Annotated in this window: 67 protein-coding genes (2 of these 67 cut by a window edge); 39 read left to right on the forward strand and 28 right to left on the reverse strand. The window is 71.7% G+C overall.

Annotated elements, in window-relative coordinates:
* On the reverse strand, window positions 1-1,290 hold the 5' end (the start) of the coding sequence (locus WMF36_RS28825) for a serine/threonine-protein kinase (protein WP_437573976.1). 2,712 nt of this gene lie to the left of the window's left edge; 1,290 of the gene's 4,002 nt are visible here — the first part of the coding sequence; its start codon is at window positions 1,288-1,290; its stop codon lies beyond the left edge, outside the window.
* A gap of 87 nt (window positions 1,291-1,377) precedes the next feature.
* Between WMF36_RS28825 and WMF36_RS28830 the strand changes: the two genes are divergently transcribed.
* Window positions 1,378-2,925 carry a serine/threonine-protein kinase gene (locus WMF36_RS28830; RefSeq protein WP_437573977.1) on the forward strand — a complete coding sequence of 516 codons (1,548 nt, stop codon included), beginning with the start codon at window positions 1,378-1,380 and terminating at the stop codon, window positions 2,923-2,925.
* An 85-nt stretch (window positions 2,926-3,010) separates the two neighbouring features.
* Here WMF36_RS28830 and WMF36_RS28835 read toward each other — a convergent pair whose 3' ends face one another.
* Complete coding sequence (locus tag WMF36_RS28835) at window positions 3,011-4,078, reverse strand: class I SAM-dependent methyltransferase (protein WP_437573978.1); 1,068 nt, start codon at window positions 4,076-4,078, stop codon at window positions 3,011-3,013.
* Window positions 4,079-4,385: 307 nt separating this feature from the next.
* On the opposite strand from WMF36_RS28835, the gene cysS reads away from it, so the two are divergent.
* Both cysS and WMF36_RS28845 read left to right on the forward strand, forming a co-directional pair.
* Window positions 4,386-5,924 (forward strand): cysteine--tRNA ligase, encoded by a 1,539-nt coding sequence (gene cysS, locus WMF36_RS28840; protein WP_437573979.1) that lies wholly within the window; start codon window positions 4,386-4,388, stop codon window positions 5,922-5,924.
* A gap of 857 nt (window positions 5,925-6,781) precedes the next feature.
* A complete protein-coding gene (locus tag WMF36_RS28845; protein WP_437573980.1) occupies window positions 6,782-9,343 on the forward strand; it encodes a LamG-like jellyroll fold domain-containing protein in 2,562 nt (853 codons plus the stop codon).
* 131 nt (window positions 9,344-9,474) lie between these two features.
* Here the strand turns inward: WMF36_RS28845 and WMF36_RS28850 are convergent, their stop codons facing one another.
* The 4 genes from WMF36_RS28850 to WMF36_RS28865 all read right to left on the reverse strand — a co-directional run bounded on the left by WMF36_RS28850 (window position 9,475) and on the right by WMF36_RS28865 (window position 14,118).
* Entirely contained in the window at window positions 9,475-10,323 is an 849-nt protein-coding gene (locus tag WMF36_RS28850) for an arylamine N-acetyltransferase family protein (protein ID WP_437573981.1), read from the reverse strand.
* Window positions 10,324-10,358: 35 nt separating this feature from the next.
* Window positions 10,359-11,429, reverse strand: coding sequence for a type IV pilus twitching motility protein PilT (locus tag WMF36_RS28855; protein ID WP_437477530.1), 1,071 nt, complete (start codon window positions 11,427-11,429; stop codon window positions 10,359-10,361).
* A gap of 1 nt (window position 11,430) precedes the next feature.
* Window positions 11,431-13,329 carry a type IV pilus twitching motility protein PilT gene (locus tag WMF36_RS28860; RefSeq protein ID WP_437573982.1) on the reverse strand — a complete coding sequence of 633 codons (1,899 nt, stop codon included), beginning with the start codon at window positions 13,327-13,329 and terminating at the stop codon, window positions 11,431-11,433.
* A 258-nt stretch (window positions 13,330-13,587) separates the two neighbouring features.
* Window positions 13,588-14,118 (reverse strand): hypothetical protein, encoded by a 531-nt coding sequence (locus WMF36_RS28865; RefSeq protein WP_437573983.1) that lies wholly within the window; start codon window positions 14,116-14,118, stop codon window positions 13,588-13,590.
* Window positions 14,119-14,950: 832 nt separating this feature from the next.
* Between WMF36_RS28865 and WMF36_RS28870 the strand changes: the two genes are divergently transcribed.
* The 8 genes from WMF36_RS28870 to WMF36_RS28905 all read left to right on the forward strand — a co-directional run bounded on the left by WMF36_RS28870 (window position 14,951) and on the right by WMF36_RS28905 (window position 33,732).
* Window positions 14,951-15,724 (forward strand): class I SAM-dependent methyltransferase, encoded by a 774-nt coding sequence (locus WMF36_RS28870; RefSeq protein ID WP_437573984.1) that lies wholly within the window; start codon window positions 14,951-14,953, stop codon window positions 15,722-15,724.
* 513 nt (window positions 15,725-16,237) lie between these two features.
* The gene (locus tag WMF36_RS28875) at window positions 16,238-20,929 is read left to right on the forward strand and encodes a copper oxidase (protein WP_437573985.1); all 4,692 of its coding nucleotides are present in this window, start codon (window positions 16,238-16,240) and stop codon (window positions 20,927-20,929) included.
* 435 nt (window positions 20,930-21,364) lie between these two features.
* The gene (locus WMF36_RS28880) at window positions 21,365-26,098 is read left to right on the forward strand and encodes a copper oxidase (protein WP_437573986.1); all 4,734 of its coding nucleotides are present in this window, start codon (window positions 21,365-21,367) and stop codon (window positions 26,096-26,098) included.
* Complete coding sequence (locus WMF36_RS28885) at window positions 26,095-28,080, forward strand: YncE family protein (RefSeq protein WP_437573987.1); 1,986 nt, start codon at window positions 26,095-26,097, stop codon at window positions 28,078-28,080. The genes WMF36_RS28880 and WMF36_RS28885 overlap by 4 nt, the downstream gene beginning before the upstream one ends.
* Entirely contained in the window at window positions 28,077-28,688 is a 612-nt protein-coding gene (locus WMF36_RS28890) for an SCO family protein (RefSeq protein WP_437573988.1), read from the forward strand. Before WMF36_RS28885 ends, WMF36_RS28890 begins: the two co-directional genes overlap by 4 nt.
* A 19-nt stretch (window positions 28,689-28,707) precedes the next feature.
* A complete protein-coding gene (locus WMF36_RS28895; RefSeq protein WP_437573989.1) occupies window positions 28,708-30,330 on the forward strand; it encodes a cytochrome c/ABC transporter substrate-binding protein in 1,623 nt (540 codons plus the stop codon).
* Window positions 30,331-30,385: 55 nt separating this feature from the next.
* On the forward strand, window positions 30,386-32,287 hold the full coding sequence (gene ilvD / locus WMF36_RS28900) for a dihydroxy-acid dehydratase (protein ID WP_437573990.1): 1,902 nt from the start codon (window positions 30,386-30,388) through the stop codon (window positions 32,285-32,287).
* An 89-nt stretch (window positions 32,288-32,376) separates the two neighbouring features.
* Window positions 32,377-33,732, forward strand: coding sequence for a formylglycine-generating enzyme family protein (locus WMF36_RS28905; protein ID WP_437573991.1), 1,356 nt, complete (start codon window positions 32,377-32,379; stop codon window positions 33,730-33,732).
* 79 nt (window positions 33,733-33,811) lie between these two features.
* On the opposite strand, the gene bluB is transcribed toward WMF36_RS28905, so the two are convergent.
* Window positions 33,812-34,486, reverse strand: a complete 675-nt coding sequence (bluB, locus tag WMF36_RS28910) for a 5,6-dimethylbenzimidazole synthase (protein ID WP_437573992.1) — start codon at window positions 34,484-34,486, stop codon at window positions 33,812-33,814.
* A gap of 348 nt (window positions 34,487-34,834) precedes the next feature.
* Between bluB and WMF36_RS28915 the strand changes: the two genes are divergently transcribed.
* Both WMF36_RS28915 and WMF36_RS28920 read left to right on the forward strand, forming a co-directional pair.
* On the forward strand, window positions 34,835-35,782 hold the full coding sequence (locus tag WMF36_RS28915; RefSeq protein ID WP_437573993.1) for an FAD-dependent oxidoreductase: 948 nt from the start codon (window positions 34,835-34,837) through the stop codon (window positions 35,780-35,782).
* A 698-nt stretch (window positions 35,783-36,480) separates the two neighbouring features.
* Window positions 36,481-37,398 (forward strand): fatty acid desaturase, encoded by a 918-nt coding sequence (locus WMF36_RS28920; protein WP_437573994.1) that lies wholly within the window; start codon window positions 36,481-36,483, stop codon window positions 37,396-37,398.
* 176 nt (window positions 37,399-37,574) lie between these two features.
* On the opposite strand, the gene WMF36_RS28925 is transcribed toward WMF36_RS28920, so the two are convergent.
* From WMF36_RS28925 to WMF36_RS28950, 6 genes are all read right to left on the reverse strand, one after another.
* Complete coding sequence (locus tag WMF36_RS28925; protein WP_437573995.1) at window positions 37,575-39,248, reverse strand: hypothetical protein; 1,674 nt, start codon at window positions 39,246-39,248, stop codon at window positions 37,575-37,577.
* Window positions 39,197-39,424 carry a hypothetical protein gene (locus WMF36_RS28930; protein ID WP_437573996.1) on the reverse strand — a complete coding sequence of 76 codons (228 nt, stop codon included), beginning with the start codon at window positions 39,422-39,424 and terminating at the stop codon, window positions 39,197-39,199. Before WMF36_RS28930 ends, WMF36_RS28925 begins: the two co-directional genes overlap by 52 nt.
* A gap of 1 nt (window position 39,425) precedes the next feature.
* Entirely contained in the window at window positions 39,426-40,418 is a 993-nt protein-coding gene (gene floA, locus WMF36_RS28935) for a flotillin-like protein FloA (protein ID WP_437573997.1), read from the reverse strand.
* 50 nt (window positions 40,419-40,468) lie between these two features.
* Entirely contained in the window at window positions 40,469-40,942 is a 474-nt protein-coding gene (locus WMF36_RS28940) for an NfeD family protein (protein WP_437573998.1), read from the reverse strand.
* A complete protein-coding gene (locus tag WMF36_RS28945) occupies window positions 40,939-42,468 on the reverse strand; it encodes an NfeD family protein (protein WP_437573999.1) in 1,530 nt (509 codons plus the stop codon). The genes WMF36_RS28940 and WMF36_RS28945 overlap by 4 nt, the downstream gene beginning before the upstream one ends.
* Before the next feature lie 115 nt (window positions 42,469-42,583).
* Window positions 42,584-43,447, reverse strand: coding sequence for an alpha/beta fold hydrolase (locus tag WMF36_RS28950; protein ID WP_437574000.1), 864 nt, complete (start codon window positions 43,445-43,447; stop codon window positions 42,584-42,586).
* A gap of 366 nt (window positions 43,448-43,813) precedes the next feature.
* On the opposite strand from WMF36_RS28950, the gene WMF36_RS28955 reads away from it, so the two are divergent.
* Window positions 43,814-45,823 carry a hypothetical protein gene (locus WMF36_RS28955; protein ID WP_437574001.1) on the forward strand — a complete coding sequence of 670 codons (2,010 nt, stop codon included), beginning with the start codon at window positions 43,814-43,816 and terminating at the stop codon, window positions 45,821-45,823.
* 233 nt (window positions 45,824-46,056) lie between these two features.
* Complete coding sequence (locus WMF36_RS28960; RefSeq protein WP_437574002.1) at window positions 46,057-48,294, forward strand: thrombospondin type 3 repeat-containing protein; 2,238 nt, start codon at window positions 46,057-46,059, stop codon at window positions 48,292-48,294.
* Between the two features lie 13 nt (window positions 48,295-48,307).
* On the opposite strand, the gene WMF36_RS28965 is transcribed toward WMF36_RS28960, so the two are convergent.
* The 3 genes from WMF36_RS28965 to WMF36_RS28975 all read right to left on the reverse strand — a co-directional run bounded on the left by WMF36_RS28965 (window position 48,308) and on the right by WMF36_RS28975 (window position 57,062).
* Window positions 48,308-52,180, reverse strand: a complete 3,873-nt coding sequence (locus WMF36_RS28965; RefSeq protein ID WP_437574003.1) for a protein kinase domain-containing protein — start codon at window positions 52,178-52,180, stop codon at window positions 48,308-48,310.
* Between the two features lie 77 nt (window positions 52,181-52,257).
* The gene (locus WMF36_RS28970; protein WP_437574004.1) at window positions 52,258-56,313 is read right to left on the reverse strand and encodes a serine/threonine-protein kinase; all 4,056 of its coding nucleotides are present in this window, start codon (window positions 56,311-56,313) and stop codon (window positions 52,258-52,260) included.
* Between the two features lie 8 nt (window positions 56,314-56,321).
* The gene (locus WMF36_RS28975) at window positions 56,322-57,062 is read right to left on the reverse strand and encodes a hypothetical protein (RefSeq protein ID WP_437574005.1); all 741 of its coding nucleotides are present in this window, start codon (window positions 57,060-57,062) and stop codon (window positions 56,322-56,324) included.
* Between the two features lie 353 nt (window positions 57,063-57,415).
* Between WMF36_RS28975 and WMF36_RS28980 the strand changes: the two genes are divergently transcribed.
* Window positions 57,416-58,804 carry a serine/threonine-protein kinase gene (locus WMF36_RS28980; RefSeq protein ID WP_437574006.1) on the forward strand — a complete coding sequence of 463 codons (1,389 nt, stop codon included), beginning with the start codon at window positions 57,416-57,418 and terminating at the stop codon, window positions 58,802-58,804.
* Window positions 58,805-58,945: 141 nt separating this feature from the next.
* Here WMF36_RS28980 and yddG read toward each other — a convergent pair whose 3' ends face one another.
* Window positions 58,946-59,869 (reverse strand): aromatic amino acid exporter YddG, encoded by a 924-nt coding sequence (yddG, locus tag WMF36_RS28985; protein WP_437574007.1) that lies wholly within the window; start codon window positions 59,867-59,869, stop codon window positions 58,946-58,948.
* Between the two features lie 283 nt (window positions 59,870-60,152).
* On the opposite strand from yddG, the gene WMF36_RS28990 reads away from it, so the two are divergent.
* The 8 genes from WMF36_RS28990 to WMF36_RS29025 all read left to right on the forward strand — a co-directional run bounded on the left by WMF36_RS28990 (window position 60,153) and on the right by WMF36_RS29025 (window position 68,531).
* Window positions 60,153-60,980: a TIGR02452 family protein gene (locus WMF36_RS28990; RefSeq protein WP_437574008.1), complete on the forward strand. Its 828-nt coding sequence runs from the start codon at window positions 60,153-60,155 to the stop codon at window positions 60,978-60,980.
* A 216-nt stretch (window positions 60,981-61,196) separates the two neighbouring features.
* On the forward strand, window positions 61,197-62,855 hold the full coding sequence (locus WMF36_RS28995; RefSeq protein WP_437574009.1) for a serine hydrolase domain-containing protein: 1,659 nt from the start codon (window positions 61,197-61,199) through the stop codon (window positions 62,853-62,855).
* A gap of 253 nt (window positions 62,856-63,108) precedes the next feature.
* The gene (locus tag WMF36_RS29000) at window positions 63,109-63,705 is read left to right on the forward strand and encodes a hypothetical protein (RefSeq protein WP_437574010.1); all 597 of its coding nucleotides are present in this window, start codon (window positions 63,109-63,111) and stop codon (window positions 63,703-63,705) included.
* 393 nt (window positions 63,706-64,098) lie between these two features.
* On the forward strand, window positions 64,099-65,361 hold the full coding sequence (gene glgC / locus WMF36_RS29005; RefSeq protein ID WP_437574011.1) for a glucose-1-phosphate adenylyltransferase: 1,263 nt from the start codon (window positions 64,099-64,101) through the stop codon (window positions 65,359-65,361).
* A gap of 291 nt (window positions 65,362-65,652) precedes the next feature.
* Window positions 65,653-66,687 (forward strand): aspartate-semialdehyde dehydrogenase, encoded by a 1,035-nt coding sequence (locus tag WMF36_RS29010; protein ID WP_437574012.1) that lies wholly within the window; start codon window positions 65,653-65,655, stop codon window positions 66,685-66,687.
* A 34-nt stretch (window positions 66,688-66,721) separates the two neighbouring features.
* Window positions 66,722-67,096, forward strand: coding sequence for a DUF4406 domain-containing protein (locus WMF36_RS29015; protein WP_437574013.1), 375 nt, complete (start codon window positions 66,722-66,724; stop codon window positions 67,094-67,096).
* Between the two features lie 374 nt (window positions 67,097-67,470).
* Window positions 67,471-67,914: a helix-turn-helix domain-containing protein gene (locus tag WMF36_RS29020; protein WP_437574014.1), complete on the forward strand. Its 444-nt coding sequence runs from the start codon at window positions 67,471-67,473 to the stop codon at window positions 67,912-67,914.
* 32 nt (window positions 67,915-67,946) lie between these two features.
* Window positions 67,947-68,531, forward strand: a complete 585-nt coding sequence (locus WMF36_RS29025; protein WP_437574015.1) for a transposase — start codon at window positions 67,947-67,949, stop codon at window positions 68,529-68,531.
* Between the two features lie 43 nt (window positions 68,532-68,574).
* Here the strand turns inward: WMF36_RS29025 and WMF36_RS29030 are convergent, their stop codons facing one another.
* Window positions 68,575-69,582 carry a hypothetical protein gene (locus WMF36_RS29030; RefSeq protein WP_437574016.1) on the reverse strand — a complete coding sequence of 336 codons (1,008 nt, stop codon included), beginning with the start codon at window positions 69,580-69,582 and terminating at the stop codon, window positions 68,575-68,577.
* Between the two features lie 272 nt (window positions 69,583-69,854).
* The gene (locus WMF36_RS29035; RefSeq protein ID WP_437477619.1) at window positions 69,855-70,790 is read right to left on the reverse strand and encodes a LysR family transcriptional regulator; all 936 of its coding nucleotides are present in this window, start codon (window positions 70,788-70,790) and stop codon (window positions 69,855-69,857) included.
* A 186-nt stretch (window positions 70,791-70,976) separates the two neighbouring features.
* Here WMF36_RS29035 and WMF36_RS29040 point away from each other — a divergent pair, with 186 nt between their 5' ends.
* Window positions 70,977-71,432: a DoxX family protein gene (locus WMF36_RS29040; RefSeq protein WP_437574017.1), complete on the forward strand. Its 456-nt coding sequence runs from the start codon at window positions 70,977-70,979 to the stop codon at window positions 71,430-71,432.
* A 53-nt stretch (window positions 71,433-71,485) separates the two neighbouring features.
* On the opposite strand, the gene WMF36_RS29045 is transcribed toward WMF36_RS29040, so the two are convergent.
* Window positions 71,486-72,991 carry a hypothetical protein gene (locus tag WMF36_RS29045; protein WP_437574018.1) on the reverse strand — a complete coding sequence of 502 codons (1,506 nt, stop codon included), beginning with the start codon at window positions 72,989-72,991 and terminating at the stop codon, window positions 71,486-71,488.
* A 521-nt stretch (window positions 72,992-73,512) separates the two neighbouring features.
* Between WMF36_RS29045 and WMF36_RS29050 the strand changes: the two genes are divergently transcribed.
* The 3 genes from WMF36_RS29050 (at window position 73,513) to WMF36_RS29060 (ending at window position 80,604) form a co-directional block, all read left to right on the forward strand.
* Window positions 73,513-78,921, forward strand: a complete 5,409-nt coding sequence (locus tag WMF36_RS29050) for a trifunctional serine/threonine-protein kinase/ATP-binding protein/sensor histidine kinase (RefSeq protein ID WP_437574020.1) — start codon at window positions 73,513-73,515, stop codon at window positions 78,919-78,921.
* Between the two features lie 15 nt (window positions 78,922-78,936).
* On the forward strand, window positions 78,937-79,434 hold the full coding sequence (locus WMF36_RS29055) for a response regulator (protein ID WP_437574021.1): 498 nt from the start codon (window positions 78,937-78,939) through the stop codon (window positions 79,432-79,434).
* Between the two features lie 153 nt (window positions 79,435-79,587).
* Window positions 79,588-80,604 carry an alpha/beta hydrolase family esterase gene (locus WMF36_RS29060; protein ID WP_437574022.1) on the forward strand — a complete coding sequence of 339 codons (1,017 nt, stop codon included), beginning with the start codon at window positions 79,588-79,590 and terminating at the stop codon, window positions 80,602-80,604.
* 9 nt (window positions 80,605-80,613) lie between these two features.
* Here WMF36_RS29060 and WMF36_RS29065 read toward each other — a convergent pair whose 3' ends face one another.
* Together WMF36_RS29065 and WMF36_RS29070 are read right to left on the reverse strand one after the other, a co-directional pair.
* A complete protein-coding gene (locus WMF36_RS29065; protein WP_437581976.1) occupies window positions 80,614-81,714 on the reverse strand; it encodes a glycoside hydrolase family 16 protein in 1,101 nt (366 codons plus the stop codon).
* 161 nt (window positions 81,715-81,875) lie between these two features.
* Window positions 81,876-82,010, reverse strand: a complete 135-nt coding sequence (locus WMF36_RS29070; protein ID WP_437574023.1) for a hypothetical protein — start codon at window positions 82,008-82,010, stop codon at window positions 81,876-81,878.
* A 113-nt stretch (window positions 82,011-82,123) separates the two neighbouring features.
* On the opposite strand from WMF36_RS29070, the gene WMF36_RS29075 reads away from it, so the two are divergent.
* The 6 genes from WMF36_RS29075 (at window position 82,124) to WMF36_RS29100 (ending at window position 98,345) form a co-directional block, all read left to right on the forward strand.
* On the forward strand, window positions 82,124-83,239 hold the full coding sequence (locus WMF36_RS29075; RefSeq protein WP_437574024.1) for a GIY-YIG nuclease family protein: 1,116 nt from the start codon (window positions 82,124-82,126) through the stop codon (window positions 83,237-83,239).
* A gap of 90 nt (window positions 83,240-83,329) precedes the next feature.
* The gene (locus tag WMF36_RS29080; RefSeq protein WP_437574025.1) at window positions 83,330-83,818 is read left to right on the forward strand and encodes a MarR family winged helix-turn-helix transcriptional regulator; all 489 of its coding nucleotides are present in this window, start codon (window positions 83,330-83,332) and stop codon (window positions 83,816-83,818) included.
* 22 nt (window positions 83,819-83,840) lie between these two features.
* Window positions 83,841-84,560: an acetolactate decarboxylase gene (locus WMF36_RS29085; protein ID WP_437574026.1), complete on the forward strand. Its 720-nt coding sequence runs from the start codon at window positions 83,841-83,843 to the stop codon at window positions 84,558-84,560.
* Window positions 84,561-84,769: 209 nt separating this feature from the next.
* Complete coding sequence (locus tag WMF36_RS29090; RefSeq protein ID WP_437574027.1) at window positions 84,770-85,885, forward strand: P1 family peptidase; 1,116 nt, start codon at window positions 84,770-84,772, stop codon at window positions 85,883-85,885.
* Between the two features lie 131 nt (window positions 85,886-86,016).
* Entirely contained in the window at window positions 86,017-92,016 is a 6,000-nt protein-coding gene (locus WMF36_RS29095; protein ID WP_437574028.1) for an AAA family ATPase, read from the forward strand.
* A 347-nt stretch (window positions 92,017-92,363) separates the two neighbouring features.
* Window positions 92,364-98,345 carry an AAA family ATPase gene (locus tag WMF36_RS29100; protein ID WP_437574029.1) on the forward strand — a complete coding sequence of 1,994 codons (5,982 nt, stop codon included), beginning with the start codon at window positions 92,364-92,366 and terminating at the stop codon, window positions 98,343-98,345.
* Window positions 98,346-98,432: 87 nt separating this feature from the next.
* Here WMF36_RS29100 and WMF36_RS29105 read toward each other — a convergent pair whose 3' ends face one another.
* Entirely contained in the window at window positions 98,433-99,092 is a 660-nt protein-coding gene (locus WMF36_RS29105) for a histidine phosphatase family protein (protein WP_437574030.1), read from the reverse strand.
* 91 nt (window positions 99,093-99,183) lie between these two features.
* On the opposite strand from WMF36_RS29105, the gene WMF36_RS29110 reads away from it, so the two are divergent.
* Entirely contained in the window at window positions 99,184-99,918 is a 735-nt protein-coding gene (locus WMF36_RS29110; protein ID WP_437574031.1) for a DUF7873 family protein, read from the forward strand.
* Between the two features lie 546 nt (window positions 99,919-100,464).
* Here WMF36_RS29110 and WMF36_RS29115 read toward each other — a convergent pair.
* Window positions 100,465-101,754: an MFS transporter gene (locus WMF36_RS29115; protein WP_437574032.1), complete on the reverse strand. Its 1,290-nt coding sequence runs from the start codon at window positions 101,752-101,754 to the stop codon at window positions 100,465-100,467.
* Complete coding sequence (locus WMF36_RS29120) at window positions 101,754-102,386, reverse strand: TetR/AcrR family transcriptional regulator (RefSeq protein ID WP_437574033.1); 633 nt, start codon at window positions 102,384-102,386, stop codon at window positions 101,754-101,756. Before WMF36_RS29120 ends, WMF36_RS29115 begins: the two co-directional genes overlap by 1 nt.
* Before the next feature lie 177 nt (window positions 102,387-102,563).
* Here WMF36_RS29120 and WMF36_RS29125 point away from each other — a divergent pair, with 177 nt between their 5' ends.
* On the forward strand, window positions 102,564-104,300 hold the full coding sequence (locus WMF36_RS29125; RefSeq protein WP_437574034.1) for a trypsin-like serine peptidase: 1,737 nt from the start codon (window positions 102,564-102,566) through the stop codon (window positions 104,298-104,300).
* On the opposite strand, the gene WMF36_RS29130 is transcribed toward WMF36_RS29125, so the two are convergent.
* On the reverse strand, window positions 104,282-104,866 hold the full coding sequence (locus WMF36_RS29130; RefSeq protein ID WP_437574035.1) for a GNAT family N-acetyltransferase: 585 nt from the start codon (window positions 104,864-104,866) through the stop codon (window positions 104,282-104,284). The genes WMF36_RS29125 and WMF36_RS29130 overlap by 19 nt on opposite strands.
* A 280-nt stretch (window positions 104,867-105,146) precedes the next feature.
* On the opposite strand from WMF36_RS29130, the gene WMF36_RS29135 reads away from it, so the two are divergent.
* From WMF36_RS29135 to WMF36_RS29145, 3 genes are all read left to right on the forward strand, one after another.
* Entirely contained in the window at window positions 105,147-106,457 is a 1,311-nt protein-coding gene (locus WMF36_RS29135) for a ferritin-like domain-containing protein (RefSeq protein ID WP_437574036.1), read from the forward strand.
* Window positions 106,458-107,193: 736 nt separating this feature from the next.
* Window positions 107,194-109,515 carry a collagen-like triple helix repeat-containing protein gene (locus tag WMF36_RS29140; RefSeq protein ID WP_437574037.1) on the forward strand — a complete coding sequence of 774 codons (2,322 nt, stop codon included), beginning with the start codon at window positions 107,194-107,196 and terminating at the stop codon, window positions 109,513-109,515.
* Between the two features lie 744 nt (window positions 109,516-110,259).
* On the forward strand, window positions 110,260-111,468 hold the full coding sequence (locus tag WMF36_RS29145; protein WP_437574038.1) for a glycosyltransferase: 1,209 nt from the start codon (window positions 110,260-110,262) through the stop codon (window positions 111,466-111,468).
* A gap of 77 nt (window positions 111,469-111,545) precedes the next feature.
* Here WMF36_RS29145 and WMF36_RS29150 read toward each other — a convergent pair whose 3' ends face one another.
* Together WMF36_RS29150 and WMF36_RS29155 are read right to left on the reverse strand one after the other, a co-directional pair.
* A complete protein-coding gene (locus WMF36_RS29150; RefSeq protein WP_437574039.1) occupies window positions 111,546-112,688 on the reverse strand; it encodes a serine/threonine-protein kinase in 1,143 nt (380 codons plus the stop codon).
* 404 nt (window positions 112,689-113,092) lie between these two features.
* Window positions 113,093-115,343, reverse strand: the end of a protein-coding gene (locus tag WMF36_RS29155) for a hypothetical protein (protein ID WP_437574040.1). 2,603 nt of this gene lie beyond the right edge of the window; only the last 2,251 of its 4,854 coding nucleotides appear in the window; the start codon falls outside the window, past its right edge; it ends in the stop codon at window positions 113,093-113,095.

Here is a 115,343-nt window from a genome sequence, read left to right on the forward strand (position 1 = left end):
GCCATAGGCGGCGTGCAGGCCGCCGGCGACCCGGCGCAGGCGCACGCTGGCGAGGTGCAGCGCCACGCGCGCGCCGCCGCCCTCCGTGAGCTCGCGCGCCGCGGCGAGGGCGGCGCGGGCCGGGTCGTCGACGTCCCTCGCGGAGAACACGGCGAGGCAGCGCTGCCCCCGCTGCCGCGCGATGAACCCCCGGCGGCTGCCGACCGCCGCGATCACCGGCCCCGCGCCCGCCTCGACGAAGAGCAGCGCGACCGGCTGCCGCCCCTCGGCGGCGGCCGTCGCGACGTCATCGCCCGGCCTCGACGACCGCGGCGCGGAGCGCGGCGCCGACGGCGGCGGGAGGGTGTCGCCGGACGGGCGCGCGCGCAGGGCGTGCAAGGTGCGGCGAAGCGCGGCGACGCTGTCCGGGCGGCGGCTCGGGTCCTTGGCGAGGCAGGCGAGCGTGAGCTCCTCGAGCCCCTCGGGGACGTCCGCGAGGTCGCTCGGGCGCGGCGGGCGCAGCGCCAGGTGGCCGTGCTCGACGGCGTTCTCGTCCCCGACGAACGGCGGGCGCAGGGTGAGCAGCTCGAACAGGATGACGCCGAACGCATAGATGTCCGCGCGCGCGTCGATCTTCGCGGCGTCGCCCCGGAGCTGCTCCGGGGCCATGTACTCCGGCGTCCCCACGATGGCGCCGGCGCGCGTCGCGTGGACCGGCGTGGCCGGCTGGTCGTCGGCAGAGGCGAGCTTCGCCAGGCCGAGATCGAGCAGCACGGCGCGGCCGCTCGAGCCGAGCAGGAAGAGGTTCTCCGGCTTGACATCGCGGTGGACGACCCCGGTCGCGTGCGCCGCCTCGAGCACCGCGAGGATCGCGTCCGCGAGCCCGGCGGCGCGATCCGGGTCGAGCGGGGCGCGCAGCGCCGCGAGCTCCTCGGCCAGGGTCCGGCCGAAGAGCCGCTCCATCGCGAGGTAAGAGCGGCCGTCGGCGAGCTCGCCGTGGGCGTACAGCTGCGCGACGTGCGGCACCCCAACGCGCTCGAGGAGCCAGGCCTCGCGCCGGAACCGCTCGCGGAGGCTCGACCCCGACTGCCGCGCCACCTTGATGGCGGCCGGCGCGCCGTCGTGGTCCCGCTCCGCGGCCCAGACGTCCGCGAAGCCCCCGCGACCGACCGGGCCGAGCACCGCGAAGCCCTCGAGCGCGGGCGCCGCGGCCTCCACGGCGTCGCTCTCGCCGGGCGGCGGCGTGAAGCCGTCTCTGGCGCAGGGCGCGCCATCGGCGAGCCGCCCGTGACATACGGCGCATCGATGCATGATTCGGCTCGATCTCGGGGCAGCCGACGGTCACGTTGGACACCGGCTTAGGGCTACAGTATCGCGCGAAGTCAACCGCTGTCATGTATGAAGACCTCCCGCAAAGACAATGAGTCGCCGCCCGCCGCGCCGGCGGCGGACGCGCCCGCTGCAGGCGAGGCGCCGGCCGGCACGGTGCCGACATGGAACCTCGACACGCACGATCTGGCGGGCGAGGGTCCGGGCATCCCGATCGCCGTGGTGCCGCGGGCGGGCGAGTACCTCCTCGACGGGGTCATCGCCGAAGGCGGGTTCGGCGTCGTCTACCGCGCGGTGCACGGGACGAGCGGGGCGCCGGCGGCGGTCAAGATCATGCACGCCGAGCTGATCTCGCGCATCGACGTGGTGCTCCGCTTCCAGCGCGAGGTGGACGCGATCGGGCGGATCCGGCACCCGAACGTCGTCGAGATCCTCGACGTCGGGCGGCTCGGCGACGGGCGGCCCTACTACGCGATGGAGCTGCTGCAGGGCAGGAGCCTCGAGCAGCACCTGTTCTCGCGCGGCCGGGTCCCGGCGGACGAGGCGCTCGCGATCCTCGACCCGCTCTGCAGCGCGCTCGCCGCGGTCCACGCGCTCGGGATCATCCACCGGGACGTGAAGCCCTCGAACGTGATCCTGTGCGAGGAGGGCGGGGGGCTCAGGGTCGTGCTGCTCGACTTTGGCATCGCGAAGCTGCTCGGCACGACGGATCTCTCGCTCACCTCGTCGCGGCACGTCGTGGGGACCCCGGCGTTCATGTCGCCCGAGCAGCTCCTCAACCGGCCGGTCGACATGCGGACCGACGTCTACGCGCTGGGCGCGCTGCTCTACACGATGGTCGCGGGCGCCATGCCGTTCTCGGCGAGCGCGTACCCCGTGCTGCGCCACCTGCACCTCCACCAGGCGCCGCCCCGCCCGAGCCTGCACGCGCCGGTCGATCCGGCGTTCGACGACATCGTGGTGCGGGCCATGAGCAAGGACCCCGCGGGCCGCCATCCGGACGTCACCGCGTTCCTGGAGGACGTGCGGGCCGCCACGGCGCGGGTCCTGCGCGCCGGCGCGAAGGAGGCGGGGCGCATCCGGCGCCTCGCGATCGGGATGCTCGTCGAGGTCCTCGCCGAGACCCGGGCGCTCGAGGCCCCCACCGACTCTTTCCTGACCGATTTCGAGGCGGTGCTCCCGCAGGCGATCGCCCATCTCGCGACCGCGGGGTTCTCGCCGCTCGCGGTCACGAGCACAAGCGTGCTGCTGTCGGCGGACTGGCCGCGCGACGAGCGCGGCGCCGAGGAGGCGCGCCGCAGCGCGATCGCGGCCGCGCTCGCGCTGTACGAGCGGCTCGCCGGGTCCGGCGGGCGCGACCGGAGGGTCGGCGTGCGCTTCTGCCTCCACGCCGGCGACGTGGTGGTCACCGAGGACGGCTCCGTGGTGGGCGGGAACGTCATCGAGCTCTCGTCGTGCCTCCCGGAGGCGGCGGAGCCGGGCGTCTACGCGTCGCCGGCCATGCTGGACGGCCTCGGCTTCGCGTCCTACCGGGCCTCGGGGGCCCCGGGCGCGGCGATCCCGATGCGCCGCGTGGTCGCTCCGCCGCCGGCGGGCCGCGACGCGGCGCCCGCGTAGCGGCGGGCGCCGACGCGGCGCCGCTCGGCAGCAGGCGCCGCGGCGCGCGGAGGGGAGGTGCGGGTGGGATCCGGGCGGGCGGGGGTCAGCGGGCGGGCTTGACGAACTTGAGGGTCATCCGGTCGCTCTCGCCGATGGCCGCGTAGCGCGCGCGGTCCTTGTCGCCGAGCCGGAAATTCGGCGCCAGCGTCCAGACCCCTTCCGGGTAATCCTTCGTGTCCTTCGGATTGGCGTTCACCTCGGACTTGCCACCGAGCTTGAAGCCGGCCGACTCGACCTTCTGGATCACCCACGCTTCGGGGAGATACCCCTGCTTCGCGCTCTCGTCGGGGTTCGCGTCGGCCTTGGCGCGGTGCTGCACGATTCCGAAGACGCCGCCCGGCTTGAGCGCCTTGAACGCCTCGGCGACGTAGGTGTCGAATTTGCCGTTCCGTTGCCAGCCGTGCGCCTCGCGAATGGCGAGGACGAGGTCGGCCTTGCCCTCGATCCCGAGCTTCGGGTTGTCGCGGTCGATCACGACGACATCGACCTTGCCGAACAGGTCGGGCGACTTGTCGAGCAGGCGCTTCACCCGCTTTCCATAGAGGGTGTTGCGCGAGTCCGCGGGGCCGTTCGGATCCAGGGACGTGACGATGAGCTTGCCCTTCTTCGCGAGCACCGGCGCGAGCAGCTCGGTGTACCAGCCCTCGCCTGCCCCGAGCTCGACGACGGTGCTCGCCGGCTTGAGGCCGAAGAACTCCAGGGTCTCGACGGGGTGCCGGGCCGCGTCCCGCTCGGCGTTGCCCGGGAGGCGGTGCTTCCCCTTGAGCGCCGCGCGCAGCGCCGCGCCCGCGCTCGGGTGATTGGCCGCGAGGAGCGCCTTGACCTCGGCCTTGAGCGCGTCGTCGAAGCGCGCGGCCTCCTGGTCGGCTTTGGCCTCCATGGCCTTCATGTCCTCGGCGAGCTTGGCGAGCTCCGCCTTCTTCTTCTCCTCTGCCGGGTCCGCCTTGGGCGGGGTCGCCGCCTCGGGCTGCGCGGCCGGAACGGCCGGCGTGGGCTGCGTGGGGGCCGGCGGCGCGGGCGGCGGGGCGGTCTCGACGGGCGGCGGATTGGACGCGCAAGCGGCGAGCGCGCCGGCGAGGACGAACGGCAAGGTCCTTGAAGTGATGTGCATGCACGGCTGCGTAGACCGAAGGAAGGACGGCCGCAAGCGTCCACGGCGGCCGGGGCGGCGCGAGCAGCCGTGTCCATCCCCGGGGCGCGGTGGGGGCTCACCGCAGCGCGGGGTGGTCATCCAGAGTTTCGCACGCCAGTCGCCAGTCGCGGAGCGCGCCCGCCGGGCGCCCTCATTCCTGGCCGGGCGCCCTCATTCCTGAGGGAAAACCAGGGGAACGACGGCGATGTTCCGCGTTGACCGGGCGACAGGGCCGGGGTAGCGTACGCGGTCCGGGGGGCAGCTCGCACATTCACGCAGGTGGTTGATGCCGCTCAAGGTCCATAACACGCTCACGAGGAAGAAGGAGCCATTCGTCTCCGCCCAGCCGAAGATCGTGCGCATTTACACATGCGGTCTCACGGTCTACGCGCCGATGCACATCGGTCATGCGCGTACTTACTGTTTCTGGGACGTCTTCCGCCGTTACCTCGAGTACCGCGGCTATCACGTGTTGAGCATCATCAACTACACGGATATCGACGACCGCATCATGCAGCGCGCGAACGAGCGCGAGGGCGCCGTCGACGTCGCCGAGCGGAACATCGCGGCGTTCCGGCGCGACTGCCGCAAGCTCCACATCAAGGACTACGCGGTCTACACGCGCGCCACCGACTTCGTCGACGAGCAGGTCGACATGGTGAAGCGACTGATCGACAAGGGCCACGCGTACACGGTGAACGGCGAGGTCTTCTACGAAGTCTCGACGTGCGCGTCCTACGGTGAGCTCTCGGGGCGCAAGGTCGACGAGCAGGAGGTCGGGGCGAGCGGCCGCGTCGAGGAGGACTTCGCGCGAAAGCGGCACCCGGCGGACTTCAGCCTCTGGAAGCCGACCGCCGCCGGCCAGCCGAGCTGGCAGACCGGAGCGGACGCGTGGCCGACGGGGCGCCCCGGCTGGCACATCGAGTGCTCGGCGATGAGCACGGCGCTGCTCGGCGACCACTTCGACGTCCACGGGGGCGGCATCGACAACATGTTCCCGCACCACGAGAACGAGATCGCGCAGAGCGAGCCGCTCTGCGGGAGGCCCTGGGTGCGCTACTGGCTGCACCCCGAGCACCTCGATCTCAAGGAGGTGAAGATGTCGAAGAGCCTCGGGAACGTCGTCTCCATCGAGGAGCTCCTGTCCAGGCACGAGCACGACGAGGCGCGGTGGTTCTTCGTGACGCACCATTACCGGTGCAAGCTCCCGTTCAGCTGGGATCTGCTCCAGCAGAGCGCCCAGGGCTACGCGCGCATCAAGAAGCTCGCGGCGGTCCTCGCCGAGAAGCTGCGCGGCGCGGCGGAGGAGCCCCTCGCCCCCGGCGCCTATGCGTCGCAGCGGCCCGAGGAGGAGCGGTTCCCGAGGATGCGCCACCAGTATGTCCACGGCCGGTTCAAGGAGCACACCGAGCGGTTCATCGGGCGCTTCATCGAGGCGATGGACGACGACCTGAACACGCCGAACGCGGTGGCGGCCTTCTTCGACTATGTGAGCGCGCTCTATTCGGCGGGGATCGAGCAGTGCGACGACCGCGCCTCGCTGCTCGCGGTCTACCGCGCCATCGCGCGTCACCTCTGGGTCTTCGGGGTGGAGATCGCGGAGCCGGCGCTCTATCCGGTGCTCGTGGCCGACTACGCGCTCGTCCCTTCCGAGGGCGAAGCGGGGCGCGGGGGCGACGCCGCCGTCGACCGGCTGATCGCGATGCGCCAGGCCGCGCGGAAGGCGAAGGACTTCGCCAAGGCCGACGCCATCCGCACCCTGCTCGCCGAGGCCGGCGTCGTCCTGGAAGATACCCCCGCCGGCCCCCGCTGGACGTCGTCCTGAGGAGCACTCCCGCTTCGGATACGGGCCCATCTCGACGTTTTCGGTGCTCGGCGTACAGGAGTACGCCTCCGCGCCGAAAACGCCGATCTGGGCCCGTCTCCTGTGCGGGAGCGCTCCGCTGACGGGTGTTCAGAGTTTGGGGGTGAGGAGGTCCGGGGGCGCGGCGGAAACTTGCTGGGGGCACGGCGGGAGAGGGACAGCAAACGGCGCCGCTTGGGGCTTGGGGATTCGATCCGAAGGCCGCGGCCGTTCGCGGGAACGACGAGGGTCGGTCGTGACGGGACGGAGCGGAACGGCCGGCGACCTCCTCCTTATATGAGATAGGGGTGGGCGCACCTTCCTTATAAGGAGACGGCGAGGCGACGCTGGGAGAACGCGGCGCGATGCATTGAGGCGGTGGCGCGGCGCGGCTTATAGAAGCGGCGGGACGACGACCGACCAACGCGAGCGCGACGCGAGGGACGGCAAAGGCACGGCGTTCGGGACGAAGCGCGACAGGCGCGCGGCTCCGGGGAGGAGCTTTGTTGGATGCGCGGCCAGACGGCACGCGCAGCAATCGGACGCGTGGAAAGCGTGCTTGTCTGATCTCGAGCACCCGCCGGTCCCGTAAAGATGGTGTGCCAGATGTGCCAGTGTCGGGCGCCCACGACATGGCCAGGCACGCTGGACTCGACGCGGCAGGGGAAAATCGACCTCCAGGACCGGGCATATCCATTGCCAGGCAGGCGCTCTGCACCAGCGCCCAAACCCGAACAGCCCGGTCGGGTCTGACAGACACCTGCTCGCGCCTCCGGTCACAGAACAAGCTGCGGCCGGAAGGCGCTCGTGCAGCCAACTCTTACCTAACGAGAACGCAGATGCGGAAACTCTCCTTCGGCTTCGCCCACCCCCACGCAATCAACACCAGCTCGGCTGCGATCCTCGCCCTGCTCGCCCTCGGCGCCGCCGCATGCGGAAGCTATGGCGTCGATGAAGACTCACTCGGCAATGCAGAACAAGCGCTCGACGAGGCGGTCAGCGCGTCGAGCGTCGGCACCGGCGGCGTCGGTACCGGCACCGGCAGCAGCAGCACCAGCAGCACCGGCGGCGGCAGCAGCAGCACCAGCAGCACCGGCGTCGGCGGCGGCAGCGGCGTCGGCGGCGGCCCCGGCACGGGCGGCGGCAGCAGCAGCAGCACCGGCGTCGGCGGCGGTACCGGCGGCGGCCCCGTCGATCCGGCCCCGGTCGGGCCGCCGGCCGTCGGGTTCTGGCAGTTCGACGATTGCGACAGCTCGACGTCGGACCTGCTCGATTCGTCAGGCAATGACATGACAGCCTCCCGCTCGGCCAGCGCCGCGTGCGCTCAGGGCGTCAGCGGCCTCGCCATCTCCTTCGACGGCAAGAACGACACGGTCGCCGCCGACGACAATCCCAGCTTCACGTTCGGACAGGACCTCGCGGTCGCGGCGTGGGTCAACCCGACCTCGGTGTCCGGGTCGGCGGTGCGGACGATCGTGCAGGAGCGGGGCGGCGGAGACACGAGCTTCTCGCTCGACATCCGGAATGACCAGGCGCGGTTCGCCGTGACCCTGACCAACGGGCGGACGATCACCTCCCGCGCCCCCATCCAGGCCAACGTGTGGACGCACGTCGCGGGCATCTACGACGGCACCTTCGTGCGGCTCTTCCTGAACGGCGAGCAGGTCGGCCAGATCAGCGCCACGGGCACGCTCGCCGACATCAACGCGCCCATCCACATCGGCAGCAACCCGCAGAAGCAGCAGCGCTTCAATGGCCTGATCGACGAGGTGTGGGTCTCCGCGTCCCCGACGACCGGCAACGAGATCGCCCAGCTCTCCTGCCTCAGCCGCCCCACGACGTTCACCGTCACGCCGGAGAGCAGCGGCCCGGTCGCCCCGAACACGCCGGTGACGTACCAGATCGCCGTCACCAACAACGATGTCGGCGCGTGCGTCCCGGGGGACTACCTGGTCCAGCTCTTCAGCCAGTCGCCGGGCATCAACGCCTCCGTGGATCCCGAGTTCTTCCCCGGCGTCCCGTCCGGGAGCACGGTGACGTTCGCGGCCACCGTGAGCGGCACCGAGGACGCGGACCCCGGCGCCCACCAGCTCCCCTTCGACGTGATCAACTTCAACTCGCCCGAGTTCATCGTCGGCTCAGGGGCCCTCAACTTCGAGCTCGCCGAGCCCACGGGCTGCTTCGTCCGGACGAGCCGCGAGATCTTCGTGAAGGACCTCAGCGTGGTCGAGGATCCCCTCCGCACGACGTCCAACGGGCCGCCGGAAGACCCCCGGACGGGCGCGTGGACGTTCGCGCGCCTCATGGAGGACATGGCGCCCACGCCCGCCGACGCGCCGGCCATGGTCGAGGAGATGTTCACGACCTGGCTGAGCGACCAGGTCGTGAACGGGTTCACGCTGCCGGCGCGCCCGGTCATTCAACAGGTCGTGCTCGACGAGTGGCCGAGGAGCCCTGATGGGTCCCTCGACCTGCAGCAGGCGCCGCTCTTGCTGCTCGGCATCGTCAACCGGATCGACGTGCGGAACGTCGCCGAAGGTCACGCGGGCGAAGGGCGGTTCGTGTTCGGCGTCGTCAGCCAGGGCTTCCCGCAACAGTTCACCATCATCCTGGAGTACAAGCTCCCCGCGTCGACCGAGGCCGACGTCCTCGACTGGGCGAACTCCTGGCACGCCCTCGGCAGCCTGCCCTTCCCGTCCGAGGAGTACAACGCCGCGCTCCAGGACATCACCACGCAGTTCGCGGGCCGGAACGCCGCGCCCGGCAGGCCGAACGGGAGCTCGCTCGGGCAGCTCCGCACGAACGAGATCGCGCTCGCGAGCCCGTGGGAGCTGCGCGAGTTCGTCCTCTCACCCCAGACGGGGTTCCTGCGCCCGGAGACCGTCAAGCTGACGCCGGACATCACGTTCGATGGGTCGGCCACGCTCGCGGACTTCGTGAACCAGAACGAGGCGGCGATCGTCGCGGAGCAGCACACGGTGCCCGAGACGTTCCAGGGGAGCCCGTTCCTCGGCGGCTCGTCGTTCAACAACCTGACGGCGTGGACGGCCCCGGGCATCCTCAACAACGAGGCGCGACACAAGTTCTCCCTCAACACCTGCAACGGGTGCCACGGAGCGCAGGAGACGGGGACGGGCTTCCTGCACGTGAACCCGAGGTCCCCCGGGAACGAGACCTCGCTGTCGGGCTTCATGACGGGCATCAACATCCCTGATCCGGTGACCGGCGAGCCGCGCAACTTGAACGATCTCGGGCGCCGCAATGCGGATCTGAAGGCGCTCGTCTGCGAGCCTGCCCCGACCTTCGCAGGCGCCGCGACCGCGGCGCGGGGCGCCGCGCCAGCCGGTTCGGCCGCGAGCCGCTCGGCGTTCATCCGCCGCGGCATCGGGCGCGTGCACTGACCCGGTAAAGCCCCGGCGCGATGGGCGGCGGGCGCGGCCGGGGAGCCGCGCCCGCCAGCCCCGGCACGAGCGCGCGCCCCGCCTCCGCGACGGCGAGCGCCGGACACCCCCCCTCGACGCGCCGCCGCGCTTCAGCCGTCGAGGCCCGCGCAGGAGAGCCGCGCTCCGGCCGGGAGCTCCAGCCCGAAGCGGGTCTTCAAGACGTCGAGGAGCTCGTCGTCGCCGAGCTCGAAGCGCTCGAAGTGGCCGCCCCGGAGCACCCCCAGCTGGCGGTTGCGCAGCGTCAGACGAGCCTCCGGCGAGGAGAGCGCCGCGACCACATTGCTCACGAACAGCGAGCTCGGGTGGCTCGACGTGTAATGGTTCGCCAGCTCGTAGTCGACGGGGAAGTGCTCCTCGAGCGTGAACGCGTAGAGGTCCTGCCACGGCTCGCGCGCCCTCGACTCGAGCACCCACAACGGGCCCTCCCGGCGCAGGCCGGCCACGTCGTGCGCCTGCGCCTGGCTCTCCCCCTCGACGAGCCGGATGGGCTGCGTCAGGCCCGCGCCGCCGAAGCCGACGTCCGCGACGAACGGCCCCTCGGGCAGCTCGACAAGGGACAGCATATGAGTCCGCGGGCCGAGCTCGCTCCGCTGGAACCGCACCCGCGCGATGAGCGTCGTGACCTTGAACCCGATCCGGCGCAGCGCCGCGACGAACAGGGTGTTCTGCTCGAAGCAGTAGCCGCCGCGGCGCGCCCTGACGAGCTTGGCCTGCACGCTGGCCAGGTCGATGCGGATCGGGCGGCCGAGCAGGATATCGAGGTTCTCGAAAGGGATGGAGTAGGCGTGCGCTGTGTGCAGCGCATCGAGCACCTCCCGCGTCGCGGCGAGCGCCCCGCGGTAGCCGATGCGGGCGAGATAGGCGTCGAGGTCGAGCGAGGCGATGTCCTGTGCGGGCTGATTCATCGGGTCGGTCCAGGAAAAATTACTCTCCTTCATCGAGCCTTCTTGCGTCCTTCCGGCCCAGCGCGCCGTCACGACCCCTGCGCGTCGGGAAAGAGCCGCTGGAAGGTGTCCTTGTCGATCGCCTTCTCGAGCGCCGCCTGGACCGAGATGGTGTCCTTCTTGACGAGCCGCTCCAGCGCCATGTCCATCGTCTGCATGCCGGCGGAGCGGCCGGCCTGCATCAGGTTCGCTATCTGGAACGTCTTTCCCTCGCGGATCATCGCGGACAGCGCGCTGGATCCGACGAGGATCTCGTGCGCGGCGACGCGGGCCGTGCCGTCCTTCGTGCGGAGGAGCTGCTGGGCGATGATCGCGGCGAGGCTCTCGGACAGCATGCCGCGGACCTGGAGCTGCTCGTCGGCGGGGAACGCGTTGATGATGCGGTCGATCGTCGCGGCGGCGCTGTTCGTGTGGACGGTGCCGAAGACGAGGACGCCGAAGCTCGCGAGCTGCAAGGCGAGCTTCATCGTCTCGTTCGTCCTGAGCTCGCCGATCAGGATCACGTCGGCGTCCTCCCGCCCGGCGCTGCGGATCGCGCTCGCGAAGCTGCCCGCGTCGGGGCCGACCTCGCGGTGCGTGATCTGGGCACGGATGGGGCTGTGCACGAACTCGACCGGATCCTCGATCGTGAGGATATGGCAGGCGCGCGAGCGGTTGATGTGGTCGATCATCGCCGCCAGCGTCGTCGACTTGCCGGAGCCGGTCGGACCCGTGATCAGGACGAGGCCGCTCAGCCGCTCCGACAGCCGGCGGATGGTCTCGGGGCAGCCGAGGTCGTCCAGGGAGAGGATCTTGCTCGGGATGGTGCGGAAGACGGCCGCGAGCCCGGTGGTCTTGTAGAAATAGTTGGCGCGAAAACGGGCCTTGTCCGCGTAGGAATAGGCGAAGTCGAGGTCGAGCTCGTCGACGATCCGCCGCCGCTCCTCGGAGGTCGTGATCTCGAAGAGGAGCGCCTCCATCTCGGCCGCGTCGAGGGGCGTGTCGCGCAGGGCGAGGAGCTCGCCGCGGGCGCGGACGAGCGGCGGATAGCCGATGCCGAGGTGCAGGTCGCTGCCCTTCCTGGACAGGAGCTCGTCGAAGAGGCGATCGATCCTGGCCACGCTAGCCTCCCTTCTTCCCGAAGAGCGCGCCCGCGCGCTCGAACAGCCCCTTGCCCGCCTCGGTGGCGGCGGGCCTCGACGCCTCGGAAGGCGAGGCGGGAGGCCTCCTGTCCGGCGCGAGCACGGGCTGCCTCCTGCCGGCGAGGACCGCCTCGAGCTCGTCCGGCGCCTCGGCCACCGCGAGCGCGGCCTCCAGCGTGGTCTTGCCGGCGCGGACGAGCTCGGCCAGCGAGTCGTCGAGGCGGATGATCCCGAGGCCCTTCCCCCGCTGCTGGAGGCTCGGGATCTGGAACGTCTTGGAGTCGCGGATGAGGTTCCACAGCGCGACCGAGCCGGGCAGGAGCTCGGCGGCGGCGACCATGCGCTTGCCGTCCGTGCTCGGCAGGAGCCGCTGGCTGACGATGAGCCGGAGACCGCCCGCGAGGGTGACGCGGACCTGCTGCTGATCGCCGGGCGGGAAGAGATCGATCAGCCGATCGATGGTCTTCGCCGCGCTCGGGGTGTTCATCGTGCCGAGGACGAGGTGGCCCGTCTCGCTCGCCGCCAGCGCCATGCGCACCGTCGCCGTGTCCCTGAGCTCGCCGACGACGATGACGTCGGGGTCCTCGCGCAGCGAGGCCTTGAGCGCGTTCTCGAAGGAGCGGGTGTGCGTGCCGACCTCGCGCTGGCTGATCATCGCCTGGCCGCGCGCGTGAACGAACTCGACGGGATCCTCGACCGTGATGATGTGGTGGCTGGTCTCGCGGTTCAGGATGTCGACGATCGCGGTCAGCGTCGTGGTCTTGCCGTGGCCCGTCGGCCCGGTGATCACGATGAGGCCCTGATGGTGGCGGGTGGCGAGCCCGATGGCGTCGGGCACGCCGAGCGACGCGAGGGTCGGGATGCTGCGCGCGATCAGGCGGAAGCAGCCCTTGTAGCCCTGGCGGTGGCGCGCGATGTTGACCCGGAAGCGGCCGAGCGCGCCGAGATCCATCGCGAAGTCGCAGGAGCCCTCGGTCGCGAGGACCGGAGAGAGACGCGCGGGGACGCGCGGGAGCAGGAGGGACTCGACGGCCGCCGGGTCGAGCGGCTCTCCGTGCGGCACGAGCTCGCCCCCCGCCCGCAGGAGCGGCGGGCGGCCGGCGACGAGGTGGAGATCGCTCGCCCCCTGATCGCGCGCCATGGCGAGCAGCCCGTCGAGGGCGCCCGCCCGGATGTCGGTGGACGAGGGCCGCGCGCGCGGGCCCGCCGCGGTCGCCCGCGCGGCGGCGCGGGGCTCGGCGGGCGGCGCGGACGCGCGGCCGGCCGGCGCGGCGGCGCGGGGCTCGGCGGGCGGCGCGGACGCGCGGCCGGCCGGCGCGGCGCGCTCGACGGCCGGCGCTTCATCGGCCCGCGGATCGAAGCGCGGCGTCGAGGCGCGGCTGGCGCGGGGCTCGGCGGGCGGCGGCGGGGCGCCGCGGAGGTCGAGCGCGATCTCGGAGGAGCTCGTGCTGTTCGCGTCCGGATCGCGCGGCGGCGGGCGCTGCACCTCCTCGAGCGCGAGGTGCTCCCGCATGGAGAGCTGCTGCGAGGGGCGGGCCGGCGGCGCGGCGGCCGCGGTCCCGGACGCGGCGGACGACGGCTGCATCCGCGTCATGCGGGCGTGCACGAGGTCGCCCTGGCGCGCGGCGACGACCGAGATGGCGCCGATGCCCTCGATGCGGATGTGCCACTGCGATGGCTTCGCGCCGAGCGCCTCGATGAAGCGGCCGCCGCCGAGGGCGCTGAGGAGCGAGAGGATGTCCTCGGTGGAGAGGGCGCCGGGATCGACGGCCTGGAAGGCGCCCGAGATCTTCACGCTGGGCATGCGCCCCGTGGCCACGGCGAACTCGGTCACCTCGGGGCGATTCAGTTGCGAGAGCCAGGATCGAAGGGCGTTCATCGTCGTCGCTCGTCTCCGCAAGGCGACTCTATCAACGATGAGGCGCGGCGTTCCAAAATGTCGTGCGGCGACGGCGAGATCCGGAGGGCGGCCTCACCCGCGCAGGCCGCGGCCCGCGCAGGCCGCGCCGACGGCGCGCCGCCCCCCCCGGGCGACGGCGACCGCGAAGGCCGCCGCGCGGCGCGGTGGCACCGAGCGCGAGCGCACGCCCGCGTGCGCGCTCAGCCGAGCGGCGGTGTCGGGGCTACTGGGTCGGGGCTACTGGATCGCGAGCTTGAGCCGCGCGCCCTTCACGAAGTGGCCCGGCGCCTTGCCCTTCTCCCCGGCCGGCGCCTGCTCCTCCGAGTCGATGGTGAGCTGCATGTTGCCGGTCACCTCGATCTTCTTCATGGTCACCCTGGCGATCTCGACCCATTTCATGGGACTCGCGCCCTTGGGGTCCCCGATCCTGCGGAAGAGCACCGCCTTCGTCCCCGCGGCGACCGGCGTCGCGGTGGTGGCGACGAGCGGCAGCAGCGTCGCGACCTTCCCCGCTCGGGAGACCAGCATGCCGTAGACCTCCACGGAGTAGCTGTCCCACTCGCCCGCACCGGACGAACCGGCGAGCTCTGCCGGAGGCGCGCTCTCCGCGGCCCCGACCGCCGCCGGCGCGCCCCCGGGCGCGGCCTGCCGCGGCCCGACCGGGCGCTCTGCCGAGGCCGCGATCGGCATGGCAGAGAGGAGCGCGGCCGCACCCGCCGCGACGAGGGATCGAGAGCACCTGGAGAGCCAACCAACAACCGTCTTCATGCACTCCGCTCCTTCGTTCCAATGAGACCCCACGGCCCTCGTCCACCCGGCGAGGCCGCAAACTCCCCAGTCATAAAACTTCTCATCCTGCACGAGACTGACACTCTCCGCAACTCATTTCTCTGTCTCACGGAGCGCGTCACCGCCGCCACGGCATCACCGGCGCATCACCCGCGCATCACCCGTGCATCACCCGCGCATCACCCGCGCATCAAAGGTTCCGGCCTCCGGTGCTGGCCGCCTCGGCGAGGCGGATCGGCCCGGGGGAGCGGCGCACGCAAGAGCGCACCGCGGCTCGCCCGAGCTCGCCTGGTCATCCGGCTTGCCTGTTGTTCTGGCTCGCCCGCCGCTCTCGCGTTCTCGTTCCGGCTGCCTGGTTACCCGGCTCGACCGCTCGCCTGGACTCTCCGGCTCGCCTGGCTGGCTCCGCCCACGGGTAGGTCAGCGCGCTTCGCGCGAGGCGCGCTCTCGATGAGCGAGAGGCCCGCGCGAGCGACCGGCGTGCTCGGTCCAAGCTCGCCGTATCTCATTCTGACCCGTCCGACGAAACCAGCTGCGCACAGCACCGCGACCTCTCCCTCTTCAACATCGCTCCGGGATCATCCCCGTTGCCTTCCAACATCGCCGACGCGAAAATCGATGTCGGAGTAAAAGTCGCGTTCCAGCCAAGATATCATGGCTCCGTCAAAGCAGAACAGAAATTTTCGAACGCAGGCGATTCTGGTGCGCCCCCGTGCGTCCAGGTACGCTTGGCGCGCGCCTCGTAAACGCGCGCCTCGTAAACGCGCGCCGCGCCGCGCCGCTGTAGGATGACCACGGAGGAAGAGAGCCCATGCCCACGGTCGCCGATCACTACGACAGCCTGCTCGCCGAGCATTACTCGAGGATGTTCGGGGACTACGACGCCAAGGTCGCCGAGCAGCGGGCGCTGTTCGAGCGCCTCGGCGTGCACCCCGAGGGCGCCTCGGAGGCCATCGACCTCGGGTGCGGCTCGGGCTTTCAGTCCCTCGCGCTGGCGCAGCTCGGCTTCCGGGTGACGGCGGTGGACACCTCGGACAGGCTCCTCGCCGAGCTCGCCTCGCGCCGCGGGCAGCTCGCCGTCGACGTCGCGCGAGGGGATCTCCTCGATGCGCTGGAGCGCCCGGGAGGTCCCTGCGAGCTCGCCGTGTGCATGGGCGACACGCTCCCTCACCTGGGCAGCAAGGCCGACGTGGAGCGGATGTTCGCCGGCTGCGCCCGCCGCCTCGCGCCCGGCGGCCGGCTCGTGCTCACGTTTCGCGACCTCACCCGCGAGCTCGAGGGCGCCGACCGGTTCATCCCCGTACACGACTCGGCGGACGTGATCATGACCTGTTTCCTCGAGTACGAGCCGGAGACGGTCAAGGTGCACGATCTCGTCCACACGCGCGGCCGAGAGGACGGCCGGTGGAGGCTGTCAGCGAGCTTCTACCGCAAGCTGCGGCTCTCCCCCGATTGGGTCTGCGACAGGCTCGAAGCGAACGGGTTCCGTGTCCTCCACCGCGAGGCGGCGCGCGGGCTCGTCACCCTCGTCGCGCGCTCCGGAATCGACGGGCTCGGCGCCGCGAGGGTCGCCGTGGACCGCTGATCGAAGCCGCAAGGCCGATAACACCCCGCCAGCTAGGCTCCGCGCGCAGCGGCGGGGCCAGTACGTCACAGACGGGCGCTTCCCCCCCGAAGATCCTGAGGGCCCCTCCCCGAGCCCCGAGGCGGGCGCCGCGGCGAGGAGCCGAGAGGGCGCGCCGCTGTTCCACCTCTCATTCCACCTCTCATCGCTCTTCCAGCGGGATCCATTCTCCCGGGCACCCCCGGTGCCGGACGACGACACGATCCCTGTAAAGCTCGTAATCCACGCGGGGCGACCGAGCCGGGCCAGACGCGATCAATTCTATTTGACGGCGATCTCACAAAGTCACAAAGTCGCTCACCCGGATTGCTCTCCGGATTGCACGGCCAGTCCACGGCGGACGGCCGCGATCCGGCGCAGTGGAGACGCACGGACGCGCTCGGCGTCCAGGGCGAGGCGCGCGGGTACGCGCATACCGAGGAGAGAACAACCTTGATCAGTCGGAGACTGCTCAGAGCTATCGGCTGGGCTGCGGTGGCGCTTGGAGTCGCTGGTTGCGGAGACCCGGGCGCCGAGGCGCTCGAGGAAGAAAGTCATGAATCTGCAGGTTCGGAGCTGAACGACCATCCGACGAGCGGCAGGACCGTATACGCCGATGTCGTCGCGCTCGATCAGGTCTACGTGTACAACCGATTCGGGTCCTTCAACCCCGCGGGGATGATCTACGCGCTCAAGCGGGACGTCGCGCCGATCCGGCCGCACGAGCCGCTCGGCCCGGGCAACGCGAGGTTGCGCCCGGGCAAGCGACCCAGGCCGCTCGTGCTCCGCGTGAACGTCGGAGACAGCCTGAAGATCAGGTTCACCAACCTGCTCAGGCCGGCGGACAGACGTCCTGACGACTCGACCAGGACAAGGAGCGCATCGGTGCACGTCGCCGGGCTCGAGATCAAGGACATCAGGGCGCTCGGCGGCAACGTCGGGCGGGGGCCCGACTCCCTCGCCGACCCCGGCGAGACGCGCGTCTACGAGCTCTTCGCCGACAAGGAGGGGACTTTCCTCATGCACAGCGCCGGCGCGATGGCCGGCGGCGAGGGGGACGGCGGACAGACCGTCCTCGGGCTGTTCGGCGCGGTCAACGTCGAGCCCGCGGGGGCGGTCCCGTACCGGTCGCAGGTCACGGCCAAGGAGCTCGCGGCCGCCTCGCTGCCCGCGCCGAACCCCGACGGGACGCCCACGATCGACTACGACGCGGTGGACGAGGACGGCGAGCCGATCCTCAGGATGATCAACGACCATGACGAGATCGTGCACGGCGATCTCAACGCGATCATCGCCGGCTACGAAGACAGCCAGCTCGACGGCCGATCCCCGGTGGCGAGAGGCCGGTTCCGCGAGCTCACGGTGCTGTTCCACGACGAGCTGAAGGCCGTCCAGGCGTTCGCGGAGCTCGATCAAGACGAGGCCTTCCACGGCGTGCGCGACGGCTTCGGGATCAACTACGGCGCCTCCGGGTTCGGATCCATCCTCCTCGCCAACCGGGCGAGGCTCGGCCCCAGCAAGGAGTGTGTCGAGTGCAAGTTCGAGGAGTTCTTCCTGAGCTCCTGGCCCAACGGCGACCCGGCGATGCTCGTCGAGCGGGACAGGCGCGGTAAGGCGAAACGGGCGCTGTTCCCGGACGACCCCTCGAACGTCCATCACGCGTACCTCGGCGACCCCGTCTGGTTCAGGAACCTCCACGCAGGGCCGAAGGAGACGCACGTCTTCCACCTCCACGCGCACCAGTGGCAGAAGGCCCCGAACAACGACAACGGCATCACCCTGGACTCGCAGAGCATCGGCCCGGGCGCGGCCTTCACCTACAACATCAACAGGGCCGGCAACCGCATCCTGACGCCCGGCGACGCGATCTTCCACTGCCACCTTTATCCCCACTTCACGCAGGGCATGTGGGGGCTCCTCCGAAACCACGATGTCTTCGAGGCCGGCACGCGCGACCGGTTCCTGCCGGACGGCGAGATCAAGGACGGGACGCCCACGCCCGCCGTCGTGCCGATCCCGGGGCTCGGGATGCCGCCCATGCCGACCTACAAGCCCACCGTCGTGGAGGTCCCCGGCGGCGGCAAGGAGGTGCGGAAGGCGATGCCGGGGTATCCGTTCTACATCGCTGCCCTGGAGGGCCACAGGGCTTCTCAACCGCCGCTCGACATGGCCGTCGACGGCGGGCTCCCGCGCCACGTCATCACCAGCGTGCCGCCGGGCGGCGCGGTGTTCGGCAGGCGCGGCAGGTTCGATGTGGACCTCGAGGAGGCCAACCTCAAGCTGCTCCCCGAGGAAGGGACCCCCAAGGAGCGAGCGGCTCAGGACTTCCATTCCGGCAGGTTCCCGGGGGCCACGTCCATCACGACGACGGACGGGTTCCCCGCGAAGGCCTATCCGGCGTTCACGCCCGAGGGCGAGCCGTCGCAGTTCGCCGTCAACGGCCAGCCGCCGGCGCCGGGCGCGGCCTACGCGAACCCCTGCCCCCCGAACACGCCGGAGCGCACGTACCGGAGCGCCTTCATCCAGCTCGACGGCGTGGTCAACAAGCGCGGGTGGCACGACCCGCAGATGCGCATGATGGTCCTCGAGGACGACATCGAGGCCACCCTGTCGGGCGCCCGGCCGCCGGAGCCGCTGTTCATCCGCGCCAACTCGGGGGAGTGCGTCGTCTCCGAGGCGACGAACGTCATGCCCGACGCGCTGGCACAGGACGCGTTCCAGATCTTCTCGCCGACCGATACCGCCGGCCAGCACATTCACCTCGTGAAGTTCGACGTCACCTCTTCGGACGGCTCGGCCAACGGGTTCAACTACGAGGACGGGACGTTCGCGCCGCAGGAGGTGGTCCAGCGCATCGCGGCGGCCAACAACCGCGGCGGCGCCCTGGCCGCCGACGGCTCGGTCAAGGAGCGCGGCGCCCGCGTCGCGCTGACCGCGCGGCCGCACCCGCGCATCCACAGCAAGGTGCTCGGCCTGCAGACCACGACGCAGCGCTGGTGGGCCAATCAGGTGGTGAACCAGCAGAACCAGGATCGCACCCTCAACACCTCCTTCTCGCACGACCATTTCAGCCCCTCGTCGCACCAGCAGCACGGCCTCTACCTGGCCCTCGTCATCGAGCCGACCGGCTCGGTCTGGCGTGACCCGGAGACCGGGACCGTGTTCGGCTCCCGCGCCGACGGCGGGCCCACGAGCTTCCGCGCCGACATCCTCCCGCCGGACGGCTCGACGCAGCGGCCGTTCCGCGAGTACAACCTCGCGCTCGCCGACTTCGCCCTGCTCTACGACGAGTGCGACGATCCGGTGAACCCGCCGACCACGCAGGAGGCCCCGCTCCCGCTCGCGGTCGACCACCGCGACGTCCTCGCGCCGGAGGTGATCTCCGCGGCCGATCCCGGCGGCGGGCTCATGAACTACCGCAACGAGCCGATCCCGCTGCGCATCGCCGAGCGCGACTGCAGGACGGGCCGCGTGAAACAGAAGCGGGGCGAAGAGGGCGAGATGCACAACGTGTTCAGCTCCCACGTCCACGGCGATCCGTACACGCCCGTGCTCTCGGCGCACGAGGGCGACGACATCCGGGTGCGCCTCATCCAGGGCGCGCAGGAGGAACAGCACGTCTTCACGGTCCACGGACAGAGGTGGTTCAAGGAGTTCAGCGATCCGGACAGCGGCTACTCGAACGGTCAGCCCATCGGCCTCTCCGAGCACTTCGAGTTCGGGCTCACGCCCCCGGTGTCCGCGCGGGGCGACAGCGGCCCCGGCGATTACCTCTACCAGAGCGCGACCACCGACGACCTGTGGGACGGGATCTGGGGGATCATGAGGGTGCGGCCGCGGAGCGACCCGGCCCTGCTGCCCTTGCCCGAATCGCCGGGCGCGCCGCGCGGGATGCGGCGCTTCCCGACCTGCCCGGAGGGCGCGCCCGTGACGAGCTATGTCGTCCACGCGATCACCGCGAAAGGCAACCTGCCCGGCGATCGCCTCACCTACAACAAGAAGTTCGATCTCTACGACCCCGACGCCATCCTGTTCGTCCGCGACGAGGATCTGCCCGACCTCCGCGCCGGGCGCCTCGCCCCGGAGCCGCTCATCCTGCGCGCCGCGGCCGGCGACTGCATCCAGGTCACGCTCGTCAACGAGCTGCCGATCCAGCTGCCCAAGACGCCGCACTGGAACTACAGCCCGCCGATCGTCGACGGCTTCAACACGAACCAGGTCAGGCCGTCCAACCACGTCTCGCTCCACCCGCAGCTCGTCGCCTACGACGTCAGGACCGACGACGGCGCCAACGTCGGGTTCAACGAGGAGCAGACCGTCGCCCCCGGCGACTCCCGCGAGTACACGTGGTATGCTGGCGAGTTTTCCCAGAAGGACGGCAGGTGGGGCCCCGTCGAGCCCCGGGCCGTCGAGTACGGCGCCATCAACCTCAGGGACATGGCCGACGTCGTGAACCACGGCATGCACGGCGCCGTCGGCGCCCTCATCATCGAGCCCCAGGGCGCCACATGGCGCACCGATCCGGGCACCCACGCGCAGGCGGAGGTCACCTTCAAGGATTACTACGGGTACACGCGCTCGTTCCGGGAGCACGTGCTCGTCTACCAGGACGAGGTCGCCTTGCACTCGGGCGACCCGCGGTTCCAGTGCCTCGATCCGGGTCTCAACTGCGGTACCGCCATCCGGAACTACGACGGCGAGGACGACTCGGAGGACACGGGCCACGAGGCCTTCAACTACCGCACCGAGCCGTTCTGGGCGCGGCTCGGGATCAGGCCCGAGCTCGCGAGGGAGCTGCTCAACGAGAAGGACCTGAGCGACATCTTCAGCTCCCGCGTCCACGGCGACCCGGCGACGCCGATCTTCACGGCCCACGCCACACAGAAGGTGCGCGTGCGCATCGTGCAGCCGTCCGGCCACCGGCGCCAGCACGCCTTCAGCCTCTGGGGCGCGCAGTGGCCGCACAACCCGTTCGCCGAGGGGGAGCGCTCCCGCCGCATCGGTGAGAACCCGGAGGTGCTGAACATCGGAGTCGAGGCCCCGATCAGCGCCATGACGCACCACAACCTGGTTCCGTTCTCCGGAGCCGGCGGGAGGTTCGCCGTCCCCGGCGATCGGCTCTACCTCGATCAGCCGAGCTTCAAGGTCTCGGACGGGCTCTGGGGCATCTTCCGGGTGACGCGGTAGACCCCGTGACCGCCTTCCTCACGCCGGCTCCCGCCGATCGCTGATCCATTCAGCCTACCATGGCGCCGGCCGGCGCTCGGCGGAGGCGGCCTCCTCCACGCCGGCGCGGCGCCGTGCAGACGCGGGACACGGGAAGCCCGCACGCGAGCCGGTCCAACGAGCTCTCGCCGAGACACACGGTTTCGTACGCGCCGGATCTCTCGTCTCCACCCGAGCTCGACATCAAGTTCGCTCTGTTCGCGGGAGATGCCGGCCTGAGCGGCGAAATCCATTGACCCCGATAGGGTGCGCCGACAGATTTGTGAGCCACAATACAGACTGATGGTTTCGGCCGATCTCGGGGACGGTCACGCTCCAATCTCCTGTGGGTGCGCGTGGGACATGCTCGATGTCCGAAGCCAGGCGTGCAGGTGGGGCATGCCGAGGAGAGGAACCTTGATTTCGAACAGGCTGCTCGGAGCTCTCGGCTGGGCTGCGGTGGTGCTCGGGCTCGCGGGTTGCGCCGACGAAGGCGCTCCGCCGGCCGAGGGCGAGACCGCGGACCTGGCGGCCGAGTCGGGGGTTCACGGCGCGCGGGCGAGCGGCAGGACCGTATACGCCGATGTCGTCGCGCTCGATCAGGTCTACGTGTACAACCGATTCGGGTCCTTCAACCCGGCGGGGATGATCTACGCGCTCAAGCGGGATGTCGTGCCCATCCGGCCGGATGAGCCGCTCGGCCCGGGCAACGCGAGGTTGCGCCCGGGCAAGCGACCCAGGCCGCTCGTGCTGCGCGTGAACGTCGGCGACAGCCTGAAGATCAGGTTCACCAACCTGCTCGCGCCGGGGAGGCGTCCGGACGACTCTCCCAGGACAAGGAGCGCGTCCGTGCACGTCACGGGGCTCGACGTCGCGAACATCGAGTCGCTCGGCGGCAACGTCGGGCGGAGCCCAGACTCCCTCGCCGAGCCCGGCGAGACGCGCGTCTACGAGCTCTTCGCCAACCGGGAGGGGACGTTCCTCATGCACAGCACCGGCGCCATGGCCGGCGGCCAGGGGAACGGCGGGCAGATCGTCCAGGGGCTGTTCGGCGCGGTCCACGTCGAGCCCCCGTGGGCGGTCGCGTACCGGTCGCAGGTCACGGCCGAGGAGCTCGCGGCCGCCTCGCTGCCCACGCCGAACCCCGACGGGACACCCAGGCTCGACTACGACGCTCTGGACGGGCACGGCGAGCCGATCCTCAGGATGATCAACGATCGCGACGAGATCGTGCACGGCGATCTCAACGCGATCATCGCCGGCTACCAGGCGAGCCAGCTGGACGGTGCGCCCCCGCTGATTCCGGGCCGCTTCCGCGAGCTCACGGTCCTGTTCCACGACGAGCTGAACGTCGTCCAGGCGTTCCCGGAGCTCGAGCAGGACGAGGCCTTCCACGGCGTGCGGGACGGCTTCGGGATCAACTACGGCGCCTCCGGGTTCGGCGCCATTCTCCTCGCCAACCGGGCGAGGCTCGGCCCCAGCAAGGAGTGTATCGAGTGCAGGTTCGAGGAGTTCTTCCTGAGCTCCTGGCCCAACGGGGATCCGGCGATGATCGTCGAGCGGGACAGGAACCGTAACGCGAACCAGGCGCTGTTCCCCGACGACCCCTCGAACGTCCAGCACGCGTACCTCGGCGACCCCGTCTGGTTCAGGAACCTCCACGCAGGGCCGAAGGAGACCCACGTCTTCCACCTGCACGCCCACCAGTGGCTACGGGCGCCGAACAACGACAACGGCAGCACGATCGACTCGCAGAGCATCGGCCCGGGCGGCGCCTTCACCTACAACATCGGCCGGGCTGGCGGCCTTTCCCTGGGCGCCGGAGACGCGATCTTCCACTGCCACCTCTATCCTCACTTCGCGCAGGGTATGTGGGGGCTCCTCCGCAACCACGATGTCTTCGAGGCCGGCACGCGCGACCGGTTCCTTCCCGACGGCGAGATCAAGCACGGGACGCCCACGCCCGCCGTCGTGCCGATCCCCGAGCTCGCGATGCCGCCCATGCCGACCTACGCGTCCACCGCCGTGCAGCTCCCCGACGGCGCGATCGCGACGCGTCCGCCCATGCCGGGGTATCCGTTCTACATCGCTGCCCTGGAAGGCCACAGGGCCCCTCAGCCGCCGCTCGACCTCGCCGCCGACGGCGGGCTCCCGCGCCACGTCGTCACCAGCGTGCCGCCGGACGGCGCGGTGCTCGGCGAGCGCGGCAGGTTCGATGTGGCGCTCGAGGCGGCCAACCTCAAGCTGCTCCCCCAGGAAGGGACCCCCTTCGAGCTGTCGGCTCAGGCGTTCCACTCCGGCCGGTTCCCGGGGGCGCGACCCGTCATGAGCGGTGGATTCCCCACGAGCGTCTATCCTGCGTTCACGCCGGAGGGCGCTCTGTCGCAGTTCGCCGTCAACGGCCAGCCGCCGGCGCCGGGCGCGTTCTACACGAACCCCTGCCCGCAGGGGACACCGGAGCGCAGGTACCGCAGCGCGTTCGTCCAGATCGACGGCGTGGTCAACGGGCGCGGATGGCACGACGCCCAGATGCGCCTCATGGTCCTCGAGGACGACATCCACGCGACCCTGTCGGGCGTCAGGCCTCCTGAGCCGCTGTTCTTCCGCGCCAACTCGGGGGAATGCGTCGTCTCGGAGACGACGAACCTCATGCCGGACGCGCTGAAAGAGGACCCGTTCCAGATCTTCACGCCCACCGACACCATCGGCCAGCACATCCACCTCGTGAAGTTCGACATCACCTCCGCCGACGGCGGCGCCAACGGCTTCAACTACGAGGACGGCACGTTCGCGGCCCAGGAGGTCGTGCAGCGCATCGAGGCGGCCAACGCCCTCGGCGGCGCCCTCGCCGCCGACGGCACGCTGAGCGAGCACGGCGCGCGCGTCGCGCTGACCCCGCGGCCGCACCCGCGCATCTACAGCCCGGTGCTCGGGCTGCAGACCACCGTTCAGCGCTGGTGGGCCGATCCGATCTTAAACCAGCAGAACGTGGAGCGCACCCTCAACACCGTGCTGTCCCACGACCATTTCGGTCCCTCGTCGCACCAGCAGCACGGCCTCTACCTGGCCCTCATCATCGAGCCGCGCGGCTCGGTCTGGCGCGATCCGGAGACCGGCGTCGTGTTCGGCTCGCGCGCCGACGGCGGGCCCACGAGCTTCCGCGCGGACATCCTCCCGCCGAGCGGCTCCTCGCTCGCGCCGTTCCGGGAGTTCAACCTCGCGCTCGCCGACTTTGCCCTCCTCTTCGACGAGTGCGGGCGGCCGGTGAACCCGCCGACCACGGAGGAAGCGCCGCTCCCGCTCGCGGTCGACCACCGCGAAATCTTCGCCCCGGAGGTGATCTCGGCGCGCGACCCCGGCGGACAGCTCATGAATTACCGCAACGAGCCGATCCCGCTCCGCATCGCCGAGCGCGACTGCAGCACGGGGCGCGTGCGGCAGAAGCCCGGGGAGGTGGGCGAGATGCACAACGTGTTCAGCTCGCGAGTCCACGGCGACCCGTTCACGCCCCTGCTCCTCGCCAACGAGGGAGACGACATCCGGGTGCGCCTCATCCAGGGCGCGCAGGAGGAACAGCACGTCTTCTCGATTCACGGCCAGCGGTGGCTCACCGAGATCGACGATCCGGACAGCGGCTACTCGAACGGTCAGCCCATCGGCATCTCCGAGCACTTCGGGTTCGGGCTCGGAGGCTCGGGCGCCGCGCTCGGCGAGATCGGCGCCGGCGACTACCTCTACAAGAGCGCGCCCACCGACGACCTGTGGGACGGCGTCTGGGGCCTCCTCAGGGTGAGGCCGCACGGCGCGCCGGGCCTCTTGCCGCTGCCCTCGCACCCGAGCTGGATACCGCGCGCGCAGCGAGGCTTCGAGACCTGCCCGGCGAGCGCGCCGGTCACAAGGTATGTCGTCCACGCGATCACCGCGAAGGGCAACCTGCCAGGCGGCCGCCTCATCTACAACGAGGTGTTCGATCTCCACGACCCCGACGCCATCCTGTTCGTCCGCGCCGAGGATCTGCCCGATCTCCGCGCCGGGCGCCGGGCCCCGGAGCCGCTCATCCTGCGCGCCGCCGCCGGCGATTGCATCCAGGTCACGCTCGTGAACGACCTGCCCTTCGAGCTGCCCAAGACGCCGCACTGGAACTACAGCCCGCCGATCGTCGACGGCTTCAACACGAACCAGGTGCGGCCCTCGAACCACGTCTCGCTCCACCCGCAGCTCGTCGCCTACGACGTCAGGACCGACGACGGCGCCAACGTCGGGTTCAACGAGGGGCAGACCGTCGCCCCCGGCGAATTCCGCCAGTACACCTGGTATGCCGGCGAGCTCTCCCAGCGAGACGGCACGTCGGGCCCCGTCGAGCCCCGGGCCGTCGAGTACGGCGCCATCAACCTCAGGGACATGGCCGACGTCGTGAACCACGGCATGCACGGCGCCGTCGGCGCCCTCATCATCGAGCCCCAGGGCGCCGCCTGGCGCAGCGATCCGGGCACCCACGCCCAGGCGGACGTCGTTTTCACGGACGAGCATGGAGCCACGCGCTCGTTCCGGGACCTCGTCGCCGTCTACCAGGACGAGGTCGGCCTGCACTCGCGGAACCCGCGGTTCCGGTGCCTCGATCCGCGGCTCAACTGCGGCACGGCCCTCCGGAACCAGGACGGCGAGGACGACGCGGAGGACACGGGCCACGACGCCTTCAACTACCGCACCGAGCCGTTCTGGGCGCGGCTCGGGCTACCGCCCGAGGTCGCGAGCGAGGCGCTCAATGGCCAGAACCTGCGCGATATCTTCAGCTCCCGCGTCCACGGCGACCCGGTGACGCCGATCTTCATGGCCAGCGCCGTCCAGAAGGTCCGCCTGCGCCTCGTGCAGCCGTCCGGCCACCGGCGCCAGCACGCGTTCAGCCTCTGGAACACGGCGTGGCCGCACAACCCCTTCGCCGAAGGAGAGCGCTCCCGGCGCATCGGCGAGAACCGCGAAGTGCTGAACTTCGCCGTGGAGAACCCCATAGGACCCATGACACACCGCAATATCGTCCCGTTCCTCCCGGCAGGCGGGGAGCTCCTCGTCACCGGCGACCGGCTCTACAACGAACAGTCGACCCCCATGCTCGCGAACGGGCTCTGGGGCCTCTTCCGGGTGGTGCCGTGAGGCCCTCGAGCGCTTCGCGCCGCCTCTCGCGGGCCGCAGGGCTCCTCGGCGCCGTCGTGGCGCTGGCCTGCGGCCGGCGGGAGCCGCCTCCCCCACCCCCCGATCCGGCCCCGGCCCCCGTCGAGGCCCGCGGTGAAGGCGAACCAGGTCCGGACGTGAGCCGGGTCGAGCGAGATGGGCTGTCGATCGCCTTCGAGCTCCGGCCGCTCCACGGCGCCGGAGGGCGCCCGGAGGCGCGCTCCGACGCGACGGCCGTCTTCACGATCACCGACGCTGCCACGGGCGCGCCCGCGCGCGACCTGTCGCCGCTCGCGTGGATGACGAGGCGCGCGGGGGCGCCGCCCGACGAGGCGGGGTGCCAGGAGAAGATCAAGAGCTTCATGGGCGGGCTCATCGCCGTCCGCCCCGACGTGGACATGAACGCTTACCTGCTGTGGACCCAGAACGAGGACAACACGCTGTCGGTCATCAACCCGCAGCTCGCGTTCAATCGGAGCAAGCTGCGCAGCCTCGTCACGCTCGCGGCCGGCTCCACGTCGGTCGCGCTCCACCCGGACGGGAGCCGCCTCTACGTGACGCTCCAGAACGGGCGAGGCCTCGCCGTCGTCGACACGAGGCGCAGCCTGGTGGCGGCCAACGTGCCTGTCGGCGCGGCGCCGATGCGCATCGCGGTGGCGCCGGACGGGCGCACCGTGTGGGTAGGCAACGACGGCGACGGGACGGTCAGCGTCGTCGACGCGCGCGTGGCGGAGGTGCTGAAGACGCTGAGCGTCGGCGCCGGACATCACGAGATCGCCTTCTCGCACGGCGGGCGCACCGCCTGGATCACGAGCCGCGACGCCGGCGCCGTCACGGCCGTGGACACCGGCACGCTCGAGCCCGTCGCCGAGATCGAGATCGGCGAGGGGGCCGCCGCCGTCGCGGCGAGCGACGCCGCCGGCGCCGTCTACGTGGCGAACGAGGCCAAGGGCGAGGTCGTGATCCTCGACGCCGAGCGCCGCGCCGTCGCCGGCCGTATCGCGGTGAAGGCCGGCGTCAGCGCGATCCAGTTCGCGCCGGGCGGCCGCTTCGCCTTCGCGCTGAACCCCGCCAAGGGCGAGGTGTCGATCCTCGACGCCTCCGTGGGAGCGCTCGCGCACACGCTCGCCGGGTTCGCGAGCCCCGACGCGATCACCTTCACGAAGACGTTCGCCTACGTGAGAAACCTCGGCGAAAGCAGGGTCTCGCTCGTCGAGCTGCCCTCCCTGGAGCGGCCCGGCAAGCCGGCGGTCGTCGAGGTCCAGGTCGGCCAGGGGGCACCCCGGACGGCGAACGGCGCCGGGAGCGCCGCGCCGTTCGCCGTCGTGCCCGAAGGCAACGGCGCCATCGTCGCGAGCCCGGCCGACAAGGCCCTTTACTACTACGTCGAGGGCATGATGGCGCCGATGGGCACGCTCTCGAACTACGGGCGCGAGCCCCGCGCGGCGCTCATCGAGGATCGCTCGCTCAAGGAGGTGCAGCCCGGCGTGTACGCCACCACGGTCCGGCTCGGCGACGAGGGCGCGTACGATGTCGAGCTCCTGCTCGGCGGCCGCCGCGTCGCCGCGTGCCTCGAGGGGACCGTCGCGCCGTCGGCCGTCCCGGCCGAGGACCGCTCGCCCGGGCTCACCGTCGAGCCGCTCTTCGACGGCAGCATCGATATCGAGGTCTCGAAGCCGGCGACGCTGCGCTTCCACGCGAGGCCGAAGGCCTCGGCGCCTCCCCTCGAAGCCAAGGAGATGAATGTCATGATCTTCCAGTTCCCGGTCGGCTTCCGAGACATCGTGCGGCCCCGCGCCGAGCCGGACGGCGCCTTCTCGGTGACGTTCACGCCCCCCGAGCCCGGCCACTACCGCTTCCTGGTGGAGGCCGAGTCGCGCAACGCCCCGCTCGGCGCGCTGCCGTTCGTCGATCTCCACGCCGGCTCGCCCGGCGCCGCGCCGGCGGCGGGAGGCGGGCGATGAGGCGCGCCGCGCCCCTGCTCGCGGCGGCGCTCGCGCTCGCGCTGCCGTGCGCGAGCCCGGCCGCGGAGCCTGTGCCGGACCGGACCCGCGCCCGGATCGGCGGCTCGCCCGCCCGCGACGACGCCGCGGCCGCGGCGTACTTCACCGACACGGAGCTCATCGATCAGGACGGGCGCGCGCGGCGCTTCTACACCGACCTCCTGCGCGGCCGGAAGGTCCTCATCCACTTCGCCTTCACCTCGTGCAAGGGCGCGTGCCCGACGATGGCGGCGAACCTCGCGCGCGTGCAGGCCCTGCTCGGCAAGCGCGCCGGCAAGGAGGTCGCGATCCTCACGATCACCGTCGACCCCGTGAACGACACGCCGAAGGTGCTCAAGCGGTTCGCCGCCAAGTTCAGCGCGGGCGACGGCTGGCGCTTCCTGACCGGGACCCCGGACAACGTGGAGAAGGTCCTCGGGCGCCTCGGCGGGCTCACGAAGAAGCCGGACGAGCACACCTCGACGCTGCTCATCGGCGACGTGACGACCGGCATGTGGCTGAAGACGGTCGCCACCGAGCGCCCCGAGACGATCGTGCAGCTCGTGGATCACATCAACGACAAGCCGTGAGGTGCATGTGGGTCATCTCGTGACGAAGCGGCGGCGCCGCGCCCTCGCCGCCGCGCTCTCGGCGCTCGGCCTCGCCGCCGCGCTGAAGGGCGCCGCGGCCGTCCGCGACGCGCCCGCGCCCGCCCCCGCCGGCGCGGCCTCGTGCGCCGAGCTCAGCCCGGCGGCGCTCCGCGGCAGGCGCATCTTCCACCACGGGGCCCTCGCCTCGGGGGAGCCGGTCGAGGGGCGCCTCGGCGCGAGCGGCGCCGCGCTGCACGGCAAGGCGGCGGCGTGCGCCGGCTGCCACGGCCGGAGCGGCGACGGCACGTCGGAGGGCGGCGTCGCGGCGCCGCCGCTCACCCCCGAGCAGCTCTTCGCGGCCGATCGCGCGGGGGGCGCCTACACCGCGGAGACGCTCGCGATCGCCGTCCGCGACGGGAGGGCGCCGGCGGCGCGGGACCTCCACCTCGTCATGCCGCGCTACCGGCTCGACCGCGCGCACCTCGACGATCTCTACGCTTACCTGCGCTGCGTCGGCCGCGACGCCGATCCGGGCGTCTCGCCGGAGGCGCTCCGGCTCGGCGCCGCGCTCCCGCTCACCGGGCGCTTCGCGGCGGCGGGCGCCGCGGCCCGCGACGTGCTCGCCGCGGCGTTCGCGGAGGTGAACGCGCAGGGCGGCGTGTTCCGGCGGCGGCTCGAGCTCGTTGTGGCCGACAGCGAGGACACCCTCGACGGCGCGGCCGCGACCTCGCGCCTCCTCGACCAGCGGGTCTTCGCGCTGGTCGGCAGCGTGTGGAGCGGCGACGGCGACGCGGCGGCGCGCCTCGCCGCCGACGAGGTGCCGCTCGTCGGCCCGCTCGGGTCCGGGCTCCCCGCCTCGGACCCGGGCGATGGCGTCGTGTTCCATCTCCAGCCCGGCCTCGACACGCTCGCGCGCGTCGCCGTCGCGCACCTCGCCGGCGCCCCTGCGCCCTCCGGCGCCGAGGCCCTGCTCGTCGTCCACCCGGCGGGCCCGCGCGGGGACGCCTTCCTCCGCGGGGCGCGCTCCGAGGCGCTGCGGCGCGGCCTCCCTGCCCCTGTCTCGCTCCCCTTCGAGCCCGGCCGCTTCGACGCCGCCGCGGCGGCCGACGCCGCGGCGCGCCTGCGGCCGCGGGCCGTCCTGCTCGCCGGCGAGGGCGACGAGCTCTCCCGGTGGCTCGCGGCGCCGTCGCCCCCGGCGACGCGCCCGCGCCCGCGCCCCGCCCTCTACGCGCCCGCTTTCCTGATGCGGCGCGATCCCGGGTCGCTCCGGCTCGCCGCCGCCGCGCGGCTCCTGCTCGTCCATGCGAGCCCCACCGATGAGGCCGAGCGGCTCGACCTGCTCTCGCTCGCCTCGTTCCTCGAGCGCCACCGCGTCCCGCCGCGGCACACCGCCTTCCAGGCGAGCGCGTACGCCGCCGCCCGCGTCCTCGTCGAGGCGCTCAAGCGCGCCGGCGCCCACCTCACCCGGCCCGGGCTCGTCGCGGCGCTCGAGGAGCTCCGGGGCTTCGATCCCGGCCCCGGTCCGGCGATCACCTTCGGGAGGAACCGGCGCGTCGGCGCGTACGGGGCGAGCCTCACCGGCGTCGATCCGGCGTCGAACGACGTCTCGCCCGTGTCCGCGTGGGTCGAGGTGGTCCCCTGACGCCGACACCGCCTGTCGGCTAGGCGCGAAGGCTGGAACGGAGTAGGTTCCGGGCATGGCCGGATACCGCAGTCGTACAACCACCCAGGGACGCAACATGGCAGGGGCGCGCGCGCTGTGGCGCGCCACCGGCATGAAGGACGCGGACTTCGAGAAGCCGATCGTCGCCATTGCCAACAGCTTCACGCAGTTCGTTCCGGGGCACGTCCACCTCCACGACGTGGGGCAGCGGGCGAAGAAGGTCATCGACGCCTCGGGCGGGTGGGGCGTCGAGTTCAACACGATCGCGATCGACGACGGCATCGCAATGGGCCACGCCGGCATGCTGTACTCGCTGCCGAGCCGGGAGCTCATCGCCGACAGCGTCGAGTACATGGTCAATGCGCACTGCGCCGACGCGCTGCTCTGCATCTCGAACTGCGACAAGATCACGCCCGGCATGCTGCTCGCGGCCATGCGGCTCAACGTCCCGACCGTCTTCGTCTCCGGCGGTCCGATGGAGGCGGGCAAGATCGTCGGGACGCACGACCGCGACGGCAAGCCGCTCGTCCGCAAGCTCGACCTCATCGATCCGATGATCGCGGCGAGCGACGAGAAGGTGAGCGACGCGGATCTCGCCGCGATGGAGCGGTCCGCGTGCCCGACCTGCGGCTCGTGCTCCGGCATGTTCACGGCGAACAGCATGAACTGCCTCAACGAGGCGCTCGGGCTGGCGCTGCCCGGCAACGGCACGCTGCTCGCGACGCACGCGGCGCGCTGGGGGCTCTTCGAGGCGGCGTCGAAGCGCGTCGTCGAGCTCGCGCAGAGGTACTATGTCGACGGGGACGCCTCGGTGCTGCCACGGAGCATCGCGACGTTCGAGGCGTTCGAGAACGCGATGGCGCTCGACATCGCGATGGGCGGCTCGACGAACACGGTGCTCCACCTCCTGGCGATCGCCCGCGAGGCGGAGGTGGACTTCAAGATGGCGGACATCGACCGGATGTCGCGCAAGGTGCCCAACATCTGCAAGGTGGCGCCGTCGTCGCACTACCACGTCGAGGACGTGCACCGCGCGGGCGGCGTGCTGACGATCGTCGGGGAGCTCGACCGCGCGGGGCTCATCCACCGGCAGGTGGGCACGGTGCACGCGCGCACGCTGGGCGAGGCGATCGACGAGAACGACCTCCGTCGCCCCACGGCGGCGGCGGCCGCGAAGAAGCGCTCGCTCGCCGCGCCGGGCGGCGTCCCGACCACGGTCGCGTTCTCGCAGGACAAGTACTTCGCCGACACCGACGACGACGCCCAGAAGGGGTGCATCCGCGACGTCGATCACGCCTACAGCCGCGAGGGCGGCCTCGCCGTGCTCTACGGCAACATCGCGGCGGACGGCTGCATCGTGAAGACCGCGGGCGTCGATCCCGAGATCTGGAAGTTCGAGGGGCCTGCGCGGGTGTTCCAGTCGCAGGAGGCGGCGTGCGACGCGATCTGGGACAACCAGGTCGGCTCGGGCGACGTGGTCGTCATCGTCTACGAGGGCCCGAAGGGCGGCCCCGGCATGCAGGAGATGCTCTATCCGACGTCGTTCCTGAAGGGGAAGGGCCTCGGCAAGGCGTGCGCCCTCATCACCGACGGCCGGTTCAGCGGCGGGACCTCGGGCCTGAGCATCGGGCACGTCTCGCCCGAGGCGGCCGAAGGCGGGACCATCGGGCTCATCGAGGAGGGCGATCGCATCCGGATCGACATCCCCGCCCGGACCATCGATGTCCTCGTCAGCGACGCGGAGCTCGAGCGCCGCCGCCGCGCCGTCGAGGCGCGGGGCGCCGATGCGTTCAAGCCGAACCGTGACCGGAAGGTCTCCCCTGCCCTGCGGGCCTACGCGCTCATGGCCACGAGCGCCGCCAACGGCGCTGTCCGCGACGTCAGCCAGATCGAGCCCGGCCGGCGCGCCGGCGACGCCGCCGTCCAGCGCAAGTAGCCGAGCCCGCTGCTGTCGAGTCGCCGCGTCGGCGTCGATCCACCACCGACGCGACGACGCGGCCCGCCGGGTGGCGTAGGATGCCGTACATGAGACAATTGGCGCTCCTCGTGTCCATCTCTCTCGTGTCGGCTTGCAGCCCACGCATCCGTGATTTCTCCGGCGACCACGGGTCCGGGAGCGGCGGAAGTGGGTCCGAGGGCGGCGGAGGCGGCGGCGTCACCAGCACCAGCACCAGCACCAGCACCGGCAGCAGCAGCACCAGCAGCGGCACCAGCAGCGGCGGCGGTGACGGTGGCGGCGCGACGGACACCTGCGTCGACCCGGTGGAGGACTGCCCGCCGGCGCAGAGCGCCTGCATGGAGGTGGTGTGCGGCGAGGGCCTGTGCGCGGAGCTGCCGCGGCCGGCGCAGACGCCCTGTGGCTCGGACGGCGGCTCCGCGTGCGATGGCGCCGGGGCCTGCGTCATGTGCGAGGGCGGCGCGGAGTGCGGCGAGTGCGGGGAGCCGGGTTGCCCGAACACGTGCGGCTCGCCGGACGTGCTGGCCATGCCTCGGAGCTGCGCGGGCGGCGGGCCGGGCGCCGGGGACAGCTGCGGTCCCGGCGAGGCGAGCTGCTGCGGCAACAGACGGGTCCCCTGCGGCACGTACCTGAGGAGCTACGACGGTGAATCGAGCACGGACGACTCGTTCCCTGCGGCCGTCAGCGATTTCCGCCTGGACAGGTTCGAGATCACGGTGGGGCGATTCCGAGCGTTCGTGGAAGCCGGGCGGGGCGTGCAGGAGAGTCCGCCCGCGATCGGGGCTGGCCGGCACCCTCACGTCGACGGCAGCGGGTGGATCGCGGGATGGAACCAGCGGCTCGCGCCGAACACCGCGATGCTGAAATCGGCGCTGCAATGCAATGGTGATCTCCTCTGGACATGGACCGACGAGCCGGGACCGAACGAGGAGCTCCCGATCAATTGCATCACCTGGTTCGAGGCCTTCGCGTTCTGCTCGTGGGACGGCGGCCGCTTGCCCTCCGAGGCGGAGTGGAACTACGCGGCCGCTGGAGGCGACGAGCACCGACCGTATCCCTGGGGCTCCGGGATCGACAGCGCGCGCGCCGCCTATGGGTGCACCGGCGATGGGAGCGCCGCGGGAGATTGCGCGCTGAGCGACATCCTGCCGGTGGGGTCGAAGCCGAGCGGAGACGGGCGATGGGGGCACTCGGACCTGGCCGGCAACCTGTGGGAGTGGACGATGGACTGGTGGCGCGACGCGCTCCCCACGTCGTGCATCGACTGCGTGCATCGCGTGGACGGCGAGCGCGACGCGACGCGGGTCACGCGCGGCGGGAGCTACCGTGCGCCGGCGTCGGACGTGCGCGCGGGCAACCGCGATTACAGCTACCCCTTCGACCGGGTCAACAACATCGGCGCCCGCTGCGCGCGGGACCTGTAGCTCCGCGGAGCGCCGCGCTCGCCTCGTTGCCTGCGCGCTCGCCGCGCTCGCCTCGCCCACCGGCGCGAGCGTGCCGGGATCACGGGCTCCTCTCGCCGGCCGCGGCGGCCTCCTCGGGCCAGGCGTTCTCGGAGACGAGCTCCGGGAGCGGGCGGCGCGCTGCCCAGCCGCACGCCTCGAGCATGGGGCGATCGTAGAACGCCGCCACGTGACCGACGCACAGGATGGCGAGCGGCCTGCTGCCCGGCGGCATGCCGAGCAGCGCGGCCAGCCCTTCCGGCTCGAAGAGCGATACCCATCCCACGCCGAGCCCCTCCGCGCGCGCCGCGAGCCACAGGTTCTGGATGGCCGCGGCCACCGAGGCGACATCCATCTCGGGCAGCGTGCGGCGGCCGAACACGTGCGCCTCGCGGCCCGCCATGAGGCCGGCGACGAGCAGCTCGCCGCACTCCAGGATGCCCTCGACCTTGAGGCGCATGAACTCGTCCTCGCGCTCCCCGAGCGCGCGCGCCGTGGCGAGGCGCTCCGCCTCGACGAGCGCGTGGATCTCGCGCCGGAGCTCCGGCGCCGTGATCCGCACGAACCGCCAGGGCTGCATCATGCCCACGCTCGGCGCGGCGTGCGCGGCCGCGAGCAGCCTGGCGAGCGCGCCGGGGTCCACCGGCTCGGGCAGGAAGTGGCGCATGTCGCGCCGCTCGTGGATGGCGCGATACACGGCGGCGATCTCCGGATCGTTGAAGCGGTGGCTCGACATGGTCCCTCGCGCCGCGCGCCGGGCCGCGGGACCGCGGCGAGCCCGGCGCTGCGGACCGGGACTGCGTAGCACCGTCTGTGCGCGGCCGCGTCAGCGCGCGCGAGGCGCAGACCACCGCGGCCGCGCGGCGCCGTCCAGGGCGCGGCGCGCAGCCGGCCCCGGAGGAGCGCCGCGCGCTATCCGCGAGGTGAAGGCCCCCGGGTTCGGCGCAGGCGGCCGGCCACATGGGACGGCGCGAGCGGATCGAGGCTGCGCGGGGCGGCGCGGGACGGCTGACCGATCGGCTTCGATCGCCGGGCGCGGCGTGCGATCTCGACGCAGGGGGGCAGCGTGCTAGAGCGCGCAACCGTGGAGTCATCGACGAGACAAGCGCCGGAGCGGCACATCACCGTCGTGGGCGCAGGGGTGATCGGGTTGACCACGGCGGTCATCCTCCAGCGCGACGGGCACCGCGTGCAGGTGATCGCGGCGGAGCGCGGCGAGCGCACGACGTCCGCTGTCGCGGCCGCGCTGTGGCACCCGTTCGCGGCGAACCCGCCCGAGCGCGTCAACGCCTGGTCGCGGGCGAGCCTCGATGAGCTCACGCGCATCGCACGGGAGCACCCCGAGGCGGGCGTGGATCTCCTGACCACGCGCGAGGCGTCGGACGACACGCAGCTGCCCTGGTGGGCCCCGAGCGCCCCGGACCTCGCGCTCGAGCCTGGACCGCACCCGCTGGGCGCGCCGTACAGCTTCCGGTTCACGGCGCCGCGCATCGAGCCGTCGCTGCACCTGCCCTGGCTGGAGTCGCAGCTCCACAGCCCGGTGCGCATCGAGCGCGTGCAATCGCTCGCCGAGGTCGAGGGCGACGGCGTCGTGAATTGCACCGGGCTCGGGGCGCGCGCCCTCACCGGCGACGGCGAGCTCCTCGCCCTTTACGGCCAGGTAGCCATCGTCGAGCCAGGCGAGATACCCCCAGATGTCGCACTGGGTGATGAAAGGGACGAATCCGCGCTCGTCTATGTCGTCCCGCGGCGTCGCGAGATCGTGATTGGCGGCTGTGTCATTCCGTCCCCCGACGACCGCCCGCTGACGCCCGACCCCGAGCGTACTGACGCAATGCTCCAGCGGGTGCGCGCGGCCGGTCTTCGACCAGGCCGCTTGCTCAGGGCGCGCGCCGGCCTGCGCCCGTATCGGAGCACCGTGCGGCTCGAGCGCGAAGGCCGCGTGATCCACAACTACGGCCATGGCGGCGCTGGGTACACGCTGGCGTGGGGTTGTGCCGGCGAGGTGAGCGCGATGCTGCGGCACATCTAGAAGGAAAAGAGAAAGAAAAGGCGCCCCCTGCACGGTTTCGACGGTGTCGGCATGCTCAGCGCCACGCCTCCGGGCCGGCTCCGCACAGGCAGCCAAGCCGCGCGCTTCGCTCACGCGGCAGCCGCAAGAGCGGCAACAACCGCGGCCACCGCGGCCACCGCGACCCCGGTGAAAGCACAACAGAAGAGTCCGCTTCTGGAATCCAGCTAACCGCTAGCCAGAAGCCCAACGCATTGCTCCGAAAGTCTCGTTGTGCTCCTGTTGCGAGGCTGCTAGATTGGATTCGTGCTCGTCTGCGAGCAACTCCCGCCTTCTCTCGCAGCGGAAACGCCCATGGCGCTCCCTGTTCACTCGAGAGAATGGCCGTGGAGGACCTCGCTCTGGAGATCGCGGGCCGGTGACGACCTCTCGGTGCGATCCCTGGAGCGCGGTCCCGAGTGGTCGAACGTTCGCTTGCGCTCGGTCCGGCGTGCATCGTCCGCTGTCACAAGAGTGAAGATCCGAAGCTTCCCCCGGGAGTGTTGAACGCCATGAACAACGACGAGAATCGACTCAGTCGTCCATCGGGGCGGCCAGCGGCCTGCAGTTTCACGATGAACAACGACGAGCCTCGTTCCATCCGGCCCTCGGTGCGACCGTCAGGACGACCGTCAGGTCGACCGTCAGGACGGCCTTCAGGGCGGCCCGCGATCTGGAGCGTGCTGCCGCTGGCGAGCGGGCTGCTGCAGACCCGGCCGATCGAGTGGCCGACGCTGGCGCTCTTCGCGGGGGCGTGTGCCCTCTGGGCGGCGGCGGTCTACGCCGGCGTCATGGGCTGGGTGCCGACGGTGCCGGCGGTGCTCGGGGCGGCGGTGGCCGCGTATGCCGCGTTCACGCCGATGCACGAGGCCGCGCACCGGTCGCTGGCGCGCTCCGCGCTGTTGAACGGCGTGGTCGGACGGCTGTCGGGGCTGCTGCTCATGGCGCCGTTCCTGGCGGTGCGTCACTTCCACATCGAGCATCACAAGCACACGAACGAGGAGGACCGGGATCCCGACCACTGGAGCGGGCGCGGCCCGTGGTATCTCCTCCCGTTCCGCTGGGCGACGCAGGACCTCCACTACTACTACCTGTTTCTGCGCTCGTACCACGCGCAGAAGCGCAGCGAGCGGATCGAGACGGTCGCGACGCTCGCGGCGATGCTCGCGCTCGTGGCGCTGGCCTTCGGGCTCGGCTACGGCGAGATCGCGCTCCTCTACTGGATCGTGCCGGCGCGGATGGCGATCTTCTTCCTCGCGTTCGCCTTCGACTACCTGCCTCACTACCCTCACGGCGTCACGGCGGCGCAGAACCGGTATCGCGCGACGCGCGCGATCGACAGCGCGCTCTTCAACGTGCTGCTCTTCGGGCAGACGTATCACCTGATCCATCACCTCTACCCGGCGGTGCCGTTCTTCCGCTACCGGACCGTGTGGAAGTACCAGCGCGAGGAGCTCGTGAAGCTCCAGTCGGACAGCCTCGCCTCGCCGCGCGCGCCCTTGCCCCTGATCGCGGCAGGCAGCCTCGCCGCGCCTCGGACGCCCACGATCCACACCGTCCACTCCGTGCAGGGGGCGGCCGAGCTCGACGCCCTCTGATCCGCGCGGCGCGGCGCGGCAAGCGTGACAGACAGCTGACCGCCAAGACACAAAGAGAGAAAGATTCCACCTCTCTCATCTATCTTCTCCTTGGCGTCCTCGGCGTACCGCGCGTCTCGACTCTTTCTCGTCTGAGCACGACCTGGCAGCTCGACTCATTCTCTTCCGAGCGCGGCCTAGTTGCGCGCCCGGCGGCGCGCACGCAGCGCTCTCGGTGGCAGCAATGCCTCCCGGAAGAGCAGCGCCTCCGTCACGGCGCGGCGGTCGAGCGCGATGCTGAACGCGCCGAGGGCCGGCGCGAACGCGTCGGGGCGCTGCTCGCTCGTGCCGAGCGCCGGGATCGCGGCGCGCGCCCGGGTCAGGATCAGCAGCGCCCTCTCGGGCGCCTGGTGCGCCGCCAGCACCGCGCCCGCGAGGAGCGCCCGCGCGTCGCGGACCGCGGGGACCCGGCCGGCGAGCAGCGCGTCGCGCGCGCGCAGGCCCTCCTGGTGCGCGTGCGGGCCGTGGTCGAGCCCGCTGATGTCCTGCAGACCGAAGCCCGACAGGGCCACGAGCGGTCCGGCATAGAGGCGCTCCACGAGCCGCTCGGCCATCTCGGTGAAGGGTGCCAGCGGGAACGCGTGCCACGCCCTCCCCGCGGGCAAGAGCAGCTCGTCGAGGTCCACCTCGGCGTGGCGGCGCGCCCACGCCTCCCTCAGCGCGCCCGCGGCATCGCCGAGCCCGGCCCGATCGAGGACCATGCACCCGATGAGCACGCGCAGGTGCGGCGGAGGGTGCTCGTCATAGCGCGCGCCGCCCGCGTCGGTCTGGATCGCGAGCGACGCATACGGAGAGTCCTCCTGGAAGAACAGCTCACTCATCGTGAGCACGTAGGCGGGGCCGAACATGAGCGTTCCGAAGACGTCGCAGAAGATCTCCTCGAACCACGCGCCGAACACCCGCCTGAGCTCGGAAGGCCCGGCGCGCTCGTCGTCCAGGGCGAGCGGGCGCGCTCGCTCGCTCCGGTCGGGCAGGCCGAGCTCGCGGCGCAGGGCCGGCTCCAGGCCGTCGACCGACGCCAGGAAATCATGGCCGATCTCGTGCGCGAGCGCCGGCCAGCGCAGCGGCGTCGAGAAGAAGTCGGCGGGGAGGAAGATGGGCGCGATCGACGTCGGGATGAAGCCCGTCCAGATGGCGAGATCGAGGCGCGTGAGCTGCGTGGCCGGCAATCCGCTCCGGAGCGGCAGCCCCTCCGCCCGCGCGAACGCGATCACCGGGGCGTAGCAGGCGTCGGCGAGGGCGTCCGCGTCGCCGAGCTCGGGCAGGAGCGAGGGGTCGCGGCGTTGCCGCGCGAGCACCGCGATCTCGCTCACCACGAGCTCGATGTCATCCGCCGCGGCCTCCACCTCGTGCGCCCCGAGGCCCGCGTCGACGGCCGCGCGCAGCCGCGCGATCTCGCGCGGGACGAACGTGGTGAGCACGTCCGCGAAGCGCCGGTTCGCGCGCTCGTGGCGCACCGCCTCGCCGAGCGCGGCGGCGCTCCGGTCGAGCTCGGCGAGCCGCGACAGCGCCGCGCGCAGCCGGGCTGCATCGGGCGCCAGCGGCGCGCCGAACGGCACCGCCGCCCGCGGCGCCGCGCTCCGCCGCGCGGCCCCGGCAGGCGGCGCGTCGCCCCGCGGCTCGTCGCCCCGCGGCTCGTCTGCGCTCGCTGGCAGCGTACCGCGCCGCACCTCGACCGCGGCCGCGGCCGCGCGGAGCGCCTCGGCGCGCGCGGCGCGCTCCAGGCGCCGGGCGCCGAACTTCATCGCGGCATGGATGATCAGCCAGGCCGCCGCGACGAGGTAGCCGACGTAGCGATCGAGGTCATCCATGGCGCCCGTCCAGCGTCCTCGGGGTGTTGCCAGCCGACCGGCCGCCCGAGGGCGGTCGCATGCGGCGACAGCGCGCGCGGCGGGCCGAGCACCTCGGCCAGCACGAAGCGCCGCACGAGCCCCTCGCGGCGGCCGAGCCACGCGAGGAGCGGGCTCGCAGCGTCCCGCGGCGGCATCTCACGACTCCCCGACGGGGTCGGGCTTGCCCCCCGCGGTGCCGGCGATACCCTGGCGCATCTCGGTGTCCGCGATGACGTTGCGCATGTTGTAGTAGTCCATGACGCCGAGCTTGCCCGTGCGGAGCGCCTCCGCGACGGCGAGCGGGATCATCGACTCCGCCTCGACGAGCTTCGCCCGCATCTCCTGCGTCCTGGCCTTCATCTCCTGCTCCTGCGCCACCGCCAGCGCGCGGCGCGACTCCGCCCGGGCCTGCGCGACCTGCTTGTCCGCCTCGGCCTGCTCCGTCTGGAGCTTCGCGCCGATGTTGGAGCCGACGTCCACGTCGGCGATGTCGATCGAGAGGATCTCGAACGCCGTCCCCGCGTCGAGCCCCTTCTTGAGCACGTTCTTCGAGATGGTGTCGGGGTTCTCGAGGACGTGCTTGTAGTCGTTGGCCGAGCCGATGGTCGAGACCACGCCCTCGCCGACGCGGGCGAGCACCGTCTGCTCGCCCGCGCCGCCGACGAGGCGATCGATGTTGGCGCGCACCGTCACGCGCGCGATCGCGAGGAGCTGGATGCCGTCCTTGGCCACCGCCGAGACCTTCGGGGTCTCGATGACCCGCGGGTTCACCGACATCGCCACCGCCTCGAGCACGTTGCGGCCGGCGAGGTCGATCGCGGCCGCACGCGAGAAATCGAGCGCTATCCCCGCCTTGCCCGCCGAGATGAGCGCGTAGACGACCGCCTCCACCCGCCCGCGGGCCAGGTAGTGCGCCTCGAGCATGTCGATCGACACCCCCTCGAGGCCGGCCTTCACGGCGCTGATCCGCGCGTTGACGATCTGATCGGGCGGCACCCGGCGCAGGCGCATCGCGATGAGCGTCAGCATCGAGACCGCGGCGCCCGACGCCTGCGCGGCGATCCACAGCCGGAGCGGTATCATGTACAGCGTCGCGATGATGGCGACGAGCACGAGCCCGCCGATCACGATGACCGAGATGATCTCCATATCCACTCTTCACCCGTCCTGTCCGTGATGGGCCGCCTCTCGCGCGCGCCCTAGGGCTTCTGCGGTTCGACGACGACCCGATTCCCCTCCACGCTCGCGACGCGCACGGGCATGCCCGCCTCCACGTAGAGGCCGTCGGTCACGACATCGACCGTGCGATCCTCGATCTCGACCGTACCGGCGGGGCGCAGCGGCGTGAGCGCCCTGCCCTCCTTGCCGATCAGCGCGGCGAGCCGCGCCTCCGGGCCGCGCCCGCCCTGCTGGGTCTCGAGCAGCACCATCCTGCGGCCCACCCGGGTCCTCGGGACGGCCCAGAACAGAAGCCCTGTCGCGCAGACGCCCGCGCCGAGCGCGAGCAGGCCATAGCCGGTCCCGAGGGCCGCCCACGCGAGCGCGACCGCCCCGAGCACCGCGGCGCCGCCGAGGACCCCGACGAGGCCGATGCCGGGCAGGACGAGCACCTCGATGGCGAGCAGCACGAGGCCCACCACGAGCAAGGCGACGACGAGCAGCGCCGGCGTCACGCGCCGGCCTCCTCGCCCGAGCCGCCCGCGATCGCCCGCACGACGAGCCGGCCCGCGTCCGCGCGGATCACGCGGACGCGGGCGCCCGCCTCGACGTAACCGAGCTCCGAGAGCGCCTCCACGCGCCGACCGTCGAGCGAGACCTTGCCCGAGGGGCGCAGATCGGTGCCGGCCGTGACGACCCTGCCCACAGCCGACGCGAGCGACGCGGGCGCCGCCGAGCTCCCGGAAGGTCCTTCGGTGGCGACGGCGCGGATCGCCGTGTCCAGGACGAGGCGCCGCCCGAACCGCGTCCTCGGCGCGACGCGGGCGGCGACCACGGCGAGCACCGCCGTCGCGGCGAGGGAGACGCTCGCCGTGGCGAGCGCGCGCGGCAGCCAGCCGGCGTGCCAGGCGATGTCGAGCGGCACGCGCTCCAGATCGAGGAGCGCGAGGAGGAGGGCGAGCGCCACGCACCCCGCGCCCACGACGCCGGGCACGACGTGCCCCGGGGCGAGGATCTCCACCGCGATGAGGATCGCGCCGGCGACGAAGAGCGCGATCTCCTCCCAGCCGGCGAGCTTCACGACGTGGTGCCCGAAGAAGAACAGCGCGAGGCACGAGAGCCCGACGGCGAGCGAGACGCCGTGTCCCGGCGCGTAGAGCTCGAGGAGGATGCCGAGCATCCCGAGGGTCATGAGGATCCCGGAGAGCGTCGGATCGGAGAGGAAGCGCGCGAGCTCTTCGGCGAAGCTGGGGCGCGGGCGCGCGATCTCGCCGGGCGACGGGCGGCCCAGGGCGCCGAAGAGCTCCGCCTCGCTGCCGGCCTGCACCTCGGCGACGCCCCACGCGAGCGCCTGCGCGCCGTCGAGCGTGAGCAGCTTCCCCTTCTCGTCGAGCCCGGGGACCTCCGCGTCGGCGTCGACCATGGCCTCGGCGATGTCGCCACGCCGCCCCTTCGCCTCCGCGGTCGCGCGCATCTCCTTGCGCATGTACGACACGATCTTCTCGGCGACGGGCTTCATCTCCCCGCCCTCGCCGAGCTGCACCGGCGTCGCCGCCCCGAGCGTCGCGCCTGGGGCCACCGCGATGACATCGCAGGCGAGCGAGATGAGCGCGCCGGCCGAGATCGCGCGCGGGTTGACCCAGCACACGGTGCGGGCGCGGGCCCGGAGCAGCGCGTCCCGGATGGCGAGCGCGGCGTCGATGCGCCCGCCGAGCGTGCTGATGTCGAGCACGAGGAGATCGCCCTCCCCCTGGGCGGCGACCACGCGCTCCAGGAACGGCGAGAGGCCGAGGTCGATCGCGCCGGCGATCGCGACCACGGTGACCTTCCCCGCGCCCGGGATCGGCGGGAGCGGCCGCGGCCCCGGCGGCGCGGGGGCGCCGGCCGCTCCCGCCCCACCGGCGGCCCCCGCGGCCGGCGTGGGCGCCGCATCGCCGCGCGCGGGGCGACACAGGGCCATCGTCGCGAGCAGCGCGAGGAGCGGGATCGCGAGCCGCGCCCGCCGCGCGGCCTGTTCCAGCAGGCGCCACAAACCAGTCAAGCCCACCCCCTGCGACGGCGGCGCGGCGCTCGCCGCGCATCGCGCTCCCGAGGTTCACGCCAAAGAACGTCGGGACGAGGGTAGCGCACGCCGGCGCGCCACGATACCCCCATGCTCAGCCGCCGCGCGCCATGAACCTCGCGACCGCGTCCGCGAACTCCGCGGGTCGCTCCACGATCCAGTCGTGGCTCCCCTTCGCGGAGACAACAAGGGTCGAGTCCGGGATCAGGCGTTGGATGGCGAGGGCCGAGCCGAGCGGCACCGTGAGGTCGCGCGCGCCCCAGGCCAGCAGCGTCCTCACGCGCACGCGCGCGGCGTAGGCGCTCAGGTCCGCCGTCGCGGCGATCCGCAGGAGGCTCAGCACGCTCCGCGTGTGGCGGAGCAGGTTGAGGAGGAGAGCGGGCGCCGCCCGCACGGAGAAGCGCGGCTCGAACAGCGCGTCGGCCGCGCGCCCGAGGGTGAGCGCCAGGACCGAGCCAGGCGGGTTGACTCCGACAGAATCGGCAAGCACGAGCCCCGATAGCCGCTCGGGGTACAGGGCGCCGGTGACCAGCGCCGCCGCGCCCGAGAGCGAGTGGCCGATCAGCGTGACGCGCTCGAGCTGCAAAGCCTGCAGCGTGTCGGCGACGCAGCGCGCGTACCGCTCCAGCGTCCACGGCGCGCGCAGCCGCGAGCCGCGGCCCGAGCCGGGCAGCTCCACGACGAGCACCCGGGCGCGCCGCGCCATCGCGTCCACCGTGGACCGGTAGGTCATGCCGCTGATCAGCATGCTGGGCAGAAGCACCGCCGGCGTCCCGGTGCCCGTCTCGGTCACATAAACGACCTCGTCCCCGACCCGGATCTCCCGCCCGCGGGTCTCCTCCCGCGCCGGTCGCCTCGCCGCAGGGTCCGCGGAGATGCGTGGGCTCTTCTCTCTTCGATCCCACCGCGGGACAGACACCCCGGTGGCGCCGAGCGGGCGTCCAGCGCAGGGTTCCATCTTTCCATGTCGTCGAACGCGCTGGCCCATGGAGAGGCAAGCCGATGCCGGGCGTATGCCAGCGCGGGCGCGGCGCCGGTGCGAAGTCGCGACACGGAGCGCGCGCGGCGCGGGCCCACCACGCGCGCGAAAACCTGGAAGGTCGTTGAGCCCGTCCCGGGCCGCGCTAAGCTCTTCGCAACAGCAGCAATCTCCAGGCTCATGGGAGCCAGCAGGCATGTCGTCACGGGCCGAGAGCCCGCCGGCGCCTGCTCGGACAACCAGCTCTTCTGGAATGATAGAGGCGAAATGTTGAGGTTCCGCTCCACGTCCGGAGATCGGAAGACAGCTGAGCTCAGGGTCTCGGTGCTCTCGGTCTCCGCTGCGATGTCCGCCCTCTCTCAGGGTGCATGGGGGACGGAAGCGCCGCCCGCGGCAGAGGTCCAGTGGGCGTATGCGCTCGTCGCTGCGCTCGGGTATCTGCCCGCCGCGGTCGAGATCGCCGCCGCCACGCTGCGGCGGACGGGGATGTCGACCGAGGCGTACCTGCGGAAAAATGCGACGTATCTGGATCCAGAAGGGCCCGGGGACGAGATCCTGGGTGTGGTCTTCGGTGACGCGCTGGAGTCCCTCGGCCAGGAGGCGCGCGGCGTGGTGCAAGCGCTCGCCGCGCTGCCCGCGGCGGGGGTTCCGCTCGAGGTGGTCGCCGCCGCGGCGGGGAAGCCCGCGCCTTCCGCCGCGCGGCCGCTCCAGCTGCTCGTGCATGGCCGGCTCGTGTCGCTCGAGCAGGCCACGCAGACCTACCGGGTGACGCCGCTCGTGCGCGCCGTGGCCCGAAAGGACGTTGTCGGCGACGCGGAGCGCTGGGACGCGCTGCACCGCGGGGCGGCGGACGCGATGCAGGCGCTCCTCTTCTGGACGGCCGCGGCCGAGGGGCGACCCGAGGCGGCGATGCGCCGTCGCATCGCCGCCGAGCTCTTCGCGGCCCTCGACATCGCCGCGTTCCGGGACGGCGCGCGCGGCGCCGACGTGCTGGCGCGGGCGCTCGTCGACGCCTGCACGGTGCTCGATCTCGGGCTCACGTCCGAGGTCCAGCAGCGGCTGCTCGACGAGGCGGCGCGCCTCTGCGGCGACGCGCTCCCCGAGCTGCGCGAGCGCGCGCTCGCGGCGATCGAGGGCGCGCGGCGCGCCGAGCTCGCGAGCAAGCGGCGGGGCACCTTCGGGACGCTCCGGGCCACGCCGGCCGCCCGCGAGCGCGGCCGCCCGGGCCACCGCGACGTCCTTCGCAAGGCGGTGCGCGCGAACGCGCAGCGCGCCGCGGCGCGGAGCGCGCCGGTCGAGGACGACGCCCTCCGCGGCGCCAAGGAGCTCCTCGCGCGCGGCGCCCTGCGCCTCCGCGAGGGCGCGCTCGCGGACGCCGCGGCGGACTGCGGCGAGGCGCTCGCCGCGTTCGAGGCGGCCGGGGACGGGCGCGGGCAGGCGACGGCGCTCCTGCTCCGCGGCGACCTCTGCCGGCGGCAGGGGGATCTCGCGGCCGCCTTGCGCGATGAGGAGCGGGCGCTCTCGCTCTTCAAGGCGGCGGCCGACCGGACCGGAGAGGCGATGGGGCTGCTCGCGCGCGGCAACCTCCGGCTCGACCAGGACGACGCGCAGGGCGCCGCGAGCGACTACGGCTGCGCGCTCATGCTCCTCAGGGCCTGCCGCGATCGCCCGGGCGAGGCCAACGTGCTGAAGGCGCGCGGCGATCTGTGCTTCCGGGAGGGGGATCTCGCGGGCGCGGCGCGCGACTACGACCGGGCGCTCTACATTCTCGAGGGCGTGGAGGAGCGCGTCCTCAGCCAGCTCCGCTCGCCCCCGAGCGGCGTCGATGAGGGCCGCGGGGCGAGCGGCCACGCCGCGCGCGAGGTCCTCCCGCAGGCCGAGCTCCTCCGGGCGCTCGGGTGCGAGCAGGCCCACGCGCGCACGTGGCAGGCCCGCGGCGACCTGCGCCTGCGAGAGCGCCAGACGGCGCTCGCGGCGCGCGACTACGGCAATGCGATCCTCCTGTACCGGGACAGCGGCGATCGCCCCGGCGAGGCCGCCGCGCTCAAGGTCCGCGGCGACCTGCGCCGCCAGCGGGGCGCGCTCCCGGGCGCGCAGCGCGACTACGAGGATGCGCTCCGGCTCCTCGAAGCGCTCGGGGACGGCGCTGGCCAGGCGGCCGTGCTCAAGGCGCGCGCCGACCTGCGCTGCGAGCAGGGCGACACCGCCGGAGCGGCGCTCGACTACACGAGGGCGCTCGCCCTCTTCGACGCGACGGGCGACCGCGCCGGTCAGACGAGCGTGAAGAGCGTCCTCACGGGCATCTCGCATCGCGAGGACTCGCCTCGCCCCGCCACAGCGGCTGTCCCGCGATGAGGACGCGGCTCGGCCGGGGCCCTCGGAGCGCCCCGCGCGCCTGAGCCGCGACATCGAGGCACCTTTACGCAGCCCGAGGCGGTCGAGGTCGGGATTCAGCGCTCATCGATGGTTGGCGCGTGACGCCGCCTCACGAGCGCTGGATCGTTCCTGCTTTGTGCCTTCGTTGTTCGTCCGTCCTGCGCTAGGGTTCCGCTTGTCCGGATATTTCGCCCCGGCACCGAGGTGGCCCCGTGCGACGTCGCCGCTCCTTCGTCGGCATCAGCTTCGCTTTGCTCTCGCTCCTGCCCAGGGCGGCGCTCGCCTTGCCGACGGTGACCGGCTCCATGCCGGAGCTCGGAGCGTGGGACGCACCCCGCGGCGCCCCCCTGCGCGACGACGGGATCGCCCCGGACGCGACGCCCGGGGACGGCGTCTTCACGGCGGCGGTGTCGTTCGCGGCGCGGGGCGACGTCGAGTACAAGATCTCGCGGAACGGCGTCGATCTCGACGATGGCGGCGCGGGCGCGGCCAGCGGCGAGAGCCTGCGTTTCACGCTGGCCGGCGGGACACCGCCCTACGATGTCACCTTCTACTACGACACACGCGACCTGACCGCACAAGGGTTCTTGCCGGCGACGGAATCGGCCTCGGACTCGCGCAACGCCTCGATCGGCGCCGACGGCGCGCCGCAGGTGTGGGTCGCCGTCGGAGACTGGCAGGGTTCTGTGGGCGACACCGACTGGAACCCTCACTCTTCGCTCACGGTCGCGCGCGACGATGGCCGCCTCGGCGATCGTCGCGCGGGCGATGAGGTCTATACGTACCGCTTCGTCGCCCGGACGGCGCTCTCCGGTACGTCCTTCAAGTTCGCGGCGCAGGGGCCGTGGAGCACGAGGCTCGGCGCGAACGGCTGGAGCTACGCCCCGCGCGACTCCTCGAACGGCGCTTTCAGCGCGGCGGCCGGGCAGGTCGTCACGCTGGAGCTCGACGCGCGCCACGGCCGGATGCGCGCGCAGGTGTCGAGCCCCGCGAAGCTCCTCCTGACGGAGTTCCTCGTCCACCCGACGGCCGCGGAGTTCGTCGAGATCTACAACCCGGGCAGCCGCGCGGTCGACCTCTCGGACTACTACCTCGCTGATTACCGCTTCTACCACCAGCTCGTCACGCCGAGCCCCACGCTCCCGAACACGAACGATTTCCTTGTGCGCTTCCCGGACGGCGCCGCGATCGGCCCCGGTGAGATCCAGACCGTGTCGCTCGGAGGCGCCGAGTGCTACCGCATGGGGTGCAACGAGACGAGGGCGTTCGAGGGCTGGGGCTCGCACCCCACCTACGAGATCCACAGCACGGCCACTTATGGCCAGGGGGAGAGCAAGTCGGTCGCCGCCGTGCCCGACATGCGGCTGCCGCTCCCGGCATCGGTGGGAGAGACGCGCGGGCTGACGAACGATCATGAGTGCCTGATCCTCTTTTACTGGGACGGCGTGAGCGACCTCGTGAGGGACGTCGATTACGTCTTCTATGGCGGGACGGGGCCGAACGCACCTGTCGACAAGACGGGTGCTTCGCTCGACGGACCGGACCCCGGGAGCGCGCCGAGCGCCTACCTGGACGACGCGGCGGACGACATCGCGCTGCACGCGCCGCTGTCGACCGCGGGCGGGAGCTGCCGGCAGGACTTCACCGAAGGCGCCCAGACCGCGAGCGGGGGAAATGGAGTGACCGGCGCGGTCGAGACCAGCGAGCCCTTGTCGTCGACCTGGGCCGCGTGCGCCGTCCCGACGCCCGGCGCCATCGATTTCGACGGCGACGGCGTGCTCCTGGGCGACAACTGCCCTCTGGCGGAGAACCCGCGACAGGAGGATTCGGACGGCAATGGCATCGGCGACGCCTGCGATATCGACGATGATCAGGATGGCCTGTACAACGACGCGGACAACTGCCCCAAGGTGGCCAATCCCGGCCAGGAGGACTCGGACGGCGACGGGACCGGCGACGCCTGCGAGGACGATGGCGTCGACTCGGACGGCGACGGCGTGCTCGACAGCGCGGACAGCTGCCCTGCCGTCCCGAACCCGGACCAGGCCGACACCGACGCCGACGGCGTGGGCGACGCGTGCGACAGCTGCAAGGCCAGGGAGAACCCCGCCCAGACCGACACGGACGGCGACGGCGCAGGCGACGACTGCGACACGGACGACGACAACGACTTCGTGAGCGACATCGATGACGCCTGCCCGACCGAGGCCGGGCCGGCCGCGACCCGGGGTTGCCCAGGAGGGGAGGGCGGCGGCGGGGCGGCCTCGAGCGCGGCGAGCTCATCGAGCGAGGCGTCGTCCTCGTCGGGCAGCGGCGGCGGGCTCGACAGCGGCGGCGACGGCTGCGACTGCCGCGCCGCGGGCGGCTCGCCGGCGGGCGGCTCGCCGGCGCCGTGGCTCGCGCTGCTCGGCGCCATGCTGGGGATCGCGCGCGGCCGGCGGCGCGCTTGAGCGCGGCGCTGCGTCAGCTGGCGAGCCACTGCCGCGCGAGCTCGAGCGTGCGGGCGTTGTCGGGAACGCCGCGGAGGAAGCGCTCGCGCCAGGTCGGGTCGATGAGCTTCTCGGCGCGCGCGAGCAGCGCAGTCCTGGCCGACGCGATGGCGGCCATCGCCTCGGCGTGCCTGCCGCTCGCGGCGAGCGCCTCGGCATACGTCAGCCGGACCAGCGGCTCGCCTTCTTCCAGGGTACCGAGCTCCGCAAGCTGCGAGCTCGCCTCGGCGGCAGCCCGCATCGCCTCGTCGGTACGACCGAGCCCGAGCAGCGCGCGGGCGAGGACGGCAGAGGCCTGCACGGCAAACGTCGGCGCGCTCGACGCGAGCGCCACTACGGCGCGCGCTTCGCGCTCGGCGACCCCGAGATCCCCGCTGGCGAGAGCGATCTTCGCGAGGTAACAACGAGCAATCAGCTCCGTGCGCACCACCCCCGCTTGACCGCTCAGCGTCGCAGCGGACTCGGCGAGCGTCCGCGCCTCGGCCAGATGACCGCGATACGCGAGGACCTGCGCAAGGTTCAGCTCGACCGAGAACCTCATGTCATGCAGATGCAACCGGCCAGCCTCCGCCAGCGCTGCGCGCAGCATCGACTCCGCCCGCTCGAAGTCGCCGAGCTCCGTATAGCCATTCCCGAGGTTCGCGCGCATGTTACAGGCGTTGCGATGATCGCCCGCTTGCTCGAACGCAAGCGCCGCAGCCTCCAGGCCGCTCACGCCGGCGCCCAGATCACCAGCGCACATCGCGAGGTAGGACCGCGCCTCGTGGAGGCGCGCATCCACCTCGATATCCTGGTTCTCTGCTCGTGCAAGAGCGCGCTCGACCGTTTCGATCAGGGCATTCCCTTCGGCATAATGCCCCCCCAGAATAAGCGCGGCCGCAACGTCGGCAAGACAGATGAGCTTGGCGCGCTGAGCGTTGCCCACGGCCGGGGTATCCGCCGCCGCGGTCGCCCATCGCTCGACGTCATCGAGCCCTCCCAGCTTGGATGAGGCGATGACCACCTGGCTGATGATCAAAAACCATGCGGTCGTGCCGCGCTCGAGCCGCTCGATCGCCTCGGTGCCGCGCTCCACCGCGAGGGCGGCATCGCCGCGCCACACGTGGGCTTCGGCCTGGACTCGGCGGAGCCTGCCCGCGGTGTCCCCGGCTGCCCCGCAGCCGATACCGCGGTCCGCCCGCGCCAGCGCCATGGCCAGGTCGTTGCCGCGAAGCGCCTCTTCAGCGGCGCGCAGGAACGCATCCGCCGCCCGCGCCGGTGCGCCGCCGATCTCGAAGTGCTCGGCCTGCGCCATGGCATCCGCGCCGCCGGCCCGATCCAGCCAGTCGCCCGCGAGGCCGTGCCCGACGCGCCGGTCGCGCTCCGTGAGCATGCCGTAGGCGGCCTCTCGTACGAGGGCGTGGCGGAACCCGTACTCCACCTCGCCCGCGATGCGCGCCTCGTGGCGCCGCTGCACGAGCTCCCGCCGCGCGAGCTCGGCGAGCCGCGGCGCCACCGGCGCGCCGCCCACGAGGGCCGCCACCCCGCCCTCCCAGAACGTCTCGCCGAAGACGCTCGCCGCGCGCAGCACGCGCCGCTCCTCGACCTCCAGCGTTTCGAGCCGCGCCTGCACCATCGCCAGCGCCGTCTCGGGCATGCCCTCGCTCCTGCCCTCGGCGACCGCGCGGATCTGCTCCTCCAGCACGAACGCATTGCCGTCGGCGCGCGCGAGGAGCTCTTCCACCTGCTCGGCTCCCACGCCGTCACCGAGCACCTCGCGCACGAGCCGCTCGCCCGCGCGCCGGGGCAGCGGAGCAAGGCGGAGCCGGAGGCCGTTGCGCTCGCGCCACAGCGCCGGGAAGAGCTCGTCGACCTCCGGACGGGCGAGCGCCAGCACGAAGAACGGCAGGTCCCTGGCGTGCCTTAACGCGGCGTCGACCAGGGTCACCGTGGGCAGGTCGCCCCAGTGCAGGTCCTCCAGCACCAGCAGCACCGGCCGCCGCTGGCACTCGGCCCGGACGAAGTCCTCGAACACCTGGCGGAGGCGGTCGCTCATCAGCATCGGGCTCTGGCGCGCCGCACGGAGCTGCACGTCGCCCTCGTCGGGAAACGCCGCCCCGACGAGCTCGCCGAGGAACGCCGCGACCTGCGGGCCCTTGCTCCGGAACGCATCGAGCCGCTCGACCCGGGCGCGCACCTTGCGCCGCCGCGCCTCGGGCGGCTCGCCGTCGAGGAGGCCCATGGCGCGGCGGAGCGCCCGGGCGAGCAGGCCGAACGCCGAGCCGGCCGCCATGGGATCGGCCCTGCCGATCCAGACCTCGGCGGCCTCGCTCCGCGCCTCGAGTGCGCGAAGGAACTCCCACGCCAGGCGCGACTTGCCGAGACCCGGGGCGCCCACGACGACCACGGCGTTCGCGGCGGGCTCGTCCACGCAATGGCGCCACTCGGTCGCGAGCTGCAGCAGCTCGCGCTCTCGCCCCACACACGGCGTCGGCTTGCCGAGGAGCCGGGGAACGGTGTCCGGCTCCTCCTTCGGGCCGCGAAGCCGGCCCCCTCCGGGCCCCTGCGCCGTCTCGAAGCGGCTCGCGAGCAGGCTCGCCGTCGTGTCGTCGAGCCGGATCTCCCGGGGCGGCAGGCCGTCGCGCCCGGCGATGAGCTGCGCGACCCGATCGACCAGCTCGCCGACCGGCAGCTTCCCCTCGATCTCTGCCAGCCCCGTCGCGACGGCCATGGGCACCCCGCCGAGCACCGTCCGGAGCGCGAGCGCGCAGTGGGCCGCCCGCGTGGCGAGATCCGTCGGGGACTCGGCGCCGGACAGCGCGATGAGCAGCCAGCGCGAGTGCAGGCGATCGACGCTTCCTCCGTGGCGCGCCGCGATGTCCCGCAGCGCCTCGGCCCGCGCGGCGTCGGCCTCCGAGAGCGTGGCGTCCGTCTCGGCGCTGCCGTCTTCGGCCACGACGACGCACATGACCCGGCGCTCGGCCGTCGTGATCTCCTCGCTCGGCGCGGGCGGCGCCGCGACCGCGCTCGCTCCGGCGGAGAGCCCATCACCGGCCGCGGCCGCGAGCTCCGCTGCGACCGCAGCGCCGTCGCGCGGCCGCTCCCCCGCCTCCTTCGACAGCATCCGCGTCACCAGGCGCTCGAGCAGCTCCGGGACGTCGCCGCGGAGCTCCCCGAGCCGTGGCGGCTCTTCCAGGACGACCTTGATGAGGAGCGCGAGCGCGCTGTTGCCGAGGAACGGCGGGCGCCCCGCGAGGCACTCGAACAGGACGCACCCGAGCGCGAACACGTCGGCCCGGGCGTCGATCGACGACTCGCCGCGCGCCTGCTCGGGGGCCATGTACCCGGGCGTGCCGAGCACCGCGCCGGGCGATGTGAGGGTCTGCGTGAGCCGGAGGTCGCGCGCGATGCCGAAGTCGAGCAGCGTGACGCGCTCGACGGCGCCGTCGACGAGCATCACGTTGCTCGGCTTGAGGTCGCGGTGAACGATGCCGAGCCGGTGCACCGCGCCGAGCGTCGTGGCCACGCGCGCGGCCAGCGTCACGCTCTCCGCGAGCGTGAGCGGCGCTTCAGCGAGCCGCTCCTCGAGGGTGACGCCGCAGAGCCACTCCATCGCCAGGTAGGGCTGTCCAGCGCCGGTCATGCCGCGCGCGACGTACTGCACGACCCCCGGCAGCCGGAGGGTGACGAGCGCCTCCGCCTCCCGCGCGAACCGGCGCAGATCGTCCGCGCTCGCGCCCTGCAGCACCTTGAGCGCTATCGCCTCGCCCGACAGCCGGTCGCGCGCGCGATACACGTCCCCCATCCCGCCGGAGCCTGCGAGGCGCTCGATCTCGAATCGCCCCTCGACGACATCCAGAGCGCGCATGGCTCTTCCCATGTACTTCGTTTCCCAGGACGCGACCAACCCCGGCGCGGGGCCCCGTCACGTGGTCTATCCGCCGGTCACGAGCCGACGCGGACCGGCGATGAGCCTTCGGGCGAGCCCCCTCGCTGCCGCTCGATTCGCTCTCGCATCACGTTGGGAATCCTCCCGGCTGCCTCCATCGCCCTCTCGAGTACCGCGCGCGCCTCGGCGTGGCGGCCGCGACGGGAGAGGGCGCGCGCCCGCGCCTCGATGACCTCGATCTGCTCCTGCCCCGCGGAAAATCGGGCGGACCGCCCCTCGAGCTCGTCCCACGCCTCATCGCTCGCGTCCCGCGTCGCCAGGTCGATCATCGACCACTGCACCTCCTCCGCGGGGGCCATCTCCATGCCCGTGCGCCCCTCCGCGGTGGCCTTCGCCTGCTGAGCCCGGATCTCTTCGATGATCTCCCGCGCCTTGCCCTCTTCACCCCGGTAGAGGAGCAGCCTCGCCAGGAGCAGGTGCACGACGGGCCGCGCCTCCTCTCCCCGCTGCTGGCGCTCCAGCGACACGGCCCGCTCGACGTGCGGTGTCGCCACCTCCAGGTTGCCCATCAGGTAAAGGTACTCGCCCAGGTTGAACTCCCCCACGAGCTCCATCGTCCCGAGGCCCAGCTCACGCGAGATGGCCAGGACACGGCACAGGTCCAGGATCATGCCCTCGTTGTCCCCGAGGCACGCGCGCAGGAGGGCCCGGTTGCTGATGGCGGGCCCGAGGTGCAGGAGGTCGCCGCGCGACTCACACATCCGGATCGTCCGATCCAGCGCCACCCCTGCCTCGTCCAGCTTGCCCAGCCCTTGGTCGATGAAGCTCAGGAGGAGCAGCGACACCACGAGCGTCTCGTAGCCCTCGTCGCCCAACGCCTCGGCCTGCGCCGCCGCAAGCTCGAGCTGCGGCGCCGCCTCCTTCTCGCGGCTCTCGCGGGCGAGCGAGCGCGCCACGCCCATCGAGAGGCGCGCCGCGAGCGCCGGAGGCAGAGCGCCCGGCGCGATCGCCCTCGCCTGCTCCACCCGCTCCTCCGAGCGTCCGTAGTCGTCCATCCAGTCGAGCGCCGTGGCCTCGTCGAGCAGGATCTCGATCTGCTCGATGACGTCGCCCTCCTCGACCGCCATCGCGCGCGCGCGATCCAGATCGCCGAGCGCGTCGTGGTAGCGCCCCAGCCGGTAGCGCATCAGCCCCCGGCCCCGGTACGCCGCCCTCCTCCGCGCGCCGCGCTCCTCGACCAGCTGCGCGAGCGCGCGGCTGTAGTGGATCTCCGCCTCGACATAGGCGTGCCGCGCCCGCGCCCGATCGGCCAGCTCGAGGTAGGCCTCCTCCGCGATCGCGGCGAGCCCCGCCTCGGCCGCGTGGAACGCGATCTTGAACCGACCCTGCTCCTGGCTCTCGTGGGCCGCCTCGCGGTGGTGCTCGTACGCGGCGAGGTGGATCCGCCGCCGCTCCGCCTGGGCGACCCCCTGCGCGATCGCCTCCCGCACGAGCGCGTGACGGAAAGCGAACCGCCCCTTCCGGCCCGCCACCAGCACGCCCGCCTCGACCAGCCGCCCGGTCCCGACGCGCGCGTCGAGCGGGAAGGCCGCGCCCTCGCCGCGCTCGTCCAGGTGGCGCAGCACGCCCGCGATCTCGTCGAGCGACACCTCGGCGCCGAGCAGCGAGACGAGCCGCGCGTGCGCCCCGAGCGCCGGCCCGAGCGCCGCGATTTCGGCCTGCGCCAGCGGGTCGATGAGCGGCAGCACCGGCAGGCGATCGAGCTCGTCCGTCGCCAGGTACCACGCGTCGCCCCGCGGGTGCCGCCGCAGGATCCCCTCGCGCTTGAGCCCGTGCACGAGCTCCACCAGCAGCAGAGGCACCCGCTGCGAGCGCTCGAGCAGGTGATCGATGGCCGGGTCCGGCACGTCCCGCGCCGGCAAGAGCAGCCGCCGGCACAGCGTCCGCGCGCTCTCGGCATCCATGGGCCCGAGCCGCACCGTCTCTCGCCGCGCGGCCCGCTCGCCCCAGGACGGGTGCGCCTCGGCGAACGCGGGGCGCCCCATCGCGCAGATCCACAGCGGCGCGGCGCCGTCCGCGAGCGCCGCGTACTCGAGCGCCGCGAGCGTCACATCCTGGGCGAACTGCGCGTCGTCGAGGATGACGAGGACCGGGGCGGCGGCCGTGCGCCGGCGCAGGCACTCGCCCGCCGCGCGCACGCGCGCCGAGCGCAGCGCGCCGGGCGCGGCCTTGAGCGCCTCGATCTCGGGGAACACCTCGCCGCCCGACCGCTCGTCCACCCACCCGAGCGCCATCGCGAGCCCCGAGCCGAGCTCGTCGCCGAGCGCGGGGCCGAGCCGCTCCGCGAGCACCGCGCGGACGCTGCTCTGCGGGGGCGCCTCCGGCACGTCGAGCGACTCGCGCACGAGCTCCTGGAGCGTCGCGTCCGAGACGCCGCTCGTCGGCTCCTGCCCGCGCAGGTCGATGAGCTGGGCGTGCGGCAGGCGCGCCCGGAGCTGCTTGCCGAGCTCGGCGAAGAGGCGGCTCTTCCCGTAACCGGGCTCCCCGATCACGGACACGATCGTGGGCTGCCGGAAGCGGAGCGCCTCCTCGGCGCTGCGCAGCAGCGGATCGAGGACGTCGCTGCGACCGATGAACGCGCCGGGCTCCGTCGGCTCGCGCGCGACGCCGACGGAGCCGAGCGTCCGCTCGCGCGCGAGCTCTTCCTCCCCCGCGACGGGCGCCTCGGGGAGCGCGGCCGCGGCCGCGGGCGTGAGGAACGGCCCCGGCGGCCCGGACGCCGCCGGCCACCGCTCGGCGCGCGAGAAGAGCGGGCTCAGGAAGCGCGTCGCCCCGCCCGGCCGGAGCTGGACCGAGACGGGCGCGAGATCGATGAGGACGCGCTCGCACAGCCCGCCTCGCAGCAGCTCGTCGGCCGCGCGCTGCGCGTGCCGCGCCGGGTTCGCCGCGCCCTCGTGGCCGAAGACCGCCGCGTAGCGCGAGCCGGAGGCGTGCGCGAGCTCGCCCCCCAGCGCCCGGATCCGGCGCTGCACGGCCCCCCGGTCGGCCGCGCCCTCGAAGAACAGGAGCCCCACCGCGCGGCGCGGGGCCCCGCCTCCTGCCCGCGGCCCGTCGTGCTCGCGCGCCGCGAGATCTTCCCCGAGCGCGCGTTCCAGCGCGGAGCGGAGCTCGGTCGCGCTGGCGAACCGCTCGCTCCGGTCCTTGGCCAGACAGCGGTGCACCACCTCCTCGATCGCCCGCGGCACGACCGCCCGCGACGACAGGCGCGGGGGCCTGCGGCTCCTGTGATCTTCCAGCACCGTCGCCCGCGGCCCCCAGAAGGGCGGCCGGCCCGCGAAGAGCTCGTACAGGATGACGCCCATCGCGTAGATGTCGGCGCGTGCGTCGAGATCCGCGCGCCCGGCGGACTGCTCCGGGGCCATGTACTCCGCCGTCCCGAGCGCCAGGTCGTCGTCCTGCGCGCTGTCGCGCCGCCCCACGACGCGGGCGGTGCCGAGGTCGATGAGGGTCGCCTTCCCCGCGTCGTCGACGAAGAGGTTCTCGGGCTTGAGATCGCAGTGGACGTAGCCGCGCGCGTGGACGGCCTCGAGGGACGCGAGCGTCGCGAGGCCGAGCCGGGCCGCCTCCTCCATGCGCGGCGCCGGGCGCAGGGCGAGGCGGGCGGCGAGCGTCGGCGCGGCGACGAGCCCGATCACGGCGTAGGGCAAGCCGTCGTCCAGCGTGCCCCACGCGTGCACGGCCGGCACGTGGGGCGCGCCCACGGCGAGCAGCGCCGCGATCTCGCGCCGCAGGTGCGCGCCTGCCCCGTGGCGCTCGGCGCGCGCGAGCTTGATGGCCACCGTCGCCCCGCCGCCCTCGCGCTCGGCCTCGAACACGGTGCCGAACCCGCCCTGCCCCAGGATCCGGACGGTCCGGTGGCCGTCGAAGCGGGGCAGCGCGACCGGGACGACCTCGGTGATGTCGAGCACGGTCGCGTCGTCCGGCAGCGACGACTGGCGCTGCTCCACGCACTCGGGGCATGCGCCCTGGTTCCGCCGCCCGCAGGACGGGCAGCGCCGGGCTTCGGGGGGCGCGCGGTCCGGCCCCTCGCCTCGCAGCGCCTCCGAGCGCACGCCCGCTCCTACGGCGGCAGGAACGACGTGACCACCTGGTCCGTGCGCACTGTGGACGAGATCGCGGGGTTTTCGAGACATTGGGAGTAGAACCCACCGTTGGTGCTCACACCGCTGCACACCGTATCGCAGGAGCCCACGATCGCGATAGGACCACACGCCTGGGTGGTGCTCGCCCCGGTCCCGGGGTTCACGTCCAGGTGACCGGCCGCGCAGTCACGCTGCAGGGCCCGCGCGCGGGCGACGCCCGCGGGCGAGTAGCAGGCGCGGAGATACGGCGTCGAGCTGAACAGGTTCCCCCAGAACGCGCCCTCTCTCACCGTGTAGCTGTCGCGCTCCGTCGTGCCCGAAGACATGAAGGGCTGACTGGAGCGCAGGGAGATCAGCACCGAGACGCCGTACCAGTTGGTGCGGGAGGCGAGGCACCCCGACATCCAGCGCTGGTAGAAGGGATCGGCCAGCGGGCCGTAGACCCACCAGTCCGCGATGCCGAGGTCGCCGCGGTAGGTCTCTGAACGGACGGTCCCGCCATCGTTCCACGAGAACGAGAACGACTGGTTGGGCCGGAGCGCGCAGCTGACGATGTACCGCAAAAGCTCCCTTGACAGGGCGCCGCTCGATCCAGGATTCTGGAGGGCTGCGCGCGCGTTCGAGCTGAGCCCGGCCCAGGTGAGCGGGTTCGGGCTGAGCGCAGCGGGGTTGAGCGCGTTCGAGCTGAGGGCGTTCTTGTAGAGCGCATTGGGGAGCATGCTGTTGCTGCTGACGACAGCGCCTTCGGCCTCCCCGATTGGCTCCGCCGCCTCTTCGTCGAGCTCGGCGTCGAGCTCGGCCCCGATGCAGGCGGTAGTAACCAGAGGTATTGCGAGGAGCGCAACAGCCCGTGGACAGCAAAGAAACATCTCGTTCCCCCTTTCGGCGACGGGTCCAGGCGTTTCAAGTCGAGTGACGGCCAAGTTTAAGTTACCATTTAGAAACGCTCCTGCGTATACCGGTTCATCAAATATCTTCCTCGAAGGGGACAGCAGCGCGCTGGGGTCCCCCGGTGGTCCCGATGGCCCGCATGGCCGCGGTGGCCCCGTGACGCGCCGCGCGGTGAGGCGAGATGGCAAAAGAGGACGAGACGAGGCCGTTTTCGGAGTTCGAGCGGACCAGCGCGCGCGGCGAGCTCGTGGCGGGGACCCTGGCCGGCGAATACATCCTCGAAGGATTCATCGCGCGCGGCGGCTGCGGCGTCGTCTATGCGGCGAGGCACGCCCGTTCAGGGAGGCCCGCCGCGGTCAAGGTGCTGAGCGAGGCGGTAGCTCACTCGCGCCGTGTGGTCGAGCGATTCGCACGTGAGATCGAGGCCTTGCAGCTGATCTCCCACCCCAACATCGTAAAAATTTACGAAGTAGGTGAGCTGAACAACCACCAGCCGTTCTACGTGATGGAGCGTCTGGAGGGGATGACGCTCGACGCGCTGATCAGGGCCGAAACCCGGCTCGCGCCCCGGGAGGCGCTCGATCTGTTCGAGCCCATCTGCGCGGCGCTCGGGGCCGCGCACGCCGCCGGAATCATTCACCGCGACGTGAAGGCCAGCAACATCTTCATCTCCTCCGGCAAACCACGAATCGTGAAGCTGCTCGACTTCGGGATCGCGAAATTGATGGGACCCGAGGAGGGCTCGACCTGGCTGACCACCGCCGGAAGAATGCCCGGGACGCCGTCCATCATGGCGCCCGAGCAGATCCTGGGCGGTCCCATTGATGCGCGGGTGGATGTCTATGCGCTCGGAGTGCTCCTCCATCGCATGCTGGTCGGAAGATTACCCTTCCACACCCATGACATGGACGAGATGGTGCGGAAGCACCTTGAGGAGCCGCCGATGCCCCCGAGCCTGCGGGTGCCGCTTCCTCTCGAGCTCGACGCGGTTGTGCTGCGTTGCATGGAGAAGCGGCGGGAGCGGCGGTTCAGCTCGGTCGAGGAGCTGGTGCGAGCGCTCCGGGAGGCGATCGGCGAGCCCGCGTCGGGGGCGAGGGGCGGGACCGATCCGACGCAGCCGGCGGTGGGCGTGTACCTGGAGGTGCGGACGCGCGGCGACTCCGACGACCTCGACGAGGCGCTCGCGGCCGACATCGGGCAGGTGCTCGACACGGCCGAGTCGCAGCTCGAGCGCGCGGGGTTCATCCTGGCCTCGACGACCGGCAACGAGGTGCTCGGCGTGCGCCTCCTGCCCACCGGGGCGGACGAGGAGCGCAGCGCGCGGCGCGCGGCGCTCCGGGTCGCGACGGCGCTGCACGAGGCGGTGGCCCATCGCGCGGGGGCGGACGCGCGCGTGCACGTCAATGTGAGCGTTCACGCGGACGACGTGCAGGTGCGCCCGGCAGCGCAGCCCGAGATCATGGGGGGCGCGCTGATGTGCGCGGGGCGATGGGCGGCGGCCGGCGAGGAGCAGGAGGTCTTCGCGACGCCGAGCGCGACAGCGGGCCTCCTCGGCGACGAGCTGCCGTAGCTTCGCGCTGCCCGGCGGCACCTCGGCGCAAGCCCACTGCCGGCAATCGCCGCCGGGCGGCACTTGGCGGCCTCGCGCGCGCCGGCGTCCACCTCCAGCCCGCGGCTGCGCCGGAGCGAGCGAGGGACGCGGCCTCGAGCTTCAGGCGGCGCCGGCGGTCGAGCGCGCGGTCGCCACGAGGCCGCCGGCGGTCACGAGGGCGCAGGCGGCGAGCAGCTGGGGGCTCGCCTCGGCGTGGCCGGCGAGGCAGAGGAGCAGCGTCGAGAGGACCGGCGCGCCGTAGGACAGCACGCCGAGCTGCGGGACGTCGCCGTGCTTCGTCGCGTGGTCCCAGGCGAAGAACGCGACGCCGACGGGGCCGAGCCCGAGCGCGAGCAGGCCGAGCGCCTGGCCGGCCGTGGGCGCGACCGTGCGCTCGAGCGCGAGGTGCCCGGCAAGGCCGAGGGCGGCCGTCGCGGCGCAGGGGCCCGCGAGGGCGTCGGCGGGGACGTCGGCGAAGCGGCGCTGGAGCACCGAGTACGTCGACCAGATGAGCGCGCAGCCGAGCGCGGCCAGGTAGCCGGGCGCGTGCGCGGCGCTCGGGCGGACGGCGCCTCTCGCGGAGAGGACCGCCCAGACGCCCGCGAGCCCGAGCAGCGCCCCGGCCAGTTGCCTGAGGCGAAGGCGGCCGCCGGGGAGCGCTGCCGAGAGCAGGACGATGAGCAGCGGCCACAGGTACGAGATGATGCTGACCTGCACGGGCGGCGCGGCGGTGAGCGCGTAGAAATAGAGGGCGTGATAGCCGAACAGGCCGCCCACGCCGACGAGCCACCCGCCGAGCGGCTGGCGCAGCGCGCCCAGGCCGCCCCGGCCGCGCCGGGCGAGCCGCGCCGCGCCGAGGAGCGCCGCGATCGCGAAGGTCGACGCGAGCACCTGGAGCGGCGGCAGGCTGCTCACCGAGGTCGCGAGCAGCGTGAAGCTGCCCCAGAGGCCGATGGCCGCGACGCCCGCCAGGGTGGCGGCTCGCCGCGAGGGGCGCGCCGACGATGCCGCGTCCGCCATGGCAGGGGAGATCGTGTCCGACATGGCGCGGAGAATGGCGCGCCTGCCGGCCGCCGTGTACTTCGATGAACAACACGAACCCAGGCCGCGTGATGAAGCGCACCACGTGCCTGCCGCCGGCGGCGCGAGCGCGGCCGGCGCTCTCCGCCCGGAGCGCGAGTCTCGTCGGCGCGACGACGATCGGCGGGGGCGATCGCGCGCAAACGGCAACGCCGGCCTGCCGGGACCCCGACAGAGCGGGGCAGCGCCCCCTCGGCCGAGCGCGTTTCGCTGGACGTTCGGCCGCGGCTCGCCAATCTTTGGCGGCATGAAACTCACGAGCGTCGCCGCAGAAACCGTGCAGATCGCGAGCCGAGGCGAGTACACCGCGCCCTCGGGCGCGACGATCCGCATCCGCGACCGCGTGCTCGCCGCGGTGAAGGGCAGCGTGCTTTACCGGCCCGGCTCACTCGACACCTGGGAGCCGAAGGAACGCATCGATCGGCCGGCCGCGATCGAGGTCACGGGCGAGACCACGGGGGCGGCCGGGCGGCGGCTCGTCGAGCAGGAGGGCGAGGCCCGCGTGGCGATCCTCAACTTCGCGTCCGGCAAGAACCCCGGGGGCGGATTCCTGCGCGGGGCCAAGGCCCAGGAAGAGGACCTCGCCAGGTGCTCCGCGCTCTACGCCTGCCTGGTCGAGCAGCGCGATTACTACGACCAGAACCGCGCCTCGGGGAGCCTCCTGTACACCGACCACCTCATCTACTCGCCGGATGTGCCGTTCTTCCGCGACGAGCAGCACGCCCTGCTGGAGCGGCCCTTCGCGCTGTCGATCATCACCGTGCCGGCCCCGAACGCCGGGGAGGCGCTCCAGCGCGACGAGGGGGTGGAGCAGGATATCCGCGCGGCCCTGGAGCGCCGCGCGGCCATGGTGCTCGCGGCGGCAGGCGCGCACGGGCACCGGTGCCTCGTGCTCGGCGCCTGGGGGTGCGGCGTCTTCCGCAACGACCCGGACGAGGTCGCCGACGTCTTCGCCCGGTGGCTCGGGCACCCGCGCTTCCGCGGCGCGTTCTCGCGCGTGGTGTTCGCGGTGTACGACCGGGGCGCCGACCAGCCGAACTACCGGGCGTTCCGGGACCGGTTCGCGGGGGCGTAGGCGCGCACCGTCGCGGGCACGACCGAGCCCGCGCCCACCGCGCCCACGACAAGGACCCGCGCGCCGGCCACACCACACGGTGGGAGAGCTACGCCGGGCTGCGTCGAGGTCGCCATTCCCATCCACCTTCAATGGAATAGTCGAGAACGGAAACCGCGCGCCTGCTGCTTTGGAATTGTCGGATCGTGATTGAGGAGCGACAATCACGGTTCCGCCTTGAGGACGATTGACAGCAAGCTCGCCGTCCGCTTCGCGGCGGCCGCCTTCTCCGCGTCGCTCCCGCTCCTCGGCGGGTGCACGTCGACCGCGCCCGCGCCGCGGGCCGTCCGGCCTGCGGCCCCCGCGCCGCTCCTCCAGCGCTTTGCCAGCGAGCCCGCGCCGGCGCCGCGCTTCCTCGATCCGGAGCGCGGGCGGAAGCTCCGCGCGGCGACGTCCGACGTGCAGGCGCTGGCGCAGCGCACCGCCGAGAGGGAGCGCCTGCCCGCCCTGGCGCTCGGCGTCGTCATCGACGAGGAGCTCGCGATCCAGAAGGTGATCGGCGTGCGCGACGTCACGCTGGGCGGAGCGGTCGACGAGCACACGCGCTTCCGCATCGGCTCCATCACGAAGGCGCTCACCGCGGCGGCGATCCTGCGGCTCCGCGACGAAGGGCGGCTGTCGATCGACGCCCCGGCCGCGCGCTACCTGCCCGCGCTCGCCGGCGTCGTCTACCCGACGCGCGACTCGCGGCCGATGACGGTCCGCGACCTGCTCACGCACAGCTCCGGCCTGCCCCGGCTCGGCGTGTTCTCCCCCGCGTCGACGGCGCGCGACGTCACCGAGCGCGAGATCCTGGCCACCCTCGACGGCTTCGGGCTCGAGAGCGCGCCCGGCACCGAGACGTCCTACTCGAACCTCGGCTACTCGCTCCTCGGGCTGCTCGTCGGGCGCGCCGCCGGCGTGCCGTACCGGCGCTACATGAGCGACGCGCTGCTCGCGCCGCTCGGCATGCGCGACGCCGCGTGGGACGCCTCGCAGGTGCCGGCCGGCGCGCTCGCGTCGCCGCACGCGCGCGGCGTCGGCGGCGCGGTGACGCCGATCCAGCCGTGGCGACTCGGCGCCTCCGAGTCGACCGCGGGCCTCTACGCGAGCCTCTCGGACATGGGTCGATTCATCGGGCTCCAGCTCGCCGCCTGGCCCGCCCGCGACGCGCCCGAGGCCGGGGTCCTGCGGCGGAGCACCGTGCGCGAGTCGCAGTTGATGGCGCGCAACGGCTCGGCGTTCCCGGCGGCCGGCGGCGCCGACGGCCCGGGGCTCGGCTGGCACGTGCGCGAGGACTGCGACCTCGGCCACGTGGTCTTCCACAACGGCCTCATCGATGGATTCTCCGCCTCGGTGATGCTCCTCCCGCAGCGCGGCGTCGGCGTCGTCGCGCTCGCCAACGTGGCCGGCGCCGATCTCGAGTCGCTCAACACGAGGGTGCTCGGCAGGCTCGTGGCGACCGGCGCAATGGTCGCGCGCGTCGTCCCGCCCTCCCCGTCGGTGCGGCGCGCGGCGCAGGCGGTCGCCTCGGTCATCGGTCGAGCGCGGACGGACCTGCTCGATCGCAGGCTCCGGCCCGGCTGGTTCCCCGAGGATCACCTCGCGTCGCTGCGGCAGGAGCTGCGCGACGTCGGCGCGAGGGTGGGCCCGTGCGCGCTCGACGGCTCTGCGATGGTGGAGAGCGCCACGTCGGCGCGCTTCGGCCTGCGCTGCGAGCGCGGCGCGCTCTCGGTGGCGGTGCGCGTCGACACCTCGCCGGACCCGCTGATCACCTCGTTCAGCGTCGAGGAGCAGACGGGGGCGATCGCCTGGGAAGGCATGCGCTCGCGCGCCCGCCCGTCGCGCTGCCGCTGAGCTCGCCGGCGGCCCCGGCCATCGCGCCACACCTGTGGCAGAGCGCCGCCACACGAACGCCCGGCAGAGCTCGCGATGGCGCGGTGAGGAAGCCGCCTATTTTCCGGGGCTGTCATGCGGCTGGCTCGCCTCGTGCATTGCGCCGCCAGCGCTCACACCCACGGATTGCCGTTGTCCACGAGACTCGAGACAACGGCGCTCGCTTCAGCGCGCTACCAAGCCCGTCTCGGGCGGTAGCGAGGAGACGGATCACATGCGAACACTCGTTCACTCTCTTGCGCTCTCGACCCTGCTCGCTCTCGCCGGATTCGGCTGCTCCAGCAACTCGCAGCCTGCGCAGAGCCCTGCTGGCGCCAGCGCCCCGGGCACCACGGAAGGAACGCAGGCGCCGTGGGGCTCGGACGCGAGCGGCGCCGGGACGAACGCGGGCACGGGCGCCGGGATGAGCGGCGCCACGGGAGCTCCGGGGGCCGGCACCAGCACGGGTCAGCCCTCGATGGGCGGTATGGGCGCCGGCACGAGCGACACGAGCGCTGGACAGGGGGCTGCCCCGACGGAGATGGGTCCCGGCGGCGCCGGCACCGGCGACATGACGGGCACCGGGGCCCCGGGTACCGGGACCACGGGCACCGGCAGCAGCGCGACGGGCACCGGGACCACGGGCACCGACGCCGGCGTCCCCGGCGGCTTCCGCGGCGACACGAGCAGCGGCACGCAGTCGCCCACGACGGGCCCGCAGCAGGGCAATCCGCCGAACAAGAAGGGTGGAACGCCCGGCACCGGCACCCAGAGCCCGGGCGCGGGCCCCGGCGCCCCGGGCAGCGCCCCGGGCTCCGGCGGCACGCGCTGATCCGGCGGAGCTGCCGCCGTCTTCGCCCACGTCCTCGCACGACGGCCCGCGCGCCCGCAGGAACGACGCGACGCCCCGGTAGCGGGCGCGCCGAGCCAGACACGCCATGAAGAAAGAGATCGCCAAGGCGCGAGGAGTCCCCGAGACTTCCTTTTCTCGGCGTCCTTGCCGCATTGGCGGCTTGTCACGCTCTCGTCCGATCACCGCCCTGACGCGGCGGCGGCAGCGCCGGAGCCCGCCGCGCCACCTGCCCTGAGATCACCCGGAGATCGCGAGGGTTGCAACCACCTCGCGCAGCATGGTATTCGGCTCGACCGATCCCGAGGATCGGCTAGTCTAGTCGCGCCCATCGCTCCGGACGTCGAACCGTCCCCCTCATCTGCGGAGGTCCGCTTGAAGCACAACGACGTGGTGGTCTTGATCCTCGGCGGAGGCGTCGGTAGCCGCCTCTACCCGCTCACCAAGCTGCGCTCGAAGCCAGCCGTCCCGACCGGCGGCAAGTACCGACTGGTCGACATCCCGATCAGCAACTGCCTCAACTCGGGCTTCAATCGCATTCACATCCTCACGCAGTACAACTCGGTCTCGCTCCACAACCACATCACGCAGACGTATCGATTCGACGTCTTCTCCGCGGGCGCGGTGCAGATCCTCGCCGCCGAGCAGACGCCGAACCACAGCGACTGGTACCTGGGCACCGCCGACGCGGTCCGCAAGCAGCTGGGCGAGGTCAAGTCGCCGAACCCGCGCGACGTCATGATCCTCTCGGGCGACCACCTCTACCGCATGGACTACGAGCCTTTCCTCGAGCACCACCGCGAGACCCGGGCCGACGTCACGCTCGCCGTGCGGCCCGTCCCGACCGCCGAGGTGTCGCGCCTCGGCATCGTGGACACCGACGACAGCGGACGGGTGGTCAAGTTCGTCGAGAAGCCGAAGGAGATGAAGCTGCTCGACGGCGTACGGCGGTTGCCCGATCCGAAGTACCCGTGGCTCGCCTCGATGGGCGTCTACATCTTCAGCGCGAAGGCGCTCTACGAGATGCTCGAGCGCGACAACGCCTCCGATTTCGGCAACCACATCCTGCCCCGCGCGCTCGACAGCCACCGGATGGTGACCTACACGTTCGACGGGTACTGGGAGGACATCGGCACGATCCGGAGCTATTACGAGGCCAGCCTCGCCCTCACCGACACAAATCCTCCGTTCTCCTTCTACGATCCGCACCGGCCGATCTACACCCGCCCGCAGTTCTTCCCCCCGGCCCACGTCAGCGCCGGCTCGGTCCTCGACCAGGTGCTCCTCGCCGAGGGGAGCCGGATCATCGAGTCGAAGATCTCCCGGTCGATCGTGGGGCAGCTCTCCTCGATCGGGCCTCACGTCACGATGTCGAACACGGTCATGATGGGCGCAGACTACGAGTTCCTGTTCCAGGCCCAGGGCCCCGAGAGCAGCAGGGGTCTCCCGCCCATCGGCATCGGCCGGGGGTGCAGGATCGACGGCGCGATCATCGACAAGAACGCGCGCATCGGCGAGGGGGTGGTGATCCGCAACATCCCCGATCGCGAGGACTCCGACGCCGAGTACTACGCGGCCCGGGAGGGCATCGTCGTCGTCCCGAAGAACGCCGTCGTGCCCCCGGGCACGGTCATCTGAGAGACCGCCCCATCCGCCCCGCGAAGCCGGCGGCGCGCTCGCCCGCGCAGGTCGGCACCGCCGCGCCCGCGCGTCCGTAACAACCCGCCGCGATGCCGCCCGGCATGGCGCTCTGCGCTGTCCGGGGCGCCGTCGCCTCGCCATCCGTCGATCCCGGGCGATTCCGGGCGATGCGCGCCTCTCCGGGGCCTGCGGCGCAGGGGCGCGGGTGGCCCCTGCGCGGGCGCCCTGCCGCGCCCGCCCACACTGGCCCCTCGTCGGCTGGGCCCCGGTCTGGTAAAGAGCGGCCTTATGCGAATCTGCATCCTCGGCGCTACGGGCCTCGTCGGTCGCGAAACCATCACCCTCATCGCGCGGGCCTGGCCCGGCGCAACGCTCGCCCTCTTCGCGAGCCGGGACCAGGAGCTCACCCTGGACGGCAAGTCGTACGAGGTGCTCAGCGCGTCGCGGCTCGAGACGCAGGACGCGCCCCGCGGGGACCTCGCGTTCGTGGCCCTGGATGACGAGCACAGCAAGCGGTACGTGCCGCGGCTGCTCGACCTCGGGTACCGCGTGATCGACAAGAGCAACACGTTCCGCGCCGACCCGAAGGTGCCGCTCGTCGCCGCGGGGGTGAACTCGAGCATCGTCGACGACTCGGTCCGGCTCGTGGCCAATCCGAACTGCACGACCATCCCGCTCACGCTGGCGCTCTCGCCCCTGCGCCGGGAGTTCGGGCTGAGCGCGGTCACGGTGAGCACCTACCAGGCGGTGAGCGGCGCCGGCATCGCCGCCCTCGACGCGTTCATCGCGGACGCGCGCGACGGCTACCAGGCCCTCGACCGGCTGGGCCTGCCGTTCAAGCTCGCGGGCTACGCCGCCAACACCGTCCCGCACAACGGCGGCACCGACGAGAGCGGCTTTTCCTCGGAGGAGCGGAAGCTCATCTTCGAGAGCCGCAAGATCCTGGGCATGCCCGAGCTCGGCGTCTCGGCGCAGTGCTGCCGCGTCGCCGTCGCCGTGGGCCATTACGAGAACGCGTGGGTGACGTTCGAGCGCCCGGTGGACCTCGAGCGCGTCGCGAGCCTCCTGAGCGATCCGGCGCAGTCGCCCTATGTGAAGCACCTCCCCGGCGCCGCGGGCGAGGGCCTGAGCGCGCTCCACTGCGTGCAGGACCGCGACCGCGCGCTGGTCGGTCGGATCCGCCCGGATGCACGGGACCGCGACCGGAAGAGCGTGTGCCTCACGGTGGTCGGGGACAACCTGCGGCTCGGCGCGGCCACGAACGCGGTCCGCGTCGCGACGCGCTGGTTCAAGAGCGCCGATCAGGACCTGCAGGCCCCGTGACCGATACGCGATCTCCCCTGGAGGACTCGAGACGATGACGACCCCCAAGCCGCTCATGATCCTCGTCGCCGGGCCCTATCGCTCCGGCACCAACGATGACCCCGTCCTGATCGCCGCCAACGTTCACGCCATGAACGACATGGCCGTTCGCCTGTTTCGCGCCGGCCATCTCCCCGTCCTGGGCGAGTGGTTCGCGCTGCCGCTCATCGAGCACGCCGGGTCGCGCGAGATCGGCGACGAGATCTTCAACGAGATCTTCCACCCCGTCGCCCGCCGGCTCGTCGCCCGCTGCGACGCTTGCCTGCGGATCGGCGGCGCCTCGAAGGGAGCCGACGAGATGGTCGAGCTGTCCCGATCCATGGGCAAACAGATCTTCTTCAGCGTGGACGAAGTGCCGAGCTGCGGCTAGTACTACAGCCGCACGTCGGTGAGCACCGAACGAGCTGGGCTCCATCCGTGTGCGGAGGAGCCAAGCGTCACGATCGTCCGCCCGCTCATCGAAATCCGCGGAGATTCCGCGACGTGCGGCTGTAGTACTAGAGCACCAATCATGTTGAAATCCGGAGAATTTTCACAGGGAGGCGGGGAGGCTGGGAGGAAGAGAAAAAAGAATCTCTCCCTCTCGCCGTCTCTCGCTCCCCGCCTCCTCGCCTCCCTGTGAAATTCCTGCTTTTTTTCGGGGTTTCAACCCGTTTGTCGCTCTAGAGCGGTTTTCGTTCGGGTTCGGTGCAAGCAGAGCACGTCCGGTAGGGTGATGGCACGCAGGCTGCGTGGGCTACGCGCATGGGACCGTACAGTGTCGACCTGCGACAGCGGATCGTTGATGCCTACCGCAACGGCGAGGGAAGCATGCGAGAAATCGCCGCGCGTTTCGCCGTCGTTCTCAGCACTGTGCAGGAGTATCTCAGTATCGAGCGGTCGACTGGGAGCGTAGCGCCTCGGCCGCACGGTGGCGGAAGGGCCTCGAAGATCGACGAGGCCGGAGCGCAGCAGCTACGAGCGCTCGTCGACGACAAAAACGACCGAACCCTGGATGAGCTCATCGAGCTGCTGGAGCACCGCACGGGTGCGCGCGTGAGCCGCCCGACGATGTGCCGCGCGCTGATGCGGCTCGGTTTGACACGAAAAAAAAGACGCTATGTGCAAGCGAACAGGACAGGCCCGATGTCCAAGTCGCGCGTCGGAGGTTCCGCCGCCGAGCGCGGGCGGCGGGTGCGCGTCGGCTGATCTTCGTTGACGAATTCGGCGCTAACCTGGGCATGGCGCGCCGTTATGGGCGTGCGCCTCGCGGGAGGCGTGCGTACGGCAAAGTCCCCGCCAATCCGGACCCGAACATCACGCTGGTGATGGGGCTTGGCTTGCGAGGTGTCGTTGCACCGTGGGCCTTCAAGGGGGCGATGAACGGTGAGCACTTCGAGGTTTACGTGCGCCAGGTGCTCATGCCCGAGCTGAAGCGCGGAGACGTGGTCATTGTCGACGGCCTTGGCGCGCATCGCCTACGTGGCGTGCGCCAGGCGCTTCGTGCCCGAGGCGTCCGCTACTGGATTCTGCCCGCCTACTCGCCGGACTTGTCGCCGGTGGAGAACTGCGGCTCCAAGGTCAAGGAGGCACTTCGCGCCGCCGCTCCGCGCACCGTGCCGGCGGTTTACGACGCGATGGTCCGTGGGGTCGACAAGGTCTTCCGACAGGACGCGCAGGGCTGGTTCGCGCTGAAAGGCTACGTCCGACGACCTCGTCGTCCTACTCGGCGGCGCCCAGTCCGGTCGCAGGCTCCTGCGCGCGTTGGTCGAGCCCGTGCCCCGCCGAATGCTGGGTGTACCGCACTCGAACGAAAACCGCTCTAGCCGCGCCGAGGCGCGCGCGGGGGCCCGCGGCGGCGCGGCCTCTTCATGGCGCCACCGCCGGCCAGCCGGCGCCGACGGGGAGCGCCTGCACGTCGGGGAACAGCAGGTAACCGCGCTTCCCGTCCCGCGTCTGCCTGTGCGGCGGCGACGGAGCGGCCGCGGCGACGCTCGCGCGCACGGCGCGCCCGAGCGCGGTCGCGCCGTCGAGCGCCTGGCTGAGCGCGGCCAGCGCCTGCGCCAGCTCGGAGAGCGGCGCCTCGCCCGACGTGCCCCGCGCGACGAGCGCGTCGATCTCGCGGCTCCGCACCCCGAAGTCCGACGGCAGCGGGTGCGCGCGCGGTGCCCTGAGCGCGGCGTCGAGGAGCTGGCGCTTCGCCGCGGCCCCCGCCTCGCCGAAGCCCACGACGAGCTCGAAGAGCGCCGACGCGACGCCGAAGCCGGGCTCGAGGCCCTCGCGGCCCTGGATCAGGAAGGCCGCGATCCCCAGATCATCGAGGTACTCGAGCCCCGTATAGCTCGGCGTCGCCGAGCGCTCCGTCTCGGGCAGGGGCGGCGCGACGCGCACCTCGCCGCTCTCGAACACGACGACGCGCGCGTACGTGAAGCCGGCGTGCGGCACCGCGAGCCGCACGCGCGCGAGCTGCGCGGCGACCTCGGCCGCCGCGCCGATCTCGAGGCGCGCGCCCGGCAGGTAGCGCGCGATGCCCGCCAGCGTCATGCCCGCCGCGTCGGGCCAGGGGCAGACCGCGACGTGGCGCGGCGCGGCCTCCGCCTCGCCCGGCGCGCACACGCGCTCCAGGCCGAACGAGGTGGGCGCGACGAGCGGCGGCCGCTGGCCCTCCACCCGCCGCAGGTCGCCGAACAACCAGGCGCGGTTCTCCCCGTGGTGCTCGGGCGCGAGCATCCGCGCGCCGACGAGCAGCGCAACGGTGCCCCCGGCGCGCGCGAGCCAGGCCTCGGGCACCGAGAGGTGCTCGTACAGGTAGGCCTCGACGATGAGCTGCCATTCGCGGGGCGGCTCGGGCGGGAGGGACGCAGCGGTTCGGTACATGGCGGGTGCGGGGCCTCGGAGAACAGCATGCTCGGCCCCGGATCCACGCGCAAAGCGGGCGAGCGCGAGAGATAGCGTATCCAAGCCGGGACCGCCGCGAAACACGGCCATGCGCCGCTGCCGCCGATGGGCGCGCGCTCCGCCAGAGGCATCATCATTATCCATCACCGGCGTGCCCGACACGCGAGCGAGCGCGCGAGATCGCCGCTCCCCTGCCCCATGACAACGCCGCGCCAGCGCTCGGCGCCTGTGTCGGCGCGCGGGCGCCCCGGTCACGCGAGCCGCTTCACCCAGGCCAGGACGAAGTCGCGGAACACGGCCACGTTCCGCGCCACGTGCCGCGCGCTCGGATAGACGAGGTACACGGCCCCCGCGCGCTGCGACCACTCGGGCAGCACATGGACGAGGCGCCCGCTCGCCAGGTCGGCCGCGGCGAAGGCGCGCGGGAGCGGACCGATGCCGCCCCCCGCGCGGAGCACCGCGCGGATGAGCTGGACGTTGTCGGTGGCGATGCGCCCGGTCGACATCGCGTCGCGCACCGAGCGCGCGTCGTCGACCGGCCACTGGCCGCGCCGGGCGTTCGGGACGAACACCACCCGCTCGTGGTCGACCAGCTCGTCGAACGCGCGGGGCAGGCCGCGGCGCGCGAGGTACGAAGGCGCGGCGAAGAGCTGCAGGTGCGAGTCGAGCAGCTTGCGCGCGACAAGCGAGGAGTCCGGGAGCTCGAGCGTCGCCCGGATGGCGACGTCGAAGCCTTCGCGCAGCAGGTCGACCCGGCGCGAGGACAGGTCCACATCCACGGAGAGCAGCGGATACCGCGCGCAGAACTCGACAAGCAGGTCGCCCACGAAGGACTCGCCGCCGTCGGGCGGCGCGCTGAGCCGGATCAGGCCCTGCGGCTGGCCCTGGTAGGCGTCGAGCGCCAGCGCCGCGTCGCGGAGGCCGGCGATGTGGGGCGCCACGTCGCCGAAGAAGCGGCGGCCCGCCTCGGTCAGCCCGACGGCGCGCGGCGACCGGTGGAGGAGCCGCACCTTGAGGCCCTCCTCCAGGCGCGTCACCGCGCGGCTCACCGTCGACTTCGGGACCCCGAGCTGCGCGGCCGCGGCCGTGAACGAGCCGAGCTCCGCCACCCTGGCGAACGCGGCGATCTCGTCGAGCTGGGGCGATCGGGGCGACTGCGCTCGGGCGGCCGTGCGGGGGCCGGGCATGCGGGGACCTCAGGAGGGTTGGGAGGCTTCGGTCGGGCGCTCGATCAGGTCGCGAAGGCAGGCATGTTGCGCAAACGCAACGCTGAGTTGAGCCGTTGCACAATAGCACCGGGCTCGGCGAGCGCCCATAGAGAGGGGGCGGGCGCTCCGAGCCGGAGAGCTCGCCTCACCTCCGCGAGGCTCATCATGAACATCGTCAAGCGTTTCGCTCCCGCCGCTGCCCGCACCCTCCTCGGGCTCGTGTTCTTCGTCTTCGGGCTGAACGGCTTCTTGCAGTTCCTGCCGCAACCCCCGGCGCCCGAGGCCGCCGCCAGCTTCGGGGCCGCGCTGGCCGCGACCGGCTACATGTTCCCGCTGATCAAGGGGACCGAGGTCGTCGCGGGCGCCCTGCTGCTCTCGAACCGCTACGTCCCGCTCGCGCTGGCGCTCCTCGCGCCCATCGTCGTGAACATCGTCGCATTCCACACCTTCCTCACGCCGCCCAACCCGGTCGCCTGGCTCATCCTCGCCCTCGGGCTCTACCTCGCCTTCGCCTACCGCGCGGCGTTCCGCCCGATGCTCGCCGCGCGCGTCGACGCCGGCATCGCGGCGAGCTCCGGCGTGGAGCGCGGCAAGCTCAGCCCCGTCGAGAGCGCCGCCTGAGCCATGGCGTGCCCGCCGTCCGCCTGCGCCGTCCCCAGCGCGCCTTCGTGACGTTACTCGCAGGGCAGGATGCGCAGCACCCGGATCCTGGTGCTCGTGCTGCCCGGCGCCGCGAAGGCCACGCTCCCGTCGGGGAATGCCACGAAGTCCTGATATCGATTGCCGAGCACGTCGACCTCCAGCGGCTCGCCCTCGGCCTCCCCGGTGGCGCGATCGCGCGTCTGCACGTACAGCGCGCGCTCCGGATCGTTGCGGGCGATATCGCCGGCGCGCGGGGTGCTCTCCCAGGCCGCGAGCAGGCGCGAGCCGCCGTAGGCGGCCAGGTGCGGAGCGCGGTGGTTCAGGCCGGCGCCGTCGGCGATCGTGATGTCCTTGTCCGCAGCGCCGTCGGTGAAGTGGAGCAGCCGCACGTCCGCGAGCCCGTTCGAGCCCGCCGGCTGGCCCGGGCGGATATCGCTCGCCGTGAGCCAGTAGCCGCCGCCATTCGCCGTCACGAGGTTCCCCAGGTTCGAGTAGGCGAGATCGACCGGAGCGATGGTCGTGTAATCGGGCGCAAGCGCGATACGATTGTTGTTGTCGGTCTTGCACACCGTCACGAACTTGCCGGCGCTGGGGTCCCAGAGGATGCGCTCGTAGCCGCTGTGGCTGCAGCCCCAGTCGAAGCCGTCCCGCTGCAGCTCCCCGCCGGCGTCGACCACCTTCATGCGATCGCCCTGGTGGATGTTGATGCACCCCCCTTGCGAGACGCTGATCGCGGCGCCGAAATAGCCCGCATAGCGCGCGCCGTCGAAGGCGATGCGGCCGTGGTGGGCGTACCACCAGATCATGAACACGCTGGGACCGGTGGGGCCGGTCGAGTAGGGCGGCAGCGCGGCGCTCGAGCTGGTGAGCTTGGTCGCCCAGGTCTCGCGCGCGCCGTCGAAGCGGACCATGTACATGTCGTGACAGGGGACCGGAGGGGACGGCGGCGTGCCGCACAGGTTCGCCGGTGCGCCGCAATTCAACGTTCCGCCGCCCTCGGCATCGCGGGTGAGCAGCAGCACGCCGCCCGCGTCATCGGCGAGCAGATCGGAGAGGTCGTTCGCCGGCAGGCCGAGCGAGGGGCCCACGGCCTGATCACCTGCGTCGAGCTGGACGACGTGGACCTGATCGTCGTCGCTCATCCATGCGAGGCGCGACCCGCCGGACGGCATTGGCGAGATGACGAGCGGCATCAGCGCGGCCTCGTCCTCGTTGTTGATCACGCGGATTCCAACGTCGATCTCGGTGATGCGGATACGGTCCTGGGTGACGCCGCACGCGCCTGGCCCAGGATCGCCGCCCGCGCCGCCGCCGCTCGCGCTCGACGCCCCCGCGCCGCCGCCGCTCGCGCTCGACGCCCCCGCGCCGCCGCCGCTCGCGCTCGACGCCCCCGCGCCGCCGCCGCTCGCGCTCGACGCCCCCGCGCCGCCGCCGCTCGCGCTCGACGCCCCCGCGCCGCCGCCGCTTGCCGCCGAGCCCGACTCTCCAGTGCAGCCCGCGGGCAAGGCGACGAGAATCAGTGACCAGACGACTCGCATGCATCGTATCGACATGGCATCAAGCTACGTCCCGCATGCATTGCAACGCAAGCATTCCATGAAGAGCAGAAATGTTCCGGCGACTCTCCCCTTCGCTATCGCGCCCAGCCGCTCCGACGTGAATTCCTCCGGAACGCCATGACACGACGACGGCCACCGGCTCCCCGCCGAACGGCGCCGTCAAAGGCGCCAGGTGCACAGGTTCACCCACGTCGTATCCCCTCCCCTGCACGGTCGGGATGTGCGGGCAGCGTGCTCCTCCCTTTGCGCTCCGTCACCGTAGGTGTGCAGGCTCTCCTCTCCATGCGGCTCGTCGCCCCTCCGGCCTGTCCGGAGACCTCGCCTATCTGGATACCGCGGCATCACCTTGGACCAGAACAGGCATCAAGGACAGACATCCACGCACCCTCCCGCGGCGAGATTCGTCCTGCCGCAACGTGTCTTCGTGGTATCATCCAGGACACAACAGCCGCCGGCCACGCCGTGCCGTCAGGGCACGTCCACGTCAGTCAAGGGGTGAGATGCTGACGATCTCCGGTTATCAAGCGGTCGCCAAGATCTACGAGAGCGGCAATTCGCTCGTCTACCGAGGCCGGTGCGCCGGCGACGAGCGCCCCGTCATCCTCAAGCTCTTGCGCTCAGACTATCCCAGCCAGACGGAGCTCACGCGCTACAGGCATGAATACGCGGTGCTCCGCAACCTGCATGCGCCGGGCGTCGTCGGGGCGCTCGACCTGTGCCGGAACGAGAGAGGGCTCCTCCTCGTCCTCGAGGATTTCGGAGGCCACTCGCTGGCGCACCACCTGCAGAGCGGCCGGTTCGACGCCGCGGAGTTCCTCCCGCTCGCGATCGGTGTCACGCGCGCCCTTCACGATGTCCATGATGGCGGAATTATACACAAGGATATCAATCCGTCCAACGTCGTATTCAACCGCGAGGCGGGTACGGTCAAGATCATCGACTTCGGCATCTCGACGCGGCTCTCGCGGGAGGAGCTGTCGAGCAAGAGCCCCACCGTGATCGAGGGGACCCTCGCCTACATCTCTCCCGAGCAGACCGGCCGCATGAACCGGTCGCTCGACCATCGCACCGATCTCTACTCGCTCGGCGCCACCTTCTACGAGCTCCTCACGGGCGCCCCGCCCTTCGGCGCGACGGACGCCATGGAGCTCGTGCACTGCCACATCGCCCTCGACCCCACCCCGCCGCGCGCGCGGTGCCCGAGCGTACCGGAGGCCCTGTCGGACGTCGTGATGAAGCTCATGGCGAAGACGGCCGAGGACCGTTACCAGAGCACGGCGGGCCTCCTCCACGACCTGGAGGAGTGCCAGCGGCGCCTCGACGCCGCGGGCGAGATCGCCCCGTTCCCGCTGGGCCGCGCCGACGCCTCCGGCGACCTCCGCATCCCGCAGCAGCTCTACGGGCGCCAGCGCGAGGTAGAGGCGCTGCTCGAGGCGTTCGATCGCGTCGCGCGCGGCGGCACCGAGCTGATGCTCATCGCCGGGTACTCGGGGGTCGGCAAGTCCGCGCTGGCGCACGAGCTGTACAAGCCGATCACCGGGGCGCACGGGTACTTCGTCGCCGGCAAGTACGACCAGCTGAAGCGGAGCACCCCGTACACCGCGATCACCAGCGCGTTCCGCGACCTCGTGCGGCAGATCGTGGCCGAGCCCGAGGCGCAGTTCGCGCTGTGGCGGTCGAAGATCAAGGCGGCGCTCGGGGTGAACGGGCAAGTCCTCGTCGACGTGATCCCGGAGATCGAGCTCATCGTGGGCGAGCAGCCGCCCGTCCAGGCGCTCGGGCCCGCCGAGTCCCAGAACCGCTTCGTCCGCGTCCTCCAGAACTTCGTCCGCGTGTTCTGCGACGCCGAGCGCCCGCTGGCCGTCTTCCTCGACGACCTGCAGTGGGCCGACGCGGCGTCGCTCCGGGTCATCGAGCTCCTGATGACGGACGCCGAGCTGCGCGGGCTGCTCGTGATCGGCGCCTACCGCGACAACGAGGTCGGGGCCGCTCACCCGCTCTCGACCGCGCTCGCCGCCCTGCGACGCGAGGGGGCCGTCGTTCGCGAGATCTCCCCGGGGCCGCTCGGCACCGAGATGGTCTGCCGGATGCTCGCGGACGCGCTGCGCGCCGAGGCGGCGGCGGTCATACCGCTCGGCGCGCTGGTCGCGCGGAAGACCGGCGGCAACCCGTTCTTCGTCAACGAGTTCCTCCGCACGCTGCACCAGACCGGATGCCTGCGGTACGACGCCGGCCGCGCGGCGTGGACCTGGGACGTCGCCTACATCGAGTCCAGGAACATCACGGACAACGTCGTCGACCTGATGATCGGCAAGCTCCGCGGGCTCCCGGCGGACACGCAGCGAGCGCTCATGTCGGCGTCGTGCCTCGGCAACCGCTTCGATCTGGGCAGGCTCGCTGTCATCCTCGAGGAGACGCGCGGCGAGGCCCACCGGCACCTCCTGCCCGCGCTGCACGAGGGCCTCATCGTCCCGCTGTCGCCGATGGAGCCCGCGGCCCCGGACGATCTCGGCGCGCCGCTCGTCTTCCCGGACTACAGGTTCCTCCACGATCGCGTCCAGCAGGCCGCGTACGCCATGATCGAGGACGGCGAGCGCAGCGGCCTCCACGCCGACATCGGCCGGCTCCTTTTGCGGAGCCTGGGCGGGCGCGACCCCGAGGAGGAGGTCTTCGACATCGTCTACCACCTGAACCGCGGCGCCGACCTGCTGAGCGACGCCGGCGAGCGGCGGCGCCTCGCGGAGCTGAACCTCCTCGCGGGCCGGCGCGCGCTGCTCTCCGCCGCCTTCGACGCCGCGCGCGGCTACTTCGCCGAGGGCCTCGCGCTCCTGCCCGCGGGCGCCTGGCAGAGCGATCACGCGCTGACGAGCGCGCTGCACCTCGGCGCCGCCGAGGCCGCGTGCATGAACGCCGACTGGCGCGCCATGAAGGAGCTCGTGGACGCGGCGCTGGGCGAGATCCGCGACGTGATGAGCAGGAGCAAGCTCTACGAGCTCCTGATCCTCTATCACCACACCCAGGCGGAGTTCCGCGAGGCCGTGGACACCGCCGTGGAGGCGCTCGCGCAGCTCGGCGAGGCGTTCCCCGCGAGCCCCGGCATGCAGGACTTCCTCGACGCCTACACGAAGACGACGAAGCAGGTCGCCGCGCTCGGCCAGGGGCGCCTCGCCGAGCTCCCTCCGATGACGGAGGCCCCGAAGCTGGCGGCGCTCGTGATCCTCCGGCGCGCGATCCACGCGTCGTACTTCGCCGCGCCGGAGATGCTCGGGCTCTTCATCTGCCGCGCGCTCGACCTGACGATGGCTCACGGCGAGTCGCCGCTCTCGTCCTATGCGCTCGCGGCGTTCAGCGTCCTCGTCAACGCCGGCGTGGGCGACATCAGGACAGGAGCCCAGTTCGGCGAGCTGGCGATCGAGGTGCACCGGCGCCGGGACGAGCCGCTCTACAAGGCGAGCGTCTACAACTTCTATTACGGCCTCTCGCGGCACTTCTACCGTCCGGCGCGCGAGAGCCAGGCGCCGCTCATCGAGGGATACCTGAGCTACGCCGAGAACGGCGACGCCGAGAGCGCCGCGTACTGCCTGATCAACGCCTTCGTCTGCGGCGCCGTCTCCGGGCAGAACCTCCTCGAGCTCGAGTCGATGTTCGAGAGGTACATCGAGGAGGTCTTCAGGTTCAAGCAAGAGCAGGTCATCAACCAGCTCAGCGTGTGGCGGCAGGTCATCCGGAACCTCACCGGCAGGTCCGAGCTCGGGGCGAAGATCAAGGGAGAGTTCTTCGACGCCGAGCAGGCGCTCCCCGGCCTGTACGCGACGAGGAACTTCAACACGGTCAACTACATCCATACGGCGCAGGCCATGCTCTATTTCGTCTTCGGCGAATACGAGCTCGCTTACAAGCACGCTGCCGAGACGGAGCCGACCCTCGGCGCGAGCACGGGCAAGGTGTTCACGCCGCTGCACACCTTCTATTACTCCCTCGCCATGACGGCGCTCTACCCGGCGGCCTCGCCCGAAGACAAGGAGCGCTATCGCGCCAAGGTGTCGGAGAACCAGGCGAAGCTCAAGTCGCTGTCCGAGACGTGCACCGAGAACTTCCTGCACCGGTACCTGCTCGTCGAGGCCGAGCTCGCGCGGCTCGACGGCCGCGTGGCCGAGGCCCTGGACCTGTACGACCGCGCCATCGCGTCCGCGTCGGAGCACGACTACGTGAACGAGGCCGCGGTGGCCTGCGAGCTGGCGGGCCGGTTCTGGCTCGCGCAGGGCAAGGAGAAGCTCGCGCGCGTGTACCTCGCGGACGCGAGCTACAATTACAGCCTCTGGGGCGCCGTCCGCAAGGCGCAGGACCTGGCGGAGCGGTATCCAGAGCTCGCCCCGCGCGAGGCGGTCTCGCAGCGATCGCCGGAGGTCGCGCCCTCGCGGACGTTCGTCACGACGACCTCGCTCGGCGCGTCCCGCCTCGACCTGCGGACGGTGCTGAAGGCCGCGCAGGCGATCTCCGGGGAGATCGTGCTCGACCGGCTCCTCGTCAAGCTCATGTCGGTCGCCATGGAGAACGCCGGCGCCCAGCGCGGCTGCCTCGTGCTCCACGACAGCGACGGGTTGCGGGTCGAGGCCGAGGTCGACTGGACCGACGGCCGCGACGACGCGCGCTTCCCGGGGCTGCTCCTGGACCAGGCCACGGCGCGCGATCGCCCGCTCGTCTCGGCCGGGATCGTGCAGTACGTCGCGCGGACGGGCGAGAGCGTCGTCCTCGCCGACGCCTCGACAGACAGGCAGTTCCAGCGCGACGACTACGTCGCGCAGCGCCGCCCCAGGTCGGTGCTGTGCACGCCCCTCGTCCACCACAGCGGCCTTTACGGGGCCATCTACCTCGAGAACAACACCGCGACCGGCACGTTCACCCAGGATCGGCTGGAGCTCCTCACGATGCTGTCCTCGCAGATGGCGATATCCATCGAGAACGCGAAGCTCTACACCGGCGTGGAGCAGAAGGTCCGCGAGCGCACGGCGGAGCTCGAGGAGGCCCACGCGACGATCGTCCGGCTGGAGCGCGAGGCGGTCGAGAACCAGATGGCGGGCGGCTTCGCGCACGAGATGCGCAATGCCCTCTCGGGGGCCGCGATGGTGCTCGGGTCCGTGACCCAGGGCGGCCAGACGCTGTGCGCGAAGAACGCGGCCCGGCTCGGTGAGCTCTTCGACCTGCTCAAGGACGACATCCCCGAGGGCAAGCTCAAGCCGGTCCTCGCCCGGCTGGGCGACATCGAGGAGGCCGAGGAGACGCTGGACAGCGTGCTCTGCATGGTGGGCGACTGCACGGCGCGCGCGCTGAGCGTCACGAACAGCATCCTGGAGTACTCGAAGCTCGGCGTCGCGCTCGCCGGCAACGAGGTCGTGAGCCTCCGCCGCATCGTCGAGTCGGTCGCGGCGCGGCACCGCGACGAGTTCGCGCGCCAGGGCGTGTCGGTCGAGCTCGATCTCCGCGGCGGCTCGGCGGTCCTCGGGTCCGAGTCGCACTTCGACTCCATCGTGAACAACATCGTCCTGAACGCGCGCGACGCGCTGCTCCTGGTCGGCGACAGCCGCGGCCGGCGGGTGCGGATCGAGACGGTCGATGAGGGGGAGCTCCAGCTCCTCACCGTCAGCGACAACGCGGACGGGATCTCCGCCGACGACCTCTCGAAGATCTTCCAGCCGTTCTTCTCGACGAAGCCGACGACCGGCGTGGGTCTGGGGCTCAGCTTCGTCTCTCGCATCGTGGCGATGTACGGCGGGACAATCGACGTCGACAGCGACGCGGAGCGCGGCACGACGTTCGTCGTCCGGCTCCCGCGCGCGGCGTCCCGCGGACAGTCGCAGCCGGCCGGCGCCAATGCCAGCCGTATCGAGCTCAACCTCGCCGGGAACTGAAAAGGGGGCGCCAAGATGACATCGGCGAAATTCAGCAGGCGCTTTCGCGGGGCCTCGGACGAGGCGCCGGAGACGCCCCAGAAGGAGCGACCGATCGTGGTCGTGATCGACGACGACCCGCGGATGCGGTCCGCGCTCGCGTTCACGCTGCGTCACGACTACGACGTGCGCCTGTACGCGAGCGCTCAGGAGGGCATCGTCGCCGTGACGGAGATGACCAGCCTGGTCATCCTGGACATCCGCATGCCGGGGATCGACGGTCTCACGGCGTACCTGAAGATCAAGGCGCTTTACCCGAAGGTGCCTATCATCTTCTACACCGCGTTCCAGGACATCCTGGAGAAGCAAGATCTGCTCTCGACCCACAAAGCGTTCGGCTATTTCGACAAGAACGGCGACGTGTCGGGGCTCAAGGCGGCGGTGGAGAAGGCCGTCCAGCACCACAGCGTGGTCTCGAGCATGGCGAGCGCGCAGAAGCTCGTGCGCGGGCTCATGCCCCCGGACGACCACTGACCGGCCGCAGGTGGAAGGACGAGGGCCGCGTCGCACGGCAACACCACGTCATTCGCGCGATCGTACAGGTTCAATCCCGGCGCTCGGCGGCACGGGGGCGATGCGCGTCGCTGCCACTTGTACCGGCCCGCCGGGCCGCGTATGGCTCGCGCTATGCGCATACGTCGCTCTGCCTGCACCGTGCTCTTTCCCTGCTCGCTGCTCCTCGCCGCCATGGGCTGCTCGTCCAGCGAGGAGCCAGGTCCATCCTCCAGCTCTGCGACCACCGGGACCGCCAGCTCGACCGGCGCAGGGGACGGCGGCGGTGGGCAGGGCGGCGGCGGTGGGCAGGGTGGTGGCGGTGGAGCTGGGCAGGGGGGTCAGGGCGGCGCAGATCCCATCGGGGGCGACAGACCCGTCGAGGTCTACGTCCCGCCGAGTTATGAAGAAGGCACGCCCGCCCCGCTGGTCATCCTCCTTCACGGCTTCACGGCGTCGGGCGCCGTACAGGAGGAGTATTTCGGGCTGAAGCACCTCGCGGAGTCGAGGGGATTTCTCTATGCCACCCCCGACGGTACGGCGAACCCGGACGGCGCTCGATTCTGGAACGCGAGCGACGCTTGCTGCAATTTCTACATGAGCGACGTGGACGACTCGGCGTACCTCCGCGAGGTGATCGAGGACATCAAGGCGCGTTACACGGTCGATCCAAAGCGTGTCTTCTTCGTCGGGCACTCGAACGGCGGCTTCATGGCCTTCCGGATGGCGTGTGAGCACGCCGATGCCATCGCTGCCGTCGTGAGCCTCGCGGGCGCGATGCCCGACGACGCCTCGAAGTGCGCGCCCTCCGAGCCGGTGGCGGTGCTCCAGATCCACGGCACCGCCGACGCGGACATCCTCTACGAGGGGGGATTGATCAACGATGTCGCCTATCCAGGCGCCGTGACGAGCGTCGAGGACTGGGCCACGCTCGACGGCTGCGAGCCGACGACCGAGACGCTGGACGGTAAGCTCGATCTCGATAGCTCGATCGAGGGGGACGAGACCGAGATCACGCGGTACGCCGACGGGTGCGACGCAGGCGGCCACGCCGAGCTCTGGACCAGCGAAGGCGCCGGCCACATCCCGACGCTCTCGCCCGACTTCGCGCCGGCGGTGATCGACTTCCTCTTCGCTCACCCCCGGCCCTGAGCGGCGGCGCTACGGCAGGGTGTCCTCGCGGGCGATCGAGGACGCCCGGAAGCCGGCCACCTGCGCGTCCACCTCGGCCTGCGACAGGAGGATATCCTTCGCGAAGTAAACCCAGTCGACGTCCTCGGCGTACGTCCGCGGGGCGGACTCTCCGGCAGCGAGCTCGTCAAACCATAGGTTGAAGTCGAGGTGCTGGTTCGTCTCGGGGACGTAGGCGGCGTCGTGCGTGCAAAGCAGCGTGCCTTCGATGTAGTACTGGATGCCTGACTCGGTGATCTGGATGAGGAGCCTCTTCCAGCCCGACTGGTCCCCCGCTACCTGGTTCGATTGCGTGCTCTCCAGCGAGGCCGTCTCCCACGAGGTGAGCCACAACGTGCTCGTATTGCCCTGTCCCCACCCGCCGTTGGGCATGTACTCGAAATCCTGCTCCGAATAGTTGGGATCGGTCTCGGGGTCGTTGATCCACGGGCTGATCGTGAAGAACGTCTCGACCAGCTTGTCGCCGAGGTGCCGGGTCCCGGTCAGGGGAGTGTTGCTGAATTTCACCCTGGCGGAGTAAGTCCCGAGGCGAAACTTGTCGTCGTTGGACTGGAGCTCCGCGTGCGAGGTGCTCGCGCCGGATCCGCTCGTGGTCGCCTTGAGCCGCAGCAGCCGGTTCGAGGCGAGATCGGGATCGTCGATGAACGATACATTGGACGCCGGCCATTGCGCGCCGGCGACCCCGGGCGCTCCGTCGGTCGTCCGCACCCACCACCGGCTCGTGAGATTGCTATCGGCGATGCCGGTGTACGTGAAGTCGTCGAAGAACGCGGCCGAGACCGTGACGCCGCCGCCGCTGCCGCCGTCTCCGCCGCTGCCGCCGTCTCCGCCGCCGCCGCTGCCGCCGTCTCCGCCGCCGCCGCTACCGCCATCTCCGCCGCCGCCGCTGCCGCCGCCGTCTCCTCCGCTGCCGCCGCCGTCTCCTCCGCTGCCGCCGCCGTCTCCTCCGCTGCCGCCGCTGCCGCCGCTGCCGCCGCCGTCTCCTCCGCTGCCGCCGCCTGCGCCGCTACCCCCGTCACCGCCGCTGCCCCCGCCACCGACGCCGGTGTCGCTCGTGCAAGCCAACAGCACCTGCGCCACAAGAAGCGCCGCCCCCGCAACATGGGCGAAATGCGCACCGCGGGGCGCCCCCGCCGTCGCAGCAACGGTCCTCCGGGATTCGTGATCCATTTCCATCGAGCTTGTTCCCTTCCAGGCCGCGCGTCCCATCCACCGGGATCGAGCGCTGTGCCTCAGCGCTCCCGCAGGTATTTGCGGATGTCGACAGAGACGGCCGCCACGATGATGACGCCCTCGATGATCTGCTGCCAGTAGGCCGACACCCCGAGGACGACGAGGCCGTTGTCGAGGACCTCGAAGAGGAGCACCTCGGCGCGCTGGGAGACCGCCTTGGCGGCCTGGCCGGCTCGACGGCCGCGCGGGCTCGGCTCCGCGCGGCGCGCCTTGCGCGTCCGCCGCGGCTTCGCAAGAATATCGGGCGATGCCGCGCGCGGCGCTGCTCCCTGCCCGGAAGGGCCCAGGCGATGAGGAGCGGATCGCGCTGCTCCGCGGCCTCGTGCGGGCCGGCGCCGAGAACCGGCCCGGCGTCTACCAGATGGCCGGCGAGGACGGCGCCGTCCTCTACGTCGGCAAATCGAAGCGGCTGCGCACGCGGCTGCTCGGCTATTTCCGCTGCGAGCCCGAGGAGAAGGGCGCCCGCATCCTCCGCGCGACGAGCCACGTCGCCTGGGAGTACTGCCCGAGCGAGTTCGCGGCGCTCCTCGCCGAGCTCAGGCTCATCCGGCGGCTGTGGCCGCGCTTCAACGTGGCCATGAAGCGCGATCTCAAGCGCTGTTCCTTCATCAAGATCACGCGCGGACCGGCGCCGAAGCTGCATGTCGTGCGCGGCCCGGCGCGCGATCCGGGCGCCCTCTACTACGGCCCGTTCACGGGCGGGGGCCGCGTCCGCGAGGCCGTGCGCGCGCTCTCCAACGCGCTCGGGCTGCGCGACTGCGCCGAGGACGTGCCGATGCGCTTCGACGATCAGCAGACGCTCTTCTCGCTCGGACGCCGCACGCCGGGCTGCATTCGCTACGAGATCAAGCGCTGCCTCGGCCCCTGCGTCGCGGGCTGCTCGTCGCGGGACTATGGCGATCGCGTGGCGCTCGCCCGCGCCTTCCTCGAGGGCCGCAGCGAAGGCCCCATCGGCCGATTCCGCGACGAGATGGAGGCCTGCCGCGAGCGCGCCGAGTTCGAGCGCGCCGCCGCCCTGCGCGACCGGATCCAGCGCCTCACGGCCCTCCGCGGCGAGCTCCAGCGGCTCCGCTTCGCCCTCGAGTCGCTCTCGTTCCTCTACACCGTCCCTGGCCACGACGGCGACGACCGCGTCTACCTCGTCCGGCGCGGCAGCGTCCGCGCCGAGGCCCCGGCGCCGCGCTCGGACGACGATCGCCGCGCGCTCGCGCGGCTCGCGGCCGACGTCTACGGCCCCCCGGAGCCCGCCGCCGCGCCGGTGCCGCTGAGCGAGATCGACGAGGTGCTCCTGCTCTCGTCGTGGTTCCAGCGCCACCCGGACGAGCTCGCGCGGACGCAGCCGGTCCCGGGGCTCACCGGGTAGCGCCAGCCCAGCGCCGGAGATGGTTGCGCCACGCAACTTTCCTGCCCGGAGATGGTTGCGTATCGCAACGATCTATGTTTCCCTCGGAGGGTGACCACGAGAGAGCTCCGCTCCGAGGTTCGCGCCTTCGTGCGCGGGTTCGGTCTCCTGGACGAGGAGCGCACGCCGTGCGGCGTCCGGGTGGCGCCGCGCGAGGCCCACGCCCTGACGATCCTCGCGGACGCCGACCGGGCGGGCGAGCAGCTCTCCCAGAGCGACCTGCGGAGGGCGCTCGGCATCGACAAGAGCAACGTCACCCGGCTGATCCAGCGCCTCCGCGAGGACGGCCGGGTGGAGCAGGACGTCAGCGAGGAGGACGGGCGCGTCCGTCGCCTGCGGCTCACGTCAGCCGGGCGCCGCATGGCGGGGCGCCTGGAGGAGCAGAGCCTGCGGAGGTTCCAGTCGATCCTGGACGCCATTCCCTGCGAGGAGCGCGCCGCCGTGGTGAGCGCGTTGCACGTCTTGAACAGCGCGCTCTCGCGCGTGACCGAGGAGCTGCCCCATGCGAGCGATACGAGCGATACGAGCGAGCCTGTCTAGCGTTCTTCTCGGAGCTCTCCTGATGTCCCCGATCGCCGCCTGCACGCCCTCGAGCGAGGCCGCCGAGGGGCCCGCGCCGGGCGCGCCGGCGGCGGTGCCGGTCCGCTCGTTCGGCGCGCTCCGCGCGATCATGCACGAGGGGCAGACGGGGCCCGCCGTGCGCATCGGCGATATCGTGCCGGGCCCGCACGCATTCGGGATCGGGGCGCTCAGCGAGCTGCGCGGGGAGGTGACCGTCATCGACGACGCGATCTGGACCTCCTATGCGCGCGACGACGGGACCCTCGACGTGCGCCCCGCCGGGGCGGAGGAGCGGGCGACGCTCTTCGTGGTGGCGAATGTCGCGCGGTGGCAGGAGGCGACGCTCGACGCCGACGTGCCTGACGGGCAGCTCGACGCGCGCATCGAGGCGCTGCTGCGGGAGCGCGGCCTCGACACGGAGGGCGCTGTCCCGGTCCAGGTGCGCGGGGGCTTCCGCGATCTCAGCTGGCATGTCATCGACGGGAGAAAGCTCGCCACCGGCGGCGGCCACGCGGACCATGTCCGGGCGTCGGTGAGCGGGACGCTCCCCGCCGCCGAGGGGACGCTCGTGGGCTTCTTCTCGAAGCGCCACCACGGCGTCTTCACGCACATGGGGTCGAACACGCACTTCCACGTCGTCCTGCCGGAGCGATCGCTGATGGGCCACGTGGACGGCGTGACGCTCGCTCGCGGCGCGCGCGTCCTCCTGCCGGCGCCCTGAAGCTTGACCTCGCGCGCCGCCGCGCTCTCTGGCACGGAGGTTGATACCGCATCTCCCCATGAATGCCAGACACCGCTGCCGACCATCTCCCGTCACCCGGGCGCACGTCGCGGCCGATCGCCTCTCCCCGCCGGGGCGCGATGGCCTGTCCGGTCGAGGCAGGCCGCGCGCCCTTCACGCCCGGATCCGGGGCACCGGCGAGGGACCGCGTGCGCGCCCGTGAGCTCGGCGTCGCGCCCGGGATCTTCGACCCGGGCCGGCTGAACGCGATCACCGACGTGGGCGGCGTGCGCGTCGGGCACGCCACGGTCGTCGAAGGCGACGCGATCCGCACCGGCGTCACCGCCGTCCTCCCGCACGGGGCGAACCTCTACCTCGATCGCGTCCCCGCGGCGATCCACGTGGGCAACGGGTTCGGCAAGCTCGTCGGCTCCACGCAGGTCCGCGAGCTGGGCGAGCTGGAGACTCCCCTCCTCCTCACGAGCACGCTTTGCGTGTTCCGGGCGGCGGACGCGCTCGTCGAGTGGATGCTGGCGCAGCCCGGCATGGAGGAAGTCCGCTCGCTCAACCCGGTCGTCGGCGAGACAAACGACGGCGTGCTCAACGCGATCCGGCTCCGGCCGATCACCGCCGAGCACGTGCGCGCGGCGCTCGCCTCGGCGCGCGAAGGGCCCGTGCCGGAGGGGTGCGTCGGCGCGGGCACGGGGACGGTCGCGTTCGGGTGGAAGGGCGGGATCGGCACCGCCTCGCGGGTGCTGCCTGCGTCGCTCGGCGGCTCCCGCACCGGCGTGCTCGTCCAGTCGAACTTCGGCGGCGTGCTGCAGGTGATGGGGGCGCCTGTCGGAGAGGAGCTCGGCCGGTACGCATTTCGGTCGGAGATCGAGGCGAACCAGGCATCGGACCAGGAAGTCGAACCGGATCAGGGCGGCGGATCCATCCTCATCGTGGTCGCGACCGACGCGCCGCTGTCGGACCGCAACCTCGGACGCCTCGCGGCCCGCGCGATCCTGGGCCTGTCGCGCACGGGCTCCTCCGCCGCAAACGGATCCGGAGACTACGCTGTCGCCTTTTCGACGAGCGCCTCGGTGCGGCGCCCCTCCGGCGCGAAGCAACTCGTGACGACGGAGCTCGCCAACGAGGAGATGTCTGCGCTGTTCCAGGCCGTGATCGAGGCGACCGAAGAGGCCATTTACGACTCGCTCTTCACGGCCGAGACCACCGCGGGGAACGGCCGTACGGTGGAAGCCATTCCTCTGGATCGGGTCCGTGAGGTGCTGTCCAGGTACGGCGTCCCGCGGCGGGACGGCCGCTCCCGGCGGGAGTGACGGGAGGGCGTCGCAGGCGAGCCGGCGCGAGGGCGCGCCGCCATTTGCCCGTGGCGAAGCGTGGCGCTTTTGGCAACATCTCGATCCACGCCGACGCCTCGGAGGCCGCTCCGGCTTCCGAAGATCTCTTTATGCCTCAGAGTCCACGCTACCTCGTGCTGGAGGTCTTGCACACCGGGGCAGACACAATCCTGTACCGAGCGCGGCGCAACGAAGACGGACTACCGGTCGTGCTCAAGGTCCTGCGGCGCGACCACGCCAGCCCCCAGGCCCTTGGGCGGCTGCGCCACGAGCACGAGGTGGCCAGCGGGCTCGACGTGCCCGTCATCGTCAAGGCGCACGCGATCGAGGCGTTCGGCGACCAGGTGGCCCTGGTCCTGGAGGACTTCGGCGGCCGCTCGCTCGACAAGCTCCTCGACGGGCCGATGCCGCTCGAGCGCTTCTTCCCCCTCGCCCTGCGCCTCTCCGACGCGCTCGCCGAGCTGCACCGGCACCACGTCATCCACAAGGACATCAAGCCCCAGAACCTGCTCTACAACCCCGACACCGGGGAGGTGAAGCTCACCGATCTCGGGATCGCCTGCCTCTCGCCCCGCGCGTCGGAGGACCTCGCCCACGACGGGCTCATCGCGGGGACGCTGGCGTACATGGCGCCGGAGCAGACAGGCCGGATGAACCGCTCCATCGACGAGCGGACCGACCTGTACTCCCTCGGCGTCACCTTCTACGAGATGCTGACTGGCACCCTGCCCTTCCAGGCGAATGACCCCGTGGAGTGGGTGTATTGCCACATCGCCCTGACGCCGCCCTCGCCTCACGCGATCGTCCCCTCGATTCCCCCGCAGCTGTCGGCGGTCGTGCTCAAGCTGCTGGCCAAGGCCGCCGAGGAGCGTTATCAGAGCGCGCTCGGCCTCCGACACGACCTCGACCGTTGCTTCGCCGAGCTCCGGTCGCGCGGCGCCATCGACGCCTTTCCGCTGGGGCAGCGCGACGTCTCGGACCGGTTCCAGATCCCGCAGCGGCTCTACGGCCGCGAGCGCGAGGTCGAGTCGCTGCTCACCGTCTTCGAGCGCGTCGTGGCCCAGGGCCTGCCCGAGCTCGTGCTCGTGTCGGGCTACTCGGGCGTCGGCAAGTCGTCGCTCGTGGCCGAGCTGCACAGGCCGGTCGTGCGCGTGCGCGGCTTCTTCCTCTCCGGCAAGTTCGAGCAGCTCAAGCGGGACGTCCCCTACCACGCCTTCCTCCAGGCGTTTCGCGGGCTCGTGCAGGAGATCCTGTGCGTGAGCGAGGAGGAGCTCGAGCGCTGGCGGCAGCGCCTGCAGGAGGCCCTCGGCGCGAGCGGCGGGCTGCTCACCGGCGTGCTCCCCGAGCTCGAGCTGCTCCTCGGCCCGCAGCCGCCCGTGCCCGAGGTTCCGCCGGCCGAGGCACAGGGCCGGTTGCACGCGACGCTCCAGCGCTTCGTTGCCGCGTGCGCCCAGAAGGAGCACCCCGTGGCGCTCTTCCTCGACGATCTCCAGTGGGCCGACGCCGGGAGCCTCCTGCTGCTCGAGCAGCTCGCTGCCCACGGCGGCGCCGCGCACCTCCTGCTGATCGGCGCCTACCGGGACAACGAGGTCGGCCCGGCGCACCCGCTCGCGCTCATGCTGGCCGACGCGCGGAAGCGCGGCGCCCTCGTCACCGACATCGTCCTCGCGCCGCTCTCCGCCCCCGATGTCGGAGCGCTCGTCGCCGGCGCGGTCCACGCCTTGGCCGAGCAGGTCGAGCCGCTCTCGCGGCTGGTCTACGAGAAGACCGGCGGCAACCCCTTCTTCGTGATCCAGTTCCTGATGGAGCTGCACCAGGAGGGGCTCATCGCCTTCGACGCGGACGAGGGCGAGGGCGCGTGGCGGTGGGACATCGCCGCGATCCGCGACAAGGGCTTCACCGACAACGTCGTCGACCTGATGGTGGGCAAGCTGAAGCGGCTCCCGGCCTCGACGAGGGACGCGCTCAAGCTCGCCGCGTGCCTTGGCAGCAGCATGGACCTCGACACCCTCGCGATCGTCGCGAGCCGGCCGGCGGCAGGGCTCCGCGAGGCGCTCGAGGAGGCCGTGCGGGAGGGGCTGCTCCTCCGCCGCAATGGCGCGTACCGGTTCCTCCATGACCGGGTGGAGCAAGCCGCTTATTCGCTCATCCCGGCGGGACAGCTCGCCGAGATGCACCTGAGAATCGGCCAGCTACTCTTGAAGGCCCAGCGCGCAGAGGAGCGCGAAGATGCGCTCTTCAACATCGTGGGCCACCTCAACCGCGGCGCCGCGCTCATCCGATCTCCGGCGGAGCGGGCCGAGCTCGCCGCGCTGAACCTCCGCGCCGGCAGGAAGGCCAAGGCCGCGGCGGCCTACCAGTCTGCCGCCGCGCTCTTCGCCGCAGGCCTCGACCTGCTCGCGCCGGACCGCTGGGAGACGCAGCACGAGCTGGCCTACGACCTGACCATCGAGCGCGCGCACGCCGCGTACATCACCGGCAGCACCGAGGAAGCCGAGCGGCTCCTGGAAGAGCTCATGGCTCGCGCGAGGATCGAGACGGCCGCCGTCGTCGAGCTCGCCCTCGCGTTCTACCAGACCCGCGGGCAGTGCGCCCGAGCGGTGGAGATCGGGCTCTCATGGCTCCGCGCCCGCGACGTCCCTCTTCCGCTCCACCCCACCGACGCGCAGATCAAAGAGGGGACGGAGCGCGTCTGGCAGGCCCTGGGCGACCGGGCGATCGAGGACCTGATCCATCTGCCCGCCATGACGCTCCCGGAGATCAAGATCACGATGGGCGTGATGCATCGCGTGACCGGCCCTGCGATCTTCGTGGACCAGGACCTGCACTATCTCGTCGTCATGCACATGGTCAAGCTCAGCCTGCGCCACGGCAACGCCGAGAGCTCCGCTCACGCGTACGCCGCCTTCGCGAGGCTGATCGGCCCGAGGTTCGGGCGCTACAAGGAGGCCTATCTATTCGGCAAGCTCGGCCGCGACCTGGCGGACAGGAGCGGCCTCCTCAGCACGAAATCGCTGGTGTTCACGCTCTTCGGACAGCATGTCGTGTTCTGGACACACCACTACAGAGAGACGTATCCGTTTACGCGCGCCGGCTTCAGCGCCGCGATCGAGTCCGGCAACCTGAACGACGCCTGTTTCAACTGCATCTGGGCCTCCCTGTTCCCGCTGCTCTGCGGCGAGCCGCTGGAGGATGTCCTCCACCAGACCGAGGACCGCCTCGGCTTCGTGCGCAAGGCCGGATACGAGTTCGCTCACGGCGCCCTCCTCGGCGGCCACGGCATGATCCAGGCGCTGCGAGGCAGGCCGGTCCACTTCTCGATGCTGGATGGATCCGAGCTGGATCAGGGCGCCTTCGAAGCGCGGCTGAACGAGGGGGATATGCAGGGCGTTCGCGGCCTTTATTACAGCCTGAAGGCCCAGGCGCTCTTCGTGCTCGGCTCGCCGGGAGAGGCCGTCGCGGCGGCGACCCGCGTGAGGGTCGAGCACCCCTGGAGGACCGAGCCGTACGCGCTCATCGCCGAGAACTTTTATTATTTCGCGCTCGCGCTCGCGGCCCTCTGCGACGAAGGGCGGCCATCCCCGCCGCGGGCGCTCCCCGAAGGGCTCCTCGAGTGCGAGCGGCAGCTCGGCGAGTGGGCGGAGAGCTGCCCCCCGAACTTCCTTCACAAGCACGCCCTCGTCCGCGCCGAGATCGCCCGTCTCCTGGGGCAGGAACCGGAGGCCATCCGGCTTTACGAGCACGCCATCGCATCGGCGCGGGAGGGCGGCTTCGTCCAGCACGAGGCCATCGCCTGCGAGCTCGCCGCGGGCTTCTACCGCGCGCGCGGCCTGTCCACGCCCGAAGGCGCCTACCTGCGAAGGGCACGCGCCGGCTACTTCCGATGGGGCGCCCACGCCAAGGTGGAGCAGCTCGACCAGCGCTACCCCGATCTCGTCGAGCGCAAGCCGATCGCCCCCACGGCCACCTTCGCCGTGCGGGCCGAGCAGTTCGACGTCCTGTCGGTCGTCAAGGCCGCGCAGAGCATCTCCGGCGAGCTCAAGCTCCCGCGCCTGCTCGAGATGCTGCTGCGCATCGTGGTCGAGCACGCGGGCGCCGAGGAGGGCTATGTGCTCCTGCTCCGGGAGGATCGCCTGTCGACCGCGGCGGCGATCAAGGCGCCGGACGGCGAGGCGCGGCTGCTCGGCGCGGCGGAGACACCGGCGGCGGCGCCGCCGCGGTCCATCCTCAACTACGTTCGCCGGAGCCACGAGCGCGTGCTGCTCGACGACGCCGCCGCCAGGCACCCGTTCTCGGAGGACGCGTATTTCACCCAGAAGAGACCGAGGTCGGTGCTCTGCCTCCCGATCGTCCGGCAAACCCGGCTGCTCGGCCTGCTCTACCTGGAGAACAGGCTCGTCGCCGGGGCCTTCACCCCCGGACGGCTCAACGTGCTCGAGCTGCTCGCCTCGCAGTCGGCCATCTCGCTGGAGAACGCCATGCTCTACTCCCAGGTCGAGCAGGAGAACGCCGAGCGCCGGCGGGCGGAGCACGCGCTGAAGGCCAACCAGGCAACGCTCCAGGCCATCGTCGACAACTCGGCCGCGGCCATCTACCTGAAGGATCACGAGGGACGACATCTGCTTGCCAACCGGCACGTGGGCAACCTCCTGCGCCTGCCGATGGAGAAGATCCTTGGAACGACGCTCGCTGATCTCTTCGATGCTCCGGGCGCCGCGGCCGTAGAAGACCACGATCGGAAGGTGCTCGATGCGGGCGTGCCGATGGAGTGGGAGGAGGTGGTGCCGCTGGAGGACGGGCTGCACACCTTCCTGTCGGTCAAGTTCCCGCTCGGCGAGGGGGTCATGCCGGGCGTGCTGTGCGGCATCTCCACGGACATCACCGAGCGCAAGCGGGCCGAGCAGGCCGAGCGCTTCCTGGCCGAGGCGGGCCGCAGGCTGATGGCCCTCGACTACAGCACGACCCTCGAGAGCGTGGCGCGGCTCGCGGTGCCCGAGCTGGCCGACCAGTGCCTCGTCGATGTGCGCCTTGATCACGACGCCCCGGGACACACGGCCACTGCGGGCGTGCCCGACGAGCTGGTCGACGCCGTGAAGGACGCGCTGCGGCCCCTGACCGCGGCGTCGCCGGTCCGGCCCGAGGTGGGCGACGTTGGCGCCGCGCCGCTCCTGCGGCAGCTCGGCATTCACGCGTTCCTCCGGGTTCCGCTCCTCGCGCGCGACCGGTGCTTCGGGGTCATGACCTTGCTGGCGACCGCGCCCTGGCGCCATTACGGCCCTGCCGACCTGTGGCTGGCCGAGGAGCTGGGGAGTCGCGCGGCGCTCGCGCTCGACAACGCCCGTCTGTTCGCCGAGGCGCAGAAGGCCATCGAGCGGCGGGACGAGTTCCTCCTCGTCGCCTCGCACGAGCTCAAGACCCCGCTGACCTCGCTGAAGATGCAGGCGCACCTCATCGAGCGGCTGCTGCGTCGCTACCAGCGGGCCGAGATCGCCCCGGAGCGGATCGACGCGGCGCTCCAGGTCCTCAATCGCCAGATCGCGCGCCTCGCCCACCTCGTCAACGAGCTGCTCGACGTGACCCGGCTCAGCGCCGGGCGGCTGACGCTCGTGCGCACGCCGGTCGATCTGGCGGCCCTGACGCGCGAGGTCGTCGAGCGCATGCGCCAGCAGCTCGCCGACGCCCGCTGCGGCGTCCAGCTCGAGCTGGACGAGCCCGTGGTCGGGCGCTGGGATCCGTCTCGCGTGGAGCAGGTCCTCATCAACCTCCTGTCCAACGCGATGAAGTACGGCGCCGGCGGCCCCATTCATGTCGTCGTGCGCGGGCAGTCCGAGCGCGCGACGCTCGTGGTCCGGGATCACGGAATGGGCATTGCGGAGGCGGATCAGGCCAGGATCTTCGAGCGCTTCGAGCGCGCGGTGTCGGTCCGCAACTTCGGCGGGCTCGGCCTCGGGCTCTACATCGTCCGCTCGATCGTGACCTCGCACGGCGGCACCATCCGCGTGGAGAGCGAGCCGGGCGCCGGCGCCACCTTCATCGTGGAGCTCCCTCTGGATGCGGCCGAGACCGAGACAGACACCGACGGCCAGGGCGCCCTCCTCCCGCCAGCGTAGGTGTTCACCGAGGCCTCTGCGAGCGATTCAGCCTGCTTGCTGCCGGTCGCGACGTGAAGCGCCCTGAGCGCCGATTCCACAACGGACACTTCCCGTCCGATCGCAGCCCTCGACGCCTCGCGGCCCGCACGATCGTGCGCCCATTGCGCACGGGTTCGTCCGCCGCGAACGGATCCGGCGACTGCGCTGACGCCGCTTCGACGAACACCTGGCACGACCCGGGGCGCCGCAGGCGAGCCGGCGCGAGGGCGCGCCGCGATTTGTCCATGGCGAAGCGCGGCACTTTTGGCAACATCTTGATCCACGTCGACGCCTCGGAGGCCGCTCCGGCTTTCGATGATCTTCCTATGCCCCAGAGTCCACGCTACCTCGTGCTGGAGGTCCTGCACACCGGGGCAGACACGATCCTCTATCGAGCGCGGCGCAACGAAGACGGACTACCGGTCGTGCTCAAGGTCCTGCGGCGCGACCACGCCAGCCCTCAGGCCCTCGGGCGGCTGCGCCACGAGCACGAGGTGGCCAGCCGGCTCGACGTGCCCGTCATCGTGAAGGCGTACGCGATCGAGGCGCTCGGCGACCAGGTGGCCCTGGTCCTGGAGGACTTCGGCGGCCGCTCGCTCGACAAGCTCCTCGACGGGCCGATGCCGCTCGAGCGCTTCTTCCCCCTCGCCCTGCGCCTCTCCGACGCGCTCGCCGAGCTGCATCGGCACCATGTCATCCACAAGGACATCAAGCCCCAGAACCTGCTCTACAACCCCGATACCGGGGAGGTGAAGCTCACCGATCTCGGGATCGCCCGCCTCTCGCCCCGCGCGCCGGAGGACCTCGCCCACGACGGGCTCATCGCGGGGACGCTGGCGTACATGGCGCCGGAGCAGACGGGCCGGATGAACCGTTCCATCGACGAGCGGACCGACCTGTACTCCCTCGGCGTCACCTTCTACGAGATGCTGACTGGCACCCTGCCCTTCCAGGCGAGCGACCCCGTGGAGTGGGTGTATTGCCACATCGCCCTGACGCCGCCCTCGCCTCACGCGATCGTCCCCTCGATTCCCCCGCAGCTGTCGGCGGTCGTGCTCAAGCTGCTGGCCAAGGCCGCCGAGGAGCGTTATCAGAGCGCGCTCGGCCTCCGGCACGACCTCGACCGTTGCTTCGCCGAGCTCCGGTCGCGCGGCGCCATCGACGCCTTTCCGCTCGGGCAGCGCGACGTCTCGGACCGGTTCCAGATCCCGCAGCGGCTCTACGGCCGCGAGCGCGAGGTCGAGGCGCTGCTCGCCGTCTTCGAGCGCGTCGTGGCGCAGGGCCTGCCCGAGCTCGTGCTCGTGTCGGGCTACTCGGGCGTCGGCAAGTCGTCGCTCGTGGCCGAGCTGCACAGGCCGGTCGTGCGCGAGCGGGGCTTCTTCCTCTCCGGCAAGTTCGAGCAGCTCAAGCGGGACGTCCCCTACCACGCCTTCCTTCAGGCGTTTCGCGGGCTCGTGCAGGAGATCCTGTGCGTGAGCGAGGAGGAGCTCGAGCGCTGGCGGCAGCGCCTGCGGGAGGCCCTCGGCGCGAGCGGCGGGCTGCTCACCGGCGTGCTCCCCGAGCTCGAGCTGCTCCTCGGCCCGCAGCCGCCGGTACCCGAGCTCCCTGCGGTCGAGGCCCGGCACCGGTTCCACGCGACGCTCCAGCGCTTCGTCGCCGCGTGCGTCCAGAAGGAGCACCCGATGGTGCTCTTCATCGACGACCTCCAGTGGGCCGACGCCGGGAGCCTCCAGCTGCTCGAGCAGCTCGTCACGTACGCCGAGGCCGAGCACCTCCTGCTGATCGGCGCCTACCGGGACAACGAGATCGGCCCGGCGCACCCGCTGTCGCTCATGCTGGCCGACGCGCGAAAGCGCGGCGCCCTCGTCACCGACATCGTCCTCGCGCCGCTCTCTCCGTCCGACGTCGGCGCGCTCGTCGCCGGCGCGGTGCACGCCCCGGCTGCGCAGGTCGAGCCGCTCGCCCGGCTCATCTACGAGAAGACCGGCGGCAACCCCTTCTTCGCGATCCAGTTCCTGATGGAGCTGCACCAGGAGGGGCTCATCGCCTTCGACGCGGAGGCGGGGGCCTTTCGCTGGGACATCGCCGCGATCCGCGACAAGGGCTTCAGCGACAACGTCGTCGACCTGATGGTGGGCAAGCTGAAGCGGCTCTCCGCCCCGGCGCAGGACGCGCTCAAGCTCGCCGCGTGCCTCGGCAGCAGCCTGATCCTCGACACCCTCGCGGTGGTCGCGAAGCGCCCGGCGACGGAGCTCGGCGAGGCGCTCGCGGAGGCCGTGCGAGAGGGGCTGCTCCTCCGCCGCAATGGCGCGTACCGGTTCCTCCACGACCGGGTGCAGCAGGCCGCCCAGGCGCTCATCCCCGCGGCGCAGCTCGCCGAGGTGCACCTGAGAATCGGCCAGCTACTCTTGAAGGCCCAGCGCGCAGAGGAGCGCGAAGATGCGCTCTTCAACATCGTGGGCCACCTCAACCGCGGCGCCGCGCTCATCCGATCTCCGGCGGAGCGGGCCGAGCTCGCCGCGCTGAACCTCCGCGCCGGCAGGAGGGCCAAGGCCGCGGCGGCCCACGAGACCGCCGCCGCCCTCTTCGCCGCGGGCATGGCCCTCCTCTCCGAGGAGCGCTGGGAGACGCAGTACGAGCTCGCCCACGACCTGAGCCTGGAGCGCGCGTACGCCGCGTACGTCATCGGCAGCTTCGAAGAAGCCGAGCGGCTCCTGGAAGAGCTCATGGCTCGCACGAGGACCAGGGTCGAGAGGGCCGCTGTCGTCGAGCTCGCCGTCGCGCTGAACGTCACCCGCGGACAGGTCGCGCGCGCCGTGGAGCTCGGGCTCTCGTGCCTCCGCGCCTGGGACATCGATGTACCGCTCCCTGTCACCGACGCGCAGGCCGAAGAGGAGACCGAGAGCGTCTGGCAGATCCTGGGCGATCGGCCCATCGAGGACCTGATCCATCTGCCCGCCATGACGCACCCGGAGTTCAAGATCGCGATGGGGGTCCTCCGGGGCGTGGCCGTCCCGGCGTTCTTCGTGGACCCGGACCTGCACTATCTGCTCGTGGTGCGCATGGTCAAGCTCAGCCTCCGCCACGGCAATGCGGAGAGCTCCGCCCACGCGTACGCCGCCTTCGCGCGGGTGCTCGCCCCGCGGTTCGGGCGCTACAAGGAGGCTTATCTGTTCGGCAAGCTCGCCTGCGACCTGGCGGACAGGAGCCCCGTCCTCGCCATAAAATCCCCGGTGTTCACGCTGTTCGGACAGCAGATCGTCTTCTGGATGCGCCACTACAGAGAGACGTATCCGTATACGCGCGCCGGCTTCAACGCCGCGGTGGAATGCGGCGACTGGAACAACGCCTGTTACAACTGCATCTGGGCGCCGACGTTCCCGCTGCTCTGCGGTGAGCCGCTGGAGGACGTCCTCCACCAGACCGAGGACCGCCTCGGCTTCGTGCGCAAGGCCGGTTATGCGTTCGTTCATGCCGTCCTCCTCGGCGTCCGGTACCTCATCCAGACGCTGCGCGGGCGGCCGGTCCATTTCTCGATGCTGGACGGCTCCGAGCTGGATCAGGCGGGCTTCGAGGAGTGGCTCTCTCCAGCGGGCTCGCGCAGCGCTGACAGCCTGTATTACAGCCTGAAGGCGCAGGCGCTGTTCATCCTCGGCTCTCCGGGCGAGGCGCTCGCGGCGTCGTCCCGTCTGGTCGTCGATTACAACGGGAAGAACGACACGCACGCGCTCGTCGCCGAGACCTTCTACTATCACGCGCTCGCGCTCGCCGCCGTCTGCGGCGAGGCACAGCCGCCCGAAGGGCTCCTCCAGTGCGAGCGGCAGCTCGGCGAGTGGGCGGAGAGCTGCCCCCCGAACTTCCTTCACAAGCACACCCTCGTCCGCGCCGAGATCGCCCGTCTCCTGGGGCAGGAGCCGGAGGCCATCCGGCTTTACGAGCACGCCATCGCATCGGCGCGGGAGGGCGGCTTCGTCCAGCACGAGGCCATCGCCTGCGAGCTCGCCGCGGGCTTCTACCGCGCGCGCGGCCTGTCCACGCCCGAAGGCGCCTACCTGCGAAGGGCACGCGCCGGCTACTTCCGCTGGGGCGCCCACGCCAAGGTGGAGCAGCTCGACCAGCGCTACCCCGATCTCGTCGAGCGCAAACCGATCGCCCCCACGGTCACCTTCGCCGTGCGGGCCGAGCAGTTCGACGTCCTGTCGGTCGTCAAGGCCGCGCAGAGCATCTCCGGCGAGCTCAAGCTCCCGCGCCTGCTCGAGATGCTGCTGCGCATCGTGGTCGAGCACGCGGGCGCCGGCGAGGGTTATGTGCTCCTGGTCCGGGAAGATCGCCTGTCGACCGCGGCGGCGATCGCGGCCTCCGGGGGCGCGGCGCGGCTGCTCGACGCGGGCGAGACGGCGGCGGCGGCGCTGCCGCGGTCCATCCTCAACTACGTTCGCCGGAGCCACGAGCGCGTGCTGCTCGACGACGCCGCCGCCAGACACCCGTTCTCGGAGGACGCGTATTTCACCCAGAGGAGGCCGAGATCGGTGCTGTGCCTCCCGATCGTGCGGCAGGCCCGTCTGCTCGGCCTGCTTTATCTGGAGAACAAGCTCGTCGCCGGGGCGTTCACCCCGGCGCGGCTCAGCGTGCTCGAGCTGCTCGCCTCGCAGTCGGCCATCTCGCTGGAGAACGCCATGCTCTATTCCCAGGTCGAGCAGGAGAACGCCGAGCGCCGGCGGGCGGAGCAGGCGCTGAAGGCCAACCAGGCGACGCTGCAAGCGATCGTGGACAACTCGAGCACGGCCATCTATCTGAAGGATCGCGAGGGCCGGTATGTGCTCGCCAACCGGCAGACGGGCAAGGCCGTGGGGCTGTCGAGCCATGAGGTCCTCGGAAAGACCGACGTCGAGCTCTTTCCTAGGCCGACCGTCGAGACCCTCCAGAGCAACGACCGGCGCGTGCTCGAGGCGGGCGAGCCGCTGGAGTTCGAGGAGGAGATATGGGTGAAGGACGGGCCGCACACCTTCCTGTCGGTCAAGTTCCCGCTCGGCGAGGGGGTCATGCCGGGCGTGCTGTGCGGCATCTCCACGGACATCACCGAGCGCAAGCGGGCCGAGCAGGCCGAGCGCTTCCTGGCCGAGGCGGGTCGCAGGCTGATGGCCCTCGGCTACAGCACGACCCTCGAGAGCGTGGCGCAGCTCGCGGTGCCCGAGCTGGCCGACCAGTGCCTCGTCGATGTGCGCCTCGATCACGACGCCCCGGGACACACGGCCACTGCGGGCGTGCCCGACGAGCTGGTCGACGCCGTGAAGGACGCGCTGCGGCCCCTGACCGCGGCGTCGCCGGTCCGGCCCGAGGTGGGCGACGTCGGCGCCGCGCCGCGCCTGCGGCAGCTCGGCATTCACGCGTTCCTCCGGGTTCCGCTCCTCGCGCGCGACCGGTGCTTCGGGGTCATGACCTTGCTGGCGACCGCGCCCTGGCGCCATTACGGCCCTGCCGACCTGTGGCTGGCCGAGGAGCTGGGGAGTCGCGCGGCGCTCGCGCTCGACAACGCCCGTCTGTTCGCCGAGGCGCAGAAGGCCATCGAGCGGCGGGACGAGTTCCTCCTCGTCGCCTCGCACGAGCTCAAGACCCCGCTGACCTCGCTGAAGATGCAAGCGCACCTCATCGAGCGGCTGCTGCGTCGTTACCAGCGGGCCGAGATCGCCCCGGAGCGGATCGACGCGGCGCTCCAGGTCCTCAATCGCCAGATCGCGCGCCTCGCCCACCTCGTCAACGAGCTGCTCGACGTGACCCGGCTCAGCGCCGGGCGGCTGACGCTCGTGCGCACGCCGGTCGATCTGGCGGCCCTGACGCGCGAGGTCGTCGAGCGCATGCGCCAGCAGCTCGCCGACGCCCGCTGCGGCGTCCAGCTCGAGCTGGACGAGCCCGTGGTCGGGCGCTGGGATCCGTCTCGCGTAGAGCAGGTCCTCATCAACCTCCTGTCCAACGCGATGAAATACGGCGCCGGCGGCCCCATTCATGTCGTCGTGCGCGGGCAGTCCGAGCGCGCGACGCTCGTGGTCCGGGACCACGGAATGGGCATTGCGGAGGCGGATCAGGCCAGGATCTTCGAGCGCTTCGAGCGCGCGGTGTCGGTCCGCAACTTCGGCGGGCTCGGCCTCGGGCTCTACATCGTCCGCTCGATCGTGACCTCGCACGGCGGCACCATCCGCGTGGAGAGCGAGCCGGGCGCCGGCGCCACCTTCATCGTGGAGCTCCCTCTGGATGCGGCCGAGACCGAGACAGACACCGACAGCCGGAGTGCCGTGCTCCCGTCGGCGTAGGGCGTCCGGCGGGGATCGCTCGGAGCGATTGACCCGCACCGGACGTCTGGCCGTCCGGGGTCGGACGGCTGACCACCGCATCGCGCCTCACGCCGGCGGCGCGGAGAGCGCCTCGGCCAGCGCGTCGCCGAGGTGAGCGGCGTCGTTCCAGACGACGACGCGGTAGCCGCTGCTCGGGTCGTGCTCGATCAGGGAGACTCCCGTGTTCGCCAGCACCTGCAGCGCCTTCAGCCCGCCGGCGTCCATCTGGAGTATCCGCCCGACAGCGGTCTTGATGGCCGCGCCGTGGGACACCAGCCCGACCGCCTCGCCCGCGTGCCGCTCCGCGATCCGGTCGAGCGCGCGCATCATGCGATCGCCGAGCTCCGCGTACGTCTCGCCGCCCCCGCGCCGGACATCGACGCCGCGCCGCCATGCAGCCCACTCCTCGGGGAAGCGCGCCTGCACGTCGGCGCGGCTGAGCCCCTGCCAGGCGCCGAGGCTCACCTCCCGCAACGCTGGGTCCGCGACGGCCTCGAGGCCCAGCGCCGAGGCCACGCGCTCCGCCGTCTCCTCGGCGCGCTCGAGGTCGGAGCAGTAGACCGCCGAGAGCCGGATCCGCGCGCCGGCGAGCCGCTCGGCGAGCCGCGCGGCCTGTTCGCGCCCGCGCGCGTTGAGCCCGCGCCCCGCCTGTCCCTGGAAGACCTGCGCGCGGTTGTCGTCGGTCTCCCCGTGCCGGATGAGCAACAGCTTCGTGGTGGCGTGCACGATGGCCGCACTGTAGCAGGGCGCGCGCGGCGCGATGGCGCTGACAGGCGCTCTGCTCCTCTGATAGGGTAGCCCCCCCCAGGAGACCGCCATGCCTCGCTTGAACCAGATCATCGCCATCGAGAAGGGCGTCAAGGCCCGCTCCCACCAGCGCCTCACCGAGGCGCACCACGCGCTGCAGAAGCCGGCGCTGCTCTCCGGGATCGCGCGCACCTACAGGTCGAAGGACGAGGAAGGGGAGCAGCTCCCGCCCGAGGCGACGAGGGTGCAGGCGAAGGCCGAGGAGATCATCCGGAGCACGGTCGACATCCTGGGCGAGCTCTTCGACGTCACGGCCACAAAGGACTACGCCAACTGCAAGGCGCGCGCGGACGTGGTGGTCGACGGCAAGGTGCTGCTCACGGGGGCGCCGGTGACCTACCTGCTCTTCCTGGAGAAGCAGCTCGTCGACCTGCACACCTTCATCAAGAAGCTGCCGGTGCTCGACGCGTCCGAGAGCTGGACGTTCGATCCCTCCGCGGACTCCTGGGCGACCGAGCCGGTGCAGACCGCGCGGACCAAGAAGATCCCGCGCAACCACGTCAAGGCCGAGGCGACGGACAAGCACCCCGCGCAGGTGGAGGTCTATCACGAGGATATCGTGGTCGGTTACTGGAAGACGGTGAAGTTCTCGGGCGCGCTGCCGGCGCGGCGCATCAACGAGCTGCTCGATCGGGTGGAGAAGCTGCAGAAGGCGGTCAAGTTCGCCCGCGAGGAGGCGAACAACCAGGCGGCCGACGAGCAGAAGGTCGGGGCCGCCGTCCTCGGGTTCATCTTCGGCGCCTGACGCGCGCCCGCTCCCCTGCCCCGGCGGCGCTTGCGCGGCGGCCGCCGGGGCGATATCGTGGCGGCGGAGTGCAAGTTGAAGCTCAAGCTCAGCTTGATGGGCACGGCGCCCCAGTGCAGGTTCGAGCCCTGCCCCCGCCATTTCATCGTCGCCTTCACGGCGGGGTAGCCCAACTCGGTAGAGGCAGCGCCGGCCCGATCAATGGTCTCAAGCTCTCACTCCAGGCTCGAGCATTCGCCGCCGATCACCCAATCGAACGGGAAGAGGCTAAAATCGTCGGATGCTGGTTCAATTCCAGCCTGGCCAGCCCGCGCCGCGGTGAGGCGATGCCTCCCCTCGCGCGGCGCCGGGGTGTTCCCGCCCCGGCGCGCAGATCACAATGGCCGGTAGTTCAATGGCAGAGCACGACGGTGTGAGGACTGACCTCTGACCTTAAACGTGTGGGTGTGCGCAGATGGCGGCAAACCGAGGCCCGGGACTAGGCTACAGTCCCGGGCCTCACCTATTTCAGGCGCCAGCGGGCCGCGGGCGCCGTCCCCGCGGAGGTCAAACGCCGGTTGACGGCTCTCCCGGGTGCCGGTCCGGCGAGCGCCCGGACGACGAGGCCTCCTCCAGCGCGAGCTTCGCAGGGAGGCGCGCGCTCGGAAACAGCAGATGCGCGAGGACCGGCGAGAGCGCCGCCAGAACAGCCGCCAGGCTGAAGTGCAACGGATAGCCGAGGCGCCCCGCCGAGAACCCGCTCGCGGCCGAGGCGACCCCCGTGGCGATCACCACCACGCTGGCCTGAACGGTGTAGTCCGTGGCGGCGCTCTCCCGATCGGTCCAGTCCATCATGCACGTGAAGAGCGCCGCCGTGGCCATCCCTCCGGCGAAGTGCTCGAACGCGCAGAGCGCCGTCAGCAGCGGCACCCCTGCATCTGCGCGGGCGACGTACGCGTACCCGAGCACGCTCGCCGCCTGGAGGACCGCGAAGCCGACGAGCGACGATCGCCGCCCGAGCCGCAGCACAAGCGCCCCACCGGTCAGCGCGCCGAGCAGCCCCGCCACGAAGCCCACCGTCCCGAGCAGCCAGCCGAGTTCCGCGAGGGAGAGGCCGAGATCGGACAGGAACGGCCGGAGCATGCCGACCGCAAAGGCGTCGCCGAGCTTGTACACGACGATGAGCGCGAGCACCCGCCGGGCATGAGGGCGTTTCCAGAACGAGGCGGCAATGGCGGCAACCGACGAGGAGGATCGCGCCCCCTCGCGCCCGCCCCCCGCCTCGCGGGCGAGCAGCGTGGGGACGCTCAGGAGCGCGATGAACAGCGCCATGATGGCGAAGGTGAGCCGCCAGCCCAGCCGCTCGAAGAAGACGAGCAGCACCCCTCCGCCCACGATCATCCCGGCCCGATAGCCGGCCACCTGGATGCCGTTGGCCCAGCCCCGCTCGCGCGGCTCCAGCATGTCCACCGCCAGGCCGTCCGTGGCGATGTCCTGGGTCGCCGAGAGCAGATTGACGATCAGCACCGCCACGAGGACAGAGGAGAGCCCCTCCCCCGGCTCCCGCAGCGAGACGAGCCCGAGCGCCACGATCGTGAGCCCTTGCAGGGGGAGGATCCACGAGCGGCGGCGCCCGAGCCGGGGAAAGAAGAAGCGATCGACGAGCGGCGCCCAGAGGAACTTGAGCCCCCACGGGAGCGCGAGCAGCGAGGCGAGGCCGATGCCCTCCAGCGAGATCCCCTGCTTGCGCAGGAGGACGGGGAGCGCCTGGGTGAAGAACCCGAACGGGAGACCCTGGCACATGTAGAGCGACGTCAAGAGCCCGAGCCGTCGCAAGGACAGGTGGGGAAAGCGCATCAGCGGCTCGCCTTCCTGGTGGCCGAGGAGAGACCGAAGAGCCCCGACGCCATCGCCCACGTCGCGCCGGCGGCCGAGCCCGGGGGGATGAGATCGCGCGCCGTGGCCGCGAGCACGAAATACCCCTGAATGGTGGCCACGATGGCCGCTGCCGCGGCGTCCACGTCGCCGCGCGCGCAGGAGAACACCCGCTCCCGCGCGCCGCGCCGCGCGATCGCGGCGAGCTTCTTGACCGCGCTCTCGAGCGCTCCCGCGAACGCCTTTTGCACCTCGGCGTCCCGGAGCGCCTCGCCGCTCACGCAGATCCAGCACGCGAGCGCCTGCGGGTCGGCCCCCTCGCCCACCCGCAGGTGCGCGTCGATGAACGCGCGGAGCTCGGCCTCCGGATCGCCCGCCGCGGGAGCGAGCCGCCGCTCGATCCGATCGGCATACTCCTGCGCGAGCAGCGCGACGGCGGCGAGCAGGATCTCTCGCTTGCTCTCGAAGTGGTAGTGGATGAGCCCCGGCGCGAGGTGAGCCGCCGCCGCGATGGCCCCGATGGACGCCCCCTCATAGCCGCGCTCCGCCATGACCATCAAGAGAGCGCGCGCGATCTGGGCTCGACGTTCGGCGGTGTTGGACGGGCGAGGCATCCTGCCGCTCCTGCGCCCGCTGGCGCACCAGTTTATTGGTTGGTCGTACAACCAACTTATGAAACGACCTCGGCCGCCTGTCAAGGAGGGGCTCGGGACGCTCGAGCAGGATCGCGCCGGGCGGGCTGCAGAGGCAGCAGGTAAGCTACGGCGTCCCGCCATCAAGGAGCTCGTTCGATGATGTCGCGTTCTCTCTCGTGGATGATCGCAGGGCAGCTCTCCTGCGCCTGCCTCGTCTCCTCGTCCTGCGCGCCGTCGTCGCCCCCCGGCGACCCAGGCGGACAAGGCGCCGGCGGCTCGGGGGCAGGTGCGGGCGGCGCTGGCGGAGAGGCCGGCGCTGGCGGAGAGGCCGGCGCTGGCGGAGAGGCCGGCGCTGGCGGGGAGGCCGGCGCTGGCGGAGAGGCCGGCGCTGGCGGAGAGGCCGGCGCTGGCGGAGAGGCCGGCGCTGGCGGGGAGGCCGGCGCTGGCGGCTCGGGCGGGAGCGAGCCGGGAGCCGGGGAATCCGAGCTCCTCTCGGGGCGGGACCAGGCCAGCGCTCCTTTCAGGGCGGTGGGACGGCTGAGCGGCGGGCTCGGCTCCGGCGCCTGCACAGCCTTTCTCGTCGACCCCGCGGGGCGCCCCGAGGCGCCGGCGCACGTGCTGACCAACGCCCACTGCACCCACGAGTGGGCCCTGGAGGCCGCGGCCAACGCGGTGTTCGTGGACACCGAGGCGACCCCGGAGCTGCGGATGATCTTCAACTACTTCGGCGACACCGAGGACGCGCAGGTGGAGGTCCCGGCGAAGACGATCCGCTATGCGACGATGAAGGGCACCGACCTGGCGGTGGTCGAGCTCGACACGACGATCGGCGCCCTCGCGGCGCGCGGCGTCGTCGCGCTCGGCCTCGCGCCCTCGGCGCCGCCTCCGGGGGCGCGCGTGTCGGTGGTCGGCGCGCCGCAGCTCGAGGTGGAGTTCCTGCGGCGCGCCCGCTGCAGCGAGGAGGGCACCTTCGATATCGTCGAGCTCCGCTGGCACTGGTTCGGCGCGCACCGGAACCGCTGCGCCGACATCGCGAACGGCAGCTCGGGCTCGCCGGTGCTGGACGACGCGCAGCGGGTCTATGCGATCGTCAACACCACGACCCTGGGGAGCCCGCCCGACGGCGACTGCTTCCTCGGCAGGCCTTGCGAGATCGACGCGCCCCCCGGGGTGTCGTCCGGGGGCGCGAGCTACGCCGTCGACGTGACCGGCGTGAGCGCCTGCTTCGGGGACGACGGTCGCTTCGCGCTGGATCGCGAGGGCTGCGCGCTCGACGCCGGCCGGGCGCTCGACGTGCTGGCCTATCCCGCTCCCCGCGAGCGACCGAGCGACCCGGTGACCGGCGCGACGAACCCCTGGAATGTGACGCTCGGCGCGCGGGACGCGCTCGGGTTCTTCCGCTACAAGCTGGGGCGCGCCGGCGAGGTCGACTGCCGCCGGCCAGAGGGCTATTCAGCCCCGATCAAGCTCGATTCCCAGGAGCTGTCGGCCCTTTCGCTGCCCGAGGCCGAGGGGGTCCACCTGCTCTGCGTGCTCGCCGGCCCGACGGCGACGCCCGACGCCGCGTGGCAGCCGCTCTCGTTCCCCACGGTCGTCCTCACCACGATCGACACGACCCCGCCCTCGCGCCGTCCCGAGCTCTCGCGCGGGGGAGACGCGACGGAGGGCATGCGCGTCGAGCCGATCTTCTCCCTGCCGGAGCTCGCGGACTTCGAGTACCGCTTCGGCCCCCAGGACACGACCGACTGCGATGATCCGGCCGCCGAGTGGCTCAGATACCGGCGGTTTCCCATCTTCCTCGACCCCCGCGCCCTGCCGGCCCGGTTCTGCGTGCGCGCCACGGACTGGGCAGGCAACGTGGGGAAGCCGTTCGACTACCTGCTGCCCGAGTGAGCCACGTCGCTCGCCAGCCGAGGCGGCGCCGGCCTCGGGAGCACGAACTCTTCCGCCGCGAACCCTTTGCACACGCCTGGCCCCATCCGGCGGAACCCGAGCTTCTCGAGCACCCTGACCGACGCGGCGTTCTCGAGCATCGCATGCGCGACGAGGCGCGGGAGCCCGAGCTCCTCGAACGCATACCGGATGCACGCCGCGGCCGACTCCGTGGCGTAGCCTCGGCCCCAGTGCTTCCGGAGGAAGCGGTATCCGAGATCCGCGAGCTCGTCGTCCTCGTGCCACCTCAGCCCGCACCAGCCGAGCTTCTCCCCCGTCTTCCGGTCCGAGACGACGAACCGGCCCATGCGGAATGCCTCGAACTGGTGCGCGAGCCGCGCGATCACCGCGCGCGCCTCGTCCTCGCTGGCGAACGCGGGGTCCCCCGTGTAGCGGAGCACCTCGGGATCGGCGTTCAGCTCCATCATGAACGGGACGTCGGAGGCCCGGTGGGGGCGGAGGCTCAGGCGTTCCGTCGAGAGGACAGCGGGGTAGTCGTCAGGTTCGTTCCTGTCGAGGGCGACCATCCTGCGATCCTACCGGGTCCGCCACGGCGATGCACCCGCGGGGTCGACCGGGCGGGAGCGTCGCCCCGGATCGGGCCCTGACACAGTGCGGCCCACGGTCGCTCTGGGTGCCTCGTGCGGCCGGCGCGGGGCCCGCGCTCGACGGCGGCCGCCCTCGTCGGGCGCTCCCCTGGCGCCCGGTGCGACGACGATGTCAGGCAGGGGACGCTCACCGTCCGCGCAAAGCGCGAGCTGCACGCGCCGTTCGCAGCGGCACAGAACTTGTTTCGTGCGGACGCATATGGCCTCTCCCAACTCCATCGACAAGATCCTGCGTCGTGTCCTGTCGCTCTCGCTCGCGCCCCTCGTCGGCGGGTGCGGGATCGACACAAGCGGCTTCGAGACCCTCCCTTGCGCGGCCGACGGCCGCACCCCGTACCTGGCGGGGGTCGAGCCCGGGGCTCCTGCCGACTACGTCGAGCTACGGAGGTCCACGGGCCCGGAGGGCCCGACGACGAACGCGCTCGAGTCCATGGGGGAGAGGTGCTCCGGGGCGGCGGACAGGCCGGCTTGCGAGGAGAAGATCGCGGCGGCCACGTCCAGCAAGGGGTTCCGCCTCGGAGATTGCGTGGATTTCTGCCCGGATCACGTCCTGATCGTCAACACGGGCGACGAGGTGACCGTCCTCGATACGCGGGACGGGGTGATGGCGTGGCTCGGCCCTGTGAACACGCCCGCGGACGCGGTGCTCGCCGCGTCGCTGGCGGACTACACCGTCCGCTGCAGCAAGCCTGACGAGGGCGGCGTCCGGCCCGCCGGGGACGCGTACGAGGTGCTCGCGACGAGGTACACGGAGACCTGTGCTCCGATCGAGCGCACGCTCTATGTGCTCGGGGTCGACGCGGGCGGCGATGTGCAGGAGCTGGAATCCGAGGTGATCGAGTCGGAGTCGGGCGCCTGCGTCGGCCGGAGGCCGGCGGGGCTGCTGCGGACCGCGGGCCGGGGCGCGACGCAGGTCGGGGCGTATTTCGCGAACGTGGCGCAGCTCGAGGCGGCGAGCGTCCGGGCCTTCGAGGTGCTCGGGCGCGAGCTCGTCCATCACGGGGCGCCGCGGCCGCTCGTGGAGCGGGCGCGCATCGCCGGGCGCGACGAGGTGCGGCACGCGCGGGTGATGCGGAGCCTCTCGGCGCGTTACGGCGGCCGCTGGCAGCCGCCGCGGGTGGAGCCGAGGCCGGTCCGATCGCTGGAGGAGCTCGCGATCGACAATGCGATGGAGGGGTGCGTGAGGGAGACGTACGGCGCGCTGGTCGGCATGTGGCAGGGGCGCGCCGCGCAGGATCCGCTGGTCCGGCGCGTGATGACGCGCATCGCGCGCGACGAGGCGCGGCACGCGAAGCTCTCGTGGGCGATCGACGTCTGGGTGCGGCCGCGGCTCTCGGCCGCCGAGCGGCGGCGCGTCGAGGAGGCGCGGCGCGGGGCGCTCGCCGCGCTCGAGGACGAGGCGCGGCGCGACGTCGATCGGGCGCTCGTGGTCCACGCCGGGATGCCGGATGAGCAGGCGGCGAGGAGGCTCTCGCGGAATTTCGCCGAAGCGCTCGCCGCCGGCGCCTAGCCGGCGCTCCGGCAAGTCGTTCTCCGCGTTCCAGATGAAACGCGGGTGTTCCGGCGGCGACTCGATTCGCCCGACATGCCTCCGGAGCGCTGAAACCATCTCCTCATTTTCGCGGTGATGCTCTCCTGGCGTCGTTGCGCGCTCGCGGGCGCGAGCTGCTGCTTTTCCAGGCGTTCGCCGTGCTCGGCCTTCGTTCGAATCCCGCAGAGCGCCCGGGCTTCGCGGGCGTCGCGGCGGCCAATTGGCGCTCCGCGGACGCGCGCCGGCAGGAGCCGTGGTTGTCAACCCCTCAGCTGGGGGCTTGGTGAACCGCCCCCATTAACTTAGGATCGCTCCAGACACAGCGGGTTGGCGACTGGAGCCTTCGAACGCTGGCAGCATCTGGCTGCGCCCGCGTCGTGGCGCGACCCGCCAGGTGTCGTATCGACGCATCGCCCTGGCTTTTCGTGCCGGTAATTGGTGGGACTTTCGTCGAGAAGTCGGGGCTGGGCAAGGGCGGAGATCCGCCTCGGAGTCGCCCTTCGCCCGATTCGCTCGCCTGTGGGCTCCACCTCATCTGAACACGACTGTCTGCGGGAATCGAGCGCACCGAAGCTCGAAATCGATAGAAAGGCGGACTCACATGCAAAAGTATCGAACGAGTGCGGTTTCTGCTGGAATCGTCGCCGGGCTTGCGGGCGTGATGGTCAGCGCAGGCGTGGGCTGGGCCGACGATGCAGAGCAGACCAAAGGATTCGTGGGTCAGCAGGCCTTCAAGGGAGAGCGCGGTCCTCAGGGGCCCCAGGGGCCCGTGGGGCCCAAGGGCGAGCGCGGTCCTCAGGGGCCCAAGGGTGAGCGCGGCGAGCCGGGCGCGCAGGGGCAGGCGGGGTTCGTCGGCCCTCAGGGCCTCAAGGGCATTGACGGCACGCACGGCCTCCAGGGGTCCAAGGGCGAGATGGGCCCTCAGGGCCTCAAGGGCGTCGACGGCGCGCGCGGTCCTCAGGGGCCGGCGGGGCCCAAGGGCGAGCGCGGTCCTCAGGGGCCGGCGGGCTCTCAGGGGCCCAAGGGCGAGCGCGGCGAGCCGGGCACGCAGGGGCAGGCGGGGCTCGTCGGCCCTCAGGGCCTCAAGGGCATTGACGGCACGCACGGCCTCCAGGGGCTCAAGGGCGAGATCGGCCCTCAGGGCTTCAAGGGCGTCGACGGCGCGCGCGGTCCTCAGGGGCTCAAGGGCGAGATGGGCCCTCAGGGCTTCAAGGGCGTCGACGGCGCGCGCGGTCCTCAGGGGCCGGCGGGGCCCAAGGGCGAGCGCGGTCCTCAGGGGCCGACGGGCCCTCAGGGGCCCAAGGGTGAGCGCGGCGAGCCGGGCGCGCAGGGGCAGGCGGGGCTCGTCGGCCCTCAGGGCCTCAAGGGCATTGACGGCAAGCACGGCCTCCAGGGGCTCAAGGGCGAGATCGGTCCCCAGGGCCTCAAGGGCGTCGACGGCGCGCGCGGTCCTCAGGGGTCCGTGGGACCCAAGGGCGAGATAGGCCCTCAGGGCTTCAAGGGCGTCGACGGCGCGCGCGGTCCTCAGGGGCCCATGGGACCCAAGGGCGAGATGGGCCATCAGGGGGTCAGTGGCGAGCGTGGGCCGCAGGGGCTCGTGGGTGCCATCGGCCCCCAGGGCCTCAAGGGCGCTGACGGCGCAAGGGGTCTCCAGGGGCTCCAGGGGCCCAAGGGCGAGCTCGGTCCCCAGGGCCTCAAGGGCGTCGACGGCGCGCGCGGTCCTCAGGGGCCGGCCGGACCCAAGGGCGAGATGGGCCATCAGGGCCTCCAGGGGCCCAAGGGCGAGGTCGGTTCCCAGGGCCTCAAGGGCGAGCGCGGCGAGCGCGGTCCTCAGGGGCCGGCCGGGCCGGTCGGACCCAAGGGCGAGATGGGCCCTCAGGGCCTCCAGGGGCCCAAGGGCGAGGTCGGTTCCCAGGGCCTCAAGGGCGAGCGCGGTCCTCAGGGGCTCACGGGTGCCATCGGTCCCCAGGGGCTCAAGGGCGAACGCGGTCCTCAGGGGCTCACGGGTGCCATCGGTCCCCAGGGTCTCAAGGGCGCCGACGGCGCGCGCGGTCCTCAGGGGCCGGCCGGGCCGGTCGGACCCAAGGGCGAGATGGGCCCTCAGGGCCTCCAGGGGCCCAAGGGCGAGGTCGGTTCCCAGGGTCTCAAGGGCGAGCGCGGTCCTCAGGGGCTCACGGGTGCCATCGGTCCCCAGGGTCTCAAGGGCGTCGACGGCGCGCGCGGTCCTCAGGGGCTCACGGGTGCCATCGGTCCCCAGGGCCTCAAGGGCGCCGACGGCGCGCGCGGTGCTCAGGGCCTCACGGGCGCCATCGGTCCCCAGGGCCTCAAGGGCGCCGACGGCGCGCGCGGTGCTCAGGGCCTCACGGGCGCCATCGGTCCCCAGGGCCTCAAGGGCGCCGACGGCGCGCGCGGTGCTCAGGGCCTCACGGGCGCCATCGGTCCCCAGGGTCTCAAGGGCGTCGACGGCGCGCGCGGTCCTCAGGGCCTCACGGGTGCCATCGGTACCCAGGGCTTCAAGGGCGTCGACGGCGCGCGCGGTCCTCAGGGGCCGGCCGGGCCGGTCGGACCCAAGGGTGAGATGGGCCCTCAGGGCCTCCAGGGTCCCAAGGGCGAGCGCGGCCCCCAGGGCCCCGCAGGCACCATCGGTTCCCAGGGCTTCAAGGGCGCCGACGGCGCAAGGGGCCTCCAGGGGCCGGCCGGACCCAAGGGCGAGAGCGGCGCGCAGGGACCCATGGGGTCACCCGGAATCGCCAAGATCCACGTGGTCTCCGTGACGCGCGAGGCAGGGCCGACAAGCACGTTCGTCAACGTCAAGGCGCTCTGCAACGCGGGTGAAGTCGTGATCAGCGGTGGATTCTCGATCTCCGGCGGAGCCCAGGCGACCAGCAGGGTGGTTGAGAACTCGCCGTTCGACGCCGCCGACCAAGGCCGCCCGGGCTGGACGTCGACCGCCGTGTTCGAGAACGGCTACGGCAAGAAGGGGCAGACGGTGGCGCTGACCACCTTCGCGGTCTGCGCCGAGGTGCCCGAGCGCTGATGCCGAACGACCGCAGGGCCATGCTCACGTGACCGTGAGCCCCACCTCTCGACCCGCTGCCCCCTGTCCCCCCCCACCACAGCCCTGAGGACAGGGGACAGCTGGCTCAGCCCCTCAGCCTTGCTCCCGACACACCGCACGGCGAGCGGCCGCGCCGCCGCCGCGCACGCCCCGCCCTCATCCCCCTCCGCCGCGGACAGCAGCAAGCGGACGCCTCCACGCGCGCCAGGAGCCCCGACGCGCCCCGGGCCCTCCCCATAATGTAGGACGGCTCACACCATCGGAACACCTGGACCCGGGTGCCGGGCCAGGCCGTGGTGGAGCTTGCACGCTTTTCGCAAGGAGCCCGGTCGGTGACATCGTGAACACTGGGCTCTTCAACGGCACCGAAAAAAATGCGCAGCTCCCGCGAGCCCTGCCGGAATTCCGGCGCGTCGTGGCTGCTGCGCACGAGCGCGGCGCCGCGACGCGTGGCGCCACGGCGGTGCCCTTTTTGTCACAGCTGTCGCCATGTGCCACAGCAGACCTTTCACGTAGTCGACTGACCGTCCGGTGAAGGCATCCCCTCACGTCAACCCAGAGGTACGAGGCATGTTGGAGAGAACCACGGAGAAAGCTCCTTGCCTCATAGACTCTGTGGTAACCTCCCCCACGGGACGAGGACACGAAGGAGGGGTTTCTCTCAGGTCAGACCACATGCGTCAGAGCGCACCCTAGAGGGAAACCATGAGTGTAGATTACCCTATGAAGACGACCCAGCATGCACCGATGACCCGAGCGCACCACAACCGTCTTGTGATCGCGCACGTGCTGAACTCCTTCCAGGTGGGAGGCGCGGAGCAGGTCGTGGTGGATCTGGCCGGGCTGCAGCGCGCGGCGGGGCATGAGGTGATGGTCGTGGGCATCGAGACGAACCCCGATGGGCCGCGCGCGGCGCAGCTCCGGGAGCGCGACGTCGCGGTGCACATGCTGCCGAAGCGCCCCGGCTTCGACCTCAAGCTCCCCGGGAAGCTCGCGGCGTTCTTCGCCAAGCATGGTGTCTCCATCGTGCACTCGCACAATCAGCTGCCGCTCATCTACGCGACGGCCGCGGGCCGGCTCCACCGCGTGCCCGTGTGCCACACGCTGCATGGCGCCATGTTCGATCAGGGCCGCAGGGCGTGGCTGCGGCACATGGCGGCCAGGCTCGCCGACGCGCACGTGGCCGTGTCGCAGCCGACGGCCGACTTCATGCTGAAGCACAACGAGGTCCCGAGCTCGAAGCTGCACGTGGTCCTGAACGGGATCGATCTCTCCCGGTTCAGGCCGGACTCCGTGGCCCGGCGCCGCATCCGGACCGAGCTCGGCATCCCCCAGGACGCGTGGGTCGCCGGGGCGGTCGGGCGCCTGTCGCAGGTCAAGAACCACGCCCTCCTGCTCCGCGCGGCCGCGGGGGTTCTGTCGGACAACGGGCGCCTCCTCCTCGTCGGAGACGGGCCGGAGGCCGCCTCGCTGCGCGCCCTCGCCGAGGAGCTCGGCATCGGCGACCGCGTCGTGTTCGCCGGCGAGCGGCACGACGTGCCGGAGCTCCTCTCCGCGAGCGACGTCTTCGTCCTGTCGTCGACGTCGGAGGGGCTGCCGCTCTCCATGGTGGAGGCCATGGCCACCGGCCTGCCCGTGGTCTCGACCGCCGTGGGCGGCATCCCTGCCCTGATCACCGACGGAGAGACAGGCTTCCTCGTGCCCTCGGACGACGTCGACACGCTCGCCGCGAAGCTCGCCGAGCTCAAGGCAGATCCCCGGCGGTCCGCAGCGATGGGCAAGCGAGGGCGGAAGCTCGCGCTGGGGCGCTACTCGGCGGAGCGCATGATGGCGAGCTACATGGATATCTACGAGACGCTCCTCTCCCGGCGGGAGTCGGAGCGACGCGCCGTGCTGCGGCCGAGCGAGCTGCTCGCCGGCTTGAACGCGTAGACCGCGCGCTCACGCGAAATGCGCGCCGGAGCGAGCCCGGGCGGAGGGCTGAGGGCCCTGACCGCCCGACGCTCGCTTCAAGGCGCGCGGGGGATCGTCGAGATCGCACCCGGGATCGTGGAGAGCGACGCCGGCGACGAGAGCCCCGGCGTCCGGGGAGGCCGCGTCTGGGCCTGGGGACGACCTGACGGCGACCGCGCATCGAGCGCGCCGAGGTCGCGCACCTCCGTCGAAGGCGCGAGCGCACCCCGCGGCGGCGGTGGCGTGATGGTGCTCCGGGGCAGCGGCGCGAGGGTGCTCCGCGACGGCGGCACGAGGGTGCTCCGCGCGGGCGGCGCGACCGCGACCGCAGCCTGCGCCTCGCGCACCGCCGCCAGCATCGACCGCACGTCGGGCCAGCGATCCGCCTGCGCGAACTCGAGCGCCCGGTCCACCACCCGCACCACGACAGGGTGCATCGACGGCTGGATCCTCGCGAGCGACGGGATCGGGCACGTCATCCGCAGGAAGAAGAGCTCATTGACCGTCGACGCGTCCTGCACGTACCGGTTCGTGAGCAGCGAGAACATCGTCGCCCCCAGCGCCCAGATGTCCGTCCGCGCATCGACGAGATCCCAGCGCGCGCGCGCCTGCTCGGGCGGCATGTACGCCGGCGTCCCCATCGCCCGCAGCCCCACCAGCGACGTCTGCCCCGAGGGGAGCCGCAGGCGCGCGATGCCGAAATCGAGGATCTTCACCGAGTGCTCGCGCGTGAGGAAGATGTTGTCGGGCTTCAGATCCCGGTGAACGACCCCGTTATCGTGCGCGGCCGCGAGCACGTCGAGGATCTGCTCGCTCACGGAGAGGACCTCGGCAGGAGGCAGCGGGCCCTTCTGCGCCTTCCAGCGCTGGAGGAGGGTCTCTCCCTCCAGGAGCTCCATCACCAGGAAGGGTGACCCATCCTCGGTCACGTCATCCGCGAGCACCGCCACGACCCCGGGGTGACTCACGGTGTTCACGATCGCCTTCTCGCGGAGGAACCGGGCCCGATCGACCTTGTCCCTCGCCCGCTCAGGGTGCAGCAGCTTGATCGCGACCCGCTGGCCGCTCCGGTGCGTCGCGGCATACACGGCGGCCATTCCCCCGAGGCCGATCAGCGCGTCCAGCCGCCACGCGCCGTTGAGCACCGCTCCCACGCGTGCCTGCGCCCTCTGGCCATGCGTGACATTCTCGAAGTCCATGGCTCGTTCTCTCTGTGTGCCCTCGGGCAACCGATGCTTCAGCGCTCGCGACGCAAAAAAGCCCTCTTCTTCACGCTCCCGGTGTCCAGGTACCGGCGCTACGGCGGAATCGGCGCTCCACGATGGCAAGCTCGGGGTGCGACTCGTCGGAACCGCGACCTGCCCGGCCGTCCTGCGTCACCGACACAGGAGACGCCTGGAACGGGCGGTGTCCAACAGCAGCTCATTTCGTGGAAAAGTTCAGCAAGACCTGCGCCACGGCGGCCCGCGTCCAGGACCGCGGGCGAACGGGTCGCACGCATGGGGCGAATCGCCCCCGTGCGGCAAAATGCCACGACCCTTGCGCCGGGCCTGCCTGAGGCCGCGATCGGGCCCCCCTGACAGCGTCCGTCGCGGTATCGGGCTCAGTGAAGGCCCCTCATCGTCGGGTCGCCCAGCTTGAACGCAGACAGCGCCTGGCGCATGAAGACCGGCACGGAGACATAGCTCTCGAGCGCGACGCAGGCGCGGTTCGAGGAGCACGTGCAGCTGTAGAAATCGCTGAAATCGTCGTCGTCTGCGGCGGAGTCCTCCTCGCAGCCGGGCACGCCGTCCGTCAGGACCTCACCGTCCGGCGCGATGGCGGCGACCGTCGGATCCCACCGCACGATCGGCTGCCCGCTCTCCGGGCTCAGCTTCACCTTGTGCCAGTCCGCCTTGCCATCGCCGTCGAGGTCGGGGCCTGCCTCCGTGACATACGCCCTGGCCAGGAGCTCATTCCCATGCTCCAGGACGCGCGCGCCGATGCCCTTCTGCACGACCTTGCCGAAGATGGTCTCGGTCCCGTACGCCTTGGCCACAAACACCCTCCCGGACGGATGGTGGAGCTCGATCCGGTTCGGGAAGCCAGGATCGGTGTCCGCCCCGGTCTCCCAGATGTGCATCATGTCCAGCCATCTCTGCTTCTGGTTCTCGGGGAGGTAGAGGAGGGTCCAGGCGATGAGGAACTTCTGCTGCTCCCAGCCGATCTGCGGGTCGACGATGGCGACCTTGGCCGGGGCCCGCGGGTTCCACGGCGCGCTGTCGACCGCGCCGTACGCGCTGCAGACGATGCTCCCCGCGCCGGGGAAGCAGCTCTCCGGCCCGCTCTCGCTCCACCACGAGGTCCAACCGAGCGCGCTGGCCGGATACCCGCTCGCATCCCGGACAGGCCGGCCGCGCTCGTCCGCCTCGACGCGCACGCCCTTGATGGCGTCGTCGCCCGTGAGGTTGTTGCCGAGCCAGCGGCGGTACCCTTCCGGGAACACGTCGGCGAGCGAGACAGCGCGGTAGCGCGCGTCGAGGAAGTCGTGCCGCGAGTCGCTGATGAAGTTGTCGACCGACTCGGTCATCAGCATCGCCACCCACGCCTTGTCGTAATAGGAGCCGGCGTTCATCGTGTACGACGAGTCGTACTCGCCCTTGTCCTCCGCGAGCGCGTTCTCGAGCGGCTTGCCGCCCAGGGCAATGTCGCCGAAATACCCCGTCGCGCCGTTTGGAACGACCACCACCGTGGCCCCGGGCTCGCCGAAGACGTCGCTCGATGACCGGAGGACGGTGTCCCCTGTCGGCAGGAAGTGCTCGCCCGGCTGCGGGCGCGCCATCTGGAGCGCGAAGTGATCGAACGCGATCCCGGCCGCGAGGATGTTCTCCTTGAAGGTGCTGCCCGCGGCGTGGACCCAGAACGTGTCGAAGTCGTAACCGCGGTCCAGCGCGAACTCGCGGTAGATGTTCGCGACCAGCCCGAGGCCCTTCGCGCCGTCGCGCATCTTCGCGTTGTAGCGGTTCAAGGTCCGCTCCGACGCCGCGCGCACGCTGAAGGCCTGCCGGTCGCGGCGGTAGTTGTCGAAGATGTGATTCACCTCCTGCTGCGTGATGAAGAAGTTGAAGAGCTCGTAGGCGTCCGCGCCGCTGTCGTGCCGGTACACGCTCAGGTTGCCGAGGTCGGCCCACCGGTCCGTCGCGAACCCGTAGGGCACGCGGGTGCGCCCCGCGGGATCCACCGAGGGCCCCTTCGCGCCGTCCGGCGTCTCCAGCGCGCGCCACGTCACGTAATCGACCTTCTGCTGCCGGCACCGCGTGTACTTGCCGTCGACCGGCACGATCTGCCCATCGAGCACAGGGTGCCAGACCCCGTCCCGCTCCTCGTTCCAGCCCGAGGGCATGTACGCGCTCGGGTCGACCTCGACGCAGCTCCCCGGCTGGATCAGATTGTATTTGTTCTGCAGGTCGGAATAATGGATGTCCTCGTCGTCGTACTCGGGCTGCAAGCCGAGGATGCCGCCGAAGTCGTCGACCTTGGCGAGCATGCCCTTGCCGCGCGGGGTGGCCGCCCTGTAGCTCGGGTCGGCGTGCACCGAGATGACGTCGCCGTAGAACATGCGGGCCGCGGCGAAGTCGTAGGCGCCGAGCCCGATGAGGTCCTGCGTGGGCTCGCCGGCGTAATCCATGGTCGACGAGTGCATGAACATCCAGAGCAGGTTCTTCCGCTCGTTCTCGGTCACGGGGTCGTAGTAGCGCGGCCCGACGCAGGCCTCGCCGTCCTCCGAGAGCGTCTCGCACCGCGTCTTCACCCGCCCGTTGTTCGTGCGCAGCTGCCAGTACTGCGGCCGGTAGCCCCAGGCGTCGGACGAGCTC

Source organism: Sorangium sp. So ce887 (genome assembly GCF_051521455.1).
Lineage (GTDB): Bacteria > Myxococcota_A > Polyangia > Polyangiales > Polyangiaceae > Sorangium.

Coding starts and splice junctions, on each gene's coding strand:
- WMF36_RS28905 (WP_437573991.1), top strand. CDS start 32,377: ATGAGACAATTGGCGCTCCTCGTGTCCATCTCTCTCGTGTCGGCTTGC.
- WMF36_RS29145 (WP_437574038.1), top strand. CDS start 110,260: ATGAAGACGACCCAGCATGCACCGATGACCCGAGCGCACCACAACCGT.
- WMF36_RS29010 (WP_437574012.1), top strand. CDS start 65,653: ATGCGAATCTGCATCCTCGGCGCTACGGGCCTCGTCGGTCGCGAAACC.
- WMF36_RS28865 (WP_437573983.1), bottom strand. CDS start 14,118: ATGAAGACGGTTGTTGGTTGGCTCTCCAGGTGCTCTCGATCCCTCGTC.
- WMF36_RS28870 (WP_437573984.1), top strand. CDS start 14,951: ATGCCCACGGTCGCCGATCACTACGACAGCCTGCTCGCCGAGCATTAC.
- WMF36_RS29130 (WP_437574035.1), bottom strand. CDS start 104,866: ATGGTCGCCCTCGACAGGAACGAACCTGACGACTACCCCGCTGTCCTC.
- WMF36_RS29025 (WP_437574015.1), top strand. CDS start 67,947: ATGGCGCGCCGTTATGGGCGTGCGCCTCGCGGGAGGCGTGCGTACGGC.
- WMF36_RS28990 (WP_437574008.1), top strand. CDS start 60,153: ATGAAACTCACGAGCGTCGCCGCAGAAACCGTGCAGATCGCGAGCCGA.
- WMF36_RS28850 (WP_437573981.1), bottom strand. CDS start 10,323: ATGAAGGAGAGTAATTTTTCCTGGACCGACCCGATGAATCAGCCCGCA.
- WMF36_RS29000 (WP_437574010.1), top strand. CDS start 63,109: ATGCGAACACTCGTTCACTCTCTTGCGCTCTCGACCCTGCTCGCTCTC.
- WMF36_RS29110 (WP_437574031.1), top strand. CDS start 99,184: ATGCCTCGCTTGAACCAGATCATCGCCATCGAGAAGGGCGTCAAGGCC.
- WMF36_RS29075 (WP_437574024.1), top strand. CDS start 82,124: ATGCCGCGCGCGGCGCTGCTCCCTGCCCGGAAGGGCCCAGGCGATGAG.
- WMF36_RS29125 (WP_437574034.1), top strand. CDS start 102,564: ATGATGTCGCGTTCTCTCTCGTGGATGATCGCAGGGCAGCTCTCCTGC.
- WMF36_RS29100 (WP_437574029.1), top strand. CDS start 92,364: ATGCCCCAGAGTCCACGCTACCTCGTGCTGGAGGTCCTGCACACCGGG.
- WMF36_RS28955 (WP_437574001.1), top strand. CDS start 43,814: ATGTCCGCCCTCTCTCAGGGTGCATGGGGGACGGAAGCGCCGCCCGCG.
- WMF36_RS28845 (WP_437573980.1), top strand. CDS start 6,782: ATGCGGAAACTCTCCTTCGGCTTCGCCCACCCCCACGCAATCAACACC.
- WMF36_RS28925 (WP_437573995.1), bottom strand. CDS start 39,248: ATGGATGACCTCGATCGCTACGTCGGCTACCTCGTCGCGGCGGCCTGG.
- WMF36_RS29015 (WP_437574013.1), top strand. CDS start 66,722: ATGACGACCCCCAAGCCGCTCATGATCCTCGTCGCCGGGCCCTATCGC.
- WMF36_RS29035 (WP_437477619.1), bottom strand. CDS start 70,790: ATGCCCGGCCCCCGCACGGCCGCCCGAGCGCAGTCGCCCCGATCGCCC.
- ilvD (WP_437573990.1), top strand. CDS start 30,386: ATGGCCGGATACCGCAGTCGTACAACCACCCAGGGACGCAACATGGCA.
- WMF36_RS28860 (WP_437573982.1), bottom strand. CDS start 13,329: ATGAACGCCCTTCGATCCTGGCTCTCGCAACTGAATCGCCCCGAGGTG.
- WMF36_RS29020 (WP_437574014.1), top strand. CDS start 67,471: ATGGGACCGTACAGTGTCGACCTGCGACAGCGGATCGTTGATGCCTAC.
- WMF36_RS28930 (WP_437573996.1), bottom strand. CDS start 39,424: ATGCCGCCGCGGGACGCTGCGAGCCCGCTCCTCGCGTGGCTCGGCCGC.
- WMF36_RS29030 (WP_437574016.1), bottom strand. CDS start 69,582: ATGTACCGAACCGCTGCGTCCCTCCCGCCCGAGCCGCCCCGCGAATGG.
- WMF36_RS28890 (WP_437573988.1), top strand. CDS start 28,077: ATGAGGCGCGCCGCGCCCCTGCTCGCGGCGGCGCTCGCGCTCGCGCTG.
- WMF36_RS29095 (WP_437574028.1), top strand. CDS start 86,017: ATGCCTCAGAGTCCACGCTACCTCGTGCTGGAGGTCTTGCACACCGGG.
- WMF36_RS28965 (WP_437574003.1), bottom strand. CDS start 52,180: ATGCGCGCTCTGGATGTCGTCGAGGGGCGATTCGAGATCGAGCGCCTC.
- WMF36_RS29055 (WP_437574021.1), top strand. CDS start 78,937: ATGACATCGGCGAAATTCAGCAGGCGCTTTCGCGGGGCCTCGGACGAG.
- WMF36_RS28950 (WP_437574000.1), bottom strand. CDS start 43,447: ATGGAACCCTGCGCTGGACGCCCGCTCGGCGCCACCGGGGTGTCTGTC.
- cysS (WP_437573979.1), top strand. CDS start 4,386: ATGCCGCTCAAGGTCCATAACACGCTCACGAGGAAGAAGGAGCCATTC.
- WMF36_RS29045 (WP_437574018.1), bottom strand. CDS start 72,991: ATGCGAGTCGTCTGGTCACTGATTCTCGTCGCCTTGCCCGCGGGCTGC.
- WMF36_RS29150 (WP_437574039.1), bottom strand. CDS start 112,688: ATGGACTTCGAGAATGTCACGCATGGCCAGAGGGCGCAGGCACGCGTG.
- floA (WP_437573997.1), bottom strand. CDS start 40,418: ATGGAGATCATCTCGGTCATCGTGATCGGCGGGCTCGTGCTCGTCGCC.
- WMF36_RS28980 (WP_437574006.1), top strand. CDS start 57,416: ATGGCAAAAGAGGACGAGACGAGGCCGTTTTCGGAGTTCGAGCGGACC.
- WMF36_RS29120 (WP_437574033.1), bottom strand. CDS start 102,386: ATGCCTCGCCCGTCCAACACCGCCGAACGTCGAGCCCAGATCGCGCGC.
- bluB (WP_437573992.1), bottom strand. CDS start 34,486: ATGTCGAGCCACCGCTTCAACGATCCGGAGATCGCCGCCGTGTATCGC.
- yddG (WP_437574007.1), bottom strand. CDS start 59,869: ATGTCGGACACGATCTCCCCTGCCATGGCGGACGCGGCATCGTCGGCG.
- WMF36_RS29060 (WP_437574022.1), top strand. CDS start 79,588: ATGCGCATACGTCGCTCTGCCTGCACCGTGCTCTTTCCCTGCTCGCTG.
- WMF36_RS28975 (WP_437574005.1), bottom strand. CDS start 57,062: ATGCTCCCCAATGCGCTCTACAAGAACGCCCTCAGCTCGAACGCGCTC.
- WMF36_RS28830 (WP_437573977.1), top strand. CDS start 1,378: ATGAAGACCTCCCGCAAAGACAATGAGTCGCCGCCCGCCGCGCCGGCG.
- WMF36_RS29115 (WP_437574032.1), bottom strand. CDS start 101,754: ATGCGCTTTCCCCACCTGTCCTTGCGACGGCTCGGGCTCTTGACGTCG.
- WMF36_RS29085 (WP_437574026.1), top strand. CDS start 83,841: ATGTCCCCGATCGCCGCCTGCACGCCCTCGAGCGAGGCCGCCGAGGGG.
- WMF36_RS29050 (WP_437574020.1), top strand. CDS start 73,513: ATGCTGACGATCTCCGGTTATCAAGCGGTCGCCAAGATCTACGAGAGC.
- WMF36_RS29040 (WP_437574017.1), top strand. CDS start 70,977: ATGAACATCGTCAAGCGTTTCGCTCCCGCCGCTGCCCGCACCCTCCTC.
- WMF36_RS28835 (WP_437573978.1), bottom strand. CDS start 4,078: ATGCACATCACTTCAAGGACCTTGCCGTTCGTCCTCGCCGGCGCGCTC.
- WMF36_RS29135 (WP_437574036.1), top strand. CDS start 105,147: ATGGCCTCTCCCAACTCCATCGACAAGATCCTGCGTCGTGTCCTGTCG.